Origin of the sequence: Paraburkholderia sp. BCC1876, from assembly GCF_902833695.1 — a bacterium.
In the GTDB taxonomy this organism is placed as follows: Bacteria; Pseudomonadota; Gammaproteobacteria; order Burkholderiales; family Burkholderiaceae; genus Paraburkholderia.
Genome location: NZ_CADFGI010000001.1, coordinates 1,322,701 through 1,438,043 on the forward strand (window position 1 = coordinate 1,322,701; position 115,343 = coordinate 1,438,043).

The 115,343-nt window shown below is 65.1% G+C and carries 71 protein-coding genes and 1 pseudogene (2 of these 72 only partly in view); 24 read left to right on the forward strand and 48 right to left on the reverse strand.

Annotated elements, in window-relative coordinates; all coding sequences use genetic code 11:
• The 4 genes from HWY05_RS05745 to HWY05_RS05760 all read left to right on the forward strand — a co-directional run.
• Window positions 1-466: the 3' portion of a 2Fe-2S iron-sulfur cluster-binding protein gene (locus HWY05_RS05745; protein ID WP_176057661.1), read on the forward strand. It extends 65 nt beyond the left edge of the window; 466 of the gene's 531 nt are visible here — the last part of the coding sequence; its start codon lies off the left edge, out of view; the stop codon is at window positions 464-466.
• On the forward strand, window positions 466-1,452 hold the full coding sequence (locus HWY05_RS05750; protein WP_176057662.1) for a xanthine dehydrogenase family protein subunit M: 987 nt from the start codon (window positions 466-468) through the stop codon (window positions 1,450-1,452). Before HWY05_RS05745 ends, HWY05_RS05750 begins: the two co-directional genes overlap by 1 nt.
• Window positions 1,452-3,767 (forward strand): xanthine dehydrogenase family protein molybdopterin-binding subunit, encoded by a 2,316-nt coding sequence (locus HWY05_RS05755; protein WP_208459076.1) that lies wholly within the window; start codon window positions 1,452-1,454, stop codon window positions 3,765-3,767. The genes HWY05_RS05750 and HWY05_RS05755 overlap by 1 nt, the downstream gene beginning before the upstream one ends.
• A 417-nt stretch (window positions 3,768-4,184) precedes the next feature.
• Complete coding sequence (locus HWY05_RS05760) at window positions 4,185-4,808, forward strand: LysE family translocator (protein WP_035559424.1); 624 nt, start codon at window positions 4,185-4,187, stop codon at window positions 4,806-4,808.
• 15 nt (window positions 4,809-4,823) lie between these two features.
• On the opposite strand, the gene HWY05_RS05765 is transcribed toward HWY05_RS05760, so the two are convergent.
• The gene (locus tag HWY05_RS05765) at window positions 4,824-6,239 is read right to left on the reverse strand and encodes a PLP-dependent aminotransferase family protein (protein ID WP_035559429.1); all 1,416 of its coding nucleotides are present in this window, start codon (window positions 6,237-6,239) and stop codon (window positions 4,824-4,826) included.
• A 233-nt stretch (window positions 6,240-6,472) separates the two neighbouring features.
• On the opposite strand from HWY05_RS05765, the gene HWY05_RS05770 reads away from it, so the two are divergent.
• A complete protein-coding gene (locus HWY05_RS05770) occupies window positions 6,473-7,801 on the forward strand; it encodes an aspartate aminotransferase family protein (protein ID WP_176057663.1) in 1,329 nt (442 codons plus the stop codon).
• Between the two features lie 96 nt (window positions 7,802-7,897).
• On the opposite strand, the gene HWY05_RS05775 is transcribed toward HWY05_RS05770, so the two are convergent.
• Entirely contained in the window at window positions 7,898-8,416 is a 519-nt protein-coding gene (locus HWY05_RS05775) for a DUF6496 domain-containing protein (RefSeq protein ID WP_176057664.1), read from the reverse strand.
• Window positions 8,417-8,595: 179 nt separating this feature from the next.
• Here HWY05_RS05775 and HWY05_RS05780 point away from each other — a divergent pair, with 179 nt between their 5' ends.
• Window positions 8,596-8,847, forward strand: a complete 252-nt coding sequence (locus tag HWY05_RS05780; RefSeq protein ID WP_007178046.1) for a hypothetical protein — start codon at window positions 8,596-8,598, stop codon at window positions 8,845-8,847.
• Between the two features lie 28 nt (window positions 8,848-8,875).
• Here HWY05_RS05780 and HWY05_RS05785 read toward each other — a convergent pair whose 3' ends face one another.
• The 11 genes from HWY05_RS05785 to HWY05_RS05835 form a co-directional block, all read right to left on the reverse strand.
• Complete coding sequence (locus tag HWY05_RS05785; RefSeq protein WP_176057665.1) at window positions 8,876-10,084, reverse strand: ABC transporter substrate-binding protein; 1,209 nt, start codon at window positions 10,082-10,084, stop codon at window positions 8,876-8,878.
• A 55-nt stretch (window positions 10,085-10,139) separates the two neighbouring features.
• A complete protein-coding gene (locus HWY05_RS05790) occupies window positions 10,140-13,784 on the reverse strand; it encodes a molybdopterin cofactor-binding domain-containing protein (protein ID WP_176057666.1) in 3,645 nt (1,214 codons plus the stop codon).
• Window positions 13,781-14,299, reverse strand: a complete 519-nt coding sequence (locus tag HWY05_RS05795) for a (2Fe-2S)-binding protein (RefSeq protein ID WP_176057667.1) — start codon at window positions 14,297-14,299, stop codon at window positions 13,781-13,783. Before HWY05_RS05795 ends, HWY05_RS05790 begins: the two co-directional genes overlap by 4 nt.
• A 31-nt stretch (window positions 14,300-14,330) precedes the next feature.
• Complete coding sequence (locus HWY05_RS05800) at window positions 14,331-15,530, reverse strand: amidohydrolase family protein (RefSeq protein ID WP_176057668.1); 1,200 nt, start codon at window positions 15,528-15,530, stop codon at window positions 14,331-14,333.
• 109 nt (window positions 15,531-15,639) lie between these two features.
• Window positions 15,640-16,353, reverse strand: coding sequence for an ABC transporter ATP-binding protein (locus tag HWY05_RS05805; protein ID WP_035559445.1), 714 nt, complete (start codon window positions 16,351-16,353; stop codon window positions 15,640-15,642).
• The gene (locus HWY05_RS05810) at window positions 16,350-17,159 is read right to left on the reverse strand and encodes an ABC transporter ATP-binding protein (protein ID WP_176057669.1); all 810 of its coding nucleotides are present in this window, start codon (window positions 17,157-17,159) and stop codon (window positions 16,350-16,352) included. The genes HWY05_RS05805 and HWY05_RS05810 overlap by 4 nt, the downstream gene beginning before the upstream one ends.
• Window positions 17,156-19,099: an ABC transporter permease gene (locus tag HWY05_RS05815; RefSeq protein ID WP_176057670.1), complete on the reverse strand. Its 1,944-nt coding sequence runs from the start codon at window positions 19,097-19,099 to the stop codon at window positions 17,156-17,158. Before HWY05_RS05815 ends, HWY05_RS05810 begins: the two co-directional genes overlap by 4 nt.
• 31 nt (window positions 19,100-19,130) lie before the next feature.
• Complete coding sequence (locus HWY05_RS05820; protein WP_035559452.1) at window positions 19,131-19,715, reverse strand: amino acid synthesis family protein; 585 nt, start codon at window positions 19,713-19,715, stop codon at window positions 19,131-19,133.
• 64 nt (window positions 19,716-19,779) lie between these two features.
• Window positions 19,780-20,370 carry an amino acid synthesis family protein gene (locus HWY05_RS05825; protein ID WP_176057671.1) on the reverse strand — a complete coding sequence of 197 codons (591 nt, stop codon included), beginning with the start codon at window positions 20,368-20,370 and terminating at the stop codon, window positions 19,780-19,782.
• A complete protein-coding gene (locus HWY05_RS05830; RefSeq protein ID WP_176057672.1) occupies window positions 20,346-21,293 on the reverse strand; it encodes a UPF0280 family protein in 948 nt (315 codons plus the stop codon). The genes HWY05_RS05825 and HWY05_RS05830 overlap by 25 nt, the downstream gene beginning before the upstream one ends.
• A gap of 45 nt (window positions 21,294-21,338) precedes the next feature.
• Complete coding sequence (locus HWY05_RS05835) at window positions 21,339-22,958, reverse strand: 6-hydroxynicotinate reductase (protein WP_176057673.1); 1,620 nt, start codon at window positions 22,956-22,958, stop codon at window positions 21,339-21,341.
• Window positions 22,959-23,228: 270 nt separating this feature from the next.
• On the opposite strand from HWY05_RS05835, the gene HWY05_RS05840 reads away from it, so the two are divergent.
• Window positions 23,229-23,969, forward strand: coding sequence for a TetR/AcrR family transcriptional regulator (locus tag HWY05_RS05840; RefSeq protein ID WP_176057674.1), 741 nt, complete (start codon window positions 23,229-23,231; stop codon window positions 23,967-23,969).
• Window positions 23,970-24,046: 77 nt separating this feature from the next.
• Here the strand turns inward: HWY05_RS05840 and pcaC are convergent, their stop codons facing one another.
• From pcaC to HWY05_RS05865, 5 genes are read right to left on the reverse strand one after another with little or no spacing between them, the layout of a single operon-like run.
• Complete coding sequence (gene pcaC, locus HWY05_RS05845) at window positions 24,047-24,436, reverse strand: 4-carboxymuconolactone decarboxylase (RefSeq protein WP_035559463.1); 390 nt, start codon at window positions 24,434-24,436, stop codon at window positions 24,047-24,049.
• The gene (gene pcaD / locus HWY05_RS05850; protein WP_035559464.1) at window positions 24,433-25,224 is read right to left on the reverse strand and encodes a 3-oxoadipate enol-lactonase; all 792 of its coding nucleotides are present in this window, start codon (window positions 25,222-25,224) and stop codon (window positions 24,433-24,435) included. Before pcaD ends, pcaC begins: the two co-directional genes overlap by 4 nt.
• Before the next feature lie 5 nt (window positions 25,225-25,229).
• A complete protein-coding gene (locus HWY05_RS05855; protein ID WP_176057675.1) occupies window positions 25,230-26,609 on the reverse strand; it encodes a 3-carboxy-cis,cis-muconate cycloisomerase in 1,380 nt (459 codons plus the stop codon).
• Between the two features lie 35 nt (window positions 26,610-26,644).
• Window positions 26,645-27,313: a 3-oxoacid CoA-transferase subunit B gene (locus HWY05_RS05860; RefSeq protein WP_176057676.1), complete on the reverse strand. Its 669-nt coding sequence runs from the start codon at window positions 27,311-27,313 to the stop codon at window positions 26,645-26,647.
• Between the two features lie 13 nt (window positions 27,314-27,326).
• Window positions 27,327-28,025: a 3-oxoacid CoA-transferase subunit A gene (locus HWY05_RS05865; protein ID WP_035559471.1), complete on the reverse strand. Its 699-nt coding sequence runs from the start codon at window positions 28,023-28,025 to the stop codon at window positions 27,327-27,329.
• 279 nt (window positions 28,026-28,304) lie between these two features.
• Here HWY05_RS05865 and HWY05_RS05870 point away from each other — a divergent pair, with 279 nt between their 5' ends.
• Together HWY05_RS05870 and folE are read left to right on the forward strand one after the other, a co-directional pair.
• Entirely contained in the window at window positions 28,305-29,234 is a 930-nt protein-coding gene (locus HWY05_RS05870; RefSeq protein ID WP_035559474.1) for a LysR family transcriptional regulator, read from the forward strand.
• Between the two features lie 126 nt (window positions 29,235-29,360).
• Complete coding sequence (gene folE, locus HWY05_RS05875; RefSeq protein WP_035563780.1) at window positions 29,361-29,999, forward strand: GTP cyclohydrolase I FolE; 639 nt, start codon at window positions 29,361-29,363, stop codon at window positions 29,997-29,999.
• 63 nt (window positions 30,000-30,062) lie between these two features.
• Here folE and HWY05_RS05880 read toward each other — a convergent pair whose 3' ends face one another.
• Window positions 30,063-30,968, reverse strand: a complete 906-nt coding sequence (locus tag HWY05_RS05880; protein WP_176057677.1) for a DMT family transporter — start codon at window positions 30,966-30,968, stop codon at window positions 30,063-30,065.
• Window positions 30,969-31,285: 317 nt separating this feature from the next.
• On the opposite strand from HWY05_RS05880, the gene HWY05_RS05885 reads away from it, so the two are divergent.
• Window positions 31,286-32,401, forward strand: coding sequence for a VTT domain-containing protein (locus HWY05_RS05885; RefSeq protein WP_176057678.1), 1,116 nt, complete (start codon window positions 31,286-31,288; stop codon window positions 32,399-32,401).
• A 16-nt stretch (window positions 32,402-32,417) separates the two neighbouring features.
• On the opposite strand, the gene HWY05_RS05890 is transcribed toward HWY05_RS05885, so the two are convergent.
• Window positions 32,418-33,287 (reverse strand): CHAD domain-containing protein, encoded by an 870-nt coding sequence (locus HWY05_RS05890; RefSeq protein ID WP_176057679.1) that lies wholly within the window; start codon window positions 33,285-33,287, stop codon window positions 32,418-32,420.
• Between the two features lie 446 nt (window positions 33,288-33,733).
• Here HWY05_RS05890 and HWY05_RS05895 point away from each other — a divergent pair, with 446 nt between their 5' ends.
• Entirely contained in the window at window positions 33,734-35,317 is a 1,584-nt protein-coding gene (locus HWY05_RS05895) for an inorganic phosphate transporter (RefSeq protein WP_035559485.1), read from the forward strand.
• 134 nt (window positions 35,318-35,451) lie between these two features.
• On the opposite strand, the gene ppk2 is transcribed toward HWY05_RS05895, so the two are convergent.
• Window positions 35,452-36,378, reverse strand: coding sequence for a polyphosphate kinase 2 (gene ppk2, locus HWY05_RS05900; RefSeq protein WP_035559489.1), 927 nt, complete (start codon window positions 36,376-36,378; stop codon window positions 35,452-35,454).
• 321 nt (window positions 36,379-36,699) lie between these two features.
• Here ppk2 and HWY05_RS05905 point away from each other — a divergent pair.
• Window positions 36,700-37,760, forward strand: a pseudogene (locus HWY05_RS05905) (trypsin-like peptidase domain-containing protein).
• A gap of 109 nt (window positions 37,761-37,869) precedes the next feature.
• Here HWY05_RS05905 and ggt read toward each other — a convergent pair.
• The 6 genes from ggt to HWY05_RS05935 form a co-directional block, all read right to left on the reverse strand.
• Window positions 37,870-39,603: a gamma-glutamyltransferase gene (ggt, locus tag HWY05_RS05910; protein ID WP_176057680.1), complete on the reverse strand. Its 1,734-nt coding sequence runs from the start codon at window positions 39,601-39,603 to the stop codon at window positions 37,870-37,872.
• 132 nt (window positions 39,604-39,735) lie between these two features.
• Window positions 39,736-41,139 carry an MFS transporter gene (locus tag HWY05_RS05915; RefSeq protein ID WP_035559499.1) on the reverse strand — a complete coding sequence of 468 codons (1,404 nt, stop codon included), beginning with the start codon at window positions 41,137-41,139 and terminating at the stop codon, window positions 39,736-39,738.
• Window positions 41,140-41,298: 159 nt separating this feature from the next.
• A complete protein-coding gene (locus tag HWY05_RS05920) occupies window positions 41,299-42,063 on the reverse strand; it encodes a phosphocholine cytidylyltransferase family protein (protein WP_035559502.1) in 765 nt (254 codons plus the stop codon).
• A gap of 27 nt (window positions 42,064-42,090) precedes the next feature.
• Window positions 42,091-43,110 carry a flippase-like domain-containing protein gene (locus HWY05_RS05925; protein WP_176057681.1) on the reverse strand — a complete coding sequence of 340 codons (1,020 nt, stop codon included), beginning with the start codon at window positions 43,108-43,110 and terminating at the stop codon, window positions 42,091-42,093.
• Window positions 43,107-43,931, reverse strand: a complete 825-nt coding sequence (locus HWY05_RS05930) for a 2OG-Fe(II) oxygenase (RefSeq protein ID WP_176057682.1) — start codon at window positions 43,929-43,931, stop codon at window positions 43,107-43,109. The genes HWY05_RS05925 and HWY05_RS05930 overlap by 4 nt, the downstream gene beginning before the upstream one ends.
• Entirely contained in the window at window positions 43,928-44,635 is a 708-nt protein-coding gene (locus HWY05_RS05935) for a CDP-alcohol phosphatidyltransferase family protein (RefSeq protein ID WP_035559511.1), read from the reverse strand. Before HWY05_RS05935 ends, HWY05_RS05930 begins: the two co-directional genes overlap by 4 nt.
• A gap of 240 nt (window positions 44,636-44,875) precedes the next feature.
• Here HWY05_RS05935 and HWY05_RS05940 point away from each other — a divergent pair, with 240 nt between their 5' ends.
• Window positions 44,876-45,307 (forward strand): hypothetical protein, encoded by a 432-nt coding sequence (locus tag HWY05_RS05940; protein WP_035559513.1) that lies wholly within the window; start codon window positions 44,876-44,878, stop codon window positions 45,305-45,307.
• A gap of 740 nt (window positions 45,308-46,047) precedes the next feature.
• Here the strand turns inward: HWY05_RS05940 and HWY05_RS05945 are convergent.
• On the reverse strand, window positions 46,048-48,024 hold the full coding sequence (locus tag HWY05_RS05945) for an alkaline phosphatase PhoX (RefSeq protein WP_176057683.1): 1,977 nt from the start codon (window positions 48,022-48,024) through the stop codon (window positions 46,048-46,050).
• 211 nt (window positions 48,025-48,235) lie between these two features.
• A complete protein-coding gene (locus HWY05_RS05950; RefSeq protein WP_035559518.1) occupies window positions 48,236-48,772 on the reverse strand; it encodes a hypothetical protein in 537 nt (178 codons plus the stop codon).
• 626 nt (window positions 48,773-49,398) lie between these two features.
• Between HWY05_RS05950 and HWY05_RS05955 the strand changes: the two genes are divergently transcribed.
• The 3 genes from HWY05_RS05955 (at window position 49,399) to HWY05_RS05965 (ending at window position 51,851) form a co-directional block, all read left to right on the forward strand.
• Window positions 49,399-50,550, forward strand: a complete 1,152-nt coding sequence (locus HWY05_RS05955; protein ID WP_176057684.1) for a porin — start codon at window positions 49,399-49,401, stop codon at window positions 50,548-50,550.
• Between the two features lie 229 nt (window positions 50,551-50,779).
• Complete coding sequence (locus HWY05_RS05960) at window positions 50,780-51,202, forward strand: hypothetical protein (RefSeq protein WP_231585083.1); 423 nt, start codon at window positions 50,780-50,782, stop codon at window positions 51,200-51,202.
• A 133-nt stretch (window positions 51,203-51,335) separates the two neighbouring features.
• Window positions 51,336-51,851, forward strand: a complete 516-nt coding sequence (locus tag HWY05_RS05965) for a metal-dependent hydrolase (RefSeq protein ID WP_035559523.1) — start codon at window positions 51,336-51,338, stop codon at window positions 51,849-51,851.
• A 22-nt stretch (window positions 51,852-51,873) separates the two neighbouring features.
• On the opposite strand, the gene HWY05_RS05970 is transcribed toward HWY05_RS05965, so the two are convergent.
• The 4 genes from HWY05_RS05970 to HWY05_RS05985 all read right to left on the reverse strand — a co-directional run bounded on the left by HWY05_RS05970 (window position 51,874) and on the right by HWY05_RS05985 (window position 54,400).
• On the reverse strand, window positions 51,874-52,695 hold the full coding sequence (locus HWY05_RS05970; RefSeq protein ID WP_176057685.1) for an AraC family transcriptional regulator: 822 nt from the start codon (window positions 52,693-52,695) through the stop codon (window positions 51,874-51,876).
• Between the two features lie 73 nt (window positions 52,696-52,768).
• Window positions 52,769-53,695 carry a serine O-acetyltransferase EpsC gene (epsC, locus tag HWY05_RS05975; protein ID WP_035559528.1) on the reverse strand — a complete coding sequence of 309 codons (927 nt, stop codon included), beginning with the start codon at window positions 53,693-53,695 and terminating at the stop codon, window positions 52,769-52,771.
• 172 nt (window positions 53,696-53,867) lie between these two features.
• Window positions 53,868-54,101 carry a hypothetical protein gene (locus HWY05_RS05980; RefSeq protein ID WP_035559531.1) on the reverse strand — a complete coding sequence of 78 codons (234 nt, stop codon included), beginning with the start codon at window positions 54,099-54,101 and terminating at the stop codon, window positions 53,868-53,870.
• Between the two features lie 161 nt (window positions 54,102-54,262).
• The gene (locus HWY05_RS05985) at window positions 54,263-54,400 is read right to left on the reverse strand and encodes a hypothetical protein (RefSeq protein WP_176057686.1); all 138 of its coding nucleotides are present in this window, start codon (window positions 54,398-54,400) and stop codon (window positions 54,263-54,265) included.
• Between the two features lie 24 nt (window positions 54,401-54,424).
• Here HWY05_RS05985 and HWY05_RS05990 point away from each other — a divergent pair, with 24 nt between their 5' ends.
• Complete coding sequence (locus HWY05_RS05990; RefSeq protein WP_176057811.1) at window positions 54,425-54,877, forward strand: DUF3005 domain-containing protein; 453 nt, start codon at window positions 54,425-54,427, stop codon at window positions 54,875-54,877.
• Between the two features lie 270 nt (window positions 54,878-55,147).
• Window positions 55,148-55,753 (forward strand): short chain dehydrogenase, encoded by a 606-nt coding sequence (locus HWY05_RS05995; RefSeq protein WP_035559533.1) that lies wholly within the window; start codon window positions 55,148-55,150, stop codon window positions 55,751-55,753.
• A 101-nt stretch (window positions 55,754-55,854) separates the two neighbouring features.
• Here the strand turns inward: HWY05_RS05995 and HWY05_RS06000 are convergent, their stop codons facing one another.
• Window positions 55,855-56,793: an SMP-30/gluconolactonase/LRE family protein gene (locus HWY05_RS06000; protein WP_176057687.1), complete on the reverse strand. Its 939-nt coding sequence runs from the start codon at window positions 56,791-56,793 to the stop codon at window positions 55,855-55,857.
• Window positions 56,794-57,508: 715 nt separating this feature from the next.
• On the opposite strand from HWY05_RS06000, the gene HWY05_RS06005 reads away from it, so the two are divergent.
• The gene (locus tag HWY05_RS06005) at window positions 57,509-58,213 is read left to right on the forward strand and encodes a LuxR family transcriptional regulator (protein WP_176057688.1); all 705 of its coding nucleotides are present in this window, start codon (window positions 57,509-57,511) and stop codon (window positions 58,211-58,213) included.
• On the opposite strand, the gene HWY05_RS06010 is transcribed toward HWY05_RS06005, so the two are convergent.
• Window positions 58,197-58,514, reverse strand: a complete 318-nt coding sequence (locus tag HWY05_RS06010) for a hypothetical protein (protein WP_035559541.1) — start codon at window positions 58,512-58,514, stop codon at window positions 58,197-58,199. The two genes, HWY05_RS06005 and HWY05_RS06010, sit on opposite strands and share 17 nt — an antisense overlap.
• Before the next feature lie 155 nt (window positions 58,515-58,669).
• On the opposite strand from HWY05_RS06010, the gene HWY05_RS06015 reads away from it, so the two are divergent.
• Window positions 58,670-59,263 carry an acyl-homoserine-lactone synthase gene (locus HWY05_RS06015; RefSeq protein WP_035559543.1) on the forward strand — a complete coding sequence of 198 codons (594 nt, stop codon included), beginning with the start codon at window positions 58,670-58,672 and terminating at the stop codon, window positions 59,261-59,263.
• A gap of 107 nt (window positions 59,264-59,370) precedes the next feature.
• Here the strand turns inward: HWY05_RS06015 and HWY05_RS06020 are convergent, their stop codons facing one another.
• Window positions 59,371-60,060 carry a FadR/GntR family transcriptional regulator gene (locus HWY05_RS06020; protein WP_035559546.1) on the reverse strand — a complete coding sequence of 230 codons (690 nt, stop codon included), beginning with the start codon at window positions 60,058-60,060 and terminating at the stop codon, window positions 59,371-59,373.
• Between the two features lie 256 nt (window positions 60,061-60,316).
• On the opposite strand from HWY05_RS06020, the gene HWY05_RS06025 reads away from it, so the two are divergent.
• The 3 genes from HWY05_RS06025 to HWY05_RS06035 all read left to right on the forward strand — a co-directional run bounded on the left by HWY05_RS06025 (window position 60,317) and on the right by HWY05_RS06035 (window position 63,285).
• A complete protein-coding gene (locus HWY05_RS06025) occupies window positions 60,317-60,784 on the forward strand; it encodes a universal stress protein (protein WP_035559549.1) in 468 nt (155 codons plus the stop codon).
• Window positions 60,785-60,948: 164 nt separating this feature from the next.
• On the forward strand, window positions 60,949-61,743 hold the full coding sequence (gene fnr, locus HWY05_RS06030) for a fumarate/nitrate reduction transcriptional regulator Fnr (RefSeq protein WP_156126758.1): 795 nt from the start codon (window positions 60,949-60,951) through the stop codon (window positions 61,741-61,743).
• A gap of 153 nt (window positions 61,744-61,896) precedes the next feature.
• Window positions 61,897-63,285 carry an SUMF1/EgtB/PvdO family nonheme iron enzyme gene (locus HWY05_RS06035; protein WP_035559551.1) on the forward strand — a complete coding sequence of 463 codons (1,389 nt, stop codon included), beginning with the start codon at window positions 61,897-61,899 and terminating at the stop codon, window positions 63,283-63,285.
• 52 nt (window positions 63,286-63,337) lie between these two features.
• On the opposite strand, the gene HWY05_RS06040 is transcribed toward HWY05_RS06035, so the two are convergent.
• The 5 genes from HWY05_RS06040 to HWY05_RS06060 form a co-directional block, all read right to left on the reverse strand.
• Entirely contained in the window at window positions 63,338-65,047 is a 1,710-nt protein-coding gene (locus HWY05_RS06040) for a cyclic peptide export ABC transporter (RefSeq protein WP_244146502.1), read from the reverse strand.
• Between the two features lie 36 nt (window positions 65,048-65,083).
• Window positions 65,084-67,099, reverse strand: coding sequence for a Fe(3+)-hydroxamate ABC transporter permease FhuB (gene fhuB / locus HWY05_RS06045; protein ID WP_035559554.1), 2,016 nt, complete (start codon window positions 67,097-67,099; stop codon window positions 65,084-65,086).
• Window positions 67,092-68,075: an ABC transporter substrate-binding protein gene (locus HWY05_RS06050; protein WP_035559556.1), complete on the reverse strand. Its 984-nt coding sequence runs from the start codon at window positions 68,073-68,075 to the stop codon at window positions 67,092-67,094. The genes fhuB and HWY05_RS06050 overlap by 8 nt, the downstream gene beginning before the upstream one ends.
• Window positions 68,076-68,086: 11 nt before the next feature.
• Window positions 68,087-68,896, reverse strand: a complete 810-nt coding sequence (locus HWY05_RS06055) for an ATP-binding cassette domain-containing protein (RefSeq protein WP_035563798.1) — start codon at window positions 68,894-68,896, stop codon at window positions 68,087-68,089.
• Between the two features lie 91 nt (window positions 68,897-68,987).
• Window positions 68,988-71,159 (reverse strand): TonB-dependent siderophore receptor, encoded by a 2,172-nt coding sequence (locus tag HWY05_RS06060; RefSeq protein ID WP_244146503.1) that lies wholly within the window; start codon window positions 71,157-71,159, stop codon window positions 68,988-68,990.
• Window positions 71,160-71,493: 334 nt separating this feature from the next.
• Here HWY05_RS06060 and HWY05_RS06065 point away from each other — a divergent pair, with 334 nt between their 5' ends.
• Complete coding sequence (locus tag HWY05_RS06065) at window positions 71,494-72,411, forward strand: helix-turn-helix transcriptional regulator (RefSeq protein WP_081936277.1); 918 nt, start codon at window positions 71,494-71,496, stop codon at window positions 72,409-72,411.
• Between the two features lie 51 nt (window positions 72,412-72,462).
• Here the strand turns inward: HWY05_RS06065 and HWY05_RS06070 are convergent, their stop codons facing one another.
• The 7 genes from HWY05_RS06070 to HWY05_RS06100 all read right to left on the reverse strand — a co-directional run.
• Window positions 72,463-89,247, reverse strand: a complete 16,785-nt coding sequence (locus HWY05_RS06070) for a non-ribosomal peptide synthetase (RefSeq protein ID WP_176057690.1) — start codon at window positions 89,245-89,247, stop codon at window positions 72,463-72,465.
• A 46-nt stretch (window positions 89,248-89,293) separates the two neighbouring features.
• Window positions 89,294-97,420 (reverse strand): non-ribosomal peptide synthetase, encoded by an 8,127-nt coding sequence (locus HWY05_RS06075; protein ID WP_176057691.1) that lies wholly within the window; start codon window positions 97,418-97,420, stop codon window positions 89,294-89,296.
• Window positions 97,421-97,456: 36 nt separating this feature from the next.
• Entirely contained in the window at window positions 97,457-109,630 is a 12,174-nt protein-coding gene (locus tag HWY05_RS06080) for a non-ribosomal peptide synthetase (RefSeq protein ID WP_176057692.1), read from the reverse strand.
• Window positions 109,631-109,959: 329 nt separating this feature from the next.
• On the reverse strand, window positions 109,960-111,390 hold the full coding sequence (locus HWY05_RS06085; protein WP_176057693.1) for a peptide synthetase: 1,431 nt from the start codon (window positions 111,388-111,390) through the stop codon (window positions 109,960-109,962).
• Between the two features lie 78 nt (window positions 111,391-111,468).
• A complete protein-coding gene (locus tag HWY05_RS06090; protein WP_244146504.1) occupies window positions 111,469-112,227 on the reverse strand; it encodes an alpha/beta fold hydrolase in 759 nt (252 codons plus the stop codon).
• 16 nt (window positions 112,228-112,243) lie between these two features.
• Window positions 112,244-112,477, reverse strand: coding sequence for an MbtH family NRPS accessory protein (locus HWY05_RS06095; protein WP_035559571.1), 234 nt, complete (start codon window positions 112,475-112,477; stop codon window positions 112,244-112,246).
• A gap of 555 nt (window positions 112,478-113,032) precedes the next feature.
• Window positions 113,033-115,343: the 3' portion of a penicillin acylase family protein gene (locus tag HWY05_RS06100; RefSeq protein WP_176057695.1), read on the reverse strand. It continues 248 nt past the right edge of the window; only the last 2,311 of its 2,559 coding nucleotides appear in the window; the start codon falls outside the window, past its right edge; its stop codon occupies window positions 113,033-113,035.

The following is a 115,343-nucleotide window of genomic DNA, read 5'->3' on the forward strand; positions in this document are numbered from 1 at the left end:
TCTGCTGCGGGAACACCGTCACCTGTTCGGCGCGAAAAAGGGCTGTGATCAGGGAGCATGCGGCGCCTGCACTGTGCTGGTGGACGGCACCCGCATCAACAGTTGCCTCGCGCTCGCGGTGCAGTACCAGGATTGCGCAATCACCACCATCGAGGGGCTGGGCGGACCAGACAAACTTCATCCTCTGCAAGCCGCTTTCGTCGAGCACGACGGCTTCCAGTGCGGCTACTGTACCCCCGGCCAGATCTGCTCGGCGCTCGGCATGGTCGAAGAACTGAAGCGCGGCGTGCCGAGCTATGTCAGCGCGGACGTGAGCGCGGCAGGTTTCGAACTCACGGACGATGAATTGCGCGAACGAATGAGCGGCAACCTGTGCCGCTGCGGCGCCTACAACGGCATCGTCGACGCGATCCATGACACGTTCGGCGCGGACGGCGCCGAGCCCGCCAGGCGCGAGGCCGCCTGATGAATCCCTTTACCTACAAACGCGCGTCCGATCCGCAGACGGCGCTAACGCTCGGCGTCCAGCCGGGCGCCAAATACCTGGGCGGGGGCACCAACCTCGTCGACCTGATGCGCGAGACCATCGAGCATCCCATCGTGCTCGTCGACGTTACGCGTCTCTCGTGCGCAATCGATGAGACCGCCGAAGGCAATCTGCGAATCGGCGCCGGGGTCAAGAACACCGCAGCGGCGGCCGACCGGCGCGTGCGGGAGCGCTATCCGATGCTGTCCGAGGCGATCCTCGCCGGCGCTTCCGCGCAGATCCGCAATATGGCGACCGTGGGCGGCAACCTGCTGCAGCGCACGCGCTGCGGCTACTTCTACGACGACGCGGCGCACTGCAACAAACGCGTGCCCGGCGCGGGCTGCGATGCCGTCGATGGTTTCAACCGCATGCACGCCATTCTTGGCGCTTCGCCCGCCTGTGTCGCCACCCACCCTTCCGATATGGCCGTGGCGCTGGCTGCGCTGGATGCGGTGGTCACGGTGGAAGGTCGCAACGGCAAACGCGAGATTCCGTTGATCGATTTTCATGTGCTGCCCGGCGAAACGCCTCACATCGAGACCGTGCTGGAGGCCGGCGAATTGATCACTGCGGTGACGCTGCCGCCTGCCATGACGGGTCGTTCCATCTATCGCAAGGTACGCGACCGCGCCTCCTATGCGTTCGCGTTGATCTCGGTCGCCGTGGTTCTGCAAGTGCAGGACAGCGTCGTGAAAGACGTGCGGATCGCTCTGGGCGGCGTCGCTCACAAACCGTGGCGCGCCAGCGCGGCCGAAGCGGCCGTCAAGGGCGGCCCGGCGACCGAAGCGGCGTTTCACGCGGCGGTGCAAACCGAACTCGCTTCCGCGCGCGGTCTGCGCGACAACGCCTTCAAGATTGAACTCGCGCAGCGCGTGATCGTCGACACACTGGTCCGCCTGACCGCTCTGCAGGAGACACACTGATGCCTATCCTCAAGGATGCCATGCAGGCGGTGATGAAAAAGGCCATTGCCCTCGCCCCTGACCGCTTTATCCCCGGCGGCGAGCCCGATCCGCTGATTCTCCACAAGCACGGCCTGATCGGCGCTTCCGTGAGCCGCATCGACGGACCGTTGAAGGTTTCCGGCCTGGCGACTTTCGCGGCCGAATTTCCGCTCGATGGCATGACTTACGCGGCGCTGAAGTATTCGACTATTGCGCGCGGCCGCATTGTCGACTTCGACACCGCCGCCGCCGAGGCCGCGCCAGGCGTCGTCCTGGTGATGACCTACCGCAACGCGCCTCGCCTGAAACCCATGCCGGCGTTCATGACGCAGCCCAAGGCCGCGGGCGGCGACGATCTGCCGGTCATGCAGGATGAGCAGATTCACTGGAATGGCCAGCCGGTCGCGCTGGTGCTGGCCGAGACCCAGGAGCAGGCGGACCATGCGCAATCGCTGATCGGGATCACGTATGAGGCGCAAAGCGATGCGGTGACGTCGCTCACTGCGGCCAAGGCGAAAGGCTCGGAACCCGGCGTGTTCCAGGGCGAGCCGTTGAAGCTCGAGATCAACGAAGCGGAGGCCATGCTGGCTGCGGCGCCCTACAAGATCGATGCCCACTACACGACCCCGCGTCACAATCACAATCCCATCGAACTGCATGCGGCGACGCTCACCTGGCAGGGTGACACGCTGCGGATTCACGACACCGTGCAGGCAGTCGCTCACGAAGCATGGACCCTCGCACACGTGTTCGGCATCGACGAGAAAAAAGTGCACGTCACGTCGCCGTATGTGGGCGGCGGCTTCGGTTCGAAAACGGTGTGGCAACACCAGGTGCTGGCCGCCGCAGCAGCGAAGCTGGCACAGCGGCCCGTGCGGATCATGCTGTCCCGCGAAGGGGTGTTCCGCCTCGTGGGCGGCCGCACGCTCACCGAACAGCGAGTTGCGCTGGGCGCCCAGGCCGACGGCACGCTGGACGCGCTGATCCACACCGGCACGGTCGCCATGACGCCCCACAACAACATGCCGGAACCGTTCATTCTGCCGGCAAAAAGCGCCTACGCGTCGCGCAGCTTTTTGCTCGACGTCGAGACCGTCAAGATGCACATGACGGCCAATACTTTCATGCGAGCGCCCGGCGAGGCAGTCGGTACGTTCGGCCTGGAGTCCGGCGTCGACGAACTCGCGCACGCCATGGGCATGGACCCGATCGAATTGCGGATCGCGAACGAGCCGGACAAGGATCCGACGAGCGGGCTGCCGTTCTCTCAACGTGGCATTGTCGAGGCCTGGAAGGTGGGACGCGAGCGCTTCGGCTGGCAGGCGCGCGTCGCGCCGGGCGCACGGCGCGACGACGACTGGCTGGTCGGCATGGGCTGCGCCACGGGCACCTATCCGTATTACCGGATGCCGGGCGGCGCAGCACGTATCACGCTGACCGATACAGGGCGCGCCACCGTCAGCATCGCCGCGCACGAGATGGGCATGGGCACGTCGACCGCTCAGACTCAGATCGTTGCCGAGCGGCTCGGCCTGGGCATGGACGCCATCGATTTCAAATACGCCGACTCCACGTTACCAGGGGTGGTGCTGGCGGGCGGCTCGCAGCAGACGGCCGCGATCGGCGCTGCCGTGATCGCGGCTCATCACAAGCTCGTCAGAAAACTGCTCCAGTTCGCCGGCAACAACTCGCCCCTTTCCGGGCTTTTACCCGACGAAGTGGGCGGCCGCGACGGCGGTCTCTGTGCGCTGGCAGACGAGAACCGCTTCGAGACCTACGCCGCCTTGCTGGCCCGCGCCAGACAAACGGAAGTGACGGTCGAGGCTGACGCGCCGATGCCCTTCGAGTTACAACACTGGTCCATGCACAGCCATAGCGCGCTGTTCTGCGAGGTGCGGGTGAACGCCGTGACCGGCGAGATTCGCGTAAGCCGCTTTCTCGGCTCGTTCGACTGCGGCCGGATCATCAACGCCAAGACCGCAGCCAGCCAGTTTCGCGGCGGCATCATCATGGGCCTTGGCCTTGCGCTGATGGAGGAAAGCGAGTTCGACGAGAGAACGGGCCGCATCATGAATCCGTCGCTCGCCGACTATCACGTGCCGGTGCATCTGGACGTGCCGAAGATCGACATCATCTGGAACGATGACGCCGATCCTCACACGCCGATGGGCGCACGCGGCGTGGGCGAAATCGGTATTACCGGCGTGGGAGCGGCCGTGGCGAACGCGGTCTTCAACGCAACGGGCAAGCGCATTCGCGATCTGCCCATTACGTTGGACAAGGTCATCCGCTAAAGCGGGAATCGCTGCGGCCGTCCGGGGTGAACGAGGCAGAAATGAATCTCCCTCGTTGACGCCTAATGACGCTTAAGCGCCTCGAAATAATAGTCGTCGTCGACGCGGTGATCCCAGCGATCGACGGCGCCTCCTATCGACAAAGGCGGTTCGCGGTGGTCGGATTGCTCCTGCCAGGAAGTCAATGTTAGCTGCTCGATACGTCGCAACGTCTTATCGGTCTATTATTGGCGAAAATCTCAACAATACAGTCGTTTTACGGTCATGGATGTGATCCGAGCCGGCTGTCGTCATGCGCCCGTACCGGACACCATCTCGCAAACCGTATAGGTACTGTACCGGCAACCCTCTTTAGAATGCTTCGACGTCCTATTGCTAGTTCTATTCCAGTTCTATCGCCAGACACCGGAGCACGCCATGTTTTACCTCAGCCTCAGCGCCCTGCCAGCCGGCATTCTGTTCGCGCTCGTCACCAGCATCACGCCCGGTCCGAACAACACGATGCTGCTCGCCTCGGGCGTCAACTTCGGTTTTCGCCGCACGTTGCCGCATCTGTCCGGTATCAGCCTCGGCGTCGTGCTGTTGATGCTGTCGGTGGGCATTGGCCTCGGTGAAGCCTTCGTCCATTTCCCGGTGCTGTACACGGTGCTCGAAGTGGCGAGCGTTGCCTATCTGCTGTATCTGGCGTGGAAGATCGGCACGTCGGGCGAATTGAAGCTCAAGAAAGGCGAACGCCGGCCCATGAAATTTCATGAAGCCATCGCGTTCCAGTGGGTCAATCCGAAGGCATGGATGATGGTGCTGACCGCCGCCACGACCATTCATCTCAGCGAGAGCTACAGCATGAATGCGGTCGCGATGGCCGCGATCTTCTACGTGATCGGTTTTCCGTGCATCTGCTTGTGGGCAGGGTTCGGCACGGCGATGCGCAAGGTGTTGTCGGACCCGAAGCGCCTGCGTATTTTCAATGTCGCGATGGCGCTGTTGCTGGTGCTGTCGTTGTATCCGATTGCGTTGAAGCTGCTCGGCCACGCGGGTTGAGCAGCGCAATAGCGACTACACCGCGCCTCGGCCGACCCGCTCGATAAACCGCCACAACGCGTCGTCCGTCGAGTAAGGCGCGTTGAAGCGGAACCATGCGCTCGGCGCATCGTCGGGCCTGAAGTACGAGCCCGGCGCAAGCCAGATTCCATGCGCGAGCGCCGCCGTCGCCACCTCGCCGGCACGCTCGGGTTCGATCGGCAGACGCGCCCACAGAAACAAGCCGGCACGCGGCCGGTGGAACAGTTCCAAACCCAGCGAATCGAGCCGCTCTTCGACGGTGGCATGCACGAGCTTCAGCCGCTCGTTCACGGCCTCCACGTGACGCGCATAGCGCCCTTCGAGCAGCACCTTGTCGACGATCCGTTCGATCGCTTCCGACGACGTCAACCCCACCGCCATCTTCGTGCGCGCCAGTTCGCGCAACACCGCGCGCTCGGCGACCACGTAGCCGCAGCGCAGCCCCGGCGTCACCGTCTTCGAAAAACCGCCCACGTACAGCACGCGCTGCAAGCCTTCCATCGCCGCGAAAAGCGGTGCGCCGGACGGCGCCAGTTCACGGCTCACGTCGTCTTCGATCACCCACATGCGCTGACGCTCGGCGATCTGCAGCAGACGGAACGCGGCCGACATGCCGAAGGTCGCGCCGGTCGGATTCTGCAGCGTCGTGTTGACGAAGATCGCCTTCGGCTTGTGCTGCGCGACCAGCGCTTCGAGCACGTCGGTATCGACGCCCGCCGGCGTGCGCGGCACGCCATGCACGACCAGCCCCGCGAGCTTGAGGATCTGCAGCAGATTGCAATACCCCGGATCTTCGACGATCACGGCATCGCCCGCGCGCAGCAACGTGCGCACGATCAGATCCAATCCCTGAGTCGCGCCCTGCGTGAGCAGCACGTTGGAGACGTCCACCGGCAAACCGCGCCGATCGAGCTGCTCGGCGATCCGCTCGCGCAGCGGCGCGAATCCGTACGGATGCCCGTAATCGCCGAGCCGCGCCGCCGGCACCCGGCTCATCGCACGCAATGCATGCTGCAGACCGGTTTCGTTGATCCACTCGTTCGGCAGCCAGCCGCCGCCCGCCTTGATCGGCACCGAATGGTCGGCGAACACGTCGGACAGCAGCCAGGTCGCGGTGAGGCTCGGCGGCTGCCAGTCGGTCGCGGCGACTCGCGCGGACTGCGCGCGCGCCGCCACCCGGTAGCCGGAACCGCGCCGCGCGACCACCAGCCCCATCGACACCAGACGGTTGTATGCTTCAGTCACTGTGAAGGTGCTCAGCTCATGGCTCTGCGCCAGTTGCCGCACCGACGGCAGCAGTGCGCCCGCGCGCAGCGATTGCCCCTCGATGGCGCGCGTGAAGCCTTGCACCACCTGCTCGACGAGCGTGGGCGCGGCGCGCCGGTCGCGCTCGAGTTGAAGTTCGATCATGGTCAGGACGCAAAAGCACGCCGCAAAAGGCGGCGAAACAGGGATGAAATGCGTTGGATCGAAGCCTGCGAAAGCCTCCCATCCAGCGACACAGTTAGCACAGTTAGCGCAAACCTACCAATACAGTTAGCGTCACACTGCGTCAACTGTTTATGCCGCCATTAAACCGCGGACGCTACAGTTTCGCCATGCCCCAAAGGACGCCCTTGGGGACCCACTTCGAGGAGATACCCATGACTTCGCGCCCCGTCATCGACGACCTGTCGTCCTTCTGGATGCCCTTCACCGCCAACCGCCAGTTCAAGGCCGCGCCGCGCCTGCTGGAATCGGCCAAGGGCATGTACTACCGCACCACGGACGGCCGCGAAGTGCTCGACGGTTGCGCCGGTCTCTGGTGTGTGAACGCCGGCCACGGCCGTGACGAGATCGTGGCCGCGATCACCGAGCAGCTCTCCACGCTCGATTTCGCGCCGACCTTCCAGATGGGCCACCCGCTCGCGTTCGAAGCCGCCACCAAGGTCGCCGAACTGATGCCGGAAGGCCTCGACCGCATCTTCTTCACGAACTCGGGTTCCGAATCCGTCGACACGGCGCTGAAGATCGCCCTCGCCTATCACCGTTCGCGCGGCGAAGGCCAGCGCACCCGCCTGATCGGCCGCGAGCGCGGCTATCACGGCGTGGGCTTCGGCGGCATTTCGGTCGGCGGTATCGCGCCGAATCGCAAGACCTTCTCCGGCGCGCTGCTGCCGGCGGTGGATCATCTGCCGCACACGCATAACCTCGAACACAACGCGTTCACGAAGGGCCAGCCGGCGTGGGGCGCGCATCTCGCCGACGAACTCGAACGGATCGTCACGCTGCATGACGCGTCGACCATTGCGGCCGTGATCGTCGAGCCGGTGGCTGGTTCCACGGGCGTGCTGATTCCGCCGCAAGGCTATCTGCAGAAGCTGCGCGAGATCTGCACGAAGCACGGCATCCTGCTGATTTTCGACGAAGTGATTACCGCCTTCGGCCGGATCGGCAAGGCGACGGCCAGCGAGTATTTCGGTGTGACGCCGGACCTGATCACGATGGCCAAGGCCATCAATAACGCCGCGATTCCCATGGGCGCCGTGGCGGCCAGCCGCACGGTCCACGACACGATCGTCAACGGCGGCGCGCAAGGCGCGATCGAACTGTTCCACGGCTACACGTATTCGGCTCACCCGGCAGCGGCCGCGGCGGCCGTCGCCACGCTCGATCTGTATCGCCGCGAAGGCCTGTTCGAACGCGCCGGCAAGCTCGCGCCGACGTTCGAAGCCGCCGCTCACTCGCTGCGCAACGCGAAGCATGTGAAGGACGTGCGCAACCTCGGCATGATCGCGGGCGTGGAGCTGGAATCGCGTGACGGCGCGCCGGGCGCGCGGGCTTACGAGGCGTTCGTCAAATGCTTCGAAGCGGGCGTGCTGGTGCGCTTTACCGGCGACATCCTGGCGTTTTCGCCGCCGCTCATCATTGACGAAGAGCAGATCGCGCACCTCTTCAAGACGGTGGGCGACGTGCTGGCGACGGTGCAGTAAAGACAGGGCAGTAAAGCAGAAAAGGCGGCGCCGTCCTCGGCGCCGCCTTTCATTTATCGCCTGCCTCGCAATGGCAGGCCAGACAGCAGACCCCACTCAGTGATGCGTGCGTGAAGCTCTCGTGTGTGCCGCCTTTTTCGCGGCCGCCGAGCGCCCTGCCGCGCCCTTCGTCGCCGCTGCCTTCCTGGCCGCGGCAGAACGGCTGGCCGCCGGACGTTTGGCCGCCGCCGACTTCGTCTGCTTCGACAGCGCCGCGCGCGACGCGCCCGAGCTCCCTTCCCGCTTCAACGCATTGGTGGACGCGCGCGAACGCTTCGCCGTCGACTCCGTGCTCTTCTTCGCGGTGCTCTTGTGCTGGCCGGCGGCGTTATCCGTGGCGGCTTTCTTGCGTGTTGCCGCGCTCGCCGTGCCCTTCTTCGGCAATTTCACGGCGACGCCAGCACGGCGCGCTTCCGAGAGGCCGATCGCGATCGCCTGTCTGGCCGACCTCACACCGTGCTTGCCGGCGCGCACCTTGTCGACCTGTTCCTTGACGAACTCCCCGGCCTGGGTACTCGACGCCTTGCCGGCGCGTTTGTCGGCCGCGACGCGCTTAAGGGTTTTCTGTTCAGGCATGACGATCCTCCGGTTGATGGTGACCTTTGTCATGCAGCAACGGCCGTGCCGCAAGCGCGGTAGCCCTGAATCGTCGTGAATCGCGATGAAAGTTGCCCGGCAGGGCTCGCGCCGGCCAGACGGACGGCGTATCGTGTCAGCAAGGGTCGGCGCCGTGGTCCGGCCCACGGGAGACGCTCATGAAGATACCGACCGTTCGTGCAGGTGCGCATATCGAAGGCGTGCATTGGATCGCCGAATACGCGGAAGACGTTCACGAGATCCGCGTGTTTCGCGAGGGACAGGAGGTGGACGTGCATAACGCCCCGTCCACCCTGTTCGGCGATGAAGAGAATGCGGGCTCCAAAAGCACCGCGGATCATCGCGCGGTCGAAGCCGCCGTGCTCGCTTATCTGAAACGTTTTGTGATCGAGCACGACGCCGAAGAGTAGCGGCGCATGACGGCCGCCGCACTCACACTCAGTCAGCCGGCCGCAGCTTCTTGACCTCCGCATCCGACGGCTGAACGCTCGCGCCGTCGATATACCGGTACGACGTCATCACGCCCTTGCCGTCCTTCAAACCCGTCACGCCGACATACGCGCCCATGGTCGACTGATTGTCCTGCGCGCGATAGGTGATCGGCCCGAACGGCGTGTCCACGCCGAGTCCCTTGAACGCGGCGGCGAGCTTATCCGGATCGACCGAGCCGGCCTTCCTGATGCCGTCGGCAATCGACATCAACGCCGAATAACCCACCACCGAACCCAGTCGCGGATAGTCGTGATACTTGGCCTGATACGCGTCGACAAACTTCTTGTTGGCCGCCGTATCGATCGAATACCACGGGTAGCCCGTCACGATCCAGCCGGTCGGCGCTTCCGCGCCCAGCGGGTCCAGATAGTCCGGTTCGCCCGTCAGCAACGACACCACGCTGCGATCTTTGAAGAGTCCGCGCGTATTGCCCTCGCGCACGAACTTGCCGAGATCGGCGCCGAACAGCACGTTGAAGATCGCATCCGGCTTCGCGTCGGCGATCGCCTGGGTGACCGCGCCCGCGTCGACGTTGCCGAGCGGCGTGGCCTGTTCGGCGACGAACTGCACGTCAGGTTGCGCGGCCGTCAGCAGCTTCTTGAAGGTCGCCACCGCCGACTGACCGTACTCGTAGTTCGGATACACCAGCGCCCAGCGCTTCTTCTTCAGCTTGACCGCTTCCGGCACCAGCATTGCCACCTGCATATACGTGGAAGGGCGCAGACGGTACGTGTATTTGTTGCCGTCGGCCCAGACGATCTTGTCGGTCAGCGGTTCGGCGGCGAGGAAGAAAATCTTCTTCTGCTTCGCGAAGTCGGTCAACGCGAGACCCGTGTTCGACAGGAAGCCGCCGAACAGCAACTGCACCTGCTCGCGCGCGATCAATTCCTGCGCCACGCGAATCGTGTCGCCCGGGTTGCCGTTGTCGTCGCGCGACACGACTTCGAGTTGTTTGCCGAGCACGCCGCCCGCCGCATTCACCTGGTCGAGCGCGAGATTCCAGCCGTTCTTGTAAGGCCCGAGAAAGGCGGGTTGCGCCTTGTAGCTGTTGATTTCACCGATCTTGATCGTCTGCTGGGCGCTCGCGCTCAGCGCGGCGAGCGACAGCAGCGTCGGCACCATGAGGCGAGAGAGGAATCCTGCGCGCGTGGTCATGCGTTTCTCCGTTATCAAAAGGATTGCGGGAATACGGGTCGTTGTTATCAAGCATTCACTCGGCCGGCGGCGTCGCGCGAATTCGTGCGACGCTCGTCGCCACGTCCTGCCAGGCCGGCTTGCCACCGGCGAATTGCTGCCGCAGATAAGACACGAGTTCGCTCACCTGGGCGTCGTTGAAACTGTCGCGATAAGCCGGCATCGTACCGAGTTCGGGCCGTGCAGGCGAGCCGATGCCGTCGAGAATCACGCGAATCAGGTTATCAGGCGTTGCGCTGTGCAGATTCGTGTTAAGCGCGAGCGACGGATGCGCGCCGAACAGTTGCGGCCCGTTGCCGGTGTGATGGCACGCGGCGCACGCGCCGTCGAAGAGCCGTGCGCCGAGCCCCACGGGCGCGCCGGTAATCGCACTGGCCTGTTCGTACTGACGCGCCAGCGCGACCGGATCGGCATTCGGCTCCAACGGATTGAGCGACGCCAGATAGGCAGCCATCGCGCGAATATCGCTGTCGGGCAGCGCCGCCAGATCGCCGACAACTGGCGCCATCGGCCCCGCCGCGACGCCGTGCAGCGGCGCGTGACCGTAGCGCAGATAGCTGAACAATTCGTCTTCGCTCCACGGCACGGGCGCGTTGGAGAGCGTCGATAACGCAGGCGCTTCCCAGCCTTCGGCGATGCCGCCGCCCATGAACGCCGCGCCGCTTTTCTCCGCGCCGAATGCGTTGCGCGGCGTATGACAGGCGCTGCAATGGCCGAGTCCGTTCACCAGATACGCGCCGCGATTCCATTGCGCGCTTTGCGTCGCGCTCGCGGTGAACGTCGTGCGGCCGAGAAACAGCGCGTTCCATGCGCTCATCAACGGACGCACGCTGAACGGATACGGCAGTTTCGTTTCCGGCGGACGCGAGCGAACCGGCGTTTGTGCCATCAGGTAAGCGTAGAGCGCTTTGAGATCGTCGTCGGACGTGTTCTGGAACGACGTGTACGGAAACACCGGATAGAGCCGATGACCGTTGCGGCTGATGCCTTGCCGCATCGCGCGCACAAAAGCCTCCAGCGACCAGTTGCCGATCCCCGTCTGACCGTCGGGCGTGAGGTTGGTGCTGTAGACCGTGCCGAACGGCGTATCGAGCGGTTTGCCGCCGGCGTTCGGCACGCCGTTGTGCGCGGTGTGGCACACCGCGCAATTGCCGAGCGCGGCAAGCAGTTTGCCGCGCGCCACGAGTTCGGGCGCGAACGCGCTCGCGAGCGGCGGCGTGATCGGTGCAATGGCAGCCGGCGCAAGCGACAACGCGCCGAGCCAGCCGGCCGCGCCCGCCGCGAATGCGCCGAGAAAGCCCAGGCGCCAGCGCTTTTTCTTGCGCGCTTTGGCGTCTTCGGCTTGCGCGTCGGCGAGCGCCGCGCGGATCGTCTCGGGCGTGAACGGCGGCCGGCGAAAGCGCACGCCCGTCGCGTCGTACAGCGCGTTGGCAATCGCCGCCGCGCCGGGCAGCGACGCGGATTCGCCCGCGCCCATTGGCGGCTCGCCGTGACGCGGCATCATCACCACGTCGATCACCGGCACTTCACGGAACGTGAGGATCGGATATGCGCCCCACTCCTGGCTCGTCACCGCGTTCTCGCCGAACGTCACGCGTTCTTTCAACGCGCGGCTGGTCGCCTGGATCACGTTGCCGTGAATCTGATGACGCACGCCGTCCGGATTGACCATCGTGCCGGTATCCTGGCCGACCACCACGCGCGTCACCGCGAGTTCGCCGCTCTTGCGGTTCACTTCGATGTCGGCGACCCATGCGGACCACGCCGCGCCGAAGCCGGGGAATTTGCTGTGCACGTAGCGGGCGTAAGCGAAACCGCGGCCTCGGACGATGTCGCCTTGTTCCTGGGCTGCCGCATTTTCAGCGCGGTTTTCAGCGGGGTTTTCTGACCGCTCGCGCGGTTCCCAGCCCGCTTTCTCGGCCACCGCTTTGACCAGATCGATCGCACGCGGATCGGTGAGATGCTGCAAACGAAACGCGACCGGATCGACGCCCGCCTGCTCCGCGAGTTCGTCGATAAAAGACTCGTGCGCAAACGTGTTCGGCAACGCGGACACGCCACGCAGCCACGACGCCCGCACGATCGGCGGCATGTCGTCGCAGACAATCCGCATGGCGCGATAGTCGTACGGCGGCACGGCCGTGCGGTCGCCCATTTCGAACACCTGCGGCTGCGCGGAGATCGTGCCGGTCAGCAATAGCGCTAACGTCGGCGCGTCGTTCGACGGATAACGCGTCGCGAAGTCGTACGCCGCCAACTCGCCTTGCGCATTCAACGCGCCGCGCACGTCCATCAATTGCGCGGCGCCTTTCGGCTCCCACGCATGCTCGTCTTCGCGCGATAGTTGCACGCGCACCGGACTGCCGGTGTCGCGCGAGAGCAACGCGGCGTCGGCGGCAACGTCGTCCGCGCAATTGCGGCCGTAGCAACCGGCCGCCTCCATGCGCACGATCTCGATGTGCGCTTCGTCCATGGCCATCAGCAGCGCGAGGTCGGCGCGCAGCGAATGCGGATTCTGCGTGCCCGACCAAACCTTCAGCGCGCCCTCGCGATAGTCGGCCACCGCGCACGACGGACCAATCGAGGCATGCATCTGAAACGGCCAGACGTAGGTGCGTTCCAGCACGCGAGCCGGGTCTTGCGCGAGCGCGGCATCCACATCGCCCTCGATCACCAGATCGCGGCGTTTGGCCGGATTCGCGCGCAGCGCGGCTTCCACCTGCTCGCTGGTGTCGAGCGGCGGCAAACCTTCCACGGCTTTCCAGCGCACGTCGAGCCGCTTCACCGCTTGCTGCGCGACTTCCTCGCGCTCCGCGACGATACCGACGAAATCGCGAATCACCACCACCTTGACGATGCCGGGCAAATCGCTGAGCGAGTGCTCGTCGACCTGCAACAGGCTATTGCCCATGAAGTCGCCCTGCGCGATGCCCGCATACGGCGGGCGCACCACACGGCCGTGCAACATGCCCGGGAGACGCACGTCATGCACGAAACTCAATTCGCCGGTGGCCTTCGCGGGAATATCGACACGCGGTGTGCTCTTGCCGACGATCCTGTAGGCGTCGGGGGATTTCAACGGCGCGTCGGTGGCGAGTTGCAGTTCGACGCGTTTGCCGACAACCAGGTCGGCGTAGCTCACGCAGCCTTTTGCTCTGGCGTCGTCACCGCGCTGAAAGACCACACCATCACGCACATCGAGCTGCACCGCGTCGACATTAAGACGTTCGGCCGCTTCCTTCAGCAGATAGTGCCGCGCCTGCGCCGCCGCGTGCCGCAACGGCACGGCGGAAATCTGAATCGTGGCGCTGGCAATCGTCGGCCCCTGATTCGGCGCCTCGCCCGTATGACCGAGCACGATCGACACACGCGTCAACGGCACATCCAGTTCTTCCGCGACGATCTGCGCGAGCGCCGTGCCGATGCCGGTGCCCAGGTCGACGTGCCCGTTAAACGCGACGACGCTGCCGTCGTCGCGTACCACGAGGAACATGTCCGCCTCGGTGGGCACGAACGACGAGCGCGATCCCGGCTGACCGATTGCCGCCTTCACCGGCGCCAGCGGTGGCCGCGTGACGATCAGCACACTGCGCGCGTCATACAACTGCTGACGCGAAGGCGGCGCGGCGCGTCGATCGACGCTGAAATCCGGCCCGGTCATGTGCGTACGCTCTCATGCACCGCCGATTGCGCGGCGGGCTGTGCGGCCAGCAACTCGGCGGCGCGCTGCACCGCGCGCACGATCTCGACATGCGTGCCGCAGCGGCACAGATTGCGCGACAGCTCGCGGCGAATCGTTTCGACGCTCGGATGCGGATCGCGATCGAGCAAGGCCTTGGCCGTCATGATCATGCCGTTGAGGCAATAGCCGCACTGCGCGGCCTGTTCTTCGATAAACGCCTGCTGCACGGGGTGCAGCGCCGTCCGTGTGCCGAGTCCTTCGAGCGTGGTGATTTCGCGGCCCAACGCGACCTTCGCGGTAGTGACGCAAGCACGCGTCGGCACGCCGTCGAGCAGGACCGTGCAGGCACCGCATTCGCCGAGACCGCAGCCGAATTTCGGCCCGTTCAGCGCGAGGTCGTTGCGCAGCAGGTACAACAACGGCGTGTCCGCCGCGGCGGCGACGAGATGCGTCGCGCCGTTCACGTTCAGCGTCAGCGGCGCCTGGCGGTTCATGACCGTGCAGGCCTTGCGGAGCCGCGCGCGCTCACAGCACCACCGGCACTTCGGTGGCCGGCGGCGTGTTGCGGCTGCGCCGGCAACGGATCAAGCCGTCGATCATCACCATGCCGACGCCGGGAATATCGCCGAGTTGCACGCTTTCGAGCAGCGTGTCGGCGGCCGTGTGTTGCGCGCGGTCCATGAACACCAGATCGGCGGGACGACCCACTTCGATCAAACCCTGGCGCAGATTGCGTTGCCGCGCGGTGTTGCCGGTCGCGAAGCAGAAGGCGATTTCCGCGGGTACATCCGCGAGACTCGAAATCAGCGCGATCATTCGCAGAATGCCGAGCGGTTGCACACCGGAACCGGCCGGACTATCGGTGCCGAGAATAATGCGGTGCGGACACTTCAATTCGATCGCATGACGCGCGGTCAGCAAGGCGATCCGTTCGTTGCCGTTGTGGACGATCTCCAGCGCGCGGCTCGATTGCTCGCACAAATCGCACACGTGTCGATAAGACAGCGACGTATGCCCGCCGTTGATGTGGCCGATCACGTCGGCGTCGGCGGCGAGTACCACGTCGCGATCGATCAGCCCCGAGCCCGGAATCGACGGACCGCCTGTATGAATCGTGCTTTGAATGCCGTACTTGCGCGCCCACGCCACCATCTGCGCGGCTTCCTCGCCACCCTTCACGCTGCCGAGTCCGACTTCACCGAGCAGCTTCACGCCCGCTTCCGAGAGCTCCTTGAAGTCTTCCTCGACCATGCCCTTCTCGATCACCGGCGCGCCCGCCATGACCTTCACGCCGCCGCCGACACCCGCGCCGCGCATGCCTTCGAACGAGCGTTGCGCGGTAATGGCCAGCGCCTTCACGCCGACGATGTCTTTCGGCCGGCCGGGTAAATGCACTTCGCCGGCCGAGATCATGGTCGTCACGCCGCCGTTCAGATTCGATTCGATCCAGCCCATCTGATTCTGGCGCGGCGTCCAGTCGCCGAATACCGGATGCACGTGCGAGTCGATCAGACCCGGCGCGACCGTGGTGCCTTTGCAATCGACCGTGGTCCGCGCGCCTTCGAGATCGCAGTCTTTTTCCCGGCCAATCGCGACGATCACGCCGTCGTCGATCACCAGCGTGTCCGCGTCGAGAATCGGCTGATCGATGTCGCCGGATAGCAGCAGCCCGATGTTCGTTACCGCGACCTTGCCCGACAAGCCTGTCAACGTCTCTGCTGCCATCTGCTTCTCCTTTCGCAACGACTGCGGGGCGTCGCGAACTTGCCTGGAGTGCCTTTCAGGCCGTTCGCCGCGCCGATGGAATCACACACTCATGCATCACGCTCACGCATCACACGCTCAAGTAAGCCCGCCTCACGGTCTCGTTCTGCGCCAGTTCGCCGATCGTGCCGCTAAAGCGGATCTGCCCTTTTTCAAGCACATACGCGCGGTCGCTGACCAGCTCCGCGAAATGCAGGTTCTGTTCGGACAAAAGAATCGACAACCCTTCGCGCTTGAGTTCGAGAATCATGTTCGCCATCTGTTCGACGATCACCGGCGCGACACCTTCCGACGGCTCGTCGAGCAGGACCAGATACGGATTGCCCATCAGCGTGCGCGACACGGTCAGCATCTGCTGCTCGCCGCCGCTCATCTGGCCGCCTGGACGGCGCGGCATTTCGCCGAGATTGGGAAACAGGCGAAACAGTTTTTCCGGCGTCCATTGCGGCGCGCCTTCGCGCGGCGGCTGGCGGCCGGTGGCCAGGTTCTCCATCACCGTCAGATCGGCGAACACGCGGCGGTCTTCGGGAACGAAACCCATACCCATGCGAGCAATCTTGTAGGACGGCAGCGCGGAGATGTTCTGGCCACGAAACGTGACCTCGCCCTGGCGGCGTGGCAGCAGACCCATGACCGCTTTCATCGTGGTCGATTTGCCGGCGCCGTTGCGACCCATCAGCGCGACGACCTCGCCGCGGCCGACTTCGATACCGACGTCGAACAGAATATGCGCGCGGCCGTAGAACGCGTTGAGGCCGGTGACTTTCAGCATCGGCTCACTCATTGCAGCGCTCCCTGTCCTGACTGGCCGCCCGCCGTCTCATGCAAGGGCGCACGCGGCTGGAACGTTTTGCCGGTGCCGAAATAGACTTCCTGCACGCGGGTGTCGTTGCGGATCGTATTGGCGTCGCCCTCGGCGATCAGCTTGCCGCGCGCGAGCACGATCATGCGGTCGGCGTAGGCGAACACCACGTCCATGCTGTGCTCGGTGAACAGCACGCCGATTTGGTGTTCGGTGACGAGGCGCCTGGTCAGGGCCATCAACTCGTTGCGCTCCTTCGGCGCCATGCCGGCGGTGGGTTCGTCCATCAGCAGCAACCTGGGACGGTTGGCGAGCGCAATGGCGAGTTCGACGCGCTTCACGTCGCCATACGCGAGCACGCCGCAAGCGCGCTGAGCGTCGGCGGCCATGCCGACCTGGTCGAGCAACGCGAGCGCTTCGTCGACATAGTGTGCGGTCGCGGGCTTCCACAGGCCGAAGGTCTTGCGCTCGCGCGAGACCAGCGCCATCTGCACGTTTTCCAGCACGGTCATCGAATTGAAGGTCGCGGCGATCTGAAACGTGCGCCCAACGCCCAGACGCCAGATGTCGCGCGGACGCATGCCGACCAGTTCCTGACCGTCGAGCCGGATCGAGCCGGACGAAGGCGGCAACTGACCGTTGACCATGTTGAAACAGGTGGATTTACCGGCGCCGTTCGGGCCGAGCAGAGCCAGCAGTTGGCCGGCTTCGAGATCGAAAGAGACGTCGTCGACGGCCTTCAGACCGCCGAACGATTTGCAGAGACCGGCGACGCGCAGCAAGCTCATAGCCCCTCCTTGATCGCCGCCGTGCGTTGCGAGGGTTCGGCGGCGCGGCTGTCGGCGTTGTCGACGGTGTCGTCGCCGAAGCGCTCGCGGATGAAGCCGACGATCCCCTGCGGAAACGCAATCACCAGCAGCAAGATTGTGAGGCCCAGCAGCGCCTGCCAATAATCGGTCTGCCGCGCCACGGTGTCCTGCAGCCACGTGAACACAGCCGCGCCCACAATCGGGCCGGTCAGCGTCTGCAAGCCGCCGAGCAGCACCATCACGAGGCCATCCACCGAGCGGCTCACGCTGATCACTTCCGGCGAGATCGTTCCTTTGGAGAAGGCATAAAGCGAACCGGCCAGTCCACAGAACAGCGACGCGATCACGAACGCCGCCCACTGCACGCGCTTGACGTCGATGCCGATCGCCTCGGCGCGCAGCACGGAATCGCGCGCCGCGCGCATCGCGTAACCGAGCGGCGAGAACAGCATCTTGCGTAACAGCCACACGCCGATCACGGCGCACACCAGCGTCAGGTAGTAAAACGCCACCGGAGACGACAACCAGTTCGACGGCCACAAGCCGAGCACGCCGTTGCTGCCGCCGGTCACATCGTCCCACTGGAACACGACGGACCAGACGATCTGCGCGAACGCGAGCGTCAGCATCGCGAGATAGACGCCGGAGAGCCGCACGCAGAACCAGCCGAACACCAGCGCGCCGCCCACCGCGAGCAGCGGGCCTAGCAGCAGCGCGGCTTCCATCGGCAGGTTCAGCACCTTGAGGAACAGCGCCGCGCCGTAGGCGCCGAGTCCGAAGTAAGCGGCGTGGCCGAACGAATGCATGCCGCCAGGACCCATGATGAAATGCAGGCTCGTGGCGAACAGCACGGCGATCAGAATTTCGACCAGCAGCACCGGCATATAGGGGAATGCGTTGGCCGCGAGCGGCGCCAGCACGAGAACCAGTAAGGCAAGCGCAGCCAGCCATTTGAGGCGCTTGCCCGCCGGACGCAGCGGCGTTTCCGGCGCGGCCATGCCACGCACCGCGGCCGTTGCGCGACCCAGCAGCCCCCACGGACGCACCACCAGCACCACCGCCATCACGACGAACTCGGCGACCAGCGTGAAGCGGCTCAACGACACGCCGATGCCGAAGATCGTCACATGCCCAATGCCGATACATAGCGCCTTGATCTCCGCGATGATCAACGCGGCGACGAACGCGCCCGGAATCGACCCCATGCCGCCGACCACCACCACCACGAACGCGTTGCCGATCGTCTCCAGGTCCAATGAAAGATTCGCCGACATGCGCGGCCCTTGCAGCGCGCCACCCAGTCCGGCCAGAAACGCGCCGACGAAAAACACGCCGGTAAACAACCACGCCTGATTGATGCCGAGCGCGCCGAGCATTTCACGGTCCTGGGTCGCGGCGCGCACCAGCGTGCCCCAACGCGTGCGCGTCAACGCATACCAAAGCAGCAGCAGCACCACGGGTCCGATCACGATCAACGCGATGTCGTAAGTCGGCAGCGGATGACCGAGGAATTCGACCGCGCCCGCCAGATGCGGCGCACGCGGTCCGAACAGGTCTTCCGGACCCCATAGCCACAATGCGGCGTCGCGAAAGATCAGCACCAGCGCGAACGTGGCCAGCAGATGGAACAGTTCAGGCGCCTGATAGATACGCCGCAGCACGATCATTTCGACCAGTGCGCCGAGCACCGCGACCACCAGCGCGGCCGCCAGCACGGACAGCCAGAAGCCGCCGGTGGTCTGGCCGAAACGGCTGGCGATGCTGTATGCGACATAAATGCCGAACATATAGAACGAGCCGTGCGCAAAGTTGACGATGCGCGTCACGCCGAAGATCAACGACAAACCGGCGGCGACCAGAAACAGCGTCGACGCGTCGGCGAGTCCATTGACCAGCTGTACCAGCAAATTCGAAAGCATCGCGACCCTCGGCAAATAACCGAATGCTAACTCAGCGCAAACCGTCTTCGCCCTTGATCTCGCTCGCCTGCAAGCCGCCGATGCGCGGCAGCGGCCGGCCCGAGGCCGTCACCGCGACGGCCACGACGATCTCATGCGCGCGCGGCGCGTCCGACACGCGCGCTTCGATCGCGTCGAAATGGCTGCGTACGAAGGCGGCGTCTTTGTGGCCGAGCGGCACGTCGATCGCGGTGCCGAGCGTGCCCATTTTTTTCGCCGACGGCACCAGCGCCGCACCCTTCTCGACCGCCACGCGCAGCGGCGCGCCGAGCTTGGGGTGCAGGATCGCCGCAGCGTGTTCCAGCTCGCCCGCCTCGCCCACGATCGCGGCTTTGCCGTAACTCTGCGCGTCGCCCGGTGCAATGCCTAGCGCTTCGACGCACTTGTTGCCGAGCAACGCGCCGAGTTCTTCGCCGGCTTCGATCAACGCGTCGAGCTTGGCCTCGTAGCGGCCAGCATACGGATTGTCGATCACCGCAATGGCGACCGCGCGGCGCGTGGGCGGATCGATCGTCTGGCCCATTTCAATGCGTGTTTCGTCCACCTGCACGACCAGCTTGCGAAGCTTGATTGCCATTTCGCTCTCCGAGTTCCGATGCCTGCCTCGATTTGTTGCCGATGCGTCGGGTCCGGCCGTTACTTCAGCGCAAACCGTCCTTGCCCACGATCGCCTCTTTCGCGAGACCGCCGACGCGCGCATGCACGCGCTGCCCGGTGCTCATCGCGAGGATATACACCAGCTCGTCGGCCGCGGGCGCGCCGGGCACGCGCACTTCGATCGCGTCGAAGTGACTGCGCACGTAGCTGGCGTTGACGTGCGTGAGCGGCACGTCGAGCGCGGTGGACGGCGCGCCGACTTTTTTCGTCGACGGCACGATTGCGTTCGTCGGCACGCCGTTTTTCTCCAGCAGCTCGCGCATTGCATAACCGCCGGGAACATGCCACAGCGCGCCATGTTCGAGTTCGCCACGCGCGCCGACAATCGCGCCCTTGCCGTAGCTTTCAATCGACGCATGCGGCACCGCCATCGCCGCCAGCAAGCGTTGCGCCATATCGAAGCCGATCGGTTTGAGCGCTTCCATGGCGTGCTCGATGGTCGCTTCGTAGTGGCCGGCGAAAGGATTCGTCATCACCGCGGCAATCGCGCCGCGCCTGAGCGGCTGCGCGGGCGCGGGGCCGAATTCGTGAAAGATGTCTTCGACGTGCGTCAGCACGCGGCGTATTTCGAACACGGAGCCTCCTTGTTCATTGGAGCGCGCTGGGTGAGCCACGCGCCGGTACGTGTGTCCTCGTGAAGTCCGGCGACGCGCACCCGTCCTTGCAGGAACAGCGCGGCGCCTTCTATCAAGCCTTGTTCGCGCAGACGTCGCGCGGTTTCGACGCCGCGCGCCAGCGCGAAATCGATCAACGGTTGCGGTAACGCGGGGACCTCGACGGTAACGAGCAGGTCGCCGAGATCGCTATCGTCTTTCAACGACGACGCCGGCCGCCGCACGATGCCCGCGTGGTCGAGATTCACGGCGTTGGCGATGATCGTGGCGGCGGCGTCGGCCGTGGCCGCGTCGCGCGCGAGCACGGTCACGCTGTCGGCAATGCCCAGGCTGAAACTGCGGCCGCGCCATCCGCTGGTTGCGATGCCGCGAATCGGCTGGGTGGCGTCGAGCGTCAGGTTGGCGTCGAGCGCCTGATCGTGCGAGAGCCCTGCGCCCGATAACCGCGCGAGGTCTGCGAACACGCCTACGCGGTATTGCTGTCCTTCGGTCAAATACAGCGCAATGTCGCCACCGTTGTTGATATAGGCGCGGGCGATACCTTGACGTGCGAATGCGGTGATCAGTTCGTCGGCGACGCTGCCGGCCACAGCCGCCATCGGCGTGATGTAGCGCGCGCGATGCGGATGACACGCGGACCACATGCGGCGCGCTACGGCGCCGTTCGGACCCCCGTCGTTCAGCGACGCCTGATGCTTTACCGGCTGCCGCAGCAGCGTCAACTCGCCTACCAGCTCCGGCAATACGTCGACAAAGCGCGCCCAGCACGCGTCATACGCGGCTTGCAGCGCCGCGGGTTCGCCGTCGGCGTCGAGGATCAGGTCGATCGGCCCGTGCTGCCAGTGCCAGCGGGTCGCATCGAACCGGGTGCGGGTGGGGTTCATCGCGGTCGTCTTAGTTGCATGGATCGCATGGGCAGCGTGCGCCGGTTAGCCGAGCATCGGCGGCATGGCCGGCGGCCACGGATTGTCGGGATTGCGCGCCAGTGTGCGGCGCGCGAGCGGCGCGCCTTCCGTATGATCCGGCCCGTTCGCCAGCACACTCTCCAGCGAACGCACCGCGTCGAGATGACCGCCGAGGTCGCGATACGCGTCATACGTCATGGTGAACTCAATCGGCGCAACGAGCGCGGGCGTCGGCACCGTGCCGAACGAATGGTCCGGCATACGCGATACATCCACCATGACGGTGATGCCGCCGCCTGGCCACACATAAGCCGGCGCGCCGCCGCAGGTCACGTTGACGAGCTTCTGCTTGATCGCGCGCGTGAGCAGCACCGGGTTCTCGGTCGCGCCCGCGCGCAGACTGCCGCCCGCGCCGCCGATAAACAGCACGCTGGCGAGCGACGGCTCGCAGTTCTCGCCAATCCGATCGACCGTGCGGCGCACCGCCTCCGGCATGGCCGCGATACGCGGCACGAGATCGTGGTCGAGTTCGTACCACTGCGCGTGTTCGCCGGTCGTCGACACCATCAGCAGACGCATGCCCGGCTTCGCGACGGCCGGGTCGAAGCCTTCGACAATCGCCAGCGGATCGTGAATGTCGGTGCCGCCCCAACCGGTGCCGGGATTGGCCACCTGGAAATAACGGCCCGGCGTCGATTTACGTCCGCGAATTTTCAGACCCGAGCGCGCCATGCCGAGGCACCGGCCCGCCTGATGCTCCGTCAACACGCCCGTAATGTGATCGTCGACCACCACGACTTCATCGACGTGATCGAACCACTGTTTCGCGAAAATACCGATGGTGGCCGAACCGCAACCCACCCGCATGCGCTGCTCTTCGACGCCGTCCACGATCGGCGCGGCGCCCGCGCGAATCACCAGACTCGCGCCGCCGTCGATAGTAAATTCCACCGCTTGCTTGTTGCCGAGCGCGAGCATCATGTCGCAGGTCACGCGGCCTTCTTTCTTGCTGCCGCCGGTCAGATGATGCACACCGCCAAGGCTCAGCATTTGCGAGCCATATTCCGCGGTCGTGACGTGGCCGACGATCTCGCCCTGGCAACGCACGTTCGATTGTTCAGGGCCGAGAAAACGGTCGGTGTCGATCTTCACCTTGAAACTGCAGTAGCTGAAAATTCCTTCCGTGACGACGGTGATCATATCGACGTCATCGAGGTTCGACGCGACGATAAACGGCGCGGGCTTGTAGTCGGGATACGTGGAAGATGCGCCGATACCGGTGACGAACAACGACGGGTCGGTCACCGGATCTTGCGTTGAAGACGCTGCACCAAATTCGACCGTGGTATCGGCGGCATTGGCGGCGTTGGCGTTGGCGTTGAGACCGGCGGTATCCGCACGCGACAGGAACACCACCGGATCGACGCGAATCAATCTTCCCTGCGCATTCGCATAGCGATCGCACGCGCCGGTGCGGCCTTCGGATATCTGGCACAGCACCGGGCAGGCATTGCACTCGATCTTGTTCGTCGCCATGCGCTCACTGCGCGGCGCGGCTTTTTCAAGCACGGTGGGACCGGGCGTCGACGCGGTTTCACCGTCGACGCGCTCGGCACCGAAATCGACCTTCGTATGTTCTGTCATGGCGGGGTTTCCATACGACGACATTACAATCGGTCCTGCTCCGGCTGACGAATAGCCCTTGTTTCAGGGCGTTTTCGTGTGCTTCGTCGCTTTCCATGTTGCGGTCACTCACCATTCGTGTAGTATCCGCTACACCAAACTCGTTAGAAATCTACTCGATCAAATTAGTCTGCGCAACGTGTTTCCCGGCGTTCACTTCAATGGTGCAACGCGACATCGGGGTGTAGCATGCCGTTCAACGTGACGCTAACAAAGAGAGCCGAGACCGCCATGAGTCCCACTGCCGCCCGCAAGCCGGGCGCTACCGGCATCCGTGCGAAGCAGGCGCAAGATACGCGCGCCAAGATCCTCAAGGCGGCCATCAAGGTCTTCGCGAAGCAAGGCTATGCCAGCGGCCGGATCGAGAGCATTTCGAAGGCCGCGCGTTCGCACGACCGCATGATCTATTACTACTTCGGCAGCAAGGAACAGTTGTTCGTCGAGGTACTGGAAACGATCTACACGCAGTTCAACGAGGCGGAAAGCCAACTCCATCTCGACCTGGACGATCCTGTGCACGGTCTTGAACAGATGGTGGAATTCGTCTGGCAGTATTACCTCGATCATCCCGAGTTCGTCACGTTGTTGTCGAGCGAGAATCTGCATCAAGGCAAGCATGCGAAGAAGTCGCTCAAGCTGAAAGAGATTTCGGGCTATGCGATTTCTGTCGTGCAACAGTTATTGGATGCGGGTCAGGCGCAACAGGTGTTTCGCGCCGACGTCGCCGCGCGCGACGTGTATCTGATGATCGCGTCGCTCGGCTATTTTTATAACGCCAACCAGTACACGCTGGGCGCGTTTCTCGGCGAACCGCTAATGGACAAGGCGGCGCTCGCGCATTGGCGCGAGGTCATCAAAGACACGGTGTTGCGTGCGGTGCGTTTGGAATTGCCGGCGAGCGCGGCAACGTCGGCAGCGACGGCCACCGCGACTTCCGCCGCAGTGATTGAGCGCGAACGCGGCGCCGCATAAAAAACGCGCGCCGTTTGAGCGGTGCGCGTTTCGTTTCTTCACAGCGTGACAGCGTGAATGCGTAGCAACGTACAGCGTTAAGGCGCTGCCGCATCGTCTTCGCGGAACAGTTTGTCGGCGAGATGGAACGCCGAGTTCGCCGCCGGCACGCCGCAATAAATTGCGGTTTGCAACAGCACTTCCTTGATCTGCTCGCGCGTCACGCCATTGTTCTTCGCGGCGCGCAGGTGCAACGCCAGCTCTTCGCTGCGATTGAGCGCCACCATCATCGCGATGGTCAGCAGACTGCGCGTGTGACGCGGCAAGCCCTCGCGCGTCCAGATTTCGCCCCACGCGTAGCGCGTGATCAGGTTCTGGAATTCTTCCGTCAGCTCCGTGCGGTTCGCCAGCGAACGATCGACGTGCGCGCTCCCCAGCACCGCGCGGCGCACGTCGAGTCCCGCTTCGTAGCGATCTTCGTCGTTCATTTCGCCTCCGTCAGAAAGTCGAGCACGGTCTTCGTGAACGCGTCGACTTGCTCGATGTTGGAAATGTGCGAGGCGTCCAGTTCGACGTAACGCGCGCCCGGAATCGACGCCGCCAACTCGCGGCCTTGCGCCGGCGTGGCGGCAAGGTCGTGCGTGCCGCTGATCACCAGCGTAGGCAGTTTGATGCCGGCGGTTTCGGGACGCAGATCGGTGGCGTCGATCGCGTCGCAATTGGAGGCGTAGCCTTCCTTGTCGGTGTGCACGAAGACGTCGCGGATCATGGCGAGCACTACCGGCTCACGCTCGATGTACTCCGCCGTGAACCAGCGCGGCAAGACCGCGTCGGCGAGTGCGAGCATGCCTTCGCTACGCGCTCTCGCGGCACGCGGCACCCACACTTCCGGCGAGCCGATACGCGCCGCCGTATTGCACAGCACGACGCGCTCGAACCGGTCCGCGTGACGCGCGGCCAACGCGACGCCGGTCAGGCCGCCCATCGACAGTCCGCAAAAATTCGCGCGGGCGATCTTCAGCGTGTCCATCAGGCCGAGCACGTCGCCGGTTAATTGGTCGATCGTGTACGGACCTTTCGGCGCTTCGGAGTGTCCGTGGCCGCGCGTGTCGTAGCGCAGCACGCGAAACTGGCGAGACAGCGCCGCGACCTGCGGCGTCCACATGGACAGATCGCTGCCGAGCGAATTCGACAGCACGATCCACGGCGCGTTGCCGTGACGGTCGCCGTCGATTCGATAGTGAAGCTCGGTGCCGTTGACTGCGGCGTAAGGCATGCCCGTTACTCCCTGGATGGGGCGCGCTGTGCGCCCGTGGTGTGAAGTGCCAGCACGGCGTCCACATAAGCGTGGGCCTGGCCGACGTAGTGTGCGGGATCGAGCAACTGCTTCAGCCGCTCGATCGGCAGATGTTCGGTAACAGCCGGATCGGCGGCGAGCACGTCGAACAGCGTTTGGCCGTCGCGAATCGCGGCTTTCGATGCGCGCTCAACCAGATGATGCGCGTCGAGCCGGCCGATGCTGTCGCCGAGCGCGAGCATCACCGCTTCGCCGAGAATCAGGCCACGCGTGACGCCGAGATTCGCGGCGAGGCGCGGCACGTTCACATTCAGTCCGGAGGCGATCTGTTCGACGTTAGCGAGCGCGCCGCCGGCGAGGCGCGCGAGGTCCGGCAGCGCGTCCCACTCCGCTTGCCAGCCGCCGAGCGCGCGCTCGTGTTCCTGGACCATGCCGGCGAACACGGTGGCGACCAGCCCCGGCGCGCGCGTCGCGGCCGTCAGCACGGCGGCGCAGCCAACCGGGTTGCGCTTGTGCGGCATGGTCGACGAACCGCCCTTGCCCGCGGCGGCCGGTTCGGCCAGTTCATCGATTTCGGTTTGCATTTGCAGCGAAACGTCGCGCGCGATCTTGCCGAGCGTGCCGATCAGCATGCCGAAGAACGCCGCCGTTTCGGCGATGCGGTCGCGCTGCGTATGCCACGGCAAAGTGGGCGTGGCGAGGCCGAGTTCTTGCGCGAGCGATTCGGTGACGCGCGGCGCGGCGTCGCGCAAACTCGCCAGCGTGCCGGCCGCGCCGCCGAATTGCAGCACGAGCACGCGAGCACGCAAGGCATCGAGCCGTTCGCGATGCCGCAGCAACGCGTCGAGCCATTGCGCGAATTTCAGGCCGAGCGTGATGGGCAGCGCCTGCTGCAACCACGTGCGGCCGATCATCGGTGTTGCGCGATGCGTGGCCGCGAGTTTCGCCACCGCGTCGCACGTGGCGTGCAAACCCTGGTCGAGCAAGGCGAGGGTGTCGCGCAATTGCAGCATTGTCGCCGTGTCGATAATGTCCTGGCTCGTTGCGCCCCAATGCACGTATTTCGACGCTTCGGCGTCGGCGGCTTTGACGCGCGCGGTCAGTTGCTTGACGAGCGGAATCGCGAGGTTGCCGCCGAGCGCGGCGTCGCGCGCGAGGGCCTCGGCGTCGAGTTGATCGGCCTGGCAAGCGGCTTCGATCGCGGGCACCGCCGTAGCGGGAATCACCTGATGTGCCGCCGATGCACGCGCCAGCGCCGCTTCGACGTCGAGCATGCGTTGCAGCGTGGCGCGCGGTGACCAGAGGTCGTTCATCGGCTGCGTGCCGCAGAGAAGGCCGGTCAGACGGGCGCTGGAGTCGAGCATGATGGCGTCGAGGTTCGGAGGGATCGGAGTGAAGCTTAACCCGCCTGCGTCGCTTGCGCCGCTTGCGTCCCGTCGATCAGCGGCACGCCGGTCAGCTTGTGCAGCGCGTCGAAATCGATATCCGAGAAAATCTCGCGCACCACGAGGCCTTGATCCGTCACGTCGATCATCGCGAGGTCCGTATAGATACGGTCCACGCACGCAATGCCCGTGACCGGATAGGTGCATTCGGCGGCGATCTTGCTCTCGCCCTGCTTGGTCAGGTGCTCCATCATCACGTACACCTGCTTTGCGCCGATCGCCAGATCCATTGCGCCGCCCACGGCCGGAATCGCGTCCGGCGCGCCGGTGTGCCAGTTCGCCAGATCGCCTTTGGCCGAGACCTGGAACGCGCCGAGCACGCAGAAATCGAGGTGGCCGCCGCGCATCATCGCGAACGAATCGGCATGGTGAAAGTACGCGCCGCCCGTGAGCAGCGTGACGTGCTGCTTGCCGGCGTTGATCAGTTCGTCGTCTTCGTCGCCCTTGGCGGGCGCCGGGCCCATGCCGAGCAGGCCGTTTTCGCTATGCAGGAAGATTTCCTTGTCGGCGGCGAGGTGGTTGGCCACCAGCGTGGGCACGCCGATGCCGAGGTTCACGTAGGCGCCTTCGGGGATATCCAGCGCAACGCGCTTGGCCATTTCATCGCGAGTCAGTTTTTTCATGTCGGTCTCCGGGTCAGGCGGCGGTGGCGGCAGCGGTTTGATGCGCCGCCTGCGGCACTTCAATGACGCGTTGCACGAAGATGCCGGGCGTGACGATCACTTCCGGATCGAGTTCGCCGAGCGGCACCACTTGCGACACCTGCACGATCGCGGTTTTCGCCGCGCTGGCCATGATCGGGCCGAAATTGCGCGCCGTCTTGCGATACGTGAGGTTGCCCCAGCGGTCGCCCTTATACGCTTTGATCAGCGCGAAGTCCGCATGCAGCGGGGACTCCAGCACGTAATGCTTACCGTCGATCAGACGGGTTTCCTTGCCTTCGGCGAGCCGCGTGCCGTAAGCGGTCGGGGTGAAAAAGCCGCCAATGCCCGCACCGGCCGCGCGAATCCGTTCCGCGAGATTGCCCTGCGGCACCAGTTCGAGTTCGATTTCACCGGCGCGATACAGCGCGTCGAACACATACGAATCGGTTTGACGCGGAAACGAACAGATGATCTTGCGCACGCGCCTGGCTTTGAGCAGCGCGGCGAGGCCGATGTCGCCATTGCCCGCGTTGTTGTTGACGATGGTCAGCTCGCGCGCGCCCCGTTCGATCAGCGCATCGATCAGCTCCGACGGCATGCCGGCCGTGCCGAAGCCGCCGATCATGACGGTCGCGCCGTCGTGGACATCGGCGACAGCCGATTCAAGTGACTCGAAAATCTTGTTGATCATGTCGAATTTCCTTTGGGAACGCTGCGTGCCGCTGGGCTGCCGCCTTGCCGGTGTGTTCACTCGCAATTTGTTCGTTCTGCGAACATGGATTCGTTTAGCGAACGTTATGGTAATTATGGTTGCGCTTCGGCCGCATTGTCAAGGCAGGGGATTCCCCTTGACCCGCGGTTCCGGCTCTCAACGAACCAACCACACTATCCGCCGACGAGATTTTTGGACTACCCTCTATGCCGATAAGCCAATAATCCATCACCCGCACCGCTGCAGGCCCAATCGAGCATGTCCGAAACAAACCTGGATCTGAACCTGATCCCCTTTCTGGTCGCGATGGAAGACACGCGCAACGTCAGCCGCGCCGCCGAGCAGCTCGGCGTCAGCCAACCGCGCGTGAGCACCGCGCTGGGACGGCTGCGCGAATACTTCGACGATCCGCTGTTCGTACGCACGTCCAGAGGCATGGAGCCGACGCCGCGCGCGCTCGCCATCCTGCCGGCCGCCCGCGACGCGTTGCTGCGAATCGAGAAAGGCATGCTCGACGTCCAGGACTTCGATCCGGACACCAGCACGCACACCTTTTCGATCGCGCTTTCCGATGTCGGCGAGATCGTCTTTCTGCCGCGCCTGCTGCAACTCTTTGCGGAGCGCGCGCCGTTCGCGAATCTGCGCTCGGTAACGCTGTCGCCGTCGAACGTGGAACGCGGGCTCGAATCGGGCGATGTCGACCTGGCGGTCGGCTATTTCCCGGATCTGGCAGGCAACAACTTCTTCCAGCAACGGCTCTTCACCCATCGTTTCATCTGCCTGATGCGCGCCGGTCATCCGCTCGCGAAGGCGCCGCTCACGCTCGCGCAGTTCGTGGCGGCGGGCCACGCCGTCGTCCGTGCCGAAGGACGCAGCCAGGAAGTGCTGGAGCAATTCCTGGAGAAAAAGCGCATCAAGCGGCGTGCCGTGCTCGAAACGCCGCATTTCATGAGCCTGCCGTTCATCCTCGCGCGCACCGATCTGCTGGCGACCGTGCCGCACGCGATCGGTTTCGCGTACGTGTCCGAGCATGCGTCGATCACGCTGGTCGAACCGCCGCTGCCCTTGCCGCGTTTCGATCTGCGGCAGCACTGGCATCGCAAGTTTCATAACGATCCGCGCGCGAGCTGGCTGCGCGGCGTGGTCGCCGAACTGTTCAACGACGCGATGGACGAGTGGCCGAAGTAGTCGCCTGCGCCCCGACAGCGATCAGGGTGATCGGCACGAAACGGCATAAAACATGGAACAATGGCCGCACTCATTGACCCCGCGCGCCAGCAGCAGCGGCAACGCGCGCTCCCGGAGGAACACCGCATGACCAGCAGCAAGGCAGAAAAAACCCAACCCGCGGCGAACGCGGACCGCCCGAGCCGCGAAGAAGCCGAAGCGGCCGTTCGCGTGCTGCTGCGTTGGGCCGGCGACGATCCGGCGCGTGAAGGCCTGATCGATACGCCGGCGCGCGTGGTGCGCTCCTATGAGGAGTTCTACGCGGGCTATCAGGTCGATCCGCGGGAGATCCTGGCCCGCACCTTCTCCGAAGTGGACGGCTACGACGAAATGATCGTGCTGAAAGACATCCGCTTCGAAAGCTATTGCGAGCATCACATGGTGCCGATCATCGGGCGGGCGCATGTGGCGTATCTGCCCCAGCATCGGGTGGTCGGCATTTCGAAGCTGGCGCGTCTCGTCGATGCCTTCGCCAAGCGCCTGCAGATTCAGGAAAAGATGACGGTGCAGATCGCCGACACGCTGAACGAAGTGCTGCAACCGGCGGGCGTCGGCGTGATTCTCGAAGCGGCTCACCAGTGCATGTCGACGCGCGGCGTCCACAAGGCCGGCGTAACGATGGTCACGTCGCGCATGCTAGGCACGTTCCGCTCCGATCCGTCGACCCGTCGCGAGTTTCTGTCGATCGTGGGGAATCCGGGCGTGGTGGCGGTGGCCAATACGTAATACGTCGCGGGAATGGGCGGCCGTGCTTCAGGCCGTGCCTCATGCGTTGCCTCTTTCGCTGCTTCACGCCGTGCTTCGTGCGGCGCCCATCCGGCCCAACGTGGCGAGCAACACCGCGCCGAGCACGCACGCCACGCCCGTCAGTTGCGCGGCGCTGACCGGCTCGCGCAACGCGAGCGCCGCCAGGGCCACCGCGCTGACCGGCACCAGCGCGGTCATCAATCCGGCCTCCGCGCCGCTGATCCGCGCGGCGCCCGCATACCAGAGCACGAAACCCGCCACCGTCGGCACCAGCGCGTAGTACAGCACGCCGGCCAGCGCGTACGCGTCGACCGGCAGCATCCACGGTTTCTCGAAGCAGGCGGGCACGATCGCAACCGCGAAACCGATCCCGCACATCAACGCCGACAGCGGCAGCGGCGCGACCGGCTGGTGCAGCTTGCGATTGAGCAGAATGAAAAGCGCCTCGCAGACAATCGCCGCGAACACCAGCGCATTGCCCATCAGCGAGCTCGCCGCATGCGGCGCGGTGAAATCGTCGGGATGGACGGTACACACCAGCACACCCGCCGTGGCCAGCAGGATCGCGCCGATCAAGGCCGGCGCCGGGCGCTCGCCGAGCGCGAGCATCGCCACGCCCGCCGACACCGCGGGCAAGGTGCCGGCAATCACGCCGGCGTCCGCAGCGGACGCGAGTTTCATGCCGCTGATCAGCAGCACCGTATAGCCGACGCTGCCCGCGCCGGCCTGGGCGATCACGAGCAAGGTATCGTGGCGATCCAGACGCGGCCAGCGCACGCCGCGCCAGCGCATGACCAGCACGAACAACGGAAACGCGATCGCGAAGCGCAGCGCGGTCGCACTGAACGGCGGCAAGCCGGCCGCGATCGATTTGCTGACCACCACCGTGCTGCCGACGCCGAGCATCGCCAGTGCGCAAAAGAGGTATCCGAGATGCCGCGAATTCATGGTGCCGTCCTATTCCTGTTATTCCTGCTCGTAGATACGTTGAAACGAGCAGGCAGAATAGGTGCGCGGCGGGCGAGCGGTCTTGAACGAAATTGCAGCGTGTTGATGAGCGGATCGATGAGCGTGCGGGAGAGCGGATCGGGATCGGCATAGGCCCCGGCGTCGAACTCATCGAGTATGCTCAGCAGGGTCGGACGAGTTGGCCGCGCGCACGAAACACCCATGCCGGTCATCACGCCCGTCGGGAACGCACTTTGCAGGCACACTAACGAAGGCCGCTTCAAGCCGGCCCAAACGCAATAACAGGAGCTGCTCAATTGGTAGAGTTTCCGTCTTCGGCGGTGGCAACCTGGGGTGGCGCGTTCGTGTTCATCAACGTCCTGTTGACGCGCCTCGGCGTGCCGATTCCCGCGGTGCCCGTGCTGCTTTTCGCCGGCTCCGCGATCGCCGCCGGCACGCTGTCGTTCTGGCCGATCCTGTGCGCCGCGGTGCTCGGCGCGCTGATCGGCGACGCCGCGTGGTTCGCCGCCGGCCGTCTGTATGGCCGCAAGCTGATGGCCGCGCTCGGCCGACTCTCGCCCGCGATCGATTCCAAGGTCGACAAAGCGCGCTCGCTGTTCGAGCGCTTCGGCGTGCCGCTCGTGTCGATCTCGAAGTTCGTCCCCGGCCTCGCGCTGATCACCCCGCCGCTGATGGGCACGACAGCCGTCGACACGCGTATCTATGCTGTCTGGGATCTGGTGGGCGTGCTGGCGTGGGCCAACTTCTGGCTGCTCGGCGGCGCGGCGGCGGAACGGCAGTTGCACATGCTGCTCGACCTGGTGAAGGCGCGCGGCGGTACGGTGATCGATATTCTGCTGGGCGCCGCGCTCGTCTATCTGCTCTACCGGGTGCAACAGCGACGTCGTGAGCGGCGGCGATTCGCGCGGGCGGCCTCGGCGGAGGCAGCGCAAGACGCGCCTCGCGGCTGGCGGCGAATCGTGCCGCCCAAGGTACTCGACGCCCGTCCGCAAGCCCTCGCACTCGACACGCAGCGCACGATTCCCGGCGCGCTCGCCCTCGATCCGCGCTCGACCGAGCAGATCGACGTTGCGCTTCGTGCGTACGACATGGTGATTTACTGCATTTGCCCGGACAGCGCGACCGCGGTGGAAATCACGCAGCGCATGCGGCTAGGCGGCTATACGCGGATTCGTGCGTTGAGAGGTGGGCTGGACGCATGGCAACGGCGCGGTTTTCCTGTCGAGCCGCTCGGGCCGCCCGACGAATTGAGCACCGGCAAACGACCACCGCAACCACAGCCGCACGGCGACGAAGCCAACGGCACGCGCGGCAACTTTCGCGACATTCAAGACACGCACGATACTCAAAACGAAAGCCGCAGCGCGATCACGCTGCGCGGCTTCGCGCCGCGCCGCAGTCAAAGCACGTAATCCGCGCGGCTCGGTCTCAGCGATTGCGCAGCAGACTGGCGGCCGAGCGCATCCGCCGTTTGCGTTCTTTCTTCAGCCAGTGAAGCGCCGCGTCGGTGTCGCCGACGTCGGCGAGCAACGCGGCGTTGTCACGCAGCAGCATTTCGCTGGCGACGATATCGTTTAGCGTCCCGAAGCGTTTCTGAATCTGCTTCAAACGCTTAAGCGTGCGCTTATGCCCGCCGCTCAGCACCGGCGCGAAGAACTCCAGCAGATAGCGCAGTTTCTTGCCTTCTTTTCTGACATCGTGAAAGGCCGTGTAGTTGGCGCGCTTTGCCCGGCGCGCGCGCTTCATGCGCTTCTTCAACGCGCGCTCCGAATCCGCCACGCGTTGATTGGCAAATTCCTGCAGCGGCACGCGCTCGGGCGCGGTATTCAATTCCTTGGCGGCACTGCTCAACGCCTCGCGCAGCAAATGCTTGACGTCCGCATTCGATAGCGTTTCCCGGCTAGTGGCCAGCGCGTCGTCGCGTGCTTGCTGAAGCCTGGGCGCGAGGCCGCTCGCGGCGCTTTTCCTGCGGCTCAGCAACTCGCCCAGGATGTCCCAGTCGCGCGTCTTGCCGGCGGCCGTGGCCAGGTACTTATATAGCGCGCGTTGGCGCGTGTTCTCGGCTTTTTCCAGCAAGGGCTGAAAGGCCCACCAAAGGGAGCGCAGACGCCGCAGCGACACGCGGAACTTGTGCAGCGCTTCGGGCGAGGCGTCCTCGCGAACCGCTTTGCCCTCTTCGATCGCTTCGTTGACGAGCGGCTCGGCGTAGGCCGTGAAAGCGGCCTGCGCCGAAGATTCCGCGCCGCCCGCTTCGCTGTCGGCGGCGTGCTTGTCCATTTTCCGGTGCTCTCGGTTCATTGGCGCCCCTTTTTCCGTTCCTCTCTGGAGCGTAGCAAAAAAAGAACCCAGTGGGGCTTGGCGCGCGCGTTCGCCGCGGCACGATTCGGGAGAAAGTGCACGACCCTTACGCCAGACAGGAAGATATTTTTACCGCGTTCGATAGCGCGACGCCGTATCACCGACTATCTTCAACATACGCGTCGCCGCTCGCGCGAATGCAAAAAATCCGCGCCCGTCACTCGCGTGACATGCATGCAAACAACATGCAGTTGTTTTCGGACATCTGACAATCGATGTCCGCCAGCTTTCAGTCAAGCGATCATCGAAACGGCCCGCAGCCTTTACCCGCGTGCCTTCCCGCGCGACACAGGTCCCGCCGGGGCGTCATGTCGTTGTCATCGTTACGACACACTCGCCCCGCAGGATCGGTAGTTCCGCGACAAACAATTCTTGGGGCACAAGTCATGCCGGAACTTTCGTATCCGCAACCGGGCACCGCTGCTAAAGGCCGCAATCTCAGCCTCCTCATCTTCTTCGCGGTTATCGCTATTGGCGCCGCTTACTGCGCCATGCATCTGGTGGACGATCTGCAACCTGTCCGTGAGGGGTCGGTTCTACCGTATCTGCTCCTCGGCGTCGCACTGCTGATCGCGCTCGGTTTCGAATTCGTCAACGGTTTCCATGACACCGCCAACGCGGTCGCCACGGTGATCTACACGCATTCGCTCGCACCGAACCTCGCGGTGGTGTGGTCGGGTACGTGGAATTTCCTCGGCGTGCTGACCTCGACCGGCGCGGTCGCATTCGGCGTGCTGCAACTGCTGCCTGTCGAACTGATCTTGCAGGTGGGCAGCAGCGCCGGTTTCGCCATGGTCTTCGCGCTGTTGATCGCCGCGATCATCTGGAACCTCGGCACGTGGTATTTCGGTCTGCCGTCGTCGAGCTCGCACACGCTGATCGGCTCGATCATCGGCGTTGGTCTGATGAATCAGCTGATGCACGGCGCGAACGGCACCAGCGGCGTGGACTGGAACCAGGCGCTCGGCGTCGGCAAGTCGCTGCTGTTTTCGCCGCTGGTGGGCTTTCTCGCGTCGGCTTTGCTGCTGCTGGTGCTGAAAGCCGTGGTGCGGATTCCCGCGCTGTATGCCGAGCCGAAGGGCAAAGAACCGCCGCCGTTCTGGATTCGCAGCCTGCTGATTCTGACCTGTACGGGCGTGTCGTTCGCGCATGGTTCGAACGACGGTCAGAAGGGCATGGGCCTCATCATGCTGATCCTGATCGGCACGGTGCCGACCGCGTATGCGCTGAACAAGGCGGTCACGCCGGCTGAAACGCAAACGTACCTTGCGGTCGCACAGCATGCGTCGGTGACGCTCGGCAAGTACACGCAAGGCGCCGCGCCGTCGACCAATCCGCGTGGCGACGTCGAAGCCTATGTCCGCACCCGTCAGTTGGCACCGGTCACGTTGCCGGCATTGCAGCAACTTACGGAACAGATCGCGCACCAGGTTGGAGAATCGGGCTCGATGAGCGCCGTGCCGCAAGGCATCGTCGATAACGTGCGCAACAACATGTACGTGGCCTCCGAAGCCATCCGCCTGATGGAGAAGGCCAAACAGCCGGCGTTCGCACCGGAAGACGCCAAGGCCATCGACAATTTCAAGTCGCAAACCGATCACGCCACCAAGTTCATTCCGACGTGGGTGAAGGTCGCGGTGGCGATTGCGCTGGGTCTCGGCACGATGGTCGGCTGGAAGCGCATTGTCGTGACGGTCGGCGAGAAGATCGGCAAGCAGCATCTGACGTACGGACAGGGTGCGTCGGCTGAAGTCGTCGCGATGCTGACGATCGGCGCGGCCGACATGTACGGCCTGCCGGTTTCGACGACGCACGTGTTGTCCTCGGGTGTGGCGGGCACGATGGCGGCCAACGGCTCGGGCTTGCAATGGGGCACCGTGCGCAGCCTGATCCTCGCGTGGGTGCTGACGCTGCCGGTGTCGATCGCACTCGCTGCCGGCCTGTATTGGGTGTTCCGGATGCTGTTCTAAAGAGCGTCTCTGAAGAAGCCGCCGGTCCGCGTTGACGTTCGCGGGATCGGCGAGTCTGAATGAAAAAAAGCGCGGCTCACAGGCCGCGCTTTTTCTTTGTGCCGAGCGCCGGAAAGCGCTCGGTCGCTTAGTGCTTAGTAAAGCTCGGGCACGATCATCGACGTCGGCACCGGCTGGCGGCTGTATTCGTCGTTATGAACGCGAGCAGGCAGTTCGATCGCGGGATGTTCAACTTCGTGATACGGCATCTGGCTCAGCAAATGATGAATGCAGTTCAGGCGCGCGCGCTTCTTGTCGACCGCCTGCACGACCCACCACGGCGCCTCGGGAATATGCGAGCGCTGCAGCATCACTTCTTTCGCCTGCGTGTACGCTTCCCAGCGACGGCGGCTTTCCAGATCCATCGGGCTCAGTTTCCACTGCTTCAGCGGATCGTGAATGCGGTTCTGGAAACGGATCTCCTGCTCTTCGTCGGTAATCGAAAACCAGTATTTGAGAATCTGCACGCCGCTGCGCGCCAGCATCTTTTCGAATTCCGGCACCGAGCGGAAGAACTCTTCGTATTCTTCGTCGCTGCAAAAATTCATCACGCGCTCGACACCCGCGCGGTTGTACCAGCTGCGGTCGAACAGCACCATTTCGCCGCCTGCCGGCAGATGCGAAACGTAACGCTGGAAATACCACTGCGTGCGTTCGCGGTTGTTCGGCGCCGGCAGCGCGGCGACGCGGCACACGCGCGGATTGAGCCGCTGCGTGATGCGTTTGATCGCACCGCCCTTGCCGGCCGCGTCGCGCCCTTCGAAAATCACCACGAGGCGGTGGCCGGTCTGCACGATCCAGTCCTGCAGTTTGACGAGTTCGCCCTGCAGACGGAACAACTCGCGGAAGTACATCTTGCGGGCTTCGCGATGCTCGGGCGTGAAGCCTTCCGCGCCGTCGATAATGCGGTCGTCGACTTCCATTTCGAGCTCTTCGTCGTAGGCGTCGATGAGGTCTTCCTCGAAACGGCGTTGCCGCTCTGCGAGCACTTCGGCTTCAGGTCTCGGATCCAGCTCTTTCATTGCGGCTCTCCTGGCAACGGAAATGGTTAAGCGCGCGGCGAGAAGTCCGACGCGAACGCGTTCGATTATCGAAGCGCGAGGTGTCAGCCGTGTTACCGCCGCAGCCGCAGTTCGGCGCCCTGTGGGTGCCAATGGGCACATACGGGCGCACAGCGGCACTTGGGCACACAGGCGCACGATTGCGGGGCATGCGGGGCCGGCTCACCTTGTCCTCATCCATGATAGCGACTTTTGCGGCGTCGTCCGGCGCCGCCTGCTGCATGGACTTGAAAACGTTGGCGATGCCCCGCATCTGCGTACCCGTTTATCCGGAGCATCGCCATGGGAAGCCGCCCACGCTTCATCGATGGCCTGTCGCGCGCCGCCTCCGACGCCCCCGGGCCGAATCCACTCAATCCTTTATCTGACGACACGCTACTCGACGCCTATTCCCGCACCGTGATCGGCGCGCTGGAGCGCGTGCAGCAGGCAGTCGCCTTCATTTCCGTCGAACGCAGGCTGCCCGGCGAGGCATCCGGGCACGGGCACGGGCGAGCCCGTGAGCGCGGTGCGCGCGGCGGCACCGGTTCAGGTTTTCTGTTCACGCCCGACGGCTATCTGCTCACCAATAGCCACGTCGTGCACGGCGCCACGCACATCCAGGTCACGCTGGCCGACGGCGCGAAATTCGACGCCGATCTGGTCGGCGACGATCCGGACAGCGATCTCGCCGTATTGCGGATCGGCTCGCCGGAGCCGTTGCCGCATGTCGAGCTCGGCGAATCGTCGAAACTGCGTGTCGGCCAGATTGCGATCGCGGTCGGTAATCCGCTTGGGCTCGCGCAAACCGTCACGACCGGCGTCGTGTCGGCGCTCGGCCGTTCGCGCGCTCGAACTCCGGCCGCATGATCTATGACGTGATCCAGACCGACGCCGCGCTGAATCCCGGCAATTCCGGCGGTCCGTTGATCAATTCCGCCGGCCAGGTGATCGGTGTGAATACCGCGATCATTCCCGGCGCGCAGGCCATCTGTTTCGCCACGGCAATCGATACCGCCAAGTGGGTCATCATGCAGATCTTTACGCACGGCCGGGTACGGCGTGCGTATATCGGCGTGGCCGGCACCACGACGCCGCTCGCGCGGCGCGTGCAGCGCTATTTCGGCTTGAGTTCGGAGAGCGGCGTCTACGTGATGGAAATCGTCAAAGGCAGCCCGGCCTCGCTCGGCGGTTTGCGTACCGACGACACGATCGTCGCGATCGACGCGCTCGCCGTGCAGGACGTGGATGGTCTGCAGCGCGCGCTCGACGCATCGCGGATCGATAAACCGGTGAACGTGACGGTATTGCGCGGCGCACAGCGGCTTGAACTGACGTTGACGCCGGTCGAGCAGACGAGTTGAGTTTGCGGGTGTGAACAAAAAAGGCCTCGCGCTCAATCGAGTGCGAGGCCTTCTATCTTCGACCAGCGGCGCATCAGCAAAACCGCACCGCCATAGGTCACTCAGACACTTACGGAATCACCCGCGTCACACCACGGCCGCGCGGGTCGGCTGCCGCTTCCGGCGTATCGCCGTTCACCTTGATCGCCTGAATGTCGCCGCTGAAATCCTGACCCTTCAGCGTATAACCCTTGGCTTCGATCTGCTGGGCGAGTTCGCCCTCGATCGGCTTGTAGGGCTCCCAGAAGATCGTGTTCGGCGGCAACAGTTGATGATGGAAACGCATCGCCGCCACCGCGTCCTGCAACGGCATGTTGAAGTCGTAAATGTTGTTGATCACCTGGAAGATCGACGTGAAGATGCGCGACCCGCCCGGCGTGCCGATCACCAGTGAGACCTTGCCGTCTTTGGTCAGAATGGTCGGGCTCATCGACGACAGCGGACGCTTCTTCGGTTCGATCGAATTCGCGTCGCTGCCCACCACGCCGAACATATTCGCCACGCCCGGCTTCGCGGAGAAGTCGTCCATTTCGTCGTTCAGCACGATGCCGGTGCGATCCGCCACCACGCCCGAACCGAAATAGCCGTTGATGGTGTACGTATTCGACACCGCGTTACCCCACTTGTCGATCACCGAGAAGTGCGTGGTTTCGGCTTTCTCCGGCATGGTCGTGCCGAGACCCGGTTGCACGCTCTTCGTGTCAGACGGGGTGTTCGGATTGACTTCGGCCGCGCGTTTGGCGAGATACGCGTCGTCGGTCAATTGCGCGATCGGCACCTTGTAGAAGTCGGGATCGCCGAGATACTGCGCGCGGTCCGCGAAGACCCGCTTCTCGATTTCCGCGATCAGATGCACGTATTGCGCGGAATTGAGCGTGACGTCCTTGAAGTCAGGCGCGAGGTCGGCCTTCATCTTCAGCAACTGGACAAGGCCGATACCGCCCGAGCTCGGGGGCGGCGCGGTGTACACGCGATAGCCGTTCCAGTCGGCCTGGATCGGTGTACGCCAGACAGCCTTGTACTGCTGCAGGTCGGCCTTCGTAATCAGACCGTGTCCGCGCATGGACGCCGCGATCAGATCGGCCGTCTTGCCCTGATAGAAGTCTTTCGCGCCTTGATCCGAAATACGCTGCAGTACGGCGGCGAGATCCGGTTGCTTGAAGTTGACGCCTTCCTTCAGATTACCGAAGTACGTATCGAAGTTGGTCTTGCCGGCGAAGTCTTTCGCGGACGCGTCGCGGCGTTCCTGCAATTGCTGGCTGACTTCAAAACCGTTGGTCGCGTAGCGAATGGCCGGTGCGAGTACCTGCTTCCACTTGAGCTTGCCGAAACGGCGCTGCGCCTGCCACATGCCGTCCACGGTGCCCGGCACGCCCACCGCGCGATAGCCGAACAGGCTCATGCCTTTGATGACCTCGCCCTTGTCGTCGAGATACATGTTTTTGGTCGCGGCAAGCGGCGCGCGTTCGCGATAGTCGAGGAAGTACGGCTTGCCGTCGACATACAGCGTCATGAACCCGCCGCCGCCGATGTTGCCCGCTTCCGGATACGTCACGGCAAGCGTAAAGGCGATCGCGACGGCCGCGTCGACGGCATTGCCGCCTTCCTTGAAGATCTGTTCGGCGGCGTCGGCGCTGTACTTGTCCGCGACCGCGATGGCGGAGGCCGTGAGAATGGCCGGCTGGCTCTTCGCGGCGGTCTTCGCGACCGCGGGCGTAGCCTCGAGAAACCCGGTTGAAACTGAAACGAGCGCGACCAGCGCGAATCCGCTGGCGGACGATTTGGCGTTGCGGAACAACCTCATTGACTATCCCCCAAAGACGACTCTTTCACCTGACGAGAACGAAAGCTGCCTTGGGCTTATAACATGCAAGTCGCCCCTTTGCGAAGCCGCGAAAATCCTTAGTACGGACGCTGCGGCACGCAAAATCCGGCGTTACGCGCGGCCCCGACTGCCGCGCGCGATCTCGTCGCCGGCGCCTTGCGGCAGGCGCGCGGTGATCGGAATCGACATGAACGAAAACAGTCCGACCACGATAAACGCAGGCCAGAAATCGGAGAACACGATGCTCGAATGACCCTGCACGTTATGCGAAATTTGCAGCACGATACCCGCGATCGTCACGCCGAGGCCTAACGAAATCTGCTGGATCACACTCGCAACACTCGTTGCACGACCAACGTCGCGGCTCGGAATATCCGCATACGCGAGCGTGTTCAACGAGGTGAATTGCAACGACGGAAAGAACCCGCCGAACAGCACGACACACCAGATCAACCAGTGCGGCGTGCCCGGAAAGAACAGCCCGTAGACCGCGATCGCCAGACCCGCGCAACCCGCGTTGAACATCAGCACGGTGCGGAAACCGAAACGCTCGAGTATGCGCGACGCCGCCGCCTTCATGAAGATCGATCCGAACGCGGACGCGCAGGTGATCGACCCCGACTTGAAGGCTGTCATGCCGAGGCCTTCCTGCAACGCGAGCGGCAACAGAAACGGCACCGCACCGAGACCGATACGGAATAGCGAGCCGCCCACCACGCTTGCGTGAAAACTCGGAATGCGCAGCAGGCGCAAGTCGAGCACCGGCAATTCGACGCGACTGGCGTACAGCACATACAGCACGATCAGCACCACGCCGATCACGCACATGCTGACCGACACCGTGTTCGACACCAGTTCTCCGCCCACCAGCGAGAGCCCCAGCATGAACAGCGACGCACCGCCCGCTGACAAAATGAAGCCGGTCCAGTCGAGCCGCCCGGGATGCGCTTCGCGCACGTTGGCGATGTGCTTGTTGGCCAACCAGATGCCCAGCAGCCCGATAGGAATATTGACGAAGAAGATCAAACGCCAATGCAGATAGGTCGTAATGAAACCGCCGAGCGGCGGCCCGACCACCGGCCCGAGCAGCGCCGGCACCGTCAGATAATTGACCGCGCGAATGAAGTCCGATTTCGGCACCGAACGGAAGATGATGATGCGCCCCACCGGCACCATCATCGCGCCGCCGATGCCTTGCACGAAGCGCGCAATCACGAACATGCCGAGCGACGTGGAGGCCGCGCACATCAGCGAGCCGGCCATGAAAATGCCGATGGCCGTGCGAAACACCGTGCGAGAACCGAAGCGGTCGGCCACCCAGCCGCAGATGGGAATGAATACGCCGAGACCGATCACATAGGCCGTGACGGCCAGCTTGAGGGTGATGGGATCCTGGCCGAGATCGCGCGCCAGAACCGGCAGCGACGTCACGATGACCGTGCCGTCCACGTTTTCCATGAACATCGCACACGCGACGATCAGCGGAACAATGAAAGTGCCTAAAGCGAGAGGCATTGGCATGGCGACGGGTTGCAAGGCCGTCGATGTAAAGCGTCGATTATGGCATCGCATCGGCAACACATGTTGTTGTGCGAGCCGTAAACGGCAAAGAGCCGGTATCGAACCGGCTCTTTGATCGTGCCGCCTTCGCTCGGCGAAGACGCGGGAGAAGACTTAGCGCGACGCGCTGACCAGCGGTTGCAGTTGCGGCAGAATCTCGGTGCTTGCGCGCGCAACGTCGTTCGGGAAGTCGATCTCGATCCAGGGTGCGCCGGTGACGTCCGCGGTGTCGAACACCTGAGTGCGTTCCAGCAGCAGATCGCGCACGGCTTCTTCGTGCGGCAGGTTGGCACGACCGCTTTCAACATAGCCGGCCACGATCTCCGCGAAACGCTGCGCGGTTTCCTGGCGGAAGCGGAAGAAGCCGACCGATTCGCCGATCGTGTCGTAGTCGAGATTCACGGCCAGCTGCTTGCGCAGTTCGACCGGCACGCCGTCTTTCAGACACAGCTTGACGGGTTCGTCGCCGGCTTCGAAATCACGGTCGATCAACAGACGGTTGACCGTCTCGCCCGCGACCAGCGCGTTCAGGATGCGCTCGTCGTACAGCACGTCGGCGTCCATCAGCAGCACGTCGCCGCCGCGCGTCAACGCATCGGCCACCGTGTGCACCGTCAGCACGCTGCCCAGATCGAAACGCGTGTTCAGCACGGTTTCCACCTTGTGCGGCCAGTTGATGCGCTCCAGTTCTCCCTGCACCGACTCCGGCTGGAAGCCGAGCGCCAGGACGACGTCCGTCACGCCGGCGGTTTCGAGCATTTGCAGATGCCGCTCGAGCAGGCTCATGCCGTCGAACTGCAACAGACACTTCGGAAACTGAGCTTGCGGCGGTTGCTGGAGACGCAGGCCGAGGCCCGCTGCGAGAATGATGGCACGCATGCGCGGTCCTTTGAAAAAATACGGAGTTTAATCGACAACCGGCACGCGCCCCGTGGCGCGCCGCCGTTGCCAGCTTCGTTCGCTGAAGTGCAAAACCAGCAAGCCCGGCAAGCCTAACAGGATTTCGCGCGCGCGCTTGGCCAGCGACAACGCCAGCGCCGCGTCCGGCGGCAAACCGACCAGCGGCGCGAGCAGCAGATATCCGCCTTCCTGCACGCCGAGCGAACCCGGAATCATAAACGCTGCGCCGCGGATCGCCTGGCCCAGGCTTTCCAGCAGCAGCGCGTCGACCCAGTCGACCGGATGACCGAGAAAGCGCAACGCGAGCCATACTTCGACCGTGCCGACGATCCAGCCCGCCAGACTCAACGCGAAGCTGGCCGCCACCCGGCCGCGCTCGCGGTACATGGCTTGCACGGCGGCGTCGACGGCTTCGGCGCGGGTCATTAGCGAAGACCAGTCACGCTTGCCGAACACTTTCGACACCACGCCGAGCAGGCGGCCGAACAGGCCGCGCCGCTGCGCATAGTAGAAACCGACGATCATCGCGCCCAGCACGCCGGTGGCGATCAGTGTGGCGGTTTGCAGATCGTGCAACGCGCCGTGCGCGGCGTACGCGCCGAACAGCAGCAGGCCGCCCAGCGCGAAGATGATTTGCGCGAGTGCTTGCGCCGTGGTGCTGACGGTGATCGCGGCGGCCGCGTCGCGCATACGCATGCCGCGCTGCGACAGTTGCCGGACCATGACGACCGGACCGCCGATCTGGCCGGCCGGCAGCAGACTATTCACCGACTCGCCGACCCAGCGCCCGAACAGCGCGTCGCGCAGCGACAGATCGTGATGCACGCCGTCGTGACGACGACGGAACAGCACGGAGATCGCGCCGGCGTCGAGCACGAGCGGCACGACGTGGAACAGCGCGACGAGCGCGAGCCCCCAGCCGGCGGCGAGCAGCGTCGACGCAATCGAACCGACACCCTGCCACGCGAGCAAGCCGACAAACAGCGCCGTCCCGATCGACAGCAGAATCAGAGCCGCGCGACTCACGACCGATCCTTGCCGCGCGCGGTCATCTGACGGAACACCTGGCGGAAACCGAAGTACGCGATCGCGTCTTTCATGTTCGAGATGAAGCGGCGCCACGGCCGCATGTTCGGGTCGGTCACGTATTCGAACGTCAGCGACACGCGGATTTCATTCGCGCTGGCCGGCGTAATGCGATGGCGCAGCTTGTCGCCGTCGAAAAACACGAGGCCACCCGGCGGAATCTGCACCGAGCCGGGTTGATCCGGCACGTCCGGATTGCGCGTGTGCAACTCGTAGTCGAGCCGGCACGACGATTCGTCGATCACGCCGAGCAACAGCGTGTAGCGGCGGCCGTCATAGTACGAAGTATCGTAGTGCCAGCCGATGTGGTCGCCCGGTCGCGTGTAGTAGTACAACGCGTACGCGTGCGGGTCGTCGGCGGGCGAAAGCTGCAGTTTGTCGCCGCTCAGTTGCTCGAGCCAGCCGAGCAGTTCCTTCGAGCGGTACAGCTCGGCGATGAACGGCGCGAGGCGGTCGATCGTATGACGGCTGACGCTGCCGCCCTGCTTGTGACCCGGCAGGTAGTTGCGATTGACTTCGTCGAGCAGTGAGCGCGCGCTGTGGGCGAGCTGCGCGGTGACTTCCGGCGCGAGAAAATCTTCCAGATAGAGGAACGCGCCCTGATCCGCGAAATCCTTGCGCAGACGCGGGTTGTCGAACGTACGCGTGCGGCCTGACACCGCGCGGTCCGCGTTCGGCGCGGCCGCCGAAGGCGCCGCCGAAACTGGCGAGCGGTCGGCTGAAACGGGGACGATCACGTCGTCGTTGGCTTGCGTACTCATTCGCTGGCCCACATCTGACGGGGTTCGGCAGCGCTGGCGGCCACGGCCGGTGCGACGGCGGCAGCGGCGCGGCGCGCCACGCGCCAGTAGTCGATCACCACCCACGCGGCGAACAGCGGCGCGCCAATCGACGCCACCACGACGAACGGCATGACGACGCTCGTCAGCGTGACAATAGGTAGCAGGTACAGCACGTCTTCGGTTTCGAAACCGCCGACCGAGGCCTGCTTGGTGCCCGCCTTGCCCGCCATTTCCTCGATGCGCATGCGCAGGAAGAAAATCAGCGCGACGGCCACGCCGGCCAGCGCGCCGAGCCAGCCCGGCTCAACCTTCAGACCGCCGATGTGCGCGGCGCCCACCCCCATTCCCATGCCGATGAACAGCATGACGGTGACGGCCGCGTCGCAAGCGAGGTCGTAAAAATGACCGATTCGGCTGGACTTCCCGCCGATGCGCGCGAGTTCGCCGTCCGTATGGTCGACGAAATTCGACAGCACGATCAGGAAAGCGCCGCCATTGGCCCACGCGAAACCGCCGTGCGCGAGGCACAGCGCGCCCGCCAGCCCGATCAGCAGGCGCAGCGTGGTGAGGTGGTTCGGCGTGACCCAGGTGTTCACAAGCGGAGTCACGAGTCGGCGGGCGAGCCGCGCGTCCCATGTTCTGGGCGGCGGAACGTTAATTGGAGTTTGGGGTCGCGAATTCATAACCCGGAAATATATACGGGATCGAGAAAGATTGCTTTCTTCCCGGCCGTTTCTTTGAGGTGGGTTCATTACCGCGATAGGTTAGCGGATGAGCAGAATCTGCTAAATCGATATAAAGTGCGAATCCAGTTGCGCCTGTCATGCGGGAACCCTTCGATGCGCAACGTCTTTTCGTGCCTGACGCGACGCCGCCACCCGTTGCGAACACACTACATCGAGCCCTGGTTGCCGTTACACCTTATGAAACGCTTTTTTTTCTCCGTAGCGCTTGCGCTGGCCGCCACGCTGCCCCTTACCAGCCATGCCGTCGCGCTCGACGCGCCGCTCGCGTGCAATGAAAGCGGCCATCAGTTCATCGCCGATCTCGCGCAGCAACAACTGATCGACCCGAAGCCGACGCGCGTGGAGAGCAATTCGATCAACGCCTTTTCGCCGACCTCCGGCGCCGACCTGACCGCTTACGGATTCCGTATCTTCGCGGTGGTCGGCTACGAAAAAGACGACCCGATGTTCCGCGTCGGCGACGGCGAACCGCTCGCCCGCTCCGCCTACGGCGTGGTGGTGTTCGGTAGCCAATCCAAAGTGCAGAGCGCGATTACGGCTGCGGGCAGCACGGCGATCGTGCATCGCGTGGCGCCGCTGATCACGGCGATTTTCTGCAAGCGAAGCTGAGGCGGCGTGGCAGTGCGGCGCTAGCCGGGTTGGACAATAGGTAGATAGGAAATGCGGGAATCTGCGGGTTATCATCTTCGCAGATGGATTTTTCGGGGCCTGAAAGGGCGTCTATCTGCCTCCTGGTTCGCCAGGGTCCAGCCGTGCTGGTTACCGTCGGTTCACACCGACCAAGCGCACCCGCGAAGTTATGAGGCCCCCACGTGGGGCCTCACCTATTTCTGGCGCACGAAAATCGCACTACTGGCGATTGAGGCTCGGATCGCGAATGGGTTCGCCTCTCAACATTTTCGCCGCCATGACACGAAATCTCACGATGCTTCGCCGATTGCGCGGAACGCCCGGCTTTCCGTTGGCGATGTCGCGCACATAGGCAGAATGCCCGCGCAACATTCCGATGGTCGACTATCTTGCGCTCGCGGCCGAGCACGTCGAAATCGAGCGCCGCCTCCGCTCGTGGGCCGAACGACACGCAATGCGACATATATTCGACATGGACCCTCGCCGTGGCGGCGGGAAATTTCGCCGAAGCGGGTACGTCCAGCGCGAAGGCGCCGGCGACAAGATGCGACAGGTCATATCGAACGCGTGCCACGTCGATATAACCTTGTCGCAAAATCGAAATCCACTTCATAGGCCAGCCAAGGGGGAAACCGCAAATTATCGCGAGATTCCCCCTCGCTGACTCCTCGGCCGGATGGCCTAGGGCAGGCAGTCGGCCCTACGCCGAGCCACTCCCCTTAAAGCTTCACCGCTGCCGGATCCGCCGTCAGATACCCCACCGACGCGCCGAACCGATCCTTATAGTTCGCGCGCACCAGCGGTTCGAGCGTGTCCCGCAACGACTGCGTATGCTGGCTGCCCCAGTCGCCGGCATGCTGGAAGTTGCTCATGATGTAAGTCCAGCCGTTGAGCTCGTCGACCGCGTGCAAGCCGGTCGATTCGGCGCCGGCCGGCGTCGACAGCAAACGCGTGAGCTGTTTCGTGTCGACGTTGTACGCCCACAGGAAATTGTTCACGTGGTAGCCGCTGTCCTCGCCGATAAACAGCGTGCGCAGCTTCTCAGAGAACTTCAGATTGTCCGGATTCGCGACCCGCTCCGGATCGGCCTTGTTGCCGAGCGCGTCGGCGGCGATGTCCTTGCCGACCAGTAGCGCGCTGGTATGCACCGGCACCCACTCGCTGTTGATCGCCGCGCCGCCGTTGTCCTTCTGGCCGCCCGCGAGCTTGTGCTGAAGCACGCCGCCGGCGTTGATGGCGGCATCGACGGAAATGTTGCTCTCCGCATTCCAGCCCTTCGCCGTGTTGCCCTTCACCATTGAATCGACAATGTTCTGCAACGCCGAGTACGCGATCTTGTCTTTAATGTTGACCGTCGTGCCTTCCATCTTCGTGAAGCCCATGCTGCCGCCCGCCAGGAACGCGTAACGGTGGGTTTCGAGGAAAGCCGCGACCTTTTCCTTGCCCGGCACGACCCGAACCCATTGCGCGGCGCCGCCGGCGAAAATCTTCTTGTAGCTGGCGTCGGACGGATCGGACCATTTGACGTCGATCACGTCCTGCGGACGGTTCGATTTCGCCATGGCCTCGACTTCCGCGCTCGTTGCGTGGCCCAGCTTGATCCACGACAGGTCCGCGCCCGCCGCGGCCGGATCGACCGAGAAGCCCGCGCCCACTTTCGCGACGTACAACGTGCCGGCCGACAGATCTTTCTCGACGTCCGCCACGAACATGAAGAGGCCGCTGTTGGTCGCGTCGTCGCCCATCAGCACCGTGCGGTTATCCGGCATGACCTGCACGAGCTCGTGCGAAATACGGCCGAGACAATAGTGTTTCCTGACGCTGCCCGTGCCGTCCGCCTTGACCGTGATTTCCGGCAGATGCCCATAAAGGTACGGGTTGAAGGCGATGTTCGTGTTGCCGTACAGATTCTCGTTGTACGCCTTGTATTGCGCGAGACTGCTCGTGCTGGTCGTGAACGCGTCCGGCTCGTATTCCTCGCTGGACAGATGCGTATTCCACGGCGACAGGCTCGCGCCGCACGTGATCCACAGTCCATTCGCGGGCGACGTGTCGACGTTGTGATACTTGACGAGCGTCAGCTTGCCGGTGGCCGGATCCTGGTCCAGCGTGAGCACGGCGATCGGCGAAGGCAAACGGCCGTACATATCCGCGCCGGACTGCGAGCGCGTCGTGTATTCGAACTGGACCACGGCGAACACCGTGTTGCCCTTGACGCCGGCCACCTGCGCGCCGTCGATCTTCAGCAGCGACGTGCCGTCCGGCGAATCCGAGAAAAACTGGCGCCGTTGCGCAGGCACCGTGTTGTCGTAGATCGGCTGATTGTTGATGTCGAAGTAGCCGCCCGCCAGCACGGTGCCGCCCTTGCCGTCCGGCACCATGTCGCCGGTCATGAAGAACGGCTGATAGGCGAGCTTGTAGGCCCGTTTGGAGCCATCGGAATACGACACGGTCAGGCTCGAGCCGACCGTGGTGGTCGCCATCAGCGCCGGATTGGCCAGCGACGGCGCCGGCATGCTGGCAAACGAAGCCGACGTGAAATTCGCGACGGGCGTGGCCGCCGGGCCCGCCAGATCGTTGCCGCCGCCGCAGGCGGTCAGCATCGACGCCGTGGCGAGGCCGCCTAACGGCAGCATCGGCGCGCCGGCCAGGAGTTTCAGGGCCTTGCGGCGGGAAAGGTCGAACGGCTCTGCCATGTTGTTGTGATCCAGGGTTCGGGTAGCGTGGGTGAATGCACAGTCGGCACGCACTCAGACCCAAAACCGCATGGCTCACGCTCGCGCCGCTATGACGCGAGGATTCTATGAAGTGAATGTGAAAGTATATTGACAGCTATTGGTAATGTTTAATTTAGTCTTCTGTTAGCTAAGCCGCCCTACCCTGCGCCTTGCGTCGCTCGCCCTGCGGTTAGCCCGGCCGACGAAACTCGTTTTCGACCCACGCAACGGCGCTCGCCTTGCTGAGTTTGAAGTTCGGCGCGACCTGAACCTGCGCGAGCTGTTCGCCGAACTGGTCGAGCGCGGTCAGCAGCGCGTACGGCTCGATTTCGTCGGGGACGATGTCGAGCGTGATGTCGAGTTCGTCGTTGCCGTCGGCGCTCGACACGCGCACTTCTTTATGAAGTTGCGCGCGCAGCTGTTGTTCGTGGCGGCGCAGCACTTCCGACGCGGTCTTCACCAGCGTATTGAACGCCGAGGTGTCGAGCGGCTTCGGATCTTTCTTGTTGCGGCCCATGGTCCACGGCCCGACGAGCGCCGGCTCCGCTTCGCCGTCTTTGATCATGGCGACGGCCCAGCCTTCGTCGTCTTCGTTCTTGATGACGCGCGCGGTCCAGCCGTCGTCGCGCCACAAGCGTGGTTCGTGCACGGTTTCGTCCAGTTCGGACGAGCCTTCCGTCGTGATATCGGCAGCGTTGTCGGACGATGGAAGGGGGGTGTCGGTCATTACAGGTTTACTCACGTTCGCGGGGCGGAAACACATCTGAAGCACACGATTCTACCTGCCCGGCTCGCGCCCAATGTGGCCCTCTGACGATCGGACAAGCCGGCATAAGCCCGGCGTCACTCGAAATATTCCGTTTCCTTATTCGCGGGAACTTATAAATCTATTATAAAATTTTTATAAAAAACGCGGCCCGTGGGCCGCGTATAAAAGATGAAAAAGACACCCTTGGTCAAAGGGTGACTCAATTGTAGAGGCGTAATTCTCCGGGATAGATCATCTCAACAGGAAGAGTGAGTTGCAGAAAACGCAATGAATCCATGGGCTAGCGCCAATCCCTTTCGAATCCCTTCCCCGTAACGCCTGGCGGGCGGCGTCGCGATTGAGCAACGCCGCGGCATTGACAAGTCATTCACGAATTATCCGCGCAAAACAATTCCTCTTTATTTACCATCACTTACCCGATTTCAATCCGCCATTACGAATTTGAAAATTCATTGTTGTGTCATATGCGATTAAAGATCGGAATAGCAGGAATACACTTCGCTGCGGATCGTCAGGCAGCCGGCGGAATCGGCGGTCAGCACTGGAATGCGATTCTCTATGCACAGTCCCGGAGTTATCTAAACATGAAAAAAACCCTCATCGCAGCAGGTCTCATGGGCGCGTTCGCCATCAGCGCTCACGCACAAAGCAGCGTCACGCTGTACGGCACGCTGGACGCCGGCCTCGTCTACTCGAACAACCAGGGCGGCCACAACAACTGGCAGCAAGGCAGCGGTTCGGTGTCGAACACGTACTTCGGCCTGCGCGGCAGCGAAGATCTCGGCGGCGGTCTGCACGCCATCTTCACGTTGGAAAACGGCTTCAACCTGAACAACGGCCAGGACACGGAAAGCAGCACGATGTTCAATCGTCAGGCCTTCGTCGGTTTGAAGAGCGACCAGTACGGTGCGGTGACGCTCGGCCGTCAATACGACTCCGTGGTCGACTATCTCGGCCCGCTGTCGGAAGCCGGCGCGGGTTACGGCAACAACCTCGCGGCTCACCCGTTCGACAACGACAATCTGGACAACTCGTTCTCGATCAAGAACGCCGTGAAGTACACGAGCGCGAATTATGCGGGCCTGAAATTCGGCGGCTTGTACGGCTTCAGCAACTCGGCCGGCCAGTTCTCGAACAATCGCGCGTGGAGCGCCGGCGCTTCGTACGACAACGGCCCGTTGAGCGTCGCGGCGGCTTACCTGCAACTGAACCAGTCGGGCAGCTCGAACCTGGGCGGCGCCGTGTCGCAAGGCGACGGCACCGCCGCAGTCGCGGCGAACCTGCAGCGCACCTTCGGCGCGGGCATCAACTACACGTACGGCCCGGCAACGGCCGGCTTCGTGTACACGCACACCCAACTGGACGGCATCACCGGCGTGGACGTCGGCGGCGTGACGTTGCCGGGCGTCTCGGGCACCAACCTGCATCTCGACAACTACGAGCTGAACGGCAAATACGCGCTGACGCCGGCGTTGAGCCTCGCGGCGTCGTACACGTTCACCGACGGCAAGATGTCGGGCTCGAACGGCTCGGGCGATCCGAAGTGGCACACGGTCTCGCTGCAAAGCGATTACTCGCTGAGCAAGCGCACCGACGTGTACGTCGAAGGCGTGTATCAGCATGCGTCGGGCGAACTCGGCGACTTCGGCGCGAACGTCGCGTCGATCAACACGCTGGCGCCGTCGTCGACCGGCAACCAGGTGGCCGCGGCCGTCGGTCTGCGTCACCGCTTCTAAGTTTTTTCAGCGGTACTTTGTGGAGCGGATGCATCCATCCGCTTTGCAGCCGAACCCGCGCGCGACACGATCGCGCGCGGGTTTTTTCATAGGCCTTACGGATCGGCGTATGACGCAGGCAGATAGTGACGGCGTCGCCATGCGGTGGGTATACTGAGCCCGGCTGCCTTGCCTGCCGCAATGTCGTTGCGGTTGAACGGCGGCTTCGTCGCGAAGCATGACGCACACGTTGTATCGCGCCGCGCTTCGCCCGCGCCCCAAGTTCCCGTGCCTGACCGGGGACGCCGACGACCGGATCATGAAAAGACTTTTCCTGCTTGTGCCTGTTATTGCTGTGACGGCTTGCCTCACTGCCTGCGGTTCCTCCAGCGGTCCCCTCCGCGACGCCTCCCAGCCGATGATGTACGTGTCTTCGCAACGTGCTCCCGCCTATATCGCCGATTGCCTCGAAAGCCACCTGTCGCGCATGCGCATGTCGAACGTTGGCGGCGCGACCGAGATCGCCGTCGGCTCCGATTCGAACAACTCGTATTTCGTGACGCTGACGCCGTACAACGCCGGCTCGGTCATCAAGGTGATGCATCCCGCGAACGCGCCGGACGATCCACCTGAACCGGAAATGCGCTTCGATATTGCACGCTGCGCGACCTGAGATTCGAGTCGCCTGTTTGCCGTTTGAAGGCCACGCCGATACGCGATTTTTTTAACTCGCGGATCGGCTATTTTTTTATCCGCGCTTCTGCGAACATAGCCGCCCTTTGTTCTTCCAGACGGCACGAGTTTCGATGGCATCCAGCAAAGCACATCATGCAACCGGGTTTGCGGCCGGCGTCATCGCGGCGGCGGTGGTCGCGCGTGTCGGCGGCGGCGGTTCATTTCATCTCGGTGTGTTGCTGAGCTTTATCGCCGGCGTGGCGGGCAGTACCGCGCCGGACTGGCTCGAAGTGGCGTGGTGGTCGCGCGCGCGTCGTCTGTGGATTACGCATCGCACGCTGACGCATTGGGGCGTGGGTTGGCTCGCGCTGCTCGCCGCGTCGTACCACTGGCTCGGCCATTCGGTCTATGCCGCGCCGGCGTTCGGCTTCGCATGCGGCGGTCTGATGCACCTGCTCGCCGACTGGCCGAATCCGCTCGGCGTGCCTTGGATCGCAGGCCGGCATTCGTTGAATCTGTGGAACAGCGGACACTGCGATCTGATCGTGGTGGCGGCTTCTTGGGTCGCGGCGTGGTTCGTCGGCCAGCACGTCTGGCTGCATGGCGTGCATGGGCTCACGATGCTGCACTATTTGCGAGCCGGGTAACGGCTGCGCGAAGCCTCGCGAATCAGCGGACGGCGGCGGCGTAGTTCGCGGGTGTCACGCCCAGCAAGCGCACGAACGCGCGCGTCATGTGACTCTGATCGGCGAAGCCCGCGGCGGCGGCCGCATCCGCGAGCGTCGCGCCTCGCGCGATCCATTGTCTTGCGAGTCCCACACGCCGTTGCATCCGGTATGCGTGCGGCGGCAATCCCATTTCATGCGCGAAGCCGCGCAGTAACTGAAAGCGGCTCAAGCCGGTATCGGCGGTGAGATCGGCGAGCGTGAGCGAGGCGGAAGGATCGTCGTCGATACGTGCTTTCGCGCGCGCAATCGGCCCCAACGCATTCGCCGACGACACACGCGCCGGTTGCGTGGCATGCGCGCGGACCAGATGTCCGAGCAGGTCGAGCAACGCTTCCTCCCGGACCAGATCGTCAAGCACGGCGTGCGTCTCTACCGAGACCGCGAACAGCCTGTCGAACCGACGCTTCAGCAGAGGATCGCGCGCGACCGGCTGGGTCAGCTCGATCTCGTGCGCCGCCACGCCGTTGAGTTCATGGGCAACGCCGATCAACATCGACGGTTCGAAATACAGCATGCGCCACGCGCGGCCGCGTTCGTCGAGCGGACTGCCGTCGTGGACTTCGCCGGGATTGACCATGATCGCGTCATTCGCGCGCGCCTCGACGACGCCGCGCCCGCTCGCCGACCGATGCCCGCCGCTGACAATCACGCCGACGCCAAAGCGATCATGCGAATGACGCGGAAACGCGTGCGCGGTTTCGGCCACCGTCGCTTCGACGCCGGCCAGCGCGCAACGAGGCATGTGGACGCGGCCGCGTGACATGATTGGCGGCCTCAGCAGCGCGGCAACGCCAGGCGCCGAAGCTGACGCTGACGTTCGCTACAAGAGGCGCACATTACCCGCGCCCCTCGTCGCTGCGCTCGCCTTCGCGGATCTTGCCTTGCGACACGCTGCTCCCCGGCGGCACGCTATGCGTGAGCCACACATTGCCGCCGATCACCGAGCCGCGTCCGATCGTGACGCGCCCGAGTATCGTCGCGCCGGCGTAGATCACCACGTCGTCCTCGACGATCGGATGACGCGCATTACCCTTGATCAGGGTGCCGTCGAGATCGGCCGCGAAGCTCTTCGCGCCGAGCGTGACCGCCTGATACACCCGCACGCGCTCGCCGATGATCGCGGTCTCGCCGATCACGACGCCCGTGCCGTGGTCGATAAAGAAACTTGGCCCGATGGTCGCGCCAGGGTGAATGTCGATCCCGGTCGCCGAATGCGCGATCTCGTTGATGAAGCGCGCCAGCAACGGCACGCCGAGCCGATGCAACGCATGCGCGAGCCGATGGTGCGTCATGGCCCACACGCCGGGATAGCAAAGCAGAATTTCGGTAATGTGCTGCGCGGCCGGGTCGCCGGTAAAGGCCGCCTGAATGTCGCTGACCAGCAGCGCGCGAATGCCCGGCAACTGCGTGCCGAATTCGCGCGCCACGTTGAACGCGCGCGCCTTCAGTTCGGCGTCCGGCGTCGCGCCGAACTCGGGCAGAAAACGCAGCGCGCGGCGGATCTGTTCCGCGAGCAGGCGCAGCGTACTTTCGAGCGTGTGGCCGACGTAGTAGTCGACGGTTTCATCTGTCAGATCGGGCGCGCCGTAGTGCGTGGGAAACAACGCCGCACGCAAGCCAGCAACGATGTTGATCACCGCGTCGCGCGACGGCAGTTCGCGAATACCGAGCGGATGCCGCGTGCGATGCAATTCTTCGCGCGACGCGCGCAGGTCCGCGACGATCTGTTCGAGACCCCAGCTATGGGCAGGCACATTAGGCATAAAAGACAGCGCCGCGCGCGGGCGCGGTTCAGAGTGATTGTCCCGAGAGATTACCGCGTTTTGCCGCAGCTCGCGCAGGGCGGGCTCAGGCTCTTCTCTACGGGATGCTCTGCTGAATACGGCTCGCGCATGTGGCGGCGCGAGGCGCGCGGCGTGACGTAGCGCGGCGGATTCAGATGGTCACACTGCTCGCGTCGATCCAGCGCACGGCCCAGTCGCGTGCATGCGCGATGGCGGCGCCTTCATCGGGAAAGCGTAAGTCGGTGGGGAAAAAACGGTTGGCGACCAGTTCGCCGTCGCTCGATCGCGAGATGACCACATAGGGTTGCCAGGAGCCATCGCCCGCGCGCGCAGGCGCGCAATTTAGCAAATAGCCGCGATGTGTGAATGCAGCATCAAAGTGCATGTGTCACCCGCCCTGACGGCCCCATAAATGTTTTCAGTAGCGCACGGTTGCCTGTTAGCGGCGTGTTACCGGCCACGATGAAATGGCCGGACGAATCTCGTCGATTTAACCGCGCTGCGCTCGTCGGAGTAAGATCATACTCTGTAGAAAATACGCGTCCATTAAAAAAAATGAAAAGAATTCTGCGCGTAATCGCCAGGCGAAATGCGCGCCGTACGTAAGGGCGGCGCAAGCGCCGTGCAAGTCACGCGCGCCAACTTTTTTGCCGGGCGGAACGGGTTTTGCTGCACTTCACCCATGTCCTCTTCCAAGGAGAATGCATGATGAACAGCGATATCAACAAGCCAGCAGACACTAGCGCGCAACCGAGTACGAGCGGTCCGGTCACGACCGAATTGCACAACGACCGCACGCACGACAGCACGGTCGACACCGACGGCAAGAACCTCGAAGCCGCGCGTATCGCGGGCCACAGCCCGATCGCCCCCGACGAGATCACGACCTCCAACGCGACGCTCGTCAACAGCGTGCCGGAGGCGCTCGACGGCATGGCCGGATTCGACAGCCGGGTCGGCGGCAATCATCTGCTGCTGGCGCTCGAGCCCGGTTACACCGTGATCGATCGGGGCATGGTCGCGCCGCAAGAGGGCTATTCCGCCGATCATCAGTTCGATGATCCGCGCCCCGTCGGCAGCCGCCAGGATCGCGGCCGCATTCACTACGCGCTCAATCATCTGCGGCCGGCGCGCGTGATCGAATTACATCGGGTGAAATAAGCATTCGCATTTCGCGCATGTTTTATGTCTGTTTGAATCCGCACGCGCGGCCCGATTAAATCACGTGTCTTGAAGCGCACACCGTTTGAATAGCGGTGTGCGTTTTGTTTCGGATTTACCTCGGGTTTACCTTGCTCCCGGCCGCTCTCGGCCTATTGCACCGCAGCGATTAGAAACTCCAGGTTGCAGGACCTACGCGCCGTCGCGCCTTTTTCGCTTTTCCGAACCTCGGCACAATCAGGCGCACATCAACACTCAACGGGACAGCAAATGAAAAAGATCGTCGTGATCGGCGCCACCGGTACGCTCGGCCAGGCAGTCAGCGCGGAACTGAAGGTGCGCAATGAAGTGATCGAAGTCGGCGCAACACGCGGCCAGTATCGTGCCGACATTACCGACCCGGCGAGCGTCGCGCAGCTCTTCCGCGAGATCGGCAAAGTGGACGGTGTCGTCACCGCAACCGGCAAGGTGCATTTCGGGCCGCTGCCGGACATGAGCGTCGAACAGTTCTGGGTTGGTCTGCGGGACAAGCTGATGGGCCAGGTCAACGTGGTGCTGGCCGCGCAGCACTACATGAACGACGGCGGTTCGTTCACGCTGACGAGCGGCATCCTCGCCGACGAACCGATTCGCCTCGGGGCGAGCGCGACGACCGTCAACCTCGCGCTCGAAGGTTTCGTGCGCGGCGCGGCGATCGAATTGCCGCGCGGCATCCGTATCAACGTGGTGAGCCCGACAGTGCTGACCGAAGCGCTCGACGCTTATGCGCCCTTCTTCCGCGGCTTCGAGCCGGTGACCGCACAGCGCGCGGCGCTCGCTTATGTGCGCAGCGTGGAAGGCGCGGAGACGGGCCGCGTGTATCGCGTCGGTTACTGATCCTGATCGGCCGAGACAGCGGCGATGCGGTCACGCCGCATCGCGACGCCGTCCGCTAGCCAAACGCCGCGTTGCTTCGCGGCGGTGGCGGCGTGAGATTTTCAACCGCCCTGCACGCCCTGCGTATTCACGTAGACCGAGTACAAGCCGTGGCTCGCCGCCATGAACAGCCGGTTGCGATGCCGTCCGCCGAAGCACACGTTCGCGCAACGCTCCGGCAACGCAATGTGGCCGATCGCTTCGCCTTGCGGCGTGAAGATGCGCACGCCGTCGAGTTCGTCGCTGCCCATCCCCCAGCCGCACCACAGATTGCCGTGAACGTCGACGCGAAAGCCGTCCGGCGTGCCGGGACCGGCGTCGATCAGCACGCGGTTATTCGATAGCGAGTCGCCATGGCCGGCGACGTCGAATGCGCGAATCTTGCGCGGCTCGCCACGCGATTCGACGATGTACAGCACCGTTTCGTCCGGCGAGAACGCGAGGCCGTTGGGGCCCAGCACGTCGTCGGCGACCGCGCTCACTTCGCCCGATTGCCCGTCGATGCGATACACGCAAGCCGGCAACTCCGACGCCTGACGCTCGCCTTCATAAAAACTGTCGATACCGAAGGTCGGATCGCTGAACCAGATCGAGCCGTCCGATTTCACGACCACATCGTTCGGCGAATTGAAGCGCTTGCCGCGATAACGGTCCGCGAGCACGGTAATCGACCCGTCGTATTCGGTGCGCGTGACCCGTCGCGTCAAATGCTCGCAACTGACGAGGCGCCCCTGGCGGTCGCGCGTATGGCCGTTCGCGTTGTTCGACGACTGGCGAAACGTGCTGACCGCGCCGCTCGTTTCATCCCAGCGCAGAATGCGGTCGTTCGGAATGTCGCTCCACAGCAGATAGCGGCCGTCGCCGAACCAGACCGGCCCCTCCGACCAGCGCGCGCCCTGATACAGACACTCGACGGAAGCGGACGCCAGCATCAGCGCCTTGAAGCGCGGATCGAACACGCGAATAGAGGGATCGGGATAGCGTCGGCTGGTGTCGGTCATGTGGTGCGTGGATGGGGCGTGAGTAAGGGCGTAGTGGGGACGAGGTGGCGGCGATTTCAGCGCTTGATGCGAAGGCGTCACGGGTGAATGTGAGAGCCCGCGCCGGGCCCTGCATTTTTCCGTAGTCGGGCCCAATGGCGGAAATTGCGCGTGCGCGCGAATTGGCGCATTCAAGGTAGCACCGGGCTCGCAATGTTGTCAAACAACCTGATACTCGCGGCGCCGTGTCGAACACCAGGGAAACGACGCAGAAGATTAGGGGCAGCAATCCACCTATTTTGTATGACAATAGCGACTGGCGCGCAAAACACCGGGGCATCGCGGCACACGCAGGCCCTTAAAAATGGGGTTATTTGGCATTTAGCGTGCTTTTGCCTTAAATTTCGGCAAAAAATGGCCGATTAGAATGGGTTTCGCAGTTATGCTGCCAATGCCATGCATCAAAATGGCGGCTAACGCGAGAAACTCCCGCTCAAATGATCGATGAATGCCAATTGGATCAGAGATTCAGGTAGACAGAGCCGTTCATTCGCCGCTTCGCAGAATCACGGAAATGATGTTTCCTTCGAGAATCTCACCCGGCTTTGCAAAATAATTTTTGGTGATAGATTGTGAAGATAACAACAACCGCAGGCCATGCCCTACCGCAATTAACCGCTGCGGGCTGCTTGCGAGTCTGAGAGAGCCAAAATTGTCGCTACATTTTATCGAGCAGATGGCACCGCTACTGAACGCCGCCGACGAAGCGGAATGGTTCGGTGCAATCACGGGCCTTGCCGAGACGTGGGGCTTCGACAAGCTTTTGATCGCCATGCTGCCGCGTCCGACCATCCGGCTTGAAGACGCGTATATCCGCAGCACGTACGCACCGGTCTGGCGCCGTACCTATGACGAACAGGGGATGGTTCATATCGACCCGACGGTTGCGCATTCCATGACGCGCTCCACGCCGCTGATCTGGTCGCCGGATATCTTCGAGACCGACGCGCAGCAGGCCATGTTTGAAGAAGCGCGCTCGCATGGGCTACGCGCCGGCGTGACATTGCCGATTCATGGCCCGAATCAGGAAGCCGGCATGATGTGCTTCGTCAACGACACCAACCCGAACGAGGCGTTCTGGCGTCATATTGACGTGGCACTGCCGAATTTGCTGTTATTGCGCGATCTGGTAATCGATACCAGTCAGAAGCATTTGAATACGCACGCTCAGACTTTACTGCCCAAGCTGACGCCGCGCGAACGCGAATGCCTGAAATGGACCGCGCGCGGCAAATCCACCTGGGAGATCTCCCATATCCTGAACTGCTCGGAAGCCGTAGTGAACTTCCACATGAAGAACATCAGGACGAAATTCGGGGTGAATTCGCGGCGCGCGGCGGCCGTGATTGCCCCACAACTCGGACTTATTGACCCGGGTTGAGCAACGCGGCGGCGTCGCGGCTGAACAGCACGCGTTCGGCACGGCCCAGGTCCGCGTCGGAAACGGTCTTGGTGAAATACAGACCCAGCAGAATCGACACCGGCGCCGGGATTTCCGCGCCCGATTCAAACCGGCTGCCGCGCGACTGTGTCACGCCAAAACGAGCCCAGAAACGGCGCTGGCTCTCTTTCTTCTTTTTGCGGTAAGCGATGATCAGCACGCGATCGACCGCCGTGGAAGGCTCGGCTGCACGGGTTTGCAGGCCGGTTTGCGGTTGCCAATGATTTTCGAGAAGTTCCATTTTCTTGTCCTGTCGGTTAAGTACGGATGCCTGTCTCGAATTCTGCGTTACCCGATAAGCATTCACACCTACCTAGGTAGGTAGGTGGCAGAGCGATTCATAATGCATAAGTTTTCCTGCGTATTGGCTACCCCCAACACGTTCAGGAGAACGTCATGCAACCAGTAATCCGGATTGGAATGCGTCAGGAATTTGACAACGAGGACATCAACGAGATGTACCGCCTGCGAGCCCGGGTATTTCAGGGGCGACTAGGGTGGGAAACGCCGACCATCGCGGGCATGGAGGTCGACGGCTACGACGCCCTCGGGCCGCTCTACATGCTGATTCAGGACGAAAACGGCCGCGTGCGAGGCTGCTGGCGCCTGATGCCGACCGAGGGTCCGAATATGCTGAGGGACACGTTCCCGCAATTGCTGCACGGCGAAGCGGCGCCCGCCGGGCGGACCATCTGGGAATTGAGCCGGTTCGCGATCGAAACCAACGGCGAAGACCAGTCGTTCGGTTTTGCCGACCTGACCATGCACGCTATCCGGGAGGTCATCCGGTACGCGATCCAGATGGGCTTCACGAGCTATGTCACGGTGACCACCACGGCGATCGAGCGGATGCTGCGCAAGACCGGCATGGAGATCAGCCGGATCGGGCCGCCGGTGCAGATCGGCGTGGAGCGGGCGGTGGCGCTGGACGTGGCCATTAGCGAGAAGACCCGCTTCGCGCTGTTTGGGCCGATGGCGGCGGCGGCTTAACCCGCGTCCGCCTTAAGCACCTTTACCCGCTTCATCGCTATTACCGCTATTACCGCTGCCGCGGCGGCACCAACGCTGCGGCGGCGGGACGGCCGCCACCTGACCGTTCACGAACCGAACATCCGTTCCAGCGCATTACCCAGATGCGCTCGCATCGCCGCGCCGGCCGCCATCGGGTCCTGCCGGCGAATCGCGTCGAACACGGCGAGATGCTCGTCCTGCACCAAGCGCTGCCGCTCCACCGTCTTCACCAACGAAAGATTGCGCGACAGATTCATGCTGAACAGGATCTGTTCTTCGATAAACGACATAACCGTGATGAAAAACGGATTCTTGGACGCGCGCGCCACCGCCAGGTGGAACATGAAGTCGTCATTCGCGCCAATTTCCTGGGTTTCGCCGATTCGTTCCAGTTGATCCAATGCATGCTGGATCGCCGCGATATCGTCGGCGTCGGCTTTTAGTGCGGCATGCTCGGCCGCGCCCGCTTCCGTCACCATCCGAAATTCATAGCAGCGGCGGATGTCAGACAGCGTCTCGAGCGGCGCGAAACGTCGCACATCCGGATCGGGTCGACGCGCGACGGTCGTGCCCGAACCATGCCGCGTCATGATGATGCCGTCCGCCCGCAGACGGGCCAGGGCTTCCCGCACCGTCGGCCGCGACGTCGCAAAGCGTTCCGCCAGCGCGTGCTCCGTGGGCAAGCGCTCACCTTCCTTGTACTCGCCCTCGACAATGCGATTCAGAATATCGCCGTAGATCTTGTCGGGGAGGCCTGTGGTTTTGCGCTCGTTCATCAGCGGGCTGAAGCAGCTTGTCTGAGTAGGTCTTAATTGTAAGGCAAACCCGGTGCTATCTTGATTGGGTTATGCGTCTCATATCTCTGCGTAAACCGTCGGCGCTAAGGCTGAAGGACAGGGTGCGCTTTGCATTGTCATCGCGAAATTTGACAAGTCTTTGATTTACATCCTGCCTGCCTGCATCTTTTTCAGCGATCATTTAAGCTCGCATCGGCAAACAATCGCCAAACCCTCTTTCAGACGCGGAGTCGATATGTACACACGCATCCTTGTCGCGGTTGACGGCAGCAATACCTCACGCCGTGCATTCGAAGCAGCGCTCGCGCTCGCCAAGTCTAACGGCGCCGTGCTGCAGCCTTTCTATGTCGTCGAAAACACGCCGCTGTATTTCGAGGCGCCCGGCTACGACCCGTCCATATTGCGCAACCGTCTCGTCGAAGAAGGCAAGGAACTCGGCGCGGAATTCGCCAAGGCCATGCTAGAGCAAGGTGTGAAGGGCGAACTCGTGGTGGGCGAAGCGTCGTCGCTCGACGACGTTTCGGGGACCGTGCTGAAGGCCGCCGCCGCATTCAACGCCGATCTGCTGGTCATGGGCACGCATGGCCGGCGCGGTGTCCAACGGATGATTCTCGGCAGCGTGGCCGAGCGCTGCGTGCGTCAGGCGAGCTTGCCGGTGCTGCTGATTCCATCCGCCGCGGGCAAGGATAGCGAAGCCGCGTGACAAATCGCGGTTAGCCGGACCCGTCGCCTGGCAATCCGTCAGTCATACGCACGGACCTGATATCGCTCAAGATGCCTAACTGTTCGCGCGCGTCATTTTGCCGCTAAATGTGCAACGTGGCCGGTGGGACAATCAGTCATTACCCTGACAACTGGCTGCAGAACATGCTGACTCCTACCACTGCCGCGCCCGTCGCTCACGCCGACGATTCCATCGCAAGCTCCACGCCGGTGCGCAGCGGCCGCCGTGCGACGACCTTTCGTCCGAGCACGCGCAGCGCCGCCCGCTGTTCGAGTTGCGCGATGCGTCAACTCTGCATGCCGCAAGGCTTGTCGCCCGACGAGTTGACCAAGCTCGAAACGCTCATCTGTTCGGCGCGCTCCGTGCAGCGCGGCGAAGCGCTGTATCGCAGCGGCGATCGCTTCGACAGCATCTACGCCGTGCGTTCCGGTTCGATGAAAACCGTCATGGCGCACCGCGACGGCCGCGAGCAGGTCACCGGTCTGCGTCTCGCCGGCGAGGCGCTCGGACTCGACGGCATCAGCGAAGACGTGCATGCCTGCAGCGCCCTCGCCCTCGAAGACAGCACCGTCTGCATCGTTCCGTACACCGCGCTCAAATCGCTGTGCCGCGAAATCGGCTCGATGCAGGAACGTCTGCATAAGCTGCTGGGCGAGCAGATTGTTCGCGAGGCCGCGCAGATGATGGTGCTCGGCTCGCTGTCGGCGGATGAGCGGGTCGCGGCCTTCCTGCTCGACGTGTCGGATCGCAATGCGCAACGCGGTTATTCGTCGGCGGAATTCAACTTACGGATGACGCGCGAGGACATGGGCAGCTATCTCGGCATGACGCTCGAAACCGTGAGCCGCACCCTGTCAAGATTTCAAAAACGCGGACTGATCGATATACAGGGTAAGCACATTCGGATCGTCGATCTGGACGGTTTGCGGCATCTCTGATCGAGCGGTCTGTACAGCCGCGCAGCGCAGCCGTTCGTCGCTTACGTCTCTCCCAGGTTCCGCCGGTTTCCGTCGACGCGTAGTCATCCTGGCACGGCTCCTGCGACTCGGGTACAGTCTTGAGTCTGTCCCCCCGCAAGGAGACCCGGCGAAATGAACCGCGACCCCGCCCCGCATCACCCGCTCGTCCAGCGCCTGATCGACGCGCGTCGAATCACCGACGATCTGTTTGCTATCGTCAAACCCGAATTTCTGTATGAACGGCCGATCCGCGAGCGTCATCGCATCGTGTTTTATATCGGCCATCTAGAAGCTTTCGATCGTAATCTGTTCGATCAACGCCTGTGCGATCTCCCGGCGTTCGACCCGCAGCTCGACCAGCTTTTCGCGTTCGGTATCGATCCTGTCGACGGCGGTTTTCCCACCGATCAACCGGGCGACTGGCCGTCGCGCGACGCGGTGCGCGATTACGCGCTGCGCGCGCGTGAGCAGATCGACCGTGAGGTCGGTGCGCTTGCGGACAAGACGCCTCCCGGCCATGCAGGTCGTGGAGGCGGCGGCGATAGTACGCAAGCGGCCGCAGCGGAACAGCTATTGAACGTTGCAATCGAGCATCGGCTGATGCACGCGGAAACACTCGCGTACATGCTTCATCAATTGCCGCTCGAACAAAAAGTCAGCGGGCTCAATGAGCCCGTGGCAACCCAGCCTGGGCGCACGGGGGCGTTAGCGTCGATGGTCCGCGTGCCGGCCGGCACGGCCGTGCTCGGCATGTCGCGCGACGCTGGTCAATTCGGTTGGGACAATGAATTCGGCGAGATGCACGTGGACGTCCCCGCCTTCGAGATCGATCGCCACATGGTGACGAACGGCGCATTTCTCGCCTTCATCGACGCAGGCGGTTATCGCGAACGGCAATGGTGGTCCGACAAGGATTGGGCGTGGAAGGAAGCCGAGCGGATCGAGCACCCCGCCTGCTGGTCGCAACGCGACGAGCGCGACCCACGCCACGAGCATGACGCGCACGATACAACTGAACTGAGAGACGCAAACGGCAAGCAACCCGCGTGGACGCTACGCACCATGTTCGATGACGTGCCGCTGCCGCTCGATTGGCCCGCCTACGTCAGCCACGCCGAAGCCAGCGCCTACGCGCGTTGGACCGGCAAAACGCTGCCCACCGAAGCGCAGTGGCAACGCGCGGCGCACGGCGCGCCGCACGCCGCGTCCGGCAATTTCGATTTCCGCAGTTGGGACCCGCGCCCCGTCGACGCCTATCCGGACAACGTCAGCGCATTCGGCGTGGAAGGTCAGTTCGGCAACGGCTGGGAGTGGACGTCGACATTGTTCGACGCGTTGCCGGGATTCGAAGCGTTTCCGTTCTACCTGGGCTACTCGGCGAATTTCTTCGACGGCCAGCATTTCGTGATCAAAGGCGGATCGGCACGCACCGCGCAGTGCATGTTGCGGCCGGCTTTCCGCAACTGGTTTCAACCGCATTACCAATATGTCTATGCCGGGTTCCGCTGTGTGAAGGCATGACGCCGGGGCAATGTCATCAACGTGATGACATTGCCCCGTCCGGCGATCTCCCTCACGCCACCTGCACCGGCCGACCGCTGCGCTCATCGGACACGTCGACGATTTTCCCGTCCCGCACGCGAACGATTCTGTCGGCCGCGTCGAAGAACCGGTCGTCGTGCGAGATGGCAATAATCGTCTTACCCATCTGCTTGAGTTCGGGCAGGAACTCCCGGTAAAACACCCGGCGGAACGTCGGGTCCTGATCCGCGGCCCACTCGTCGAGCATGATGATCGGCCGCGCTTCGAGCATGGCCTGCACCAGCGCGAGGCGTTTGCGCTGCCCGGTCGACAGATCGGTCGTACTGAAAGCGCCATCTTCGACACGAACCTTATGCGCGATCTCGAGCCGCTCGAGCGCTTCACGCGCGCGCTGCACATCGCCCGGATCATTGGTCACGAAGTCGTCGAACAGGTAGTAATCGGCGAACACCGCTGAAAACAACTGCCGGTAGCTGTCCACCCTGTCATGCCGCACCGGCTCGCCGTTCAGCAGCAGTTCGCCTTCCTGCGGCGCGTACAGCCCGAGCAACAGCTTGATGAGCGTGGTCTTGCCACAGCCGTTCTCGCCGACGATAAAAATGATCTCGCCGCGCCGCACGTCGAGATCGACCGGCCCCAGCGCAAAACCCGGCGCGCCTGTCGGCGCCGGAAACGCATACGACGCTCCCCGCAGCTCGATCCGCTCGAATTCCGGCAAGGCCGCAGCCGGCGCGTCGATCAGCAGATCCGGCTCGCGATTGGCGAACTCGGCGGACAGCTCGGCAATGCGCCGGAACGACACCTGCGCCTGGCCCAGCGCGGGCAACGCGCTCGACAACTGCTGCACCGGTCCCTTCACATACAGCAGCACGATCACGAAGCCGCTCACCACCGACGACGCCACGCCAAGCCGATGCTGCAGCGCCACCATCAAGCCGATCACGACGAAGAACAGCACCGACGACGTGCTCTCGTGCAGCCAGTAGAGGCTCATCGCCTTCGTCTTGAGTTGCGAGATCATGTCGATCGCGCCGCCGAGCTGCGCGTCATAGACACGCCGACGGCGGCCGCGATTCATGCGCAGTTCTTTCGCGCCCTCGGTGATCGAGCGATATTGCTTCTGCAGATCGTCCTGCGCGTCACGCACCTGATCGTAATAGGTGTTCCAGCGGCTCCGCGCCCAACGCGCCATCAACAGACCCGCAACGATCGCGAACGCCGCGAGTCCGAACAGCACCGGCGACAACAACAGCAGATACACGATGCAGCCCAGCGTCAGCGCAAACGCGATCGCATAGCTCGAAAAGCTGAACGTGAACACGCTGATCGTATCGATGTCGCCATTCAGCGTCGCGAGCAGCCGGTGCACGCGATGCTGTTCGATCGCGGCCAGCGGCGCGCAGACGATGCGCGACGAGATGTCTTTGCGCAACGCCGCGATGACCTTCTGTCCGACCACGCTGTTCGCGAGACCCGCGATCAGGTTGCCGCCCACGGTCAGCGCGCAGAGTCCCGCGAAGGCCCACGCGGTGCGCTCGCTCACGCCGCCAGGCTCATGGAGTCCATCGTTGACGGCGGCCAGCAGCCAGGCCGTCGAAAAACCGCCGATACAACCCATTACCGTAGCGAACAGGGTGAGCGGCCAGAAGCCGCCGATCAGCCGCAGCGCCTCGCGCATGGCGTGGCTCGCGGGCAGCGTCGACGCCGCCTTTGCTTTGTCCTTCTGTTTCGCCTGATTCATCGTACTTCTCCTTAATTCGTGTCACGCCGCGCGGCTTCAGCGGCCCAGCGACCACATCAGGTAAAGACCGCCGGCGATCATCGCGAGCAGACCGGCCGGCATCTGCTGCGGAAACAGCACGTTGCGGCTGAGCCAGTCGGACACGACCATCAGCAGCGCGCCGAGCAAGGTCGACGCCACCAGTTCCGTGGCGGCACGGCGAAATCCCATGCGCCTCGCCATATGCGGCGCCATCAGTCCGATGAACGACAACGGCCCGACGATCATCGCCGCCGCCGCGCTCAACAACGCCGCGAGCAGCAGAATCAGAAACCGCGCGCGCCGCACCGCCACCCCGAGCGACGCCGACACGGACGCACCCAGCGGAAAGATATCGAGCCAGCGCGTACACAACAGCGCCAGCGCGAACAGCACGACGGCGAGCGCCACCGCCGCGGACGCCATGTTGGCATCGATCAGATACGTGGAGCCCATCAGCAGATTGCGCAGCATCGGCGCATACGGCCCGCTGCCCGCGATCACCAGCCCGAACACGGCCTGCGACAGCGAACCCACAGCGATACCCGCGAGCAGCAGTTGCTCCGTGGCGAAGCCGCTGCGTTTGGCGAGCGCGAGCATCGCCAGCAAGGTTGCGAGCGCGCCGATGCCGCATGCGACGAACATCAGCGGCGCACCGGGCGCGCGCACCAGCAATACCAGCGCGATCATCCCGAGCAGGCTGCCGCCGCTGATACCGAGCACTTCGGGGCTCGCCATCGGATTGCCGCTCAGGCGTTGCAGCAACGTGCCGGCCAACGCGAGCAGCGCGCCGACGGCCAACGCGCTTTCGATCCGCGGCGCACGCCAGTGCCACAAGCCGGCCCATTCCGTCGACGTCGCCCAATGCCAGCCCGACACGCCGCGGCCAAAGCCCGCTGCGATTACGACAGCCACCACCAACGCGAGCGCCGCGCCGATCAGCAGACGACGCGTCGTGCGCGGCGCCTGCGGCGTGGCGAAGTGGTGCATGCGCTCCGCGTGCGGCGGCGCCGCGCGCGCTTTCAGGCGCGGCACCAGCCACAGCAGCAACGGACCGCCGAACAGCGCGGTGGCCGCGCCGGTGGGCAGCAATTCGCCGGCCAGTCCGCCGACCTGCTGGATCGCCTGATCGGTGGCCCAGAGCAGTAGCGCGCCAATCACCGGCGCCCACGTCAACTGGTCACGCAGACGACGCGCGCCACAGGCTCGCGCAATAGCCGGCGCGGCGAGTCCGATGAAACCGATCACGCCGACCGCCGCGACGACGAACGCCGTCAACGCGACCGCCGCCGCGAGCGCGAGAAAACGTGTGCGCGTGAGCGACAGGCCGAGACTGCGCGCACCGGCGTCGTCGAGACCGGCCAGCGTCAGCGGCCGCACGAGCGCGGCGCACAGCGCCGCGCAAACCACCACGCGCGGCAGCAGCCACAGCGTGGTGTGCCAGTCCTGTTGCGCGAGCGCGCCGCCGCCCCAGATGAACATCGCCGTGAGCGAGCGTTCGTAGATGATCGACAGCGCGAGGCTGATCGCGCCGCAATACAGGTTGACGATCATGCCGCCCAGCACCAGCGTGGTCGGCGCGAACGCGCGCCGCGAAGCCAGTGCGAAGACGAACAGCATCGCGAGCGAGCCGCCGGCCAGTGCGACGCCTTCGCGCCAGGCCAGCAGCCACGCGGGTGCCCACAACGTGGCCAGCAACAACGCGAGATACGAGCCTGCCGACACACCCACGGTCATCGGTTCGGCGAGCGGATTGCGCAACACCTGCTGCAACACCACGCCGGCGAGCGCCAGCGCCGCGCCGCAGAGCAGCGACAACGCGAGGCGCGGCAGCCAGCTGTAGTGGACCACCATCGCGCGAATATTGTCGACGTCGGGCGCGAAAATCGCCCGCAGCCAGTCGGATGGCGGCAAGTGGGACGCAAGGCCGCGCAACGTCAAGGCCGCCGCGAAGACCAACAGGCCGAGCATGGCCAGCAACGGACGGCGCGCATGCCACACGCCCGGCGTGCGGCCGAGGGAAAGATCATGCATCGTGCGCCTCCGGCAATAGCACATCGGCCAATTGGCGCGCGAAACGCGCGCCGCTGAAAAGCGCGCCGCCCTGCGACACCTTGGGCATGCCGGCCACGCGCTGCGCGCGCACGAACGGCAGACTGCGCCACAGCACGCCGTCGGCGAGCGTGGCGCGGGCCGCTTCCGGCAGCGGTTCGATATAGACGAGGCGCGCGTCGGCCACATCGGCGAGGCGCGTGAAATCCGTCACGGCGTAGCCGCGCGCGTTGGTCTCGTGAGTCCAGGCGTTGCGCAGACCCACGCGCTCCATCACGTCGCCGAACAGACTGCCCTTGCCGTAGACGAGCAGATGACGGTCGTCGACGAACTCGACCATGAACACCGGTTGTCGTGCGATCGACGCGCTGCTCGCCGCATTCGACGCGAAACGTGCGCGCACGGCCTCGAGCGCGGCATCGGCCGACGCGAGCGCCGCGTCGCCTTGCGGCTCGCGTCCGAGAATTCGCGCGAGACGCCGCGTTTCATTGCCGATCTGTTTCCACGGCTCGACACCCGCTGCGGATAAAGCGATCGTGAGGGTCGGTGCGATCCGGTGCAGTTGTCCAAGTAGCGGCTGATGCGCGGGCGTCACCAGCATCAGATCGGGCCGCAACTGTTCGAGCAGTTCGAAATTCGGCTGATACAGCAGTCCGATGTCGACCACGCCCGCCGGCAGCGGCGGCGCGACGTTGGTGCGCCGATACCAGTCGGGCACCGACGTGGCGAGCGGCGTCACGCCGAGAGTCAGCAGCATTTCGGTGAGACCGAAGTCCATCACCACGATGCGCGACGGCACGGCCGCCGGTCGCGCATTCACGCCAGAAGCGGAGCCAGAAGCGGAAACCCGCGCCGCCGAAGCAGCGCTCGCCGCGCCGGCAGCCGCCCGTGCGGACGCGCCCGTCAGCGCGCAAGCCAGCCCGGCCACCGTGAGGCCGAGCATACGACGTCGTTGCATGTGCGCTCTCCTCAACTCGGATAACACACGGGCACACCGCCGCGCGTGTTCTGCACGGTTTCCATCGGCACGCCGTAAATGGATTGCAAGACCTCGGGACGGCAGATTTCAGCGGGCGTGCCGCGCACCAGCAGATGACCGCTATGCAGCGCGACCATCTCGTCGCAGAAACGCGCCGCCATGTTGATATCGTGCAGCACCACCACCACGCCGAGTCCGCGGGTCTCGCTCAGACGCCGCACGAGGCCGAGCACTTCGAGTTGATGCGCGATGTCGAGCGCCGAGATCGGTTCGTCGAGCAGCAGGCAGTCGCTGTCCTGCGCAACCAGCATGGCGAGCCACACGCGCTGACGCTCGCCGCCCGAGAGCTGGTCGACGTAACGCTGCGCGTAGTGCTGCACGTCGGTGAGCGCCATGGCCTCATCGACGGTTTGTGCGTCTTTCGCGGTGAAACGACCGAGCGCGCCGTGCCACGGATAACGGCCGAGTGCGACGAGTTCGCGCACCGTCATGCCGTCGGCGGCAGGCGGCTGTTGCGGCAGATAGGCGACCTTGCGGGCGAATTCGCGCGACTCCCAGGCGTCGAGCGCGCGGCCCGCGAAGCGCAGCGTGCCGCGCGTCGGCGTTTGTTGACGCGCGAGCACGCGCAGCAGCGTGGTCTTGCCCGAACCATTGTGGCCGATCAGGCCGCAGACACGACCACGCGCGAGCCGCAGACTCACGTCCGCCAGCAGCGTACGACCGCCCGCTTCCACGCTCAGACCCTCGGCTTCGTAAAGCGCTTCGCCCTCGCGTTGCAGGCCTTCGCGAGCGGATTCCATCAACGCCGTTGCCAATCCTTTTCTCCTGTGAAACCAAAGCGAGCCCGCTACGCGTCGTCGACGCGTAGCGGGCTCGATGCTCATGCCAGTTTTACCACTGATACTTCGCGGTGCCGAGCACGCCGATCGTCGAACCGTAGTAGCACGCGCCGCCCGAACAATAGGCCACGTACTTGCGGTTCGCGAGGTTGGTGCCGTTCAGCGCGAACTTCCAGTTGCTGATGTCGTAGTGCACGGCGGCATCCAGCAGCACGACGCTGCTCACGTCGAACGAATTGGCCGTGTCGCCCGCCGACATGCCGATATAGCGCACGCCGCCGCCGAAGCCGAGCCCACGCAGCGGACCCGTATGCAGCGTGTAATCGGCCCAGATCGACGCCAGGTTACGCGGCGCGAACGTGGGCCGCTTGCCGAGCTGCGATGCCACGTTGGACTTCGTGACCACCTGATTCAGATACGTGTACGAAGCGATCGCCGACAGACTGTCGGACAGTTGCAGGCGGCCTTCGAGTTCGAGACCGCGCGAGCGCACTTCACCCGTTTGCACCGCATAACCCGGGTGCAGCGAGTCGGTAGTCGACACGTTCTGTTGCGTCAGGTTGAACAGCGCGGCCGTGAACAAGGCGTTGTAGTTCTTCGGCTGATACTTCACGCCGACTTCGTATTCCTGACCGGTGGTCGGCACCAGCGCCTGATTCGCGAAGTTCACGCCAGTGGTCGGCTGGAACGATTTCGCGTAGACGAAGTACGGCGCGATACCCGAGTCGAACAGGTACGACAGGCCGCCGCGCCACGTGAACGCGTGCGGCGTCTGGTTCTGCACCGAAGCCGCGGTCGGCGTGACCGACTGGATATTGGTCGAACTCCAGTCGTTGCGCGCACCGAGCGTCAGCAGCCAGCGGCCGTATTCGATCTGATCCTGGATATAGACGCCGACCTGATCGGTGGCCGTGTCGACGCGCTTGGTGGTCGCCGTGATCTGGCGGAGCGTCGAGTAGTCCGGCGCAAACGGATTGAGCGTACCGACCGCCCCCGTCCCCGAGTTCGCACCGTTCAACAGGCGCTGATAGTCGAGCCCGAACAATACGGTCTGCTTGACGGCGCCGGTCGAGAACTTCGCCTCGATCTGGTTATCCATATCGAACTGACTCAGATGCTCGCGGTCCAGGAACGCGTTCATGGTCAGCACTTTGTTCGACCCCGCCACCCAGTTGCCGAAGAAGGTCTGGTGATAGTCGATGTCGTCGTGCATGTAACGCGCGTTCGAACGGAACGTGAAGATCGGGCTGATCTTCTGTTCGAACTGGTAACCCACGGCGTACTGCGTGCGGCGGAAATAATCGTCGTTCGGATTGCCGACGTAGGTCCCCGTGCCGATCTTGCCGTTCGGGTTGAAGGTGGCCACGCCGCTCACCGGCAGCGAGTCGAACAGGCCGCCCGCCGGGTCGCGCTGGTATTGCGCGTACAGCGTCAGCGAGGTGTCCTTGGTCGGACGGATCGTGACGCTTGGCGCGATCGCGAGACGCTGGTCCTTGATGCCGTTCACCTGAGTATCCGAATCGCGGCCGAGACCGGTCACGCGGTACAGCACGGTGCCGGCCTCGTCGACCTTGCCGCCCATATCGAAGCCCACTTCATAGCGGTCGTGATTGCCGAACTGCAGCATCAACTCGTGCACGGAGTCTTCGGTCGGCATCTTCGACACCAGATTCACGATACCCGCCGGGCTGCCCGCGCCGTACAGCACGGAAGCCGGGCCGCGCATCACGTCGATACGCTCGAGGAAGTACGGGTCGATCCGCGGATTCGCGTAATACGCGCTCGGCTGCAGGATCAGGCCGTTGAGATAGGTCGAGTAGTCGAAGCCGCGGCCGCGCAACTGGTCGAAACGGAAGTCGGTCGAGTCCTGCGAATAGACGCCCGGCGTGTAGCGCAGCGCCTGGTCGATGGTCGTCGCGCCCTGCTGATCCATCTGATCGCGCGTCACCACCGAGATCGATTGCGGCGTACGCACAATCGGCGTGTCGGTCTTGGTCGCCGTGAGGCTACGCTTGGCCACCACGCCCGCGATCGGGCCGGTCGCCGACGACTCACGCGAAGCGTTCACGCTCACGGCCGGCAGCGTATTGCTGCTCGCCGCGTTCGTGCCGCTGGCCTGCCCCACCGGCGCGCTCTGACGAGTCGCGCTGTCGGCGGCGCCCGACGATTGCGCATGCGCAATCGAGGAAAGCGCCAGCGGCATGCTGAGCAAAACGAGTCTCACCGGAAGTCCGCGCTGCCCCGTACTTTTGTTTTTCTTACATCCCTTCATCGTCGATTCACCATTGAATGTTAATGATAATGAGTCTTATTTCTTATGCAACAGCGATTTGTCCCACGGCAAAACAACGCCGTGGGACTGCGCAATGCGCGGGCTTGGGGGATGGACTATTTAGATTTTAATCAGGCGTTGCGTCCGGGAAAGCACGGCCAGTTTCCGCGCACACCTGTCGATTTCGGATGATACAGACATGTCCTTTGCAGAGGCGGACGTTTTTATGCGTCACATGGACACTAAATGACCGATCCAGACGATAATATCGAAAATACCGAATCGAATGGACAAATCTCTCGTGAAGCCCGTTGCGCATGCCAGCCCGGTCGGCAGTCCCGTGACCGTGACGAATTCCGCCGCCTTGGCGAATCCCACTGTTAAAGCGTCGACCGACAGCCGGCCGGATCTGCCGATCGTGTTCGGCCAGGCGATCGAATACGAATCCGGCGCGCGCGAAATCGCCCACACGCATCCGCGCGCGCAACTCCTGTACGCCACCAACGGCGTGATTCGCGTGCGCACGCCCGGCACCAGTTGGGTCGTCACGCCGGACCGCGCGTTGCTGGTGCCGCCGCGCGTCGAGCATGAACTGGAGATGGTCGGCAAAGTCTCGTTCCGCACGGTCTATGTCGACCCGTGCCCGATGTGCGGCGACGAGGAAGGCCGCCTGCTGGCGGTGAACGCCCTGCTGCGCGAGGCGATTCTGGCGCTGGTCACGCAACCCGCGCGCAACCCGCCGCCGGGCAGTCTCGCCGACGTGCTCGCCCAACTGATCGTCCATCTGCTCAGCGCGGCCGCCACCGAAGACCTCGGCTCGATCCTCGACCAGGCTGCCCGTCTGCCGTTGCCGCAGCATCCGCGCTTGCGCAAGATTTGCCAGGCGCTGATCGACGAGCCGGCCAACAGCGACTCGCTGGAATACTGGGGCGACCGCATCGGCGCAAGTTCGCGCACGTTGGCGCGGCACTTTCAGCGCGAGACCGGCATGCCGTTCGCCAAATGGCGCGAGCAGATGCGCGCGTCCGAAGCGATGTGCCGCCTGTCGACCAGCACGCCGATCACCGAGGTGGCCGCCTACCTCGGCTACGCGGACGCCAACACGTTCGCGGTGATGTTCAAGCGCGTCCTGCATATGACTCCGTTGAAATATCAATCGATGATGAACCCCGCGACCGCGCCGCTGGACGCGCTGCAGGGCTGAGCGGCGCGCGCCGTCCGAGCGTCCGGACTCGCGCGCACCGCCCCGGCCCGCTTAGCGCGCCGCGTCGTCGAACGCCTCGCGCAACGTCGCACCTAGCGATTCGAGCAGCGCGGGATGCCACGCGATGTCGTCGTGCGCCGCGTCCACCTCGACCGAGCTGGCGAGCTTCACACCGCTGCTCTGCCAGCGCGCGAGATCCTCGGCCGCCGACCGCGACGCACCGCGCGCCGCCCACCAGAAGGACAACGGCGCGCGCGGCGCAGCCGGCCAGTGCCGACGCAACGCGAGCGCGGCATTGGCTTGCGCGAGCGCCGCGTGTTCGACCAAAGCGGAGGCCGAGGCGGACGGCAACGCGCCGTCGTCGGCTTGAGCGAGCCATGCCGGAACGCGGGCAGCCAAAGTGGCTACTTCTTCCGGCGTGGCTTGTTCCCGCCAGGCGGGCTGCGCGGCCATCGTTGCCGCCTCAGCCGCCGTTGCTGCCATTGCTACTGTGACCGCCGCAGATGCCGCAACCGTCTTCCCGTTCACCCCCGCCACCTCGGCCGAGCCAACCGCATCAGCCGCCGCGTCCGGATGAATCGACACATCGAGCAGCCCGACGAACGCGACCTGCTCGCCCTCGTCCTCCAGCACACGCGCCACTTCCGTCGCGATCATCCCGCCGAACGACCAGCCGAGCAGCGCATACGGACCACGCGGCTGCGCGCGCCGGATCGCGTCGGCATACTGACGCGCCAGCGCTTGCAGTCCGGTGAAACGCCAGGACTCGTCGCTAAAGGCCGGATACTCGACGCCGACCACTTCCACTTGCCCCACCAGCATCTGCGCGAGCGCGCGATAGCCCGCCACCAGGCCGTAGCCCGGATGAATCGCGAACAGCCGATGCGGCGCATCGCCCGCATTCAGACGCACCAGATGACGCGGCGCGGCGGCCTCGTCGACAGCGTTCGAAGCAAACGCATCCAGCGCCGCAGCCAGATCGGCGAGCACCGGATGCTCGAACAGCATCCCCACCGCGAACCGCGCAAAGCCAGCGGCGCGCGCCAGTTCCGCCACCCGCAGCGTCGCGAGCGAGTCGCCGCCCTGCTCGAAGAAATGCGCGCGTGAGCCGACCGGGGCGCCGCCCAGCACGGTCTGCCAGATCGCGGCGAGCCGCACCTCGGTCGGCGTGGCCGGCGCTTCGTCGGCGGCAACCTGGGCTGCGGCATCGGTCGCGCCGGCGGCCGTCGCAAGCGGCAGCGCCTTGCTGTCGAGTTTGCCGTTGACCGTGAGCGGCAACGCATCGAGCGTCGCGAACAAAGACGGCACCATATAGTCCGGCAACTGCTCGCGCAGGTGCGCGCGCAGCGCCGTGCTCCAGTCGTCGGGCGCGGTATGCGCCGGATCGGGCACGATCCACGCCGCCAGACGCAGGCTTTCGCTCGCGACGCCGTCGGTCGACGGCGTGCCGACCGCCAGCACCGCCGCGTCGCGCACGGCCGGATGCGCGAGCAGCCGCGCGCGAATCTCGCCCGTCTCGATCCGATAGCCGCGAATCTTCGTCTGGAAATCGTTACGGCCGACGTAGTCGATTTCGCCGTCGGCGTCGTGAATCGCGAGATCGCCCGAACGGTACAGACGCGCACCCGGCGCGCCATACGGATCGGGCACGAAACGCTCGGCGGTCAGCGCGGCGCGGCCCAGATAGCCGCGCGCGAGACCCGCGCCGCCCACGCACAACTCGCCGGTCGCGCCCTCGGGCACGACGTTCAGGTCGTCGTCGAGCACGCGCAGCGCGAGGTCGTCGAGCGGCGCGCCGATCACGCTGCGCGCCGCCTTGCCGACTGCCGCGCGCAGATCGTCGTCGGCAAGCGGACGGCAGGTGACGTGCACCGTCGTCTCCGTGATGCCATACATGTTGACCAGCATCGGCCGCGTACCTTCGACGCCGCGTGCGCGTCGCGCCGCCGCCCAACCCGCGAGCGCCTGCGGCTCGAGCTTCTCGCCGCCGAAGATCACCACGCGCAGACGCGCAAGACCGGCGTCGCTCTGCATGTCGACGCGCATCAGCGGCATGAAGGCAGAAGGCGTCTGATTCAGCACGCTCACGCCCTGTTCGCCGAGCCAGCGGTGCAGCGCTTCCACGTCGCGAGCGAGCGCGGCGGGCGCGACGGCCAGGCGCGCGCCGGTGGTAAGCGCGCCGAAGATTTCCCACACTGAAAAGTCGAACGCGTACGAGTGGCACATCGACCAGACGTCATCGGCGTGGAAGCCGAATGTCTCGCCGGTGCTGTCGAACAGACGCGCGGCGCTGCGCTGCGAAATCGCGACGCCCTTGGGTTGTCCCGTCGAGCCCGACGTGTAGATCACGTAGGCGAGTTGCTCCGGCAACACGACCGGCGCAGCGACGCGCCAGTTCGCCGGGGCAGGCGGCACGACGCCGATGTCGAGCAGGCTGATGCGCGCACCAGCATGCGCGAGCGCGCCAATACCCGCTTTATCAACCAGCACCCGCACAATGCCCGCATCGCCAAGCAGATAGTCGAGCCGTTCACGCGGATACGACGGATCGAGCGGCACGTAGGCCGCACCCGCCTTCAACACGCCAAGCAGCGCCGCGATCAGCGCCGCGGACCGCTCGAATGCCACGCCGACCAGCTCCTCGCGTCCCACGCCCTGCGCGAGCAGATGCGCGGCGATGCGATCGGACCACGCGTCGAGTTCCGCGTAAGTAACGCGCGCATCGCTGGCGACGACCGCCAGCGCGTCAGGCCGTTGCGCGGCCTGCGTCGCGAAACGAGCGGCGAGCGACACGAACACGTGATCGACCGGCGCGGCCTGAGCGAAATCACCGCCCTCGAACGGCAACACGCCGCGCGGCACCTGCAGATCGCCCACCCAACGCGTGGCCGGGCGTGCGATCTGTTCAAGCAGCGCCGCGTACTGCGCGGCCAGACGATCGAGCACCGCCGCGTCGAGTTGCGCGGCGTCCGCGTTCCATTGAATCGACAGTGCTTCGCCGGGCGACACCGCGAGCGTCAACGGATAGTGCGTGCGCTCGAGCGTTTCCGACGCGCTCACCTCCAGCCCCGTCTCGCCTTCGCGCAGGCCGGCGTCGATCGGATAGTTCTCGAACACGACGAGCGTGTCGAACAGCGGCCCGGACTCGCGCCCCGCACTCTCCGCGGCCCAGCGCTGCACCTCGCGCAGCGGCGTGTGTTCGTGCTGGCGCAACGCGGCGTTATGTTGCTGCAGACCGGCGAGCCAGTCGCCGAGCGGTTCGTCCGAACGCAGCGCCGTCCAGACCGGCAAACTGTTGATGAACAGGCCGAGCATGCCGTCGATACCCGGCAGTTCGGGCGGACGCCCCGACACGGTGACGCCGAACGCGATCCGTCGACGGTTCGCGTGACGCGCGAGCAACGCGGCCCACGCGGCCTGGATCAGCGTATTGAGCGTCACGCGATGACGCACCGCCGCCGCCCGCAGCGCCTCGCTCAACGCGACGCCGAGCGGCTGCGCGAGACGATGCACGCCCGTGTTCCCAAGCGGCGCGGTGTCGCCTGCTTGCCGGCCGGCGGGCTTGCCGCGCAGCGACGGCATCAGGAGCCCGACCTCGTCGAGTGCCTGCAATTGCCCGCGCCACCAGTCCTGCGCGGCGGGTTGATTCTGACGCCAGCGCACGTACTCGCGATACGGCGTAGCGGCCGCCAACGGCGCATCGATTGCGTCCAGCGCCGCCGTCTCGCGTCGATAGGCGTAGATCACTTCGCCCATCAGTTGCGCGGCGCTCCAGCCGTCGAGCAGCGCATGATGATCCGTCCACACGAGATCGTGAGCGCCGTCGGGACGCGCGAACAAATTCAGACGCATCAGCGACGCATGACGCAGATCGAACGGCGTCGTCAGATCTTCCGCGCGCCACTGTGCAAGCGCGGCTTCATAGTCGTCGTGCGCGCGCCAGTCGTGCAACGCGACCGGCAACTCGACGCGCCGACGCACGATCTGCAACGCCTCGCCGCCGTGCCGCCATTCAAAGTGCGTGCGCAGAATCGCATGCCGTTCGAGCGCGATGCGCCATGCGGCGGCGAGCGCGTCGCGGTCGAGCGTACCGCGCAAGGTCAGTCGCTTCTGATTGATATAAACGCCCGCGCCCTGCTGCAACAGACTGTGGAACAGCAAGCCCTGCTGGAGCGGCGTGGCCGGATAAATATCCTCGACATCGCCGAGCGGCAGATCGAGTGCATCGAGCTGCGCGGCGTCGAGTTGCGCGAGCGGGAAATCTTCCGCCGTCGCACCGGCGGCCGCCCGCGAGCAATGCTCGACAAACGCCGCGAGCGACGCGCGGAACGAATCGGCGAGCGCGCTGACCGTCGCGTCGGCAAGCACATCCGGGCTGTAGCGCCAGGTGATGGCCAGCATGCCGTTCTCGACTGCACCGTTCAGGTCGAGCACATATTTCAACCGCGAATCGCCGGACATCGGCGCACCGGTCGACTCGCTCGCAAAGCCGAACCGGCCATTGCGTTCAAGCACCTGATCGGTCTGCCCAAGATAATTGAAGCCGATGCGTGGCGCCGGCAATGCGGACAATTCCGCGCGCACGGCCGGATCGGCGGCAAGCTGCGTGAGCATGCCCCAATGCAGGCCCTTGTGTTCGATTGCACGAAGACGTTGTTTGGCGGCGCGCAATGCGTCGCGCGTCCGTGAACGTCCGGCGTTCCCCTGCGCGTTCGCGTTCGCATTCACGTTCACGCCAGCCGGAATCCACACCGGAAAGCGCGTCGTGAACCAGCCGATCGTGCCGCTCAGATCGAGTTGCGCATCGATCTCCTCGCGGCCGTGGCCTTCAAGTGCGATCAGTGCGCCAGCCGCGCCACTCCACGACGCCACCGCGTCCGCGAGCGCGGCCAGCAGCACTTCATCCGTGCCCATCCGGTAAGCGCGCGCGGGTTCGCGCAACAGCGCCTCGGTCATCGCGCGATCGAGCGTCAGCGTATGAACGCGGCTCGCCGCGAGCCGCATGTCGGCCTGCGACTCGTCGCGCTCGACCGGCAGCGCGGCACTCGCGCCCTCCAGCGCCGCGCGCCATTTCTCCGCCTCGCTCTGCGCCGGCAGCGCGGCGGCATAACGCGCCGCCCGTTCCACCCACGCGCTCCACGGCAACGGCGTGGCCAAGGCTGCGTCCGGTGCTTCGCCACGCGCCGCGCTCGCATACAAGGTTTCGAACTCGTCGAGCAACACGCGCCACGACACACCGTCCACCACCGCGTGATGAATCACGACGAACAAACGCCCTTTGTCCGCGCCGACCTTGAACCACGCCACGCGCATCAGCGGTCCGGCTTGCAGATCGAGGTCGCGGTGCAGGCGCTCGCCCTCGCGTTCAAGCGCCGCGCGCCAGTCGGCTTCGCCGCTCAGATCGATCGATTCCACCAGCGTCGGCAGCGTCGCAAAGTAATCCGCGGCGGGCGTCACGCGTTGAACCCATGTGCCGTCCACGGACTTCTCGAAGCGCACGCGCAACGCGTCGTGACGCGACACCAGCGCGCGCACCGCCGCCTCCAGGGCCTGCGAATCCAGCGTGCCCGCCACACTCAGCAATGCCGCCTGATTCCAGTGGGACTCGCCGTGCGGATAACGCCGGAAAAAGTCGGTCTGAATCGGCGTGAGCGGCAACGCGTCATGCCGTTCGGCGTGCCGGCTCTGGGCGTCGGCGTCGTCCGCCGACACGTCGAGCGCAACCGCCGCGAGCCGTGCCACCGTCGGCTGTTCGAACAGTTGACGCGGCGTGATGCGCAAACCCGCCTGCGCCGCCCGCGCGACGATCTGCAGACTCAGGATCGAATCGCCGCCCACCTCGAAGAAATTCTCGTGTACGCCGAGCGCGTCGCGTCCGAGCACACGCTGCCAGATCGCCAGCAGCGCGGCTTCGCGCGGCGTGGACGGCGGCGTGTGCGAGCGCGCCGTGAGTGCCGCCTCGTCGGGGTCCGGCAATGCGCGGCGATCCACTTTGCCGTTCTGCATCATCGGCAACGCGGCGAGCGCGACGAACACCGCCGGCACCATGTGCTCCGGCAGACGCGCGTCGAGCGCGGCGCGCACGGCGTCGATATCGGCGCTGCCGCTCAGATAGCACACGAGCCGCTTATGCGCGCCGCTGCCGCGCAGATCGACCAGCGCTTCGCGCACGCCGGGCTGCTCGCGCACGGCCGTCTCGATCTCGCCGAGTTCGATACGAAAACCGCGCAGCTTGACCTGCTGGTCGAGTCGACCGAGAAAATCGATGCGGCCGTCGGCACGCGCGCGGCACAAGTCGCCCGAGCGATAAATGCGCGAACCCGGTTCGCCGCGCGGATCCGGCACGAAGCGATCGGCCGTGAGCGCGGCGCGGCCGAGATAGCCGCGCGCCATCGTCAATCCGCCGATGCACAGTTCGCCGACGCCCAGCGCGGGCACGGCGTTACCCGCGTCGTCGTAGACGCGTGCCGTGCGCGACGGATACGGCGTGCCGATCGACACCACCGGGGTTTGCGCGTCGGCCGCCGTGGTGCGCCGATGCAGACATGCGACCGTGGTTTCGGTCGGACCATAGAGATTGTCGAGCGCGATGCCCGCGAGCGGACCGTCGCGCCATTGCGCGAGCGCGTCGCCAGGCAGCGCCTCGCCGCCGACGGTGATCTGCCGCAAGCGCGCCAGATCGCTGCGCGCGGGCGGCGTGCGCAACCACTGCTGCCAGTACGCGGTAGGAATGCGTGCGAAGCTGACCTGCTGCTCGATCAGCGTGCGGCTCATGGTGGCGAGGTCCCACATCTCGGGGCCGCGCATCACGACGCGACCGCCCTGCATCAGCGACGGCAGCAACTCGTGCAACGCGACGTCGAAGTTGATCGTCGACGATTGCAATTGCGTGTCCGTCGCGGCGATGTCGTAGGTGCCGATGAAGTCCGCCAGATGTTCGGCGAGCGCGGCATGATCGACCGCCACGCCCTTTGGCTGACCGGTCGAGCCCGACGTGTAGATCACGTACGCGAGTTGCGATGGGTGCAGCGCGAGCGGCGCAAGTGTTTCGTCGTTGTAGGTGGCGTCGTCGTCGAGTGAGCCTTGTGCGTCCAGCGTGAGGACTTCGCAGTCCCGCAGCACGTCGGCGAGTTGCATGGCGCTCGCGCGATCGGCCACCACGCGCTGCACACCCGCGTCCGCGAGCATGTAGGCGAGACGATCCGGCGGATACGCCGGGTCGAGCGGTACAAAGGCCGCGCCCGACTTCATGATGCCGAGCAATCCAACCGGCAGCGCCGGCGAACGCGCCACGCACAGACCAACACGCGCTTCGCGCAGGCCTGCCGCTGACGGTTTATTGTCGACTTCCCGCTGCGCGGCGGCAGAATTCACGCCCACCGCAAGCGTTCGCAACCGCGCCGCTAACCGATCCGAACGCGTGCGCAATTGGCCATAACGCAGTTCCGCCCCTTCGCAGACGATCGCCACAGCCTCGGGCTGACGCTGCGCCTGCGCATCGATCGCCGCAAACGGCGCGGCAAACGAACGCGCACGCGGCGCGGCATCGCCCGGCGTGGCATCCGCGAGCGCGATGTCGCCGAGCTTGAGCGTGTCGTCGACGAGCACCTGCTCCAGCAACTCGACGTAATGCGCCGCGAGCCGCGCGATGGTCGCCTCGTCGAATACATCGGTGGCGTAACCGAACGACAGCGTGAGCGCGTCCGGCGTGTCGTTGGCATTGAGCGTGAGATCGAAGCGCGCGGTCTGTTCGGCTGCGTCCACGTTCGAGATCGTGAGACCCGGCAACGCGGGCGCGGCGCGATCGGCCTTCGCATAGTTGAACATCGCCTGGAAAAGCGGCGTGTGACGCAAGCTGCGTTGCGGGTGCAAGGCTTCGACCAGTTGCGCGAACGGCACGTCCTGATTCGCCTGCGCGGCGATCACCCGTTCGCGCGCGGCGTCGAGCACCGCCGCGAACGGCTCGCAACCGCGCAATTTCGCCCGCACCACCAGCGTATTGACGAAGCAGCCAACCAGTTCCTGCGTCTCGCTGCGGTCCCGGCCCGCAACCGGCACGCCGACGCGAATCTCGTGTTGTCCGCTATACCGCTGCAATAGCGCTTGCCATGCCGCGAGCAGCACCATGAAAGGCGTCGCGTGACGGCGCGCGGCCAGCGCGTGAACGCGCGCGCCGAGCGCGCCGTCGAGCGGCACGCGCCAGGCGGCGCCCGCGCTGCCTCGTGCATCGCTGCGCGCGCGGTCGAACGGCAATTCGAGGACAGGATGTTCGTCGCCGAGTTCGTGACGCCAGTAGTCGAGTTGAGCGGCCAGCGCGGTGGCGTCGGTTTCCTGCGACTGCCACAACGCGTAGTCGCCGAATGCCACGGCGAGCGGCGCCAGCGGTTGCGTTGGCTGCGCCGCCTGTCGCGTGGTTTGCGCGGCATACAGCGCCGCAAAATCCGCGAGCACGATGTCCTGCGACCAGCGGTCGGACACGATGTGATGCATCGAAAAATGCAGCACATGTTCCTGCGCCCGCAAGCGCAGCACGCTGACGCGTAGCACCGGTCCACGCAACAGATCGAACGGCTGCGCACCGAGCGCCGCCAGCGTGGCCGCGCGCTCCTGCTCCGGTTGCGCTTCGAGATCGAGGGTCTGCCAGCCGGGCTGCGCATCGAACGATTGCAGCGCGGCGCCTTCCGTTTCTTCGACGCGCATGCGCAGGCTCTCGTGCCGGGCAATCAGCGCGTCGAGCGCGGCGCGTGCCGCCGTCACGTCGAATTGGCCTTCGAGACGCACCGCGCCGTTGATCGTATAGGCGGGGCTCGCGGGGTCGAGCTTCCACAGGAACCAGAGACGCTGCTGCGCGGGCGTCAACGGAACGCGCGTCAAACTCGCGGGCCGTGGTTCGATACGCGACGGCACAGCATCCGCGTTTGCCGTGCTGTCTTGAAGCACCGCCGACAGCGCCGCCGCGAAATCTTTCAGCACCGGCTGGGTGAACAGCAGCGGCAGCGCGACCGTGCGCTTGAGTACTTCCCGCGTGCGAGCCACAGCCCGCATGGCCAGCAGCGAATGACCGCCCAGCAGGAAAAAGTGATCGTCACGGCCGACACGCGCCACGCCCAGCACATCCTGCCAGATTTGCGCAATTGCGCGTTCGTCGTCCGTTTGCGATTCGACATACGCGGCGCTCGCATCGAGCGATTGCGGCTCCGGCAATGCACGCCGGTCGAGCTTGCCGTTCGACGTGAGCGGCAACGCGTCGAGCGCGACGAAAATGGTGGGCACCATATGCGGCGGCAGACGTGCGTCGAGCCAATGCTTGAGCGCTTCGCCCGAGAACGCGTTCGCCGCGATGTCACCGCCCGCGCCGCTCTCCGGCGCACGCGGCACGATATACGCGACGAGGCTCATCGCGCCGCTCGCGTCGGGCCGCGCCAGCACCGCGACCTCGCGCACCGTCGGCGCGCCGAGCAACGCGGCCTCGATTTCGCCGAGTTCGATGCGATAGCCGCGCACCTTCACCTGAAAGTCATTACGGCCGATGTATTCCGGTTCACCGCCCAGCAGCCGCCGCGCCAGATCGCCGGATTTATACATGCGACTGCCCGGCGCGCCGAACGGATCGGGCACGAAGCGCGCGGCCGTCAGACCCGGTGCATGCAGATAGCCGCGTGCCAGACCCGCGCCGCCCACGTGCAATTCGCCCGCCGCGCCATCGGCGACTGGATGCAGCGCGGTGTCGAGAATCGGCAGCGACAGATCGGGGATCGCCACGCCGATCACGCTGCGCGGCGCGGCGCCGCGGGTGTCCGCGAGACTCAACGGACGATAGCTCGAATGCACCGTCGTTTCGGTAATGCCGTACATATTGACGACGCGCGGCGCGCGCGCGCCGCCCCGCTCCAGCCACGCGTGCAGGCTCGCCGGCTCCAGCTTCTCGCCGGCGAAGATCACCGTGTGAAGCGTGTGCAATGGCGTGTCGCTTTCCAGGTCGACGTGCATCAGCGGCATGAAGGCCGACGGCGTCTGGTTCAGCACGGTCACGCATTCGTCGCGTAACAGTCGATGACACGCGGACGGATCGCGCGCGGTCCAGTACGGCACGATCACGAGACGGCCGCCATGCGTGAGGCAACCGAACAGTTCCCACACCGAGACGTCGAATGCATAGGCATGGAAGAGCGGCCACACGTCGGTGGGGCCGAAGCCGTACCACGCGTCGGTGGCGGCGAACAGGCGCGCCACGTTCGCATGCGTGATCGCCACGCCCTTCGGCCGGCCGGTCGAGCCCGATGTGTAGATCACGTAAGCGAGTTGTTCAGGATGCAGACGCAGTGGCGGCGTGTGTTCGGGCTGGTCGCTCACCGCGTCGGCCAGCAACAGTTCGCAGCCGTCGAGCAGGTCCGCCCAGCGCGTGGCGCTGGCCGCGTCGGCCACCACACGGCGGGCGCGCGAATGGTCGAGCATGTACGCCAGCCGTTCGGCCGGATAGGTCGGATCGAGCGGCACATACGCGGCGCCCGCCTTGAGAATCCCGAGCACGCCCGCGACCAGCGCCGCCGAGCGCTCCATGCACAGGCCCACGCATTCATCGGCGCGCACGCCCGCCGCGAGCAGGCGATGCGCGATCTGGTTCGACCAGCGGTCGAGCGCGTCGTAGGTGTAGGCGGTGTCGCCGTCGGTGAGCGCGATCGCGTCGGGACGTGCGCGGGTTTGCGCGGCAATCCGTTCGAGTACCGATTCGAACGCGAAGGTTTCGCGCGGCGCAGCGCCGTGCGCGAGCGTCGAGGCGAGCGTCAGCGTGCGCAGCAGCGGATCGCCGTGCGCCGCGATCTGCGTCAGCAGTTCAAGAAAGTGCGCGTCGAGCCGTTCGATCGTTGCGCGGTCCACGCGCGTCGACTCCGCCGACCAGCGCAACCCGATCCGCGCGTCCGGCATGACACTCAGCGTCAGCGGAACATGCGTGCGTTCGAAGGCAGCCGTCTGTTCGATGGCCACGCCGTGCGCGCCGTGACGCAAGGTGGCATCGACGGGATAGTTTTCGAACACGAGCAGCGTGTCGAACAGGCCGTCGCCGCTCCGCGCGGTCCATTGCTGGATGCGCGACAGCGGCGTGTGTTCGTACTGGCGCAGCGCGCCATTGTGGTGTTGCAGCGCGTCGAGCCACGCCGACAGCGGCATTGCTTCCGGCACGTCGACCCAAACCGGCAGGCTGTTGATGAACAGCCCGAGCATCTGCTCCACTTGCGGCAAATGCGCTGGGCGGCCGGATACGGTCACGCCGAATGCCACCTGGTTGCGGTTGCCGTAGCGCGACAGCAGCAACGCCCACGCGCCTTGCAATACCGTATTCAGCGTTACATGGTGACGTCGGGCGGTGTCGCGCAATGCTTCGCTCAAGCTTTCGTCGAGACGCGATTCGTGCGGCGGCAAGTCTGCTTCGGCGGCGACTTCCAGTGCGCGGCCTGTGTTCAAGCCGAGGCTTTCGAGCAGCGTTGCCGGTTCGTCGACGCGTGCGGCCTGCTCGCGCCACCATGCTTCGCCTTCGTCCTGTTGCAAACGCCATTGCACGTAGTCGCGATAAGGCGGCGCGTTCTTAACTGGTTCACGACGCGCGAGCAAAGCTTCATACGCATCCGCCACTTCGCGCATGAGTTGTGCGCTGCTCCAGCCGTCGAGCAACACATGATGATCGGTCCAGATCAGATCATGCGCACCATCCGCGCGAATGAACAACGCGATACGCAGCAACGGCGCACGCTCGACATCGAAGCCGCGCTGCACGTCCTCACGCATCCACGCGTGAAGCCTCGCTTCATAAGCCTGCGTATCGAGCGACGACCAGTCGTGCTCGACATACGGCAAATCAACATTACGCAGCACGACCTGCAACGCGTCGCCGCCATGTCGCGTCTCGAACTGCGTACGCAGAATCGCATGCGACGCAACCGCATGCGTCCACGCCGAGCGCAACGCCGCGCGATCCAGCTCGCCGCGCAAGGTCAAACGACGCTGGTTCACATACAAACCGCTACCGCTTTCCAGCGCGCTATGGAACAACAAACCCTGCTGAACCGGCGTGGCCGGATAGATATCCTCGACACGCGCGAGGTCCAGTTTCAACGACTCGAATTGCGCCTGGCTCAGTCCCGCCAATACAAAATCCGCGGCGGTCGCTTCCGGCTGTGCTTTGAGCGCATGTTGAATCAAGCCTTCGAGGCTGCGCTCGAACAACGCTTTCAACGCCTGCGCGTCGCTCGTGGCGAGAATCTGCGGCGCGTAGCGCCACGTCACGCTCAACGCGCCGTTCGCGATACGTGCAACGATAGAGAGCGGTTCGTCGACGGGCGCGTCCGCGGCAATCGACTCGCCTGCGGATTCCTCCGCGAAACCGAAACGCCCCGCTTTGTCGAGGCTCGAATCGAACTGCCCCAGATAATTGAAGCCGACACGCGGCATCGGCAAACCGGCCAGCGAGGCCTTCGTGTCCACGTCACCATACGCGCTCAGCAGGCCCCAGTGCAGGCCGTTGTGCGGCACCGCACGGCGTCGCGCCTTGGCATCGATCAGCGCGTCGCGCGCGTCATCGTGCGCTTCCAGCCACAGCGGATAACGCGTGGTGAACCAGCCCACCGAGCGGCTCAGGTCCGGCGCGTCGTTACCGAGCGCTTCGCGGCCGTGCCCTTCCAGCGCCAACAAAACGCCACGCGCGCCAACCCCACGCGCGACGTTCGATGCCCGCACCGCCTGTGCCAACGCGGCGAGCAACACCTCTTCCACATTCGTGCGATACGCCTTCGGCGCGTCCTGCACCAGCAGCCGCGTCGTCGTCGCGTCCAGCGCGGTTTCGAGCGTCAGCGTGTCGGCCATACGCATCACTTGCGAAGACTCGACGAACGCGGCCGGCGCGCCGCCATCGGTTCGCGCCGCCGACAGCGCGTCGCGCCACCACTGCGCCTCGCGACGCACACCACCCTCCTGGGCATACGCGACGGAACGTTCGACCCAGACACTCCACGGCGTGCCCGCTTGCAGTTCGATCGCGTGGCCTTCCAGCGCTCGCGCGTACGCCGTTTGCAGATCGTCGAGCAACACGCGCCACGACACGCCGTCGACGGCCAGGTGATGAATCGCGACCAGCAGCCGCCCTTCGTCGCGCAAACGGACATAGCCCGCGCGCACCAACGGTCCGTTCGCGAGATCGAGCCCTGCCTGCAAACGCGTGCCCGCCTGTTCCAACGCCGCTTGCCACGCGGCGCACTCGCGCCAGTCGAACACCTCTAGCGCACACGACGACGCCGCGCTCACCTGCTGACGCCACGCACCGTCGCGTTGGAAAAAGCGCAGACGAAGCGCGTCGTGCGTGCGAACAATCGCGTCGAGCGCGGCGCGCAACGCCGTCTCGTCGAGTTCGCCTTCCACACGCAGCAACGCGGCCTGATTCCAATGGTTTTCGCCGAGTGGGAACTGCTCGAAGAACGCCTGTTGAATCGGCGTGAGGTCCAACGGTTCACGGGACTCGGTCAGCACGGTCTGCGTTGTAGCCGCTTCGGCCACCCGCGCAAGTCGCTCCACCGTAGGCTGCTCGAACACCTGTCGCGGACCGAGCACATACCCCGCTTGCCGCGCCCGCGCGACGATCTGCAGACTCAGAATCGAATCGCCGCCCGCTTCAAAGAAATTGTCGGTCACGCCGAGATCGTCGCGACCCAGCACCGTGCGCCAGATGGCGAGCAACGCCTGCTCCGCCGCCGTAGAAGGCGCGACGCGCGCCAGCGTGATGTCCGGCGCCGGCAATGCATGGCGATCCACCTTGCCGTTGCCCATCAGCGGCAAGGCGTCGAGATGGACGAACGCCTGCGGCACCATGTAATCGGGCAAGGTCTGCTCGAGCGCGGCACGCAACGCGGCCTCGTCCTCGCAACCTACGACATAGCCGACCAGACGCCGGCTCGTCCCTTCGCCATGCAGCGCCACCAGCGCTTCGCGGACGCCCGGTTGCGAACGCATCGCCGCTTCGATCTCGCCGGGTTCGATGCGAAAGCCGCGCAGTTTCAGCTGCTGATCCGCGCGACCGATGAAATCGACGCGGCCGTCGCGGCGGATTTTCACGAGGTCACCCGTGCGATACAGGCGTGCGCCCGGTTCGCCGTGCGGGTCCGGCACGAAGCGATCCGCCGTTGCCGCTGCCGCGCCGAGATAGCCGCGCGCCAGTTCGTCGCCGCCCAGGCACAGCTCGCCCAGGCCGCCGAGCGGGACGAGGTTGCCTTCCGCGTCGAGCACGGCAAGGCGCCGTTGCGGATACGCGTGGCCGATCGAGACGATCGTGTCGTCAGCGTCGGTTGCGCGAGTGGTGCGATAGAGCGATGAAATCACCGCTTCCGTCGGACCGTATTGATTGTCGAAGCGCACGCCGGCGAACGCGCTGGTGTGCCAACGGCGCAGGCCGTCGCCGGGCAGCGGTTCGCCGCCGACCGAAATCCAGCGCAGTGTCGGGAAAGCTTGGGTCGGTAGATGATTGAGCCATTGCAACCAGTAAGCGGTTGGCAAATCCGCGCCCGTGACGCGTTCGCGCTCGAACACCGTGTTCAGGGTGGCCATGTCCCACAGTGCGTCGCCGCGCATCACGACGGTCGCGCCGGCCACGAGCGGCGCGAGCAGTTGTTCGGTGGCGACGTCGAAGCTGATGGTGGCGAACTGCAGGATACGGTCGGCGGGTTCGAGCGAATAGGCGTCGACGAATGCGCGCAGATGCGCGGCGAGCGCGCCATGCGGAACGCCGACCTGCTTCGGTTCGCCGCTCGATCCGGAGGTGAAGATCGTGTAGGCGAGTTGTTGTGGATGGGGTTTTGCTTGCGCTTGCGTTGGTTGCGCTTGCGTTGGTTGCGCTTGCGTTGCTTGTGTTGCGCCCGTTGCTTGCGTGCCTTGCGTTGCGATTTGCGCGGCATCGTCTGCGGCTTCGAGCGTGTCGGCGAGCACCACCGGCGCGTTGCCGAAACGGTCCGCGAAGCGCGCGGCGCACACCGAGTCGGTGACGATGGCGAGCGCATTTGAACGGGCCAGCATCACGGTAATCCGTTCGTCCGGATAGTCGGGATCGATTGGCAGATACGCGCCGCCGGCCTTCAGAATGCCTAGCAAACCGGCGACCAGCGCCGGGGTGCGTCGCGTGCACAGCACCACGGTGCGATCCGTCGCATCGCCATGCTGTGCGAGCGCCGCGGCGATCCGCGCCGCCCATGCGTCGAGGCTCGCGTAGTCGAGCGTGCGACCTTCGCAGACCAGCGCGTCATGGGTGCCGCGCGCGGCGACCTGGGCCGCGAACAATTCGACCACGCTGGCTTGTGCGTCGCCGGTAGCACGCCGCGCGACAGACGGCTCGCTCGAAGCGCCACGCGTATGCAGCGGCAAATCGCGCAACAACGTCTCCACCCGCGCACCTTCGAGCAGCGTCAGATAGTCGTCCAGCAACGCGTCAATCGTAGCCGCGTCGAACAGATCCGCGGCGTAGTCGATCTGCGCGCGCAACGCGCCGTTGTCGTCCACCACATGCAGCATCAGATCGAACTTGGCCGCGCCGGTATCGGCGTCGAGCGCGTCGAGCGTGAGACCCGGCAACGTCAGCGTGCCTGCCGCGTCGCCCGGCGCGTAGCTGACCATCGATTGAAACAGCGGTGTATGCGTGAGACTGCGCGGCGGTTGCAGCGCGTCGACCACACGCGCGAACGGCACGTCCTGATTCGCCTGCGCGTCGAGCACGCGTTGCGCGATCTGCCGCGCGAGCACGCCGAACGTGTCGCCGCCGTGCAAGTCCGCGCGAATCACCAGCGTATTGACGAAGAACCCCACCACGCCTTCCGTCTCGAGACGGTCGCGCCCGGCCGCCGGCGTGCCGATGCGGATATCGCGCTGGCCGGTGTAGCGATACAGCAACGCGTCCCAGCCCGCGAACAACGTGGCGAACAAGGTCACGCCCAGTTCGCGCGACAACGCGCCAAGCCGCTCGCGCTGCGCGGCGCCGAGCGTGCGGTTCGCGCTGCCGCCCAGCGGAGTGTCGAGCCCGCGGCGCACACGGTCGGCGGGCAGTTCCAGCACCGGGTGACTATCGCCGAGCGTGGCGCGCCAGTAGTCGAGCTGGGCGTCGAGCGCGGCGCCTTCGAGCCATTCGCGTTGCCACAGCGCGTAGTCGCCGTATTCGATCGACAACGCGTCGAGCGCGTTCGCCTCGCCGCCCGCGCGATACAGCGCGCCGAGTTCCTTCTGCAGAATCGCCTGCGACCAGCCATCCGACACGATGTGATGCAAGGCCAGATGCAGCACATGCTCGCGATCGCCCTGACGCAACAGCGTGACGTTAAACAGCGGCCCGCGTTCGAGATCGAACGGCGCGCGCGACAACTGTTGCAGCATGACGTCGAGATCGCTCCCTTCGACGTGATCCACTTCACGCCAGCCGTAATGCGCTTCGTCCGCGTTCGCGAATTCGGCGAGGTGCTGCCACGCGACGCCTCCGGTTTCACCAAAGCGGGTTCGCAAACTCGCGTGCCGCGCGACCAGCGTATCGAGCGCAGCGCGTAGGCGCGCCACGTCGAGTTCGCCCGCCAGACGCAAGGCGCCCACCATGTTGTACGCCGCGCTGTGCGGCTCGAGTTTCCACAGGAACCACAGGCGCTCCTGCGCATGCGAGAGCGGCAGACGCTCGCCGCGTTCGCGCAAACGCACGATCGGCAGATCGGACAGATCGTGGCCTCCCGCGGCGAACCGCTGCCGGAACGCCGCGCGCCGTTCCGGCGTGAGGTCGGCGTAACGACGGGAAACGGCCAGCATGTCCTGAGCAATATTGTTCATTGTCTAAATCCGGTATCCGATGGCAAACAGCAACGGGACTGACCCGTCAATCCAGTGTTTCGAAAAGGTCGTTGAGCGCATCGACGCGCGCGCTGCCCGCCTGTTCGGCGGACGCGCCCACGGCGACGGCTTGCGCGGCCTGCGCGTCGTCGAGCGCAGCGGCCAGCCGTTCAACCGTGCGATGGCGCAGCACGTCGGCGAGCGCGACCTTGCGCGACAGTCGCGCCGTGAGCCGCGTCGCGATCCGCACCGCGAGCAGCGAATGACCGCCGAGTTCGAGGAAATCGGCCTGCACGCCGAACGCGTCGAGGTTCAGCACCTCGCGCCAGACCTCGAAGACGAGCGTTTCCATCGACGTGCGCGGCGCGAGCGGCGCGCTGTCGGCGACAGGTGTAATCGGCGGCAACGCGTTGCGGTCGAGCTTGCCGTTACGCGTGAGCGGCAATGCGTCAAGACACGCGAACGCGGACGGCACGAGGTGCGCGCTGACACGCGATGCGAGCCACTCGCGCAATACCGGCCACGGTGTGTCGGGGGCGTCGGCGTGCAGGACGGCGTAGGCGGCTAGGCGGAGGTCGGTGGTGTCGGTGGCGTTAGCGATGTCGGCGCTGTCGGTGGTATCGGCGCTGCCGTCTTTGTTCGCAGCGGCGACAGCGACGCGTTGCGCGACCACCGCCGCATCGGCGATCCACGGATGCGCGAGCAGATGCGCCCGCACTTCCGCCGGTTCGACGCGGAAGCCGCGAATCTTCACCTGATCGTCGATGCGTCCCGCGAAGACGAACGCGCCGTCCGCCTGACGTCGTACGCGGTCGCCGCTGCGATACGCGCGCGCACCAGCGGGACCGTTCGGATCGGGCACGAAACGCTCGGCGGTTTGCGCCGGACGGCCCAGATAGCCGAGCGCAAGCGCAGGACCGCCGATCAGCAATTCCCCCGCGCAACCGTCGGGCATCGGCTCGCCGGCACGGTCGACGATACCCGCGCTTGCATGCGCGAGCGGTGTGCCGAGCGGCAGGCGCATGCGCGTTTCACGGGCCTGTTGCGTGTGATGCGCTTGCTGCGCTTGATCCGCTTGATCCGCCTCATGCGCCTCATACGCCAACACCCCGACCGTCGTCTCCGTCGGCCCATAGTGATTGAACAGCGCACAACCGCTCGCGAGCGAACGGATTTGCGCGACGAGCCCCGCTTCGGCCACCTCGCCGCCCAGCACGAGACAGCGGCGCGGCAGCACGTCGGCGGGAGTGGACGCACCGCGCAGCAACGCGCCGAGATGGCTCGGCACGATCTTGAGCGCGTCGATGCGTTGCGCTGCCATGTAGTGCGCGAACGCTTCGGGATCGGTTGCGCGGGCGTCGTCGATCATGTGCAGCGTCCAGCCGGACCACAGCGCACCGAGCAGCGTGGTGTGGCCGAGATCGGCGGCGGGCGTCGACACATACGCCGCGCTGCCGATGCCGGCCGGCAAACGTTCGAGAATCGCCCCGACGTAGGCCGTCATCGCGCCGTGCCCGACCACCACGCCCTTCGGTTCACCCGTCGATCCCGACGTATAGATCACGTACGCGGGTTGCGCGGGATGCGGGACGGCGTGGTCGGCGGCAAAGTCATACGACGCGGCGGGAATGGTATCGGCCGCCGTCGTCGTCGGATCGATACAGGTGAGGGTGTCGCTCAGCGCGGCTCGACCCGCCGGCAACGCGGCGGCAATCAGATGACGCGCGCCGCTATCGGCGAGTTGGGCGCGCAAGCGCTCAGCGGGCGCGGCGATATCGAGCGGCAGATACACGCCGCCCGCACGCCATACGCCGACCAGCGCGACCGCCAGATCGAGCGAACGTGGCAATGCGACCGCCACGATGTCATCGGCGACCAGACCCGCGGCGTGAAGACGCGTCGCCAGTTCGCCCGCGCGTTGCCAGAGCGCGCTCCAACTCAACGATTGTCCTTCGCAGACGATCGCCGGCAAGTCGCCGCGACGGCGTGCATGCTCCGCGATGTGCGGCAGCATCGCGCCCTCAGCGCGACGCGCGTCGCCCGTTGCGGGCTGCGGCACGTCGAGCGTCAGCGTGCGTAGCAGCGGATCCCGCTGCGCCACCATCCGACGCAAAAGTTGCGTGAAATGCGCGTGAATCCGCGCGACGCGAGCGGCATCCAGCCGGGCAGCGTCGTACTTCCAGATCAGCGTGGTCTCGCGATCCGGCAGCACCACGAGCGTCAGCGGATAGTGCGCGCGGCCTGCGGATTCGATGCCTTCCAGCGTGAGGCCGGTGCCCTTGAGCGCGGCATCGACGGGATAGTTTTCGAATACGAGCAGCGTGTCGAAGAGTGCATCGCCGCTACGTGCAGTCCATTGCTGAACCCGCGAAAGCGGCGTGTGTTCGTATTGTCGCAGCGCGCCGTTGTGTTGCTGAAGCGCTTCGAGCCAGTTCGATAGCGGCGTCTCTTGCGGCACGTCGACCCAAACCGGCAGGCTGTTGATGAACAGCCCGAGCATCCGTTCCACTTCCGGCAGATGCGCCGGGCGACCCGATACGGTTACGCCGAATGCCGCCTGGCCGCGATTGCCGTAGCGCGACAGCAGCAACGCCCACGCGCCTTGCAATACCGTATTCAACGTCACGCGATGACGTCGCGCGGTGTCGCGCAATGCCTCGCTCAGCGTTTCGTCGAGTTGATGTTCGAGCGGCGCGGCTTCTTCTACGACACGATCCGCCTTGCGCTCATCGGTCAAGCCGAGGCTTTCGAGTAGCGTCGCCGGTTCGTCGACGCGTGCGGCCTGCTCGCGCCACCATGCTTCGCCTTCGTCCTGTTGCAAACGCCATTGCACGTAGTCGCGGTACGGCGGCGCGTTTTTAACCGGTTCACGACGCGCGAGCAAAGCTTCATACGCATCCGCCACTTCGCGCATGAGTTGTGCGCTGCTCCAGCCGTCGAGCAACACATGATGATCGGTCCAGATCAGATCGTGCGCACCATCCGCGCGAATGAACAACGCGATACGCAGCAACGGCGCACGCTCGACGTCGAAGCCACGTTGCACGTCCTCGCGCATCCACGCGTGAAGCCTCGTTTCATAAGCCTGCGTATCGAGCGACGACCAGTCGTGCTCGACATACGGCAAATCAACACTACGCAGCACGACCTGCAACGCGTCGCCGCCATGTCGCGTCTCGAACTGCGTACGCAGAATCGCATGCGACGCAACCGCATGCGTCCACGCCGAGCGCAACGCCGCGCGATCCAGCTCGCCGCGCAAGGTCAAACGACGTTGGTTCACATACAAACCGCTACCGCTCTCCAGCGCGCTATGGAACAACAAACCCTGCTGAACCGGCGTGGCCGGATAGATATCCTCGACACGCGCGAGGTCCAGTTTCAGCGACTCGAATTGCGCCTGGCTCAATCCCGCCAGCACAAAATCCGCCGCAGTCGCTTCGGCCCGCGCATTCACCGCATGGTCGATCAGACGTTCGAGACTGCGCTCGAAGCGAGCCTTCAGCGCCTGCGCTTCCTGCTCCGGCAGAACTTGCGGCGCATACCGCCAGCTCACGCAAAGCTTGCCGTCGACGATCCGTGCGTTGATATCCAGCGGATAAGCCAGCGTCGCCGCGCGATCAGTCAACTCGCCGATGGCCTCGTCGGCGAGCGCAAAGCCGCCGCGCTCGTCGAAATGCCGGTCGAACTGCCCCAGATAATTGAAGCTGACCAGAGGCAAGGGCAAAGTCGCGAGCGACGCTTTGGTCTCCGCGTCGCCGTACGTGCTCAGCAAGCCCCAATGCAAACCGTTGCGCGGCACCGCGCGACGCCGCGCCTTGGCGTCGATCAGCGCGAGACGCGCGTCGGCTTGCGCTTCGAGCCACAGCGGATAGCGCGCGGTAAACCAGCCCACGGTACGGCTCAAATCGAGGTCCGTGTCGCTCTGCGGATCGAACGCGTCCAGCGTTTCGCGGCCGTGACTTTCCATCGAGAGCAACACGCCGCCCTGCGTGCCGACGGCCTGCGCGAGCGCCGCGAGTAGCGTCTCCTCGACGTTCGTGCGATAGGTCGCTCCCACGCGCTCCACCAGCGTTCGCGTGAAAGCCGTTTCGAACGACGATTCCAATGTTTGCACCGAAGCGACCGTCGGCGCCGCTGCTTCCTTCGCTGCAACAAAACCCCGCACGTCCGCGCGTGCAGCGGACAGCGCGCCGCGCCACCATGACAACTCATTGCGAAGCTCGCTACGTCGCGCGTACTGGGCCAGGCGCTGCGCCCACACGCTCCACGGCGCGCTCGCGGTCAGTTCGATCGGTGTGGACGCGCTGGCCTGCGCATACGCACGTTGCAGGTCGTCGAGCAGGACGCGCCACGACACGCCGTCCACAGCCAGATGGTGAATCGCGATCAGCAAACGGCCGCCCTGCGCGAGGCGGAACCAGGCCGCGCGAATTAGCGGACCGGCTTCGATATCCAGCGACTTCTGCAACGACGTGCCCTGCTGCTCGAGCGCCACAAGCCAGTCCGCGCGATCGCGCCAATCGAAGACTTCGAACTGGCACGCCGACACCTCGCCGACCTGCTGCTGCCAGACCGCGTCATGCAACGCGAAGCGCAACCGCAACGCGTCGTGCGTGCGAATCACTGCGTCGAGCGACGCGCGCAACGCGGTCTCATCCAGCGTATCCGGCACGGTGAGCAGCACCGCCTGATTCCAGTGATGCTGCGCGCCACCGAAACGTTCGAAGAACGCCCGTTGAATCGGTGTGGTCTCGAAGCGCGTCTGGCTTGTCCGCGAATGTTGCGCGGCGGCTTGCGTTGCGCCGCCCGATGCCGCCGTTGCTGTTGCCGTTGCAGCGGCCTTGACTGCCAACGCCGCGAGTCGTTCGATCACCGGATGATCGAACATCTGCTTGGGCGTGAAACGCAAACCCGCGCGACGCGCCTGCGCGATCACCTGCAGGCTGAGAATCGAGTCGCCGCCGATCTCGAAGAAGTGATCCGTCACCCCGATATCGTCGCGCCGCAAAACGCGTCGCCAGACGGCGAGCAGCGTCGCTTCCGCTTCATTGCGCGGTTCCACCGGGCCCTGTGCCTCATTCGCTGCCAGCGACGAGCCGTCACCGTCGCCGTCGCCGGCTTGCGGCGTCGTACCGAGCGCCAGCAAGGCCGCGCGATCCACCTTGCCGTTCGCCGTGACCGGAAGCGTCGCGAGCGCGCTCACGCGCGCGGGCACCATATGCGCGGGCAGATTCGCTGCGAGTTCGGCACGTAATGCGTCGGCGTCGAGCGAAACGCCCGCCGCAAAAGCGCTCAACTGAAGCGCGCCATGCTCGTCGGCGTGGGCGATGACCACCGCGTCCACGACACCAGGCAACGCGCGCAGCGTAGCAGCGATCTCGGCGGGTTCGACGCGGTAGCCGCGTATTTTCACCTGCTGGTCGAGCCGTCCTTCGAAGACCAGGGCGCCGTCCGCGCGTCGATATGCGCGGTCGCCGGTGCGGTAAAGACGCGCGCCCGGCGCGCCGTGCGAATCGGGCACGAAGCGCTCGGCCGTCGCGGCCGCGCGGCCACGATAGCCGCGCGCGAGCGTCGCGCCGCCGACGCAGATTTCGCCGCTCGCGCCGGGCAAAGCCGGATTGCCGTCGGCGTCGAGCAAATAGACGCTTGCGCCTTCGAGCGGAAAACCGAGCGGCAGCGTGGCCGCTGCGCCGCCTCGCGCGAACTCGGCGCGATCGAGGCGCTGCGTGAGCACGCCGACCGTGGTTTCGGTCGGCCCATAGTGGTTGAGCACCGCGCAATCGGGCGCGAGCGTCGCGATCCGCGTGAGCAGCGCGGGACCGGCCGCCTCGCCGCCAAGCACGAGCGCGCGGCGCGGCAACGCGTGCGCCGCATCGGCGGCGTGCAACAGGCCGGCCAGATGGCCGGGAACGATCTTCAGCGCGTCCACCGCATGCCGCGTCATCGCGGCGGCAAAGCGGTCCGGGTCGCGCACGTCGGCGTCGCTGAACAGATGGAGACGCCAGCCTGCCGCCAGCGCGCCGAACAGCATGGTATGGCCGAGATCGGCGGCGGGCGTCGACGTGTAAGCAGCGCTTTCGATACCTTCAGGCAGACGGCGCAGCACCGCGAGCGTGTAGTTCGCCAAAGCGCCGTGCGAAACGGTCACGCCTTTGGGCTCGCCCGTGGAACCGGACGTATAAATCAGGTAGGCCGCTTGCTGCGGATGAGCGGATTCGTTGGGGGCAGTGTGTGCGTCGGTTTCGGTAGCGACGGCTTCGACGCTTGCAAAAGCGTGATCCGCGACGATCGTTTCACAAGCCACCTCGGCGGCAAGCGCGGCGATGCGCGCTGCGTCGTCGGCCGAGCAGATCACGCAGCGTGCGCCGCTGTTCTTCAATTGCCAGATCAGACGTGCGTCGGGCGCGCCGAGATCGAGCGGCACATAGACGCCGCCCGCGCGCCAGACGCCGAGCACGCTCGCGACGAACGCCGCACTGCGTGGCAATGCGAGCGCCACCGGCGTCTCCGCCTGCACACCGAGTCCACGCAAGCGCTGGGCGAGCCAACCGGCACGCGCCCACAACTCAGTCCATGAGAGCGTCTGTGCGTTGCCGGCTGCATCTTCTTCGACGCAGGCAATCGCGTCGCGTCGCGACGAGTCGTGCGCCGCACGCGCGGCAACTCGCGAGAGCACGGTGGCCGGATTGTCCTGTCCGCTCGATTGCGCCTGCGCTGCGGGGACGCCGAGCGAGAGTTCGCCCACGCGCTGTTCCGGATCGGCGGCGAATGCGTCGAGTACCGCCGCGAGCGTGTCGATGAGCCCGCGCACGTCGCGATGCGCCAATTGCGCGCAGCGGTATGACAGGACCAGCCGCAGCGTTTCACCCGGGACGGCGATCAGGCCGAGCGGATAGTGATTGCGTCCGCTGCTGTAGACAGCGCCGTAGGTCTGCGCGTCGATGTCCGTGACGGCATCGTCTTCGGTGTCGTCTGCGGCATCCTGATCCAGCCGACTGATTCTGAGCCCGTCCTCACGCGCGGCCGAACTCACGTGCTGCGGAAAGTTTTCGAACACGACGATGCTGTCGAACAGCGCCGCGTCCGCATCCAGCCCGGCACGTGCGCGCAATTTCGCAAGCGGCACGTGTTCGAGCGGGCGCAATGCGTGGTTCGCCTGTTGCACCTCGTCGAGCCATGCGCCGACGCTCGCCTGCGGCGGCACGCGCAGCGCAAGCGGCAACGTATTCACGAACATGCCGACCATGCGCGCTACATCCGGCGCTTCGGCGGGTCGTCCCGACACCGTCACTCCGAAGCACACCTCGCGCGTGCGCGCATGACGCGACAGCAGCCAGGCCCACGCCGCCTGCACCAGCGTGTTCAGCGTCACACGGCGTTCGCGCGCGAAGCGCTCCAGCGTCGCGGTGCGCGTTGCGTCGAGCACGACGGTTTGCTCGGCGAATGGCGCGCGAGCGGCGGTATTGGGCGCAGCCTCTGCGGCGTCTACGACGCGCGCGGCATGTGCACCACGCGCCCGGCTCGCCGGCAACGGCGTCGGCCAGCCATCGTGCGCGAGCAGCGGCGGCAACGCGGTGTCGTCGAACGTACGCTTTTGCAGCCATTCCACGTAGCGATGAAACGGCGGCTCGGCCGCTTCATCGGCCACACTCGCGCTGCCCGTGCGATGACGATCGTAAGCGGCAACGCAAGCCGCCAGCACCGCCGCCAGACTCCAGCCGTCGATCTGAATGTGATGCAGCCGCCACACCAACCAGTAACGCGCGTCCCCGACTCGCAGCAGTTGAAGTTCAAGACTCGCCGCGTGTTCGAAGTTGAAGCCGCGCGTGCGCGCAGCCTGCCACTCCTCTGCCAGTTTTGCGCGCTGTTCAACAGACGACAGTGCCCGCCAATCGTCGAGCGCGAGGGTAGCGTCGCTCGTGCGATACACCACCTGCAACGGCGACTTCAGCCCGTTCCAGCGAAAGTCCGTGCGCAGCATCGCGTGCTTCGCGACCACCGTGCGCCACGCACGGCCGAGTGCGTCAACGTCGAGCGGCCCCGCGAATTCCAGCACCTTCTGCGCGTAATATGGATCCGCGTCGCCGCGCAATGCAAGCGCGAGCATGCCGGCCTGAATGTCGGTGAGCGGCGCGATCTTCTCGATGTTGTCTTTCAGGCGAAACGTCATGACGCGAACCCTGCAATGGAACGGCACAAAATGAATTCACGCATCGAAGCTCTCCAGCAAATTATCGAGATCGTCCTGATCGATCTGACTGCCGAAATCGGACGGCGTGTACTGCGGCGCGGCCCGATCGCACTGCGCGACCAGCAGGTCGAGCCGCGCGGCGAACGCATCGACCAGCGCCTGCACACCTGGCGCGGCCAGTTGCTCGCCGGCGAAGCGCCAACTGATCGCGAGCTTGCCGCGCGCGACCTTGGCGTTGATGTCGAGCGCCCACGTGAACGGCGCATCCGCCGCGACCGGCCAGCCCGCGTGTTCAGAGGCGAAGCGCCAGCGGCTCGCGGCGTCGAGGCCAGGATCGAACTGGCCGAGGTAGTTGAAGCTGATTCGCGGCGCCGGCAGCGCGGCCAGCGTCGCGCGAACCGTCTCGCTGCCGTGCGCGTTGAGCAGGCCCCAATGCAGACCGTTGTGCGGCACGGCGCGGCGGCGCTCTTTCGCATCGACCAGCGCGCGATGCGCGTCGTCGTGCGCATCGAGCCACAGCGGATAGCGCGTCGTGAACCAGCCGACCGTGCGGCTCAGATCGAGTTCCTCGTCGCCGAGCGCCTCGCGGCCGTGTCCTTCGAGCGACACCAGCGCGCCGCGCGCGTCGCACCATTCGCGCAGCGCTTGCGCGAGCGCGGCCAGCAGCACTTCCTCGACGCTCGCGCGATAGGCCTTCGGCGCTGACTGCAACAGCCGGCGTGTGGCCGCTTCGTCGAGTTCGAGCGTGACCGCCTCGGTGTCGGCCATGCGCGGCAACCGCGACGGCACCGCGAACGACGGGCTCGCCGTGTGCGGCATCTCCGCGTTGGCGAGCGCGTCGCGCCACCAGTTGGCTTCGTTGCCGACTTCGTCGCGTCGAGCATGCGCGATCGCGCGCTGCACCCATGCGCTCCACGGCAGATTCGCCGGCAACGTCGGCGTGCGCCGGGCGAGCGCCTGCTCATAGGCCGATTGCAATTCGTCGAGCAGCACGCGCCACGACACGCCGTCCACGGCGAGATGGTGAACCGCGATCAGCAAACGCCCCTCGCCACGCAGACGGAAGTAACCCGCGCGGACCAGCGGTCCGTGGGCGATATCGAGTGTCGATTGCAGATGCTCGCCGGCTTGCGCGAGTGCGTCTTGCCAGGCCTCGTGCTCGCGCCAGTCGAACACCTGCAGCGCGCAGGCCGATGCTTCACCCACCTGCTGCTGCCACGCGCCTTCGCTGCGAAAGAAGCGCAGACGCAAGGCGTCGTGAGCCGCGATCAGCGTATCGAGCGCCACGCGCAAAGCGGTTTCGTCGAGTTCGCCACGAACCGCGAGCAGGGTCGACTGATTCCAGTGGTTCTCGCCGTGCGGGAACTGGTCGAAGAAAGCGCGCTGGATCGGCGTGAGACCAAGCGGTTCATGCGTCACGGCGAGCGCCGCGTGCGGCTCGGCGCTTTGCACGAGCGGAACGAGCGCGGCCACCGTGGGATGCTCGAACACCTGGCGCGTGCTGATCTTCAAACCGGCCTGACGCGCCCGCGCGACGATCTGCAAACTCAGAATCGAATCGCCGCCCGCTTCGAAGAAGTTGTCGGTAACGCCGAGGTCGTCGCGACCGAGTACCGCGCGCCAGATGTCGAGCAGGCTGCGTTCCGCCTCGCTCGACGCATCCACGCGTTCGCCGGTCAGCACCGGCGCGGGCAACGCGGCGCGGTCGAGTTTGCCGTTGCCCGTGAGCGGCAACGCGTCGAGCGCCACCAGCACGTGCGGCACCATGTGCGCGGGCAGCCGGCTAGCCAGACGCTCGCGCAACGCGGCAGCGTCGAACGTGGCGCCTGGCGTGCCGACCACATAGGCGACCAGTTGCGCGCTGTCGTCGCGGACCAGCGCAACGGCGTCGCTGACGTCGCGATCGGCCAGCAGCGCGTGACGGACTTCGCCCAACTCGATGCGGAAGCCACGCAGCTTCACCTGCGCGTCGTCGCGGCCGAGGTAGTCGAAAGCGCCGTCGGCGAGCACGCGGGCGCGATCGCCGGAGCGATACAGCCGCGAGCCCGGCGCGCCGAGCGGATCGGGCACGAAGCGTTCGGCCGTGAGCGAGGGACGTCCCACATAGCCGCGCGCCACCCCGGCGCCGCCTACGCACAACTCGCCCGCGGCCGACATCTCGCCGGTCGCGTTGCGCACCGCGAGGCCCAGATCGGGCAACGGCGCACCGATAGGCGACTGCGCGTGCGAGCCCATTTTTGCGGCGGACGTATCGCCGAGATCGCTCGCGTTGAGCAGATACGTGGTCACGTGGACGGTGGTTTCGGTGATGCCGTACATGTTGACCAGTTGCAGGCCGGCCGGCGCACGCGTGCGATGCCAACGCGCCAGCGCCGCCGGTTCAAGTTTCTCGCCGCCGAAAATCACGAGGCGCAGCGAAGCGAGCGGCGTCGCGTCGACGTCAGGCGCAAGATCGTGCTGCATCAACGCGCCGAACGCGGAGGGCGTCTGATTCAGCACGCTCACCTGCTCATTGCGCAGCAACGCGTGAAATGCGGGGGTGTCGCGCGTGATCCAATACGGCACGACGACGAGCCGCGCGCCCGTGCACAGCGCACCGAACATCTCCCAGACGGAGAAGTCGAACGCGCTCGAATGGAACAGCGTCCAGACGTCGTCCGCATGAACCGGATGACGTTGCGCCGCCGCGTCGAGCAAGCGAGCGACGTTGCCGTGCGTGACGCCGACGCCCTTCGGCTGACCCGTCGAACCGGACGTGTAGATGATGTACGCCAGTTGTTCGGGGTGAGGCTGGGCAGCCTGGTTCGCGGGCGAAACCTCGTTCGCCGCCCGATCCGCCGTGCCCGAATTCAGCAACGACAGCACGTTGAGATCGCGCAACAGCGTTGCGTGACGCGCGGCGCTGTCGTCGTCGGCCAATACGGTCTGGATACCGGCGTCGGCGAGCAGATAGCTCAGGCGTTCATGCGGATAGTCGGGATCGAGCGGCACATACGCCGCGCCCGCCTTCAGCACGCCGAGCACACCCGCGACCAGCGCGTTGCCGCGTTGCGCGCAGAGGCCGACACGCGTTTCCGCGCGCGCGCCTTGCGCCACCAGACGCGCGGCCAACGCATCCGACCAACGGTCGAGCTCGCCATACGTGAGCTGGTCCGTGCCGCAGGTGAGCGCGCGAGCGTCCGGCCGGCTGCGAACCTGTTCGGCGAAACGGGCGAGCACGCTTTCAAACGCGAACGATGTACGCGGTTCGGCCCAGGTCGAGGCCGCCGTCGGCGCCGGTAACGCGAAGTTGCGCAGCGGCCCTTGCGCCCGCGCGGCGACGATCTGCGAAAGCAGCGCGACGTAACCCTCGGCGAGGGCGTCGAGTGTCGAACGGTCGAGGCGCGCGGCGTCGGCGGTCCAGCCGAGTTCGAGCGTATCGCCGACCAGCGCCGTCACCGTCAGCGGATAGTGGCTGCGCTCGCTGGCGTCCACCGCCATGATGCGCAGCGGTGCGTCGCCGGCACGCAAGGCGGCGCTCACCGGATAGTTTTCGAACACGAGCACGCTGTCGAACAACGCGTCACCACTGCGTCCCGACCACTGCTGCACGCGTGCGAGCGGCGTGGCCTCGTGTTCGCGCAGCGCGGCGTTCGCGCCTTGCAATGCGCGCGCCCAATCGCCGAATTCCATCGCGGACGGCACATCCGTCTCGAGCGGCAATGTGTTGATGAAGAGGCCCACCGTACGGCCGATCCCTTCGGGCGCAACGCCGCGTCCCGATACGGTCACGCCGAACGCGGCGCGTGAGCGGTCGGCGCGGCGCGCGAGCAGCAGCGCCCACGCGGCCTGCAACACCGTGTTGACGGTGACGCGAGCGGAACGCGCGGTCTGCGCGAGTTGCGCGGTGAACGAGGTGTCGAGCACGCGGTGCAAGCGCAGCGCGGGCGTGGCGGCCGCGTGTGCGTTCGCGTTTGCATCCGCGTTTGCATCCGCATCGCTCGGCGAAGACAGCAACGCAGGCGCGCTATCCAGCAGCAATGCGGGCGGCTTCGTGTCGTCGCTCGCAAGATGCGCGCGCCACCATGCCTCGTCGCCGTGACGACCCTGCAGCCACGCGACGTAATCGCGCCATGCGGGTGCGCCGTCCCGCGGCTTCGTGTCCAGCGCCGTGCGTTGCCCAGCGCGTACGGCGTGGTAGTCCGCGAGCACTTCGTCGAGCAGTTGCGCGGCACTCCAGCCGTCGGTCAGCAAATGGTGGGTCGTCCACACGAGGTCGTGCGCGCCGTCGGGGCGTGCAAAGAGCGCGAGGCGCCAGAGCGGCGCGTGCGCGAGATCGAAAGGACGCGCGCGATCGGCGGCGAGCCAGGCGTCGAGGCGTGCGTCGTAGCCCGTTCCCTGCGCGTGCCAATCGTGGCTCTGCCAATCCAGTTCGAGCGTGCGCTGCACCACCTGCAACGGCACCCCGCCATGCGCCCATTCGAACGACACGCGCAGCACCTCATGACGCGCGAGCGCCGCTTCCCAGGCCGTGCGCAACGCGTCGCCGTCGAGCATACCCGCCAGCGTGAGGCGCTTCTGATTCACATAAACGCCCTGCGCCGCGCCTTCCAGCGCGTGGAACAACAGGCCTTGCTGAACCGGCGTCGCCGGGTAAAGATCGGCCACGTTCTGGAACGGCAACGCGAGCCGTGCCAGCGCAGCGCTGTCGAGTCCGGCAAGCGGGAAGTCTTCGGGCGTCGCGCCCGGTGCGGCTTGCGCGCAATGCGCGATCAGTTCGCGCAGGCTCGCATTGAATCGATCCGCGAGCGCCTGAGCGCTGTCGTCGTCGAGCAGGCCGCCGGCGTAGCGCCACTGCACCCGCAATTCACCGGCCACGACCATCGCGTTCAGGTCCAGCGCGTAGTGCAGCGCGCTGGCCGGATCGGTGCTGTCGTCGACCAGTTCCGGACGCAATGCGATACCCGCCGCGCCGGACGTGCCGTCGAACTGGCCGAGATAGTTGAAGCTGACTTGCGGCGCGCTCAGGCTCTGCAGCGCGGTGGCCGCACGTTCCCAACCGGCGGCGTGAGAGGCCGCGGCGCGCAACAATGTCTTGGTGGCGCGCAGCGTCGCCATGCGGGCCTCGGCGGTATCCGCTTTGTCCGTTGCGTTGCTGGTCGCCTTGTCGGTTGCTTTCAGCCACAGCGGATAACGCTGCGTGAACCAGCCGACCGTTTGCGATACGTCCACGTCATCGCGATGCAGTGCACGGCCGTGACTTTCCATCGACACCAGCACGCCGCCCCACGCCTCGCATGAAAGCGCGAGCGCCGCGAGCAGCATGTCCTCGACGCTGGTGCGCAACGCATGCGCGGTGCCTTGCAGCAGGACGCGCGTCGCCTCGGCATCGAGCGTCGTGGTCAGCGTGCGCGCATCGCACACGCGCTGGCCTTGCAAAGCCTCGGCAGGCCACAGCGGACGCGAAGCCTGCAAGGTCTCGCGCCACCACGCTATGTCGCTGGCGGCCTCCGTCGCGTGCGCATTCACATTCGTAAGCGCCGACGGCGTCGACACGCGTGCGCTATCCACCCACACGCTCCACGGCATCGACACGCGTTCGGCGAACGGCGCCTCACCGCGTGCCAGACGCTCGCACGCGAAACCGAGTTCGGCGATCAGCACACGCCACGACACAGCATCCACGACGAGGTGATGCGCGGCGAGCAGCAGACGGTCCGACGTCGACGCGGCGCGACGCACGAGCGCGGCGCCGAACAACGGTCCGTGCGAGAGATCGAAGCCGCGTTGCAGGCGCGCAGCGGCATCGGCCTGCGTCTGCTCCTGCGCGCTTGCATCGCCCGCCTCGACGACTTCGAAGCGCACTTCGCCCGCGCCTTGCACCTGCTGATGCCAGGCGTGCGCCTCGTCGCGCACGAAGCGCAAGCGCAGCGCATCGTGACGTTCGACCAGCGCTCGCAACGCCGTGTGCAACAGTTTCGCGTCGAGCGTGGCGGGGACGTCCAGCCACACGGCCTGATTCCAGTGCGCCGGCGCCTGCGGATGACGCTCGAAGAAATGCCGCTGTGCGGCGGTCAGCGGCAGCGGCGCGCGACGCTCGTTCCACTGGCGCGTGCTGCCGGTCTGCTCGCGCATCAACGCCGCGAGTCGCGCGACGCTCGGCGCGTCGAACACTTCGCGCGGGGTGACCGCATAGCCGGCGTCGCGCAGACGCGCGACCACTTGCAGCGTGAGAATCGAGTCGCCGCCCGCTTCGAAGAAATCGTCGGTGACGCCGAGGTCGTCGCGTTGCAGCACCTTGCGCCACACATCCAGCACGATGCGTTCGCGTGCGTCGCGCGGCGCGACGCTGGCTGTCGGCGCGACCGGCGCGGCAGGCAGCGCGGCGCGGTCGAGCTTGCCGTTCGGCATCAGCGGCAACGCGTCGAGGCGCATGAACGCCGACGGAATCATATGCGCCGGCAGTCTGGCTTCGAGCGCCGCACGCAGCATGGCGGCTTCGTCCTGCGTGTGGCCGCGTGCCGGTGCGTCTGTTGTCAGTTCGCCAACCCAGTACGCGACGAGCCGCTTATTGCCACCATTGCCGCCGTCGTCGCGTGCCATCACGAGCGCATCGCGCACGCCTTCGCAACTGCGCAGCGCTGCTTCGATCTCACCGGGTTCGATACGGAAACCGCGCAGCTTGATCTGTTCGTCCAGACGCCCCAGAAAATGCGCCTCACCCTGCACACCGATGCGGCCAAGGTCGCCGCTGCGATACACCCGGCTACCCGGCGCGCCGTGCGGATCGGGCACGAAACGCTCGGCGGTCAGCGCCGGGCGGCCAAGATAGCCGCGCGCGAGCGTGCTACCGCCAATGCACAACTCGCCCTGGCCGCCTTGCGGCAGCGAACCGCCATCCGCATCGATCACGGCCAAGGTGCGCGACGCAAACGGCACGCCGATCGGCGCGGTGGCATACACCGCATCCGCCGCGACGGTCGCGCGATGCAAACAGGCCACCGTGGTTTCGGTCGGGCCGTACAGGTTGTCGACGCGGATCGCCGCGAGCGGCGAGCGCTGCCACGCGGCGAGCGCATCGCCCGGCAACGCCTCGCCGCCAACCGTGATCTGCCGCAGCGAGTCGAAGCAGCGCTTCTCCGGCTCGCGCAACCATTGCTGCCAGAACGCGGTCGGAATGCGCGCGAAGCTCACGTGCTCGTCTTCGAGCGCGGCGTTGAGTGTGGCGAGGTCCCATTGCGCGGCGCCACGCATCAGCACGCGGCCGCCCTGCATCAGCGCGGGCAGCATTTCGTGCAAGGCGACGTCAAAGTTGATCGTCGAGATCTGCAACTGCGTATCGGTGTCGCGAATCCCGTAGGCGCGCACGAAGTCGCTCAGGTGGCGCCCAAGCGCCGCATGCGACACAGCCACGCCTTTCGGACGGCCGGTCGAACCCGACGTGTAGATCACGTACGCCAGCGCTTCAGGATGCACGGCGGTAACGAGCGGCGCGGCGTCTTCGGCGCTCACGTCCTCCACTTGCAGAATGCGCCGGCCGTCGAGCAAGCTGCCCACGCGTTCGGCGCTGGCACGATCCACGAGAACGATTTCAATGCCCGCGTCGTCGAGCATCGTGGCCAGACGCGCGGCCGGATAATCGGCGTCGAGCGGCACGAAGGCGGCACCGGCCTTGAGGATGCCGAGCAACGCGCACGGCAGCGCCACCGAGCGCGAGACACAAAGCCCCACGCGAACATCGGCGAGCGGCGCGGCATGCTCGCGCTGCAAACGGCGCGCGATCTGATTCGACCACCGTTCGAGCGAGCGGTAGTCGATCGCGTTGCCGTCGCACTTCACCGCCACGGCGGTAGGCCGCGTGCGTGCCTGCGCGGCAATCGCCTTCCAGACCGGTTCAAACGTCGACGCCCCGGCTTGTGCCGAGGCAGCGAGTGCCGTAAGCGCCGTCTGTCCTGTACCACGCGACAGACGCAGGCCGGCGAGCGGCGTGGCGCCCGCGTCGGCGAATTGTTCGAGCACTTCGAGGTAATGCGCGGCCAGACGTTCGATCGTGGATTCGTCGAAGACGTCGCAGGCGTAGTCGAACGCGAGTTCGAGTGCGCCGTTCTGTTCGGCCACGTTGAGCGCCAGATCGAACTGCGCGCCGCGCGTGAGGTTTTCGATGTCACGCAGGCGCAGATGGCGCGAATGCGCGAGCGCTGCGCGATCGATGCCCTCGTAGTTGAAGAGCGTCTGGAACAGCCCGCCGTGCGAGCCGTCGCGCGTGCCGCCCAGCGCGGCCACTACCCGCGCGAGCGGCGCCTGCTGATTGGCGAGCGCGTCGAGCAACACCGCGCGCGTTTGATCGAGCCACCCGGAACACGTCAGGCGACCGGAGATCGACACCGGCAGCGCCAGCGTGTTGACGAAATAGCCAAGCGCGCCGCGGCTCGCCGCGCTTTCGCGGCCGGCCACCGGCACGCCGACGCGGAATTCTCGTTGGCCGCTGTAGCGATGCAACAACGCGGTCCACGCGGCGTACTGCACCATGAAGGGCGTCGCACGCGCCGCCTGGGCGAGTGCGTTCAGGCGTTTCACGAGACCCGCGGGTACGTGCAGCGAGACCCGCTCACCTACGTCGCTGCGTTGCGCGGCACGCGGGCGGTCCAATGGCAACGCGAGTTCGGCAACCGGCGAGGCGAGCCGTGCACGCCACCACGCGAGCTGCGTATCGAGCGCCGCGCGATGGGCGGCGTCGTTCTCGCCGCGCGCGTAGGCGGCATATTGCAACGGCGCGGAGTCGAGCGCCACCGACGGCACGCCGTCGGCGCGCGCGTCATACGCGGCACACCACTCGTTAAGCAGCAACGCGAGCGACTGCGCATCGGCGACGATGTGATGCACGTGCAGATGCACGACATGTTCGTCGTCGCTCACGCGGCAAAGCGCGACGCGCAACAGCGGATCGTGCGCGAGATCGAACGGTTGCGCAGCAAGATCGCCGAGGAAGGCATAGAGGCGCGCGTCGCGCACGCCGCTGTCGAAGGTCGAGAAGTCCTCGCGGCGCCATTGCGCGGCGCGCTCGTCGTCGGCGATCTGAGCCGGCACGCCGTCGGTCTCGACAAAGCGGGTACGCAGGATCGCGTGACGCTGCACGATATCGCCGAGCGCCGCTTCGAAAACGGCTTCGTCGAGCTTGCCGCCGATCCGTACGCTCGCCGAAATTGAATTCGCCGTGCCTTGCGGGTCGAGTTGCCAAAGCAGATAAAGGCTCGTCTGGCCGGCACTCAGCGGAGCCGGCTCATGGAGATCGACCGAGGCGAGGCGGTCCGCTTCGTCGGCGGATTGCGTAATCCGTTGAGCGACGTCGCGCAATTGCGCCACGCCCAAACGCGTCAACGCCGCCGCCTGGGCCGCGATGGTGGGATGTTCGAACACGAAGGCGATCGACAACGCGGTGTCGAACCGCGCGTTGATCGCAGCGGCCAGTTGGCCCGCGACGATCGACTGACCGCCGCTCGCGAAAAAGTCGTCGTCGCGTTGCACGTGGCGCAGCGACGGCAACGCGTGCCACAACGCGGCAATGCGCTCTTCCAGCGCGTCGCCTTCGAACGGCGTCGCTGCTGTGTGTTGCGCGTGGCTCCCAAGTTCAGCGTTTGCGTCATGCACGTAACGCGCGACGTACGCGAGCGAGCCATCCGCGAAACCCGTCGCGCAAGCGGCGCGCCGCAGCTTCCCGCTCGACGTGCGCGGCAACGCGCCCGCTTCGAGCAACAGAACAGCGCCGACCGGCTCGCCGATCGCGGCGGCCACCGCGCGCCGGATCGCATCGATCACGGTCTGCTCTGTGCCGTCGCGCTGCGCGGCGCGCGCCAGTTCCGCCGCCACGCCGATTGCTTCCGCGCCGTTCGCGTCACGCACGGCGAAGGCCGCGATCCGGCCGCTGCGCAGTCCATCGACCTGCGCGAGCGCGCGCTCGATATCCTGCGGATAGACGTTGCGACCGCGCAGGATGATCAGATCCTTCACGCGGCCGGTGACGAACAGGCGGCCGTTGTTGACGAAACCAAGGTCACCGGTGCGCAGCCAGCGCGTGCCGTCGACGGCATCGGGAACGAACGTGGCCGCGCTCGCCGCCGGCTTGTTCCAGTAGCCCTGCGCGATGCTCGGGCCGCCCAGATGAATTTCGCCGACGCGTCCATCCTGCAGCAGTTCGCCGGTTGCAGGGTCGACGATTCTCAGCGAATGATCCGGCGTGGAGCGGCCACAATCGACCAGCGGCGTCGCCGCGCGGTCTTCGCTTTCGGCCTTGCGCCCCGCGCCTTGCGCAAGTGCATTCACCTCGAACAAAGGCGCGAGCGCGCCCTCGCCCGCCACACCGCCGCTCGCGAATAATGTCGCTTCGGCGAGCCCATAGCAGGGGTACAACGCGCCTTCACGCAAACCCGCCGACGAAGCCTTGCGCGCGAACGCGTCGAGCGTGGCGGCCTGAATCGGCTCGGCACCGCAGAAGGCTACGCGCCAGCATGAGAGATCGAGGCCGTCGAACTGCTTGTCGCGCACACGGTCCGCGCACAACTGATACGCGAAATTCGGACCGCCGCTCACGGTCGCGCGATAACGCGAGATGGCGCGCAACCAGCGCGCCGGTTGTTCGAGGAAGTGCTGCGGATCGAGCAGCACGAGTTCGAAACCGAAATACAGCGGCAACATCAGCCCGCCGATCAAGCCCATGTCGTGATAGAGCGGCAACCAGCTCAGCATGACGTCGCGCGTCGCGTCGATCGACATGCCCGCGTGAATCGCGTGTTCGTTGGCGGCGATATTGGCGTGGCTGACCATCACGCCCTTCGGCTCCGAGGTCGAGCCCGACGTGTACTGCAGGAACGCGAGCGCATCGGCCTGCGGACGCTCGAAAGCGAGCGGCGCGGCGTGTTGCGTTTGCTCGGGCGTGAGCGTAATGCAGGCGGTGTCCTGCGAATCGCTGGTGAGCGCGCTCCACTGGGCCTGCTGCTCCGCGCCGACAATCGCGATACGCGGCGAGCAATCCGCCTGCATCGCGCGCAAACGTTCGAGGTGTTGCGCATGTTGCGGTTGCGGCGCATAGGCCGGCACCGCGACAAGGCCCGCATACAGGCACGCGAGAAAGTTGACGACGTAGTCGAGGCCGCTCGGCAGCAGGATCATCACGCGTTCGCCCGGCGCGGCGCGCTCGCGCAACCCGGCGGCGGCGCGCTGCACCCGTTCGAGCAACTGCGTATAGCTGAGCGCGCGTTCGTCGGCGACGCCGTCGGCCAGATAGCGCAGTGCGATCGCATGCGGACGGTAATACGCGTGGTCGACGAGTCGCGACACGATGTCGTCGTGAGTCGCGGGACCGTTGGCGTTCGGGTTCGCGTCATGCGCCGCGCGCGCGAGCCGCGACTTGCGGCTCAGGAACGGGCAGACGTCGCCGGCGCGCGCATTGTCGTCGCCGAGAAAGTACTGTTTCCACTCCAGATTGCCGGGGTCGCCGTAGAAACCGAGGTCCGGGTGCGGATCGACCGCGTCCCACTTCAGCAGACGCTGGCGCACCTGATTGCGCGCTTCGCGGCCAATCACCTTGTTGGTGATGGTGTCGACGAACACCGCGCGCGGCTGGAACAGCAGCACCATGCCCGGCCCGAGATTGCGGCTATGACGCGTGGCGAACGACGGTAACGCGCACACCACGAACATTTCGATACCGGCGTACGAAAACTCCCAGTCTTCGTGGGAGGGATCGGGATATGCATCGGCGGCGGCATGCGGGTCGACGTCGTGCAACGCCTGCAGGATGCGCCAGAACTGACGCTGATACTCGTCGTGCGACAGCGGTTCGGCATCGGGCTCGAAGAACACCGCGATATTGTTCTTGCGATAGTCGGGCATGGCCGCGAGTCGCGCGAAGGTTTCCATCGACCCCGCCAGATCCGCGGTGTCCTTGCCGTTCACGAACGCGTAAAACATCTCGCCGCGCTTCTCCGCGACGGTGCCGAAGAAGCACGGATAGGCCGGGTGCATCACCTGCTCGCGCAGCGTCGCGTAAGAGGACGCGAGCCACTCGGGCAGTTCCACCTGCGCGCCGATCGCCTCGCCGCGAATCACGCGGCTGGTCCAGTCGGCAGCATTGCAGGCGCTCGCGCGCGCTTCCAGCGACAACGGCAAAGCGGCATCGCCCGGCGTGCCGTGAGATTGATTCGGTTCCATCATGCTCCCTTGATTTCGTCGACCGGACGCGCGCCGACGCGCGCCCGCCATGCGTGCCGCTTGCGGCCACGCTGATTTAGCTGGGTTTTCGTGGGGAGAATCGCGACGCTTCGGGATGAGCGTCTTTATTCTGAAGACATGGACCGCCGCGCACGGCGGGTTTGTCTATCGACTGCGATGTTGCATGGGTACGGCTTCACGGCGCTTGCCTGGTGGCGGCCGGTTAGTGGCCAATTAGCTGCCTGGTATTGGCCTGGTAGTGCCGGGCTTCATTCAGTCCGGTTCGCGCGCGCCGCTGTTGCAGGGCTGCAGCAACGCGCGAACGGCTTACGTCAGGCCGGCTGCGGCGCGTCGAGTTCGACGACGAGTGCGTTGACCCAGTCGTCCGGGATGATCGGCTGGTGATACGTACACTCGCCGGACACCACCGTCGAGCCGTGCAAACGGCCGTCGGGAATCAGCACCATGTCGCCTTCATTCATCTTCAACTGCATGCCGACGTTGCCCCAGAACAGCATTTCGCCCGCTTCGATCGTGACGAGACGGTGATCGTTGTGAACGTGGGTCGTCGAACACATCTCGTGCGGCTCGACAAACGTCTCGCGATCGATGTCGGGAAACTCGGCATAGATGCGCGTGCTGATGCGCTGCGCGAATTCGCAGAAACGTTCGATCGCCGACAGCCAGCGCAACTGTTCGCCGAGATCCCAGCGCGCGCGTTCCGTCAGACGTTCGGCCGCCGCGAAGCCCTGCATGCATTGTTCACGTGCGCTTTCGCCGTAGCGCGCTTCGAGTTCGCGCAATGCGTCGGCGAAGCGGCGCGCGAGTTCGCGCTGGCGGTCCGGGCTGGCGTCGGGCGCGGCGCCACGATGCGTGAGATGCGGGCAGGCACGCGTCAACGCCGCGACAAACGCGAGTTGCTCGGCTTGCGCCGCGAACGCCGCACCGATCAGACCGAAGGCGCGATCGGGACGGCGCGCAAGCGCGTACAGCAGATTGGTTTTAGCGAGGCTGGTCGGCAGATAGAACTGCCAGTACGAATGCGCGTCGCGCGTGATCTCCGCCGCCGACGCCACGCGTGCGAGCAGGTCTTCGCTGCCGCCGTCGAGCTCGAGCGTGGGATGCAAGGCGGGCGGCAACGCGTCGAAGAAGCCGCTGGCCTGGGCGCGGCGCAACGCGCGGCGCTTCGAGGGCAGCAAGGCCCAACGTTGCACGGCGATAAAGCGCAGACCGTCCTGCAGATAATCGTTGCGCACGAGGCGCGCGAAGTTGTCTTCCCAGAACGCCAGTTCGTCGCCGATCAGGCGCGTCAGGCGCGCCGCGGCGGCATCGCCTTGCGTGGCGGCGTCGGTGTCGCGGCTCAGGTAGTCGAATGCATACGCTTCGAGGAACGGCGCGATCTGTGCGCCGAGCGCGCGCACTTCGTCGGCGTGATAGGCGCTGAAGTGCTGCCACGCGTCCGCGTTCGTCTGCTGCGGCAGGTTCGCCACGTCGAGTTCATAGATCGACAGCAAGGTGCGATTCGACGCCAGCGAAGGCAGGCGGCTCACGTTGTGCGTGCGCACCGGCTTGCGGAACTTGAGAAATTCGAAGTCCTCGGGACGCAGCGGCCGGCGGTGATACTGGCCGTCGAGCACGAGTTCGTCCACGGTCGCGCTACGGAACGGCAACGCGGCGGCAAAGCGCTTGATGAGGTCGACGTGGTGTTCGCTCTGTCCTTCGAACGGCTCGAAGTCGAACAAGGTTGAAAACGTTAGCGACATTTTCAGAAATCCGTTTTTAAGGAAATGAGGAGTGGCCGCTGGGCGCGCGCCGCTTTGATGCTGTGACGATCTGACGGTTTACTGTTCTACCGCGACGGCAGTGAGCGTATTCAGCACCGCCGCGGCGTGCGCTTCGAGAAAGAAGTGGCCGCCCGCGAATTCATGACGGCCGAACTCGCCTTGCGTGCATGCGGCCCACGCGTCGACATCGGCGAATTGCGCGGTGGCGCGATCGTCGCGGCCGGTAAAGACATCGATACGACATTCAAGCGGCAGACGCGGCGAACTCGCCCGACTCTGTTCCGTGTAGACCCCGCACAGATGAAAATCCGCGCGCAGCACCGGCAGCATGAAGTCGACGAAATCCGCGTCGGCCAGCAATTCCGTGGGCGTGCCGCCCAGTTCCGCGAGCTTCGCCACCATCGTCTCGCGCGGGCAGTCGAGCCAATGCGACTCGACCTTGCGGCGCGACGGCGCCACCGACGCCGATGCGCCCAACCACAACGGCATGCGGCCATCTCGTTGCCGCAACGCGTGACACAACTCGAAGGCCACCAGCGCGCCCATGCTGTGCCCGAAAACGGCGAACGGCGCGTCGCGATCGAGGCGCTGGCCGATGTCGTCGGCGAGTTCGGCGATCAGCGGGCGCCATTCGGTATGCACGGCTTGCGCGCGACGCGTGCCGTGGCCGGGCAGTTCCGCGGCAATCAGATTCACACCGTCCGGCAACAACGGTATCCATCGCCGATACAACGCCGCGCTGCCGCCCGCATGCGCGAAGCAGATCAGATTGAGCGGCGTGGAAGTGGCGAAGGTCACGGTGCTGGCGGTGCTCACACTAGGCTGCATACGTTCAGTTCGGCGCGGAACCTTGTGCGGAGGCGCTCTCTTCCATCGCCTTGCGCAAGCTCAGCGGACGCATATCGGTCCACACCTCGTCGATCCACGCGAGGCAGTCTTCCTTCTTGCCGGACTTGCCGGCTTCACGCCAACCGGCGGGAATGGCCTTGTAGTCAGGCCAGATCGAGTACTGCTCTTCGTGATTCACCACTACGTGGAAATTCGTGTTCTCGTCGCCCCAACTCATGAATGCGCTCCGCTGCGTTAATTTGATTGGCTATGCGAATGAAAGACAGAAGTCCGCCTGGAGTGATCTCCATAAACGGTCCCGGCTCGCGAAACTCAGTTTTCGCGAATGACAATCATTCCCATTTGGACTCGAAGGTTAGAAGCCGGAACCGAAGGTGTCAACCGTCAAATCCGACGAAATGCGCGATGCATGTTTCCCATGAGCCGTTTCCGCCGATCAATCAATGACTTGCCGTTAAACCGCATTGACAATATTTATTTTTCTACGCGAAACCGTAGCACTACGGACAATATGGGTTTGCTGGAAGGCGTCACGGAATTCGATTAGGATCACGCGCGCATTCAACGAGCATTGCTCAAGAATTCATCGCGCATAGCGTTCGCCATGCCGTTTTCGACATCGCTCAGGTAAGTTATACGGACCGGAGAATGTTGCCGCCCATTACCCGGTCTTTTATACCGTCGTTATTGTTTCTATTCAGAGGCGCGAGCAGACAGACGACCCGCGCATGCGTGGGTCGTCCGGAAACCTGGCTCCAGCTTTAACGAGGGCTCAGGGTGGCACGGGTCCATCGAGCACGGTAACGCGCAGCGCCGGGTCCGCTTCGATCTCGGCGCGCGTGAAGGGCACCTTCAGCCACGCCTTGCTCGCGTAGCGCCGGGTGTAGTCGCTCTCGTGGCCGGACGCGGGGTCGTCGGATTGCGAGGTGGCGAGGAACGTGTAGGCCTGCGGCCCGGTATCGTCGAAGCCGACCACCTGCATGTAGGTGTTGCCGTTGGGATTGCCGTCGAGCGAGAAACCCTCCGGCGAATCGATCTTTTCCTGTGAACAGGCCGCCGTGAAATAGCCTTGCGCGGTGCAGCCGCCGAACAACGGCACGCGCACGCCGTCACGCGCGGCGTAGAGCGCCGCGCCGCGCGGGCTGTCGGGTGCGAGACCCGCGCGATGCAGATCGTCGGCCGCCGTCAACAGCAGGTCGCGCGCGGTCGTGCCTTCAAAACTCAAACCGCGCGGCGTGTTGAGCGGATCGGCGGCACTGACGGGCACGCGATACGACCAGCCGCTCTTCTCGTGCTGCAGATGCGTCCAGAACACGTCCCACAGGTTCGCGCCACGCGCGTGCGGGTTGCCGGTGTCGTCCCATTCGCGCAGCGCCTTGCACGCCGATGCAAGCGTCTCGCTCGCGTCCGCCGAAGAGGTCGAAGAGGTCGATGGGGTTGATGAGCCACCGCCGGTTTCACCACACGCCGCCGCCAGCACATCGGACTTGAAGCGCTCCGCTGAGAGCGCCCGGCTGTTCAACACCATCTGACGCACGCTCGCGCTGTCCGCGAGACGGCCCGGATAGCCGTCCCGGCCATCGAGACGCGCGCGGATCATCTGCAGCCCGAGTTGCGCGCGCAGCGTCATCTCCTCCTGGGTATCGAAGATCGCACCGTAGCCCGCCAGCGGCTGCGCCGGATTCGCGAGCGCGTAAGTGTTGTTCATGTTGGCGACGTAATCGCCGCGCGTGAGGCTCGGCATGTTCGCGAGCGGCAGTTTGCCGTTCGCGCCGGACCAGTTGCAGGCCGAGCGCGAACCGTCGAGCACCGGCACGCCGCGCGCTTTTTGCGCGAGCGCCGCCGCGACCGGCTGCACCGTGCACTGGGCGGACAACGCGGGCGGCACGTTCGGTATCGCGCCGATATCCGCGTACCAGGCACGCCGGTCGTTGCGTCCCGCGGCGAGCGTGTTGACCCACGGCATCGACGCGTCGTCGCGCGTGATCGCGATGAAGTCCTCCAGCGAAGCCGCGCGGTCCCAGCGCAGGAACGTGTCGAAGGTCTGCGCGTTGGTCTCGTTGACGTCGCGGATCGCAAACGCCGAAGCGGAATTCGCGGCGAGCGCGGGCGAGAAGCCGGAGAGATCGATCAGCGGTCCGAAGCGGGTGCGATAGAGCGTACGTGTGATCGGCTGAAGCGTGCCGTCCGCCGCGCGCACCTGGATCGTGATCGGCACGCGCTGCATCGTTTCCGCTTTGCCGTCGACGAGATACGTGTCCGGGCGCCCCGGCGCGAGCGCGAGCCGGAACAGGCCGAAGCGGCGAGCGGTGGACACGGTCAAGCTCCAGGCCACGTTCTGGTTGAAGCCGATCATGATGACGGGCGTGCCGAGAAACGAAGCGCCGCTCACGTCGAGCTTGCCGGGAATCGTCAATTGCGCCTGATAGAAGCGGTCGGGGCCGCGCCAGAACCAATGCGGATTGCCGAACAGCAACCCGTGCGGCGTGCCGGTGGCATCGCCGCCGAACGCCATGGCGTTGCTGCCGATGCCCGCTCCGCCGCCGGCTTGCAAATACGGCAGCGACGTCACTTGCTGCGGCTTGCCATTCAACGACACGGCTGGCTTCGATGCATCCGCAGAAGCCGCGGGCGGTTGCGCGTTCGCGATCGCGTGGACAAAGCGCGCGTAGCCGCCCGCATACATCGCGGCCAGCATGCGCCGATAGATATCGCGCGTGTCGATCGGCTTCACCCAGGCCTGGCCGCGACACGCGGCGTGCGCACCCGCATGGGCGCCCTCGCCCAGTTCACGCAGATAGCGGTCGTAGCCCGCCGCGAAGCCGCGCGCGAGCGCCTGCGCTTCGCCGGATTGCTGCTTCTCGAACGTGGCGAGCGCCGTGTCGTCGACGAGAAAGCGGAAGTAGAAATCGGTGTCGATGTTGGCCGGCCGGCCGATGGTCGAATACGCCTTCGCCTGCGCAGCCGGTCCGAAGTAACGCGAGCGTTCGCCGCGCCAGGTGACGAAGCCGTCGGCGAGTGTGCAGAGGTCGTCGGTGGCCTGCGCATAGCCGTAACCGTAGCCGAGACCAGCCCAGTCGTTT

Excerpts from the sequence above, each read along its gene's own strand:
- HWY05_RS05750 (WP_176057662.1), top strand. The coding sequence starts at position 466 with ATGAATCCCTTTACCTACAAACGCGCGTCCGATCCGCAGACGGCGCTA.
- HWY05_RS05755 (WP_208459076.1), top strand. The coding sequence starts at position 1,452 with ATGCCTATCCTCAAGGATGCCATGCAGGCGGTGATGAAAAAGGCCATT.
- HWY05_RS05760 (WP_035559424.1), top strand. The coding sequence starts at position 4,185 with ATGTTTTACCTCAGCCTCAGCGCCCTGCCAGCCGGCATTCTGTTCGCG.
- HWY05_RS05765 (WP_035559429.1), bottom strand. The coding sequence starts at position 6,239 with ATGATCGAACTTCAACTCGAGCGCGACCGGCGCGCCGCGCCCACGCTC.
- HWY05_RS05770 (WP_176057663.1), top strand. The coding sequence starts at position 6,473 with ATGACTTCGCGCCCCGTCATCGACGACCTGTCGTCCTTCTGGATGCCC.
- HWY05_RS05775 (WP_176057664.1), bottom strand. The coding sequence starts at position 8,416 with ATGCCTGAACAGAAAACCCTTAAGCGCGTCGCGGCCGACAAACGCGCC.
- HWY05_RS05780 (WP_007178046.1), top strand. The coding sequence starts at position 8,596 with ATGAAGATACCGACCGTTCGTGCAGGTGCGCATATCGAAGGCGTGCAT.
- HWY05_RS05785 (WP_176057665.1), bottom strand. The coding sequence starts at position 10,084 with ATGACCACGCGCGCAGGATTCCTCTCTCGCCTCATGGTGCCGACGCTG.
- HWY05_RS05790 (WP_176057666.1), bottom strand. The coding sequence starts at position 13,784 with ATGACCGGGCCGGATTTCAGCGTCGATCGACGCGCCGCGCCGCCTTCG.
- HWY05_RS05795 (WP_176057667.1), bottom strand. The coding sequence starts at position 14,299 with ATGAACCGCCAGGCGCCGCTGACGCTGAACGTGAACGGCGCGACGCAT.
- HWY05_RS05800 (WP_176057668.1), bottom strand. The coding sequence starts at position 15,530 with ATGGCAGCAGAGACGTTGACAGGCTTGTCGGGCAAGGTCGCGGTAACG.
- HWY05_RS05805 (WP_035559445.1), bottom strand. The coding sequence starts at position 16,353 with ATGAGTGAGCCGATGCTGAAAGTCACCGGCCTCAACGCGTTCTACGGC.
- HWY05_RS05810 (WP_176057669.1), bottom strand. The coding sequence starts at position 17,159 with ATGAGCTTGCTGCGCGTCGCCGGTCTCTGCAAATCGTTCGGCGGTCTG.
- HWY05_RS05815 (WP_176057670.1), bottom strand. The coding sequence starts at position 19,099 with ATGCTTTCGAATTTGCTGGTACAGCTGGTCAATGGACTCGCCGACGCG.
- HWY05_RS05820 (WP_035559452.1), bottom strand. The coding sequence starts at position 19,715 with ATGGCAATCAAGCTTCGCAAGCTGGTCGTGCAGGTGGACGAAACACGC.
- HWY05_RS05830 (WP_176057672.1), bottom strand. The coding sequence starts at position 21,293 with ATGAACCCCACCCGCACCCGGTTCGATGCGACCCGCTGGCACTGGCAG.
- HWY05_RS05835 (WP_176057673.1), bottom strand. The coding sequence starts at position 22,958 with ATGACAGAACATACGAAGGTCGATTTCGGTGCCGAGCGCGTCGACGGT.
- HWY05_RS05840 (WP_176057674.1), top strand. The coding sequence starts at position 23,229 with ATGAGTCCCACTGCCGCCCGCAAGCCGGGCGCTACCGGCATCCGTGCG.
- pcaC (WP_035559463.1), bottom strand. The coding sequence starts at position 24,436 with ATGAACGACGAAGATCGCTACGAAGCGGGACTCGACGTGCGCCGCGCG.
- pcaD (WP_035559464.1), bottom strand. The coding sequence starts at position 25,224 with ATGCCTTACGCCGCAGTCAACGGCACCGAGCTTCACTATCGAATCGAC.
- HWY05_RS05855 (WP_176057675.1), bottom strand. The coding sequence starts at position 26,609 with ATGCTCGACTCCAGCGCCCGTCTGACCGGCCTTCTCTGCGGCACGCAG.
- HWY05_RS05860 (WP_176057676.1), bottom strand. The coding sequence starts at position 27,313 with ATGAAAAAACTGACTCGCGATGAAATGGCCAAGCGCGTTGCGCTGGAT.
- HWY05_RS05865 (WP_035559471.1), bottom strand. The coding sequence starts at position 28,025 with ATGATCAACAAGATTTTCGAGTCACTTGAATCGGCTGTCGCCGATGTC.
- HWY05_RS05870 (WP_035559474.1), top strand. The coding sequence starts at position 28,305 with ATGTCCGAAACAAACCTGGATCTGAACCTGATCCCCTTTCTGGTCGCG.
- folE (WP_035563780.1), top strand. The coding sequence starts at position 29,361 with ATGACCAGCAGCAAGGCAGAAAAAACCCAACCCGCGGCGAACGCGGAC.
- HWY05_RS05880 (WP_176057677.1), bottom strand. The coding sequence starts at position 30,968 with ATGAATTCGCGGCATCTCGGATACCTCTTTTGCGCACTGGCGATGCTC.
- HWY05_RS05890 (WP_176057679.1), bottom strand. The coding sequence starts at position 33,287 with ATGAACCGAGAGCACCGGAAAATGGACAAGCACGCCGCCGACAGCGAA.
- HWY05_RS05895 (WP_035559485.1), top strand. The coding sequence starts at position 33,734 with ATGCCGGAACTTTCGTATCCGCAACCGGGCACCGCTGCTAAAGGCCGC.
- ppk2 (WP_035559489.1), bottom strand. The coding sequence starts at position 36,378 with ATGAAAGAGCTGGATCCGAGACCTGAAGCCGAAGTGCTCGCAGAGCGG.
- ggt (WP_176057680.1), bottom strand. The coding sequence starts at position 39,603 with ATGAGGTTGTTCCGCAACGCCAAATCGTCCGCCAGCGGATTCGCGCTG.
- HWY05_RS05915 (WP_035559499.1), bottom strand. The coding sequence starts at position 41,139 with ATGCCTCTCGCTTTAGGCACTTTCATTGTTCCGCTGATCGTCGCGTGT.
- HWY05_RS05920 (WP_035559502.1), bottom strand. The coding sequence starts at position 42,063 with ATGCGTGCCATCATTCTCGCAGCGGGCCTCGGCCTGCGTCTCCAGCAA.
- HWY05_RS05930 (WP_176057682.1), bottom strand. The coding sequence starts at position 43,931 with ATGAGTACGCAAGCCAACGACGACGTGATCGTCCCCGTTTCAGCCGAC.
- HWY05_RS05935 (WP_035559511.1), bottom strand. The coding sequence starts at position 44,635 with ATGAATTCGCGACCCCAAACTCCAATTAACGTTCCGCCGCCCAGAACA.
- HWY05_RS05940 (WP_035559513.1), top strand. The coding sequence starts at position 44,876 with ATGAAACGCTTTTTTTTCTCCGTAGCGCTTGCGCTGGCCGCCACGCTG.
- HWY05_RS05945 (WP_176057683.1), bottom strand. The coding sequence starts at position 48,024 with ATGGCAGAGCCGTTCGACCTTTCCCGCCGCAAGGCCCTGAAACTCCTG.
- HWY05_RS05950 (WP_035559518.1), bottom strand. The coding sequence starts at position 48,772 with ATGACCGACACCCCCCTTCCATCGTCCGACAACGCTGCCGATATCACG.
- HWY05_RS05955 (WP_176057684.1), top strand. The coding sequence starts at position 49,399 with ATGAAAAAAACCCTCATCGCAGCAGGTCTCATGGGCGCGTTCGCCATC.
- HWY05_RS05965 (WP_035559523.1), top strand. The coding sequence starts at position 51,336 with ATGGCATCCAGCAAAGCACATCATGCAACCGGGTTTGCGGCCGGCGTC.
- HWY05_RS05970 (WP_176057685.1), bottom strand. The coding sequence starts at position 52,695 with ATGTCACGCGGCCGCGTCCACATGCCTCGTTGCGCGCTGGCCGGCGTC.
- epsC (WP_035559528.1), bottom strand. The coding sequence starts at position 53,695 with ATGCCTAATGTGCCTGCCCATAGCTGGGGTCTCGAACAGATCGTCGCG.
- HWY05_RS05980 (WP_035559531.1), bottom strand. The coding sequence starts at position 54,101 with ATGCACTTTGATGCTGCATTCACACATCGCGGCTATTTGCTAAATTGC.
- HWY05_RS05985 (WP_176057686.1), bottom strand. The coding sequence starts at position 54,400 with ATGGGTGAAGTGCAGCAAAACCCGTTCCGCCCGGCAAAAAAGTTGGCG.
- HWY05_RS05990 (WP_176057811.1), top strand. The coding sequence starts at position 54,425 with ATGAACAGCGATATCAACAAGCCAGCAGACACTAGCGCGCAACCGAGT.
- HWY05_RS05995 (WP_035559533.1), top strand. The coding sequence starts at position 55,148 with ATGAAAAAGATCGTCGTGATCGGCGCCACCGGTACGCTCGGCCAGGCA.
- HWY05_RS06000 (WP_176057687.1), bottom strand. The coding sequence starts at position 56,793 with ATGACCGACACCAGCCGACGCTATCCCGATCCCTCTATTCGCGTGTTC.
- HWY05_RS06005 (WP_176057688.1), top strand. The coding sequence starts at position 57,509 with ATGGCACCGCTACTGAACGCCGCCGACGAAGCGGAATGGTTCGGTGCA.
- HWY05_RS06010 (WP_035559541.1), bottom strand. The coding sequence starts at position 58,514 with ATGGAACTTCTCGAAAATCATTGGCAACCGCAAACCGGCCTGCAAACC.
- HWY05_RS06015 (WP_035559543.1), top strand. The coding sequence starts at position 58,670 with ATGCAACCAGTAATCCGGATTGGAATGCGTCAGGAATTTGACAACGAG.
- HWY05_RS06020 (WP_035559546.1), bottom strand. The coding sequence starts at position 60,060 with ATGAACGAGCGCAAAACCACAGGCCTCCCCGACAAGATCTACGGCGAT.
- HWY05_RS06025 (WP_035559549.1), top strand. The coding sequence starts at position 60,317 with ATGTACACACGCATCCTTGTCGCGGTTGACGGCAGCAATACCTCACGC.
- fnr (WP_156126758.1), top strand. The coding sequence starts at position 60,949 with ATGCTGACTCCTACCACTGCCGCGCCCGTCGCTCACGCCGACGATTCC.
- HWY05_RS06035 (WP_035559551.1), top strand. The coding sequence starts at position 61,897 with ATGAACCGCGACCCCGCCCCGCATCACCCGCTCGTCCAGCGCCTGATC.
- HWY05_RS06040 (WP_244146502.1), bottom strand. The coding sequence starts at position 65,047 with ATGAATCAGGCGAAACAGAAGGACAAAGCAAAGGCGGCGTCGACGCTG.
- fhuB (WP_035559554.1), bottom strand. The coding sequence starts at position 67,099 with ATGCATGATCTTTCCCTCGGCCGCACGCCGGGCGTGTGGCATGCGCGC.
- HWY05_RS06050 (WP_035559556.1), bottom strand. The coding sequence starts at position 68,075 with ATGCAACGACGTCGTATGCTCGGCCTCACGGTGGCCGGGCTGGCTTGC.
- HWY05_RS06055 (WP_035563798.1), bottom strand. The coding sequence starts at position 68,896 with ATGGAATCCGCTCGCGAAGGCCTGCAACGCGAGGGCGAAGCGCTTTAC.
- HWY05_RS06065 (WP_081936277.1), top strand. The coding sequence starts at position 71,494 with ATGGACAAATCTCTCGTGAAGCCCGTTGCGCATGCCAGCCCGGTCGGC.
- HWY05_RS06070 (WP_176057690.1), bottom strand. The coding sequence starts at position 89,247 with ATGAACAATATTGCTCAGGACATGCTGGCCGTTTCCCGTCGTTACGCC.
- HWY05_RS06075 (WP_176057691.1), bottom strand. The coding sequence starts at position 97,420 with ATGACGTTTCGCCTGAAAGACAACATCGAGAAGATCGCGCCGCTCACC.
- HWY05_RS06080 (WP_176057692.1), bottom strand. The coding sequence starts at position 109,630 with ATGATGGAACCGAATCAATCTCACGGCACGCCGGGCGATGCCGCTTTG.
- HWY05_RS06085 (WP_176057693.1), bottom strand. The coding sequence starts at position 111,390 with ATGTCGCTAACGTTTTCAACCTTGTTCGACTTCGAGCCGTTCGAAGGA.
- HWY05_RS06095 (WP_035559571.1), bottom strand. The coding sequence starts at position 112,477 with ATGAGTTGGGGCGACGAGAACACGAATTTCCACGTAGTGGTGAATCAC.